The 113,824-nt window shown below is 73.3% G+C and carries 114 protein-coding genes, 2 pseudogenes and 1 riboswitch (1 of these 117 cut by a window edge); of the genes and pseudogenes, 50 read left to right on the top strand and 66 right to left on the bottom strand.

What is annotated here, in order from left to right; genetic code table 11:
• The 11 genes from BUE41_RS12425 to secA all read left to right on the top strand — a co-directional run.
• Window positions 1-1,055: the 3' portion of a glutamate mutase L gene (locus tag BUE41_RS12425; protein ID WP_073457220.1), read on the top strand. Its footprint begins 235 nt before the window's first position; the window shows 1,055 of its 1,290 coding nt (coding positions 236-1,290); its start codon lies off the left edge, out of view; its stop codon occupies window positions 1,053-1,055.
• A gap of 238 nt (window positions 1,056-1,293) precedes the next feature.
• Window positions 1,294-1,372, top strand: a riboswitch (S-adenosyl-L-homocysteine riboswitch).
• A 68-nt stretch (window positions 1,373-1,440) separates the two neighbouring features.
• On the top strand, window positions 1,441-2,937 hold the full coding sequence (gene ahcY, locus BUE41_RS12420) for an adenosylhomocysteinase (protein ID WP_073457219.1): 1,497 nt from the start codon (window positions 1,441-1,443) through the stop codon (window positions 2,935-2,937).
• A 196-nt stretch (window positions 2,938-3,133) separates the two neighbouring features.
• Window positions 3,134-4,144 (top strand): hypothetical protein, encoded by a 1,011-nt coding sequence (locus BUE41_RS12415; RefSeq protein ID WP_143172111.1) that lies wholly within the window; start codon window positions 3,134-3,136, stop codon window positions 4,142-4,144.
• A complete protein-coding gene (locus BUE41_RS12410) occupies window positions 4,141-5,007 on the top strand; it encodes a hypothetical protein (protein WP_073457217.1) in 867 nt (288 codons plus the stop codon). Before BUE41_RS12415 ends, BUE41_RS12410 begins: the two co-directional genes overlap by 4 nt.
• 9 nt (window positions 5,008-5,016) lie before the next feature.
• Window positions 5,017-5,658, top strand: a complete 642-nt coding sequence (locus BUE41_RS12405; RefSeq protein WP_073457216.1) for a dTMP kinase — start codon at window positions 5,017-5,019, stop codon at window positions 5,656-5,658.
• Between the two features lie 34 nt (window positions 5,659-5,692).
• Window positions 5,693-6,370 carry an MtrAB system response regulator MtrA gene (gene mtrA, locus BUE41_RS12400; RefSeq protein ID WP_073457215.1) on the top strand — a complete coding sequence of 226 codons (678 nt, stop codon included), beginning with the start codon at window positions 5,693-5,695 and terminating at the stop codon, window positions 6,368-6,370.
• Window positions 6,371-6,392: 22 nt separating this feature from the next.
• Complete coding sequence (mtrB, locus tag BUE41_RS12395) at window positions 6,393-8,090, top strand: MtrAB system histidine kinase MtrB (RefSeq protein WP_073457214.1); 1,698 nt, start codon at window positions 6,393-6,395, stop codon at window positions 8,088-8,090.
• 26 nt (window positions 8,091-8,116) lie between these two features.
• Complete coding sequence (locus BUE41_RS12390) at window positions 8,117-9,904, top strand: LpqB family beta-propeller domain-containing protein (protein ID WP_073457213.1); 1,788 nt, start codon at window positions 8,117-8,119, stop codon at window positions 9,902-9,904.
• 120 nt (window positions 9,905-10,024) lie between these two features.
• Window positions 10,025-10,861 carry a ComF family protein gene (locus BUE41_RS12385; protein WP_073457212.1) on the top strand — a complete coding sequence of 279 codons (837 nt, stop codon included), beginning with the start codon at window positions 10,025-10,027 and terminating at the stop codon, window positions 10,859-10,861.
• Between the two features lie 56 nt (window positions 10,862-10,917).
• Window positions 10,918-11,595: a ribosome hibernation-promoting factor, HPF/YfiA family gene (gene hpf, locus BUE41_RS12380; protein ID WP_073457211.1), complete on the top strand. Its 678-nt coding sequence runs from the start codon at window positions 10,918-10,920 to the stop codon at window positions 11,593-11,595.
• A 148-nt stretch (window positions 11,596-11,743) separates the two neighbouring features.
• The gene (gene secA, locus BUE41_RS12375; protein ID WP_073457210.1) at window positions 11,744-14,620 is read left to right on the top strand and encodes a preprotein translocase subunit SecA; all 2,877 of its coding nucleotides are present in this window, start codon (window positions 11,744-11,746) and stop codon (window positions 14,618-14,620) included.
• A gap of 5 nt (window positions 14,621-14,625) precedes the next feature.
• Here the strand turns inward: secA and BUE41_RS12370 are convergent, their stop codons facing one another.
• The 4 genes from BUE41_RS12370 to BUE41_RS12355 form a co-directional block, all read right to left on the bottom strand.
• Window positions 14,626-15,090: an Rv3235 family protein gene (locus tag BUE41_RS12370; RefSeq protein ID WP_073457209.1), complete on the bottom strand. Its 465-nt coding sequence runs from the start codon at window positions 15,088-15,090 to the stop codon at window positions 14,626-14,628.
• Between the two features lie 142 nt (window positions 15,091-15,232).
• Window positions 15,233-15,472 (bottom strand): antitoxin, encoded by a 240-nt coding sequence (locus BUE41_RS12365; protein WP_073457208.1) that lies wholly within the window; start codon window positions 15,470-15,472, stop codon window positions 15,233-15,235.
• A gap of 44 nt (window positions 15,473-15,516) precedes the next feature.
• Window positions 15,517-16,737, bottom strand: a complete 1,221-nt coding sequence (locus BUE41_RS12360) for an alpha-hydroxy acid oxidase (RefSeq protein ID WP_073457207.1) — start codon at window positions 16,735-16,737, stop codon at window positions 15,517-15,519.
• A 28-nt stretch (window positions 16,738-16,765) separates the two neighbouring features.
• Window positions 16,766-17,521, bottom strand: a complete 756-nt coding sequence (locus tag BUE41_RS12355) for a TrmH family RNA methyltransferase (RefSeq protein WP_073457206.1) — start codon at window positions 17,519-17,521, stop codon at window positions 16,766-16,768.
• 11 nt (window positions 17,522-17,532) lie between these two features.
• On the opposite strand from BUE41_RS12355, the gene BUE41_RS12350 reads away from it, so the two are divergent.
• Together BUE41_RS12350 and BUE41_RS12345 are read left to right on the top strand one after the other, a co-directional pair.
• Complete coding sequence (locus BUE41_RS12350) at window positions 17,533-18,939, top strand: WS/DGAT/MGAT family O-acyltransferase (protein WP_073457205.1); 1,407 nt, start codon at window positions 17,533-17,535, stop codon at window positions 18,937-18,939.
• A gap of 7 nt (window positions 18,940-18,946) precedes the next feature.
• Complete coding sequence (locus BUE41_RS12345; protein WP_073457204.1) at window positions 18,947-19,453, top strand: DUF6912 family protein; 507 nt, start codon at window positions 18,947-18,949, stop codon at window positions 19,451-19,453.
• A gap of 112 nt (window positions 19,454-19,565) precedes the next feature.
• Here the strand turns inward: BUE41_RS12345 and BUE41_RS12340 are convergent, their stop codons facing one another.
• The 5 genes from BUE41_RS12340 to BUE41_RS31860 form a co-directional block, all read right to left on the bottom strand.
• Entirely contained in the window at window positions 19,566-19,979 is a 414-nt protein-coding gene (locus BUE41_RS12340; protein WP_073457203.1) for a DUF1707 SHOCT-like domain-containing protein, read from the bottom strand.
• Between the two features lie 27 nt (window positions 19,980-20,006).
• Window positions 20,007-20,816: an SCO4651 family lipoprotein gene (locus BUE41_RS12335; protein WP_143172108.1), complete on the bottom strand. Its 810-nt coding sequence runs from the start codon at window positions 20,814-20,816 to the stop codon at window positions 20,007-20,009.
• A gap of 68 nt (window positions 20,817-20,884) precedes the next feature.
• Window positions 20,885-21,889, bottom strand: coding sequence for a ribosome small subunit-dependent GTPase A (gene rsgA, locus BUE41_RS12330; protein WP_073457316.1), 1,005 nt, complete (start codon window positions 21,887-21,889; stop codon window positions 20,885-20,887).
• On the bottom strand, window positions 21,886-23,151 hold the full coding sequence (aroA, locus tag BUE41_RS12325; protein ID WP_073457201.1) for a 3-phosphoshikimate 1-carboxyvinyltransferase: 1,266 nt from the start codon (window positions 23,149-23,151) through the stop codon (window positions 21,886-21,888). Before aroA ends, rsgA begins: the two co-directional genes overlap by 4 nt.
• The gene (locus BUE41_RS31860) at window positions 23,148-24,065 is read right to left on the bottom strand and encodes a LysR family transcriptional regulator (protein WP_073457200.1); all 918 of its coding nucleotides are present in this window, start codon (window positions 24,063-24,065) and stop codon (window positions 23,148-23,150) included. The genes aroA and BUE41_RS31860 overlap by 4 nt, the downstream gene beginning before the upstream one ends.
• A gap of 126 nt (window positions 24,066-24,191) precedes the next feature.
• Between BUE41_RS31860 and BUE41_RS12315 the strand changes: the two genes are divergently transcribed.
• Together BUE41_RS12315 and BUE41_RS12310 are read left to right on the top strand one after the other, a co-directional pair.
• Window positions 24,192-24,986: an SOS response-associated peptidase gene (locus BUE41_RS12315; protein WP_073457199.1), complete on the top strand. Its 795-nt coding sequence runs from the start codon at window positions 24,192-24,194 to the stop codon at window positions 24,984-24,986.
• Between the two features lie 7 nt (window positions 24,987-24,993).
• Complete coding sequence (locus BUE41_RS12310; protein WP_143172107.1) at window positions 24,994-25,596, top strand: alpha/beta hydrolase family protein; 603 nt, start codon at window positions 24,994-24,996, stop codon at window positions 25,594-25,596.
• On the opposite strand, the gene ybaK is transcribed toward BUE41_RS12310, so the two are convergent.
• Window positions 25,597-26,076, bottom strand: coding sequence for a Cys-tRNA(Pro) deacylase (ybaK, locus tag BUE41_RS12305; RefSeq protein ID WP_073457198.1), 480 nt, complete (start codon window positions 26,074-26,076; stop codon window positions 25,597-25,599).
• Window positions 26,077-26,328: 252 nt separating this feature from the next.
• Between ybaK and BUE41_RS12300 the strand changes: the two genes are divergently transcribed.
• Window positions 26,329-26,922, top strand: a complete 594-nt coding sequence (locus tag BUE41_RS12300; RefSeq protein WP_407691662.1) for a sigma-70 family RNA polymerase sigma factor — start codon at window positions 26,329-26,331, stop codon at window positions 26,920-26,922.
• On the top strand, window positions 26,919-27,260 hold the full coding sequence (rsrA, locus tag BUE41_RS12295) for a mycothiol system anti-sigma-R factor (protein ID WP_073457196.1): 342 nt from the start codon (window positions 26,919-26,921) through the stop codon (window positions 27,258-27,260). The genes BUE41_RS12300 and rsrA overlap by 4 nt, the downstream gene beginning before the upstream one ends.
• Before the next feature lie 199 nt (window positions 27,261-27,459).
• Here the strand turns inward: rsrA and BUE41_RS32895 are convergent, their stop codons facing one another.
• On the bottom strand, window positions 27,460-27,534 hold the full coding sequence (locus tag BUE41_RS32895; RefSeq protein WP_407691661.1) for a 50S ribosomal protein bL37: 75 nt from the start codon (window positions 27,532-27,534) through the stop codon (window positions 27,460-27,462).
• A gap of 59 nt (window positions 27,535-27,593) precedes the next feature.
• Between BUE41_RS32895 and BUE41_RS12290 the strand changes: the two genes are divergently transcribed.
• Entirely contained in the window at window positions 27,594-29,072 is a 1,479-nt protein-coding gene (locus tag BUE41_RS12290) for a sensor histidine kinase (RefSeq protein WP_073457195.1), read from the top strand.
• Between the two features lie 255 nt (window positions 29,073-29,327).
• On the opposite strand, the gene BUE41_RS12285 is transcribed toward BUE41_RS12290, so the two are convergent.
• The gene (locus BUE41_RS12285; RefSeq protein WP_073457194.1) at window positions 29,328-29,579 is read right to left on the bottom strand and encodes a WhiB family transcriptional regulator; all 252 of its coding nucleotides are present in this window, start codon (window positions 29,577-29,579) and stop codon (window positions 29,328-29,330) included.
• Between the two features lie 629 nt (window positions 29,580-30,208).
• Here BUE41_RS12285 and BUE41_RS12280 point away from each other — a divergent pair.
• Window positions 30,209-30,604 (top strand): hypothetical protein, encoded by a 396-nt coding sequence (locus tag BUE41_RS12280; RefSeq protein ID WP_073457193.1) that lies wholly within the window; start codon window positions 30,209-30,211, stop codon window positions 30,602-30,604.
• Here the strand turns inward: BUE41_RS12280 and BUE41_RS12275 are convergent.
• From BUE41_RS12275 to BUE41_RS30165, 3 genes are read right to left on the bottom strand one after another with little or no spacing between them, the layout of a single operon-like run.
• Window positions 30,555-31,070, bottom strand: a complete 516-nt coding sequence (locus tag BUE41_RS12275) for a GNAT family N-acetyltransferase (protein WP_073457192.1) — start codon at window positions 31,068-31,070, stop codon at window positions 30,555-30,557. The two genes, BUE41_RS12280 and BUE41_RS12275, sit on opposite strands and share 50 nt — an antisense overlap.
• Entirely contained in the window at window positions 31,067-31,648 is a 582-nt protein-coding gene (locus BUE41_RS12270) for an acid phosphatase (protein ID WP_073457191.1), read from the bottom strand. Before BUE41_RS12270 ends, BUE41_RS12275 begins: the two co-directional genes overlap by 4 nt.
• Window positions 31,564-32,151 (bottom strand): NUDIX domain-containing protein, encoded by a 588-nt coding sequence (locus BUE41_RS30165; RefSeq protein WP_407691660.1) that lies wholly within the window; start codon window positions 32,149-32,151, stop codon window positions 31,564-31,566. The genes BUE41_RS12270 and BUE41_RS30165 overlap by 85 nt, the downstream gene beginning before the upstream one ends.
• A 280-nt stretch (window positions 32,152-32,431) precedes the next feature.
• Here BUE41_RS30165 and rarD point away from each other — a divergent pair, with 280 nt between their 5' ends.
• The 4 genes from rarD (at window position 32,432) to BUE41_RS12245 (ending at window position 38,234) form a co-directional block, all read left to right on the top strand.
• Window positions 32,432-33,343, top strand: a complete 912-nt coding sequence (rarD, locus tag BUE41_RS12260) for an EamA family transporter RarD (protein WP_073457190.1) — start codon at window positions 32,432-32,434, stop codon at window positions 33,341-33,343.
• A 206-nt stretch (window positions 33,344-33,549) separates the two neighbouring features.
• Complete coding sequence (locus BUE41_RS12255; RefSeq protein WP_073457189.1) at window positions 33,550-34,722, top strand: NAD(P)-dependent malic enzyme; 1,173 nt, start codon at window positions 33,550-33,552, stop codon at window positions 34,720-34,722.
• 194 nt (window positions 34,723-34,916) lie between these two features.
• Window positions 34,917-37,565 carry a sensor domain-containing protein gene (locus tag BUE41_RS12250; RefSeq protein WP_234997203.1) on the top strand — a complete coding sequence of 883 codons (2,649 nt, stop codon included), beginning with the start codon at window positions 34,917-34,919 and terminating at the stop codon, window positions 37,563-37,565.
• Window positions 37,566-37,772: 207 nt separating this feature from the next.
• Complete coding sequence (locus BUE41_RS12245) at window positions 37,773-38,234, top strand: cupin domain-containing protein (RefSeq protein WP_073457188.1); 462 nt, start codon at window positions 37,773-37,775, stop codon at window positions 38,232-38,234.
• On the opposite strand, the gene BUE41_RS12240 is transcribed toward BUE41_RS12245, so the two are convergent.
• The 4 genes from BUE41_RS12240 to BUE41_RS12225 form a co-directional block, all read right to left on the bottom strand.
• On the bottom strand, window positions 38,201-39,238 hold the full coding sequence (locus BUE41_RS12240; protein WP_073457187.1) for a LacI family DNA-binding transcriptional regulator: 1,038 nt from the start codon (window positions 39,236-39,238) through the stop codon (window positions 38,201-38,203). The genes BUE41_RS12245 and BUE41_RS12240 overlap by 34 nt on opposite strands.
• A gap of 554 nt (window positions 39,239-39,792) precedes the next feature.
• Window positions 39,793-40,821, bottom strand: a complete 1,029-nt coding sequence (locus tag BUE41_RS12235) for a methyltransferase domain-containing protein (protein ID WP_234997202.1) — start codon at window positions 40,819-40,821, stop codon at window positions 39,793-39,795.
• A gap of 454 nt (window positions 40,822-41,275) precedes the next feature.
• Window positions 41,276-41,470, bottom strand: a complete 195-nt coding sequence (locus tag BUE41_RS30160; RefSeq protein WP_143172106.1) for a hypothetical protein — start codon at window positions 41,468-41,470, stop codon at window positions 41,276-41,278.
• A gap of 222 nt (window positions 41,471-41,692) precedes the next feature.
• Entirely contained in the window at window positions 41,693-43,153 is a 1,461-nt protein-coding gene (locus tag BUE41_RS12225) for an aromatic amino acid ammonia-lyase (protein ID WP_073457185.1), read from the bottom strand.
• 138 nt (window positions 43,154-43,291) lie between these two features.
• Here BUE41_RS12225 and BUE41_RS12220 point away from each other — a divergent pair, with 138 nt between their 5' ends.
• Genes BUE41_RS12220 through BUE41_RS12205 form a run of 4 tightly spaced genes read left to right on the top strand, consistent with a single transcriptional unit; the run spans window position 43,292 to window position 46,713 of the window.
• Window positions 43,292-44,359: an ABC transporter ATP-binding protein gene (locus tag BUE41_RS12220; RefSeq protein WP_073457184.1), complete on the top strand. Its 1,068-nt coding sequence runs from the start codon at window positions 43,292-43,294 to the stop codon at window positions 44,357-44,359.
• Entirely contained in the window at window positions 44,356-45,042 is a 687-nt protein-coding gene (locus BUE41_RS12215) for an ABC transporter permease (protein ID WP_073457183.1), read from the top strand. Before BUE41_RS12220 ends, BUE41_RS12215 begins: the two co-directional genes overlap by 4 nt.
• Complete coding sequence (locus BUE41_RS12210) at window positions 45,039-45,761, top strand: ABC transporter permease (RefSeq protein ID WP_073457312.1); 723 nt, start codon at window positions 45,039-45,041, stop codon at window positions 45,759-45,761. The genes BUE41_RS12215 and BUE41_RS12210 overlap by 4 nt, the downstream gene beginning before the upstream one ends.
• A 25-nt stretch (window positions 45,762-45,786) precedes the next feature.
• The gene (locus BUE41_RS12205; protein WP_073457182.1) at window positions 45,787-46,713 is read left to right on the top strand and encodes an ABC transporter substrate-binding protein; all 927 of its coding nucleotides are present in this window, start codon (window positions 45,787-45,789) and stop codon (window positions 46,711-46,713) included.
• A 215-nt stretch (window positions 46,714-46,928) separates the two neighbouring features.
• Here the strand turns inward: BUE41_RS12205 and BUE41_RS12200 are convergent, their stop codons facing one another.
• Entirely contained in the window at window positions 46,929-47,684 is a 756-nt protein-coding gene (locus BUE41_RS12200) for a permease prefix domain 1-containing protein (RefSeq protein WP_073457181.1), read from the bottom strand.
• A complete protein-coding gene (locus BUE41_RS12195) occupies window positions 47,684-48,025 on the bottom strand; it encodes a PadR family transcriptional regulator (RefSeq protein ID WP_073457180.1) in 342 nt (113 codons plus the stop codon). Before BUE41_RS12195 ends, BUE41_RS12200 begins: the two co-directional genes overlap by 1 nt.
• A 100-nt stretch (window positions 48,026-48,125) precedes the next feature.
• Here BUE41_RS12195 and BUE41_RS31850 point away from each other — a divergent pair, with 100 nt between their 5' ends.
• Together BUE41_RS31850 and BUE41_RS12185 are read left to right on the top strand one after the other, a co-directional pair.
• Window positions 48,126-48,533, top strand: coding sequence for a hypothetical protein (locus tag BUE41_RS31850; RefSeq protein WP_234997200.1), 408 nt, complete (start codon window positions 48,126-48,128; stop codon window positions 48,531-48,533).
• Window positions 48,530-50,074 carry a multicopper oxidase family protein gene (locus BUE41_RS12185; protein WP_073457310.1) on the top strand — a complete coding sequence of 515 codons (1,545 nt, stop codon included), beginning with the start codon at window positions 48,530-48,532 and terminating at the stop codon, window positions 50,072-50,074. The genes BUE41_RS31850 and BUE41_RS12185 overlap by 4 nt, the downstream gene beginning before the upstream one ends.
• A gap of 89 nt (window positions 50,075-50,163) precedes the next feature.
• On the opposite strand, the gene BUE41_RS12180 is transcribed toward BUE41_RS12185, so the two are convergent.
• Window positions 50,164-50,583 carry a YccF domain-containing protein gene (locus BUE41_RS12180; protein WP_073457179.1) on the bottom strand — a complete coding sequence of 140 codons (420 nt, stop codon included), beginning with the start codon at window positions 50,581-50,583 and terminating at the stop codon, window positions 50,164-50,166.
• Between the two features lie 28 nt (window positions 50,584-50,611).
• Entirely contained in the window at window positions 50,612-51,163 is a 552-nt protein-coding gene (locus BUE41_RS12175) for a hypothetical protein (RefSeq protein WP_073457178.1), read from the bottom strand.
• A 208-nt stretch (window positions 51,164-51,371) separates the two neighbouring features.
• On the opposite strand from BUE41_RS12175, the gene BUE41_RS12170 reads away from it, so the two are divergent.
• The 6 genes from BUE41_RS12170 to BUE41_RS29635 all read left to right on the top strand — a co-directional run bounded on the left by BUE41_RS12170 (window position 51,372) and on the right by BUE41_RS29635 (window position 57,395).
• Window positions 51,372-51,875, top strand: a complete 504-nt coding sequence (locus tag BUE41_RS12170) for a DUF5134 domain-containing protein (protein WP_073457177.1) — start codon at window positions 51,372-51,374, stop codon at window positions 51,873-51,875.
• Between the two features lie 102 nt (window positions 51,876-51,977).
• Entirely contained in the window at window positions 51,978-52,241 is a 264-nt protein-coding gene (locus BUE41_RS12165) for a hypothetical protein (RefSeq protein ID WP_073457176.1), read from the top strand.
• 25 nt (window positions 52,242-52,266) lie between these two features.
• Entirely contained in the window at window positions 52,267-54,996 is a 2,730-nt protein-coding gene (locus BUE41_RS12160) for an FtsK/SpoIIIE domain-containing protein (protein ID WP_234997198.1), read from the top strand.
• Window positions 54,993-55,349 (top strand): hypothetical protein, encoded by a 357-nt coding sequence (locus BUE41_RS12155; protein WP_073457174.1) that lies wholly within the window; start codon window positions 54,993-54,995, stop codon window positions 55,347-55,349. The genes BUE41_RS12160 and BUE41_RS12155 overlap by 4 nt, the downstream gene beginning before the upstream one ends.
• 25 nt (window positions 55,350-55,374) lie before the next feature.
• The gene (locus tag BUE41_RS12150; RefSeq protein ID WP_073457173.1) at window positions 55,375-56,307 is read left to right on the top strand and encodes an alpha/beta fold hydrolase; all 933 of its coding nucleotides are present in this window, start codon (window positions 55,375-55,377) and stop codon (window positions 56,305-56,307) included.
• On the top strand, window positions 56,304-57,395 hold the full coding sequence (locus BUE41_RS29635; protein WP_084754839.1) for a haloacid dehalogenase type II: 1,092 nt from the start codon (window positions 56,304-56,306) through the stop codon (window positions 57,393-57,395). The genes BUE41_RS12150 and BUE41_RS29635 overlap by 4 nt, the downstream gene beginning before the upstream one ends.
• Window positions 57,396-57,418: 23 nt before the next feature.
• Here the strand turns inward: BUE41_RS29635 and BUE41_RS12140 are convergent, their stop codons facing one another.
• The 9 genes and pseudogenes from BUE41_RS12140 to BUE41_RS30745 all read right to left on the bottom strand — a co-directional run bounded on the left by BUE41_RS12140 (window position 57,419) and on the right by BUE41_RS30745 (window position 64,582).
• Window positions 57,419-58,324: a sulfurtransferase gene (locus BUE41_RS12140; RefSeq protein ID WP_073457172.1), complete on the bottom strand. Its 906-nt coding sequence runs from the start codon at window positions 58,322-58,324 to the stop codon at window positions 57,419-57,421.
• Entirely contained in the window at window positions 58,317-59,288 is a 972-nt protein-coding gene (locus BUE41_RS12135) for an NtaA/DmoA family FMN-dependent monooxygenase (protein WP_234997196.1), read from the bottom strand. Before BUE41_RS12135 ends, BUE41_RS12140 begins: the two co-directional genes overlap by 8 nt.
• Window positions 59,289-59,317: 29 nt before the next feature.
• Window positions 59,318-59,665, bottom strand: a pseudogene (locus tag BUE41_RS32420) (LLM class flavin-dependent oxidoreductase); the annotation flags it as partial.
• 20 nt (window positions 59,666-59,685) lie between these two features.
• Window positions 59,686-60,420, bottom strand: coding sequence for an ABC transporter ATP-binding protein (locus BUE41_RS32890; RefSeq protein WP_407691659.1), 735 nt, complete (start codon window positions 60,418-60,420; stop codon window positions 59,686-59,688).
• A 309-nt stretch (window positions 60,421-60,729) separates the two neighbouring features.
• A pseudogene (locus tag BUE41_RS32885) lies at window positions 60,730-61,215 on the bottom strand (ATP-binding cassette domain-containing protein); the annotation flags it as partial.
• Window positions 61,216-61,276: 61 nt separating this feature from the next.
• Window positions 61,277-62,260: a branched-chain amino acid ABC transporter permease gene (locus BUE41_RS12125; protein WP_073457170.1), complete on the bottom strand. Its 984-nt coding sequence runs from the start codon at window positions 62,258-62,260 to the stop codon at window positions 61,277-61,279.
• Complete coding sequence (locus BUE41_RS12120; RefSeq protein WP_073457169.1) at window positions 62,257-63,138, bottom strand: branched-chain amino acid ABC transporter permease; 882 nt, start codon at window positions 63,136-63,138, stop codon at window positions 62,257-62,259. The genes BUE41_RS12125 and BUE41_RS12120 overlap by 4 nt, the downstream gene beginning before the upstream one ends.
• 1 nt (window position 63,139) lies before the next feature.
• The gene (locus BUE41_RS12115) at window positions 63,140-64,312 is read right to left on the bottom strand and encodes an ABC transporter substrate-binding protein (RefSeq protein WP_073457168.1); all 1,173 of its coding nucleotides are present in this window, start codon (window positions 64,310-64,312) and stop codon (window positions 63,140-63,142) included.
• A 126-nt stretch (window positions 64,313-64,438) separates the two neighbouring features.
• Entirely contained in the window at window positions 64,439-64,582 is a 144-nt protein-coding gene (locus BUE41_RS30745) for a hypothetical protein (RefSeq protein ID WP_159444899.1), read from the bottom strand.
• 130 nt (window positions 64,583-64,712) lie between these two features.
• Here BUE41_RS30745 and BUE41_RS30740 point away from each other — a divergent pair, with 130 nt between their 5' ends.
• A complete protein-coding gene (locus tag BUE41_RS30740) occupies window positions 64,713-65,381 on the top strand; it encodes a GntR family transcriptional regulator (RefSeq protein WP_159444898.1) in 669 nt (222 codons plus the stop codon).
• A gap of 20 nt (window positions 65,382-65,401) precedes the next feature.
• On the opposite strand, the gene BUE41_RS12105 is transcribed toward BUE41_RS30740, so the two are convergent.
• The 16 genes from BUE41_RS12105 to BUE41_RS12030 form a co-directional block, all read right to left on the bottom strand.
• Window positions 65,402-66,706: an FAD-dependent oxidoreductase gene (locus BUE41_RS12105; protein ID WP_073457167.1), complete on the bottom strand. Its 1,305-nt coding sequence runs from the start codon at window positions 66,704-66,706 to the stop codon at window positions 65,402-65,404.
• A gap of 53 nt (window positions 66,707-66,759) precedes the next feature.
• On the bottom strand, window positions 66,760-67,227 hold the full coding sequence (locus BUE41_RS12100; RefSeq protein ID WP_073457166.1) for a DoxX family protein: 468 nt from the start codon (window positions 67,225-67,227) through the stop codon (window positions 66,760-66,762).
• Between the two features lie 52 nt (window positions 67,228-67,279).
• Window positions 67,280-68,257, bottom strand: coding sequence for an LLM class F420-dependent oxidoreductase (locus BUE41_RS12095; protein WP_073457165.1), 978 nt, complete (start codon window positions 68,255-68,257; stop codon window positions 67,280-67,282).
• A complete protein-coding gene (locus tag BUE41_RS12090) occupies window positions 68,254-69,864 on the bottom strand; it encodes an ABC transporter substrate-binding protein (protein WP_073457164.1) in 1,611 nt (536 codons plus the stop codon). Before BUE41_RS12090 ends, BUE41_RS12095 begins: the two co-directional genes overlap by 4 nt.
• A gap of 32 nt (window positions 69,865-69,896) precedes the next feature.
• The gene (locus BUE41_RS12085; protein WP_073457163.1) at window positions 69,897-70,829 is read right to left on the bottom strand and encodes an oligopeptide/dipeptide ABC transporter ATP-binding protein; all 933 of its coding nucleotides are present in this window, start codon (window positions 70,827-70,829) and stop codon (window positions 69,897-69,899) included.
• Entirely contained in the window at window positions 70,826-71,818 is a 993-nt protein-coding gene (locus BUE41_RS12080; protein ID WP_073457162.1) for an ABC transporter ATP-binding protein, read from the bottom strand. Before BUE41_RS12080 ends, BUE41_RS12085 begins: the two co-directional genes overlap by 4 nt.
• Complete coding sequence (locus BUE41_RS12075) at window positions 71,815-72,657, bottom strand: ABC transporter permease (protein WP_073457161.1); 843 nt, start codon at window positions 72,655-72,657, stop codon at window positions 71,815-71,817. Before BUE41_RS12075 ends, BUE41_RS12080 begins: the two co-directional genes overlap by 4 nt.
• Window positions 72,658-72,659: 2 nt before the next feature.
• The gene (locus tag BUE41_RS12070; RefSeq protein ID WP_073457307.1) at window positions 72,660-73,604 is read right to left on the bottom strand and encodes an ABC transporter permease; all 945 of its coding nucleotides are present in this window, start codon (window positions 73,602-73,604) and stop codon (window positions 72,660-72,662) included.
• Window positions 73,601-74,359, bottom strand: a complete 759-nt coding sequence (locus tag BUE41_RS12065; protein WP_200803874.1) for an SDR family NAD(P)-dependent oxidoreductase — start codon at window positions 74,357-74,359, stop codon at window positions 73,601-73,603. The genes BUE41_RS12070 and BUE41_RS12065 overlap by 4 nt, the downstream gene beginning before the upstream one ends.
• A complete protein-coding gene (locus BUE41_RS12060; protein ID WP_073457159.1) occupies window positions 74,356-75,033 on the bottom strand; it encodes a hypothetical protein in 678 nt (225 codons plus the stop codon). The genes BUE41_RS12065 and BUE41_RS12060 overlap by 4 nt, the downstream gene beginning before the upstream one ends.
• The gene (locus tag BUE41_RS12055) at window positions 75,030-76,196 is read right to left on the bottom strand and encodes an amidase family protein (protein ID WP_073457158.1); all 1,167 of its coding nucleotides are present in this window, start codon (window positions 76,194-76,196) and stop codon (window positions 75,030-75,032) included. The genes BUE41_RS12060 and BUE41_RS12055 overlap by 4 nt, the downstream gene beginning before the upstream one ends.
• Window positions 76,193-77,851 carry an FAD-dependent oxidoreductase gene (locus BUE41_RS12050; RefSeq protein ID WP_234997193.1) on the bottom strand — a complete coding sequence of 553 codons (1,659 nt, stop codon included), beginning with the start codon at window positions 77,849-77,851 and terminating at the stop codon, window positions 76,193-76,195. The genes BUE41_RS12055 and BUE41_RS12050 overlap by 4 nt, the downstream gene beginning before the upstream one ends.
• A gap of 107 nt (window positions 77,852-77,958) precedes the next feature.
• On the bottom strand, window positions 77,959-78,765 hold the full coding sequence (locus BUE41_RS12045) for an IclR family transcriptional regulator domain-containing protein (protein ID WP_084754833.1): 807 nt from the start codon (window positions 78,763-78,765) through the stop codon (window positions 77,959-77,961).
• 7 nt (window positions 78,766-78,772) lie between these two features.
• Entirely contained in the window at window positions 78,773-79,525 is a 753-nt protein-coding gene (locus BUE41_RS12040) for an alpha/beta fold hydrolase (protein ID WP_073457156.1), read from the bottom strand.
• A 45-nt stretch (window positions 79,526-79,570) separates the two neighbouring features.
• A complete protein-coding gene (locus BUE41_RS12035; protein ID WP_073457155.1) occupies window positions 79,571-79,927 on the bottom strand; it encodes a DoxX family protein in 357 nt (118 codons plus the stop codon).
• The gene (locus BUE41_RS12030) at window positions 79,924-80,247 is read right to left on the bottom strand and encodes a hypothetical protein (protein WP_073457154.1); all 324 of its coding nucleotides are present in this window, start codon (window positions 80,245-80,247) and stop codon (window positions 79,924-79,926) included. Before BUE41_RS12030 ends, BUE41_RS12035 begins: the two co-directional genes overlap by 4 nt.
• Window positions 80,248-80,337: 90 nt before the next feature.
• On the opposite strand from BUE41_RS12030, the gene BUE41_RS12025 reads away from it, so the two are divergent.
• The 5 genes from BUE41_RS12025 to BUE41_RS29625 all read left to right on the top strand — a co-directional run bounded on the left by BUE41_RS12025 (window position 80,338) and on the right by BUE41_RS29625 (window position 84,823).
• Window positions 80,338-81,201 carry a sigma-70 family RNA polymerase sigma factor gene (locus BUE41_RS12025; RefSeq protein WP_073457153.1) on the top strand — a complete coding sequence of 288 codons (864 nt, stop codon included), beginning with the start codon at window positions 80,338-80,340 and terminating at the stop codon, window positions 81,199-81,201.
• 328 nt (window positions 81,202-81,529) lie between these two features.
• The gene (locus tag BUE41_RS12020) at window positions 81,530-81,982 is read left to right on the top strand and encodes an RrF2 family transcriptional regulator (protein ID WP_073457152.1); all 453 of its coding nucleotides are present in this window, start codon (window positions 81,530-81,532) and stop codon (window positions 81,980-81,982) included.
• Window positions 81,983-82,079: 97 nt separating this feature from the next.
• A complete protein-coding gene (locus tag BUE41_RS12015; RefSeq protein WP_073457151.1) occupies window positions 82,080-83,384 on the top strand; it encodes an acyl-CoA dehydrogenase family protein in 1,305 nt (434 codons plus the stop codon).
• Window positions 83,385-83,795: 411 nt separating this feature from the next.
• On the top strand, window positions 83,796-84,230 hold the full coding sequence (locus BUE41_RS12010; protein WP_073457305.1) for an Hsp20/alpha crystallin family protein: 435 nt from the start codon (window positions 83,796-83,798) through the stop codon (window positions 84,228-84,230).
• 158 nt (window positions 84,231-84,388) lie between these two features.
• Window positions 84,389-84,823 (top strand): helix-turn-helix domain-containing protein, encoded by a 435-nt coding sequence (locus tag BUE41_RS29625; protein WP_407691658.1) that lies wholly within the window; start codon window positions 84,389-84,391, stop codon window positions 84,821-84,823.
• A gap of 128 nt (window positions 84,824-84,951) precedes the next feature.
• On the opposite strand, the gene BUE41_RS12000 is transcribed toward BUE41_RS29625, so the two are convergent.
• From BUE41_RS12000 to BUE41_RS11985, 4 genes are all read right to left on the bottom strand, one after another.
• Window positions 84,952-85,419 carry a hypothetical protein gene (locus BUE41_RS12000; protein ID WP_143172102.1) on the bottom strand — a complete coding sequence of 156 codons (468 nt, stop codon included), beginning with the start codon at window positions 85,417-85,419 and terminating at the stop codon, window positions 84,952-84,954.
• A gap of 46 nt (window positions 85,420-85,465) precedes the next feature.
• Window positions 85,466-85,684, bottom strand: coding sequence for a hypothetical protein (locus tag BUE41_RS11995; RefSeq protein WP_073457149.1), 219 nt, complete (start codon window positions 85,682-85,684; stop codon window positions 85,466-85,468).
• Window positions 85,685-85,814: 130 nt separating this feature from the next.
• The gene (locus BUE41_RS11990; RefSeq protein WP_073457148.1) at window positions 85,815-86,201 is read right to left on the bottom strand and encodes an STAS domain-containing protein; all 387 of its coding nucleotides are present in this window, start codon (window positions 86,199-86,201) and stop codon (window positions 85,815-85,817) included.
• 135 nt (window positions 86,202-86,336) lie between these two features.
• Entirely contained in the window at window positions 86,337-86,978 is a 642-nt protein-coding gene (locus tag BUE41_RS11985; protein WP_073457147.1) for a hypothetical protein, read from the bottom strand.
• Window positions 86,979-87,110: 132 nt separating this feature from the next.
• Here BUE41_RS11985 and BUE41_RS11980 point away from each other — a divergent pair, with 132 nt between their 5' ends.
• On the top strand, window positions 87,111-88,670 hold the full coding sequence (locus BUE41_RS11980) for a serine hydrolase (protein ID WP_073457146.1): 1,560 nt from the start codon (window positions 87,111-87,113) through the stop codon (window positions 88,668-88,670).
• A gap of 7 nt (window positions 88,671-88,677) precedes the next feature.
• On the opposite strand, the gene cofC is transcribed toward BUE41_RS11980, so the two are convergent.
• The gene (cofC, locus tag BUE41_RS11975; RefSeq protein WP_073457145.1) at window positions 88,678-89,343 is read right to left on the bottom strand and encodes a 2-phospho-L-lactate guanylyltransferase; all 666 of its coding nucleotides are present in this window, start codon (window positions 89,341-89,343) and stop codon (window positions 88,678-88,680) included.
• A 67-nt stretch (window positions 89,344-89,410) separates the two neighbouring features.
• Between cofC and BUE41_RS11970 the strand changes: the two genes are divergently transcribed.
• The 4 genes from BUE41_RS11970 (at window position 89,411) to BUE41_RS11955 (ending at window position 92,932) form a co-directional block, all read left to right on the top strand.
• Entirely contained in the window at window positions 89,411-90,115 is a 705-nt protein-coding gene (locus BUE41_RS11970) for a lysophospholipid acyltransferase family protein (RefSeq protein ID WP_200803873.1), read from the top strand.
• Window positions 90,112-91,122 (top strand): NAD(P)H-dependent glycerol-3-phosphate dehydrogenase, encoded by a 1,011-nt coding sequence (locus BUE41_RS11965; protein ID WP_084754826.1) that lies wholly within the window; start codon window positions 90,112-90,114, stop codon window positions 91,120-91,122. The genes BUE41_RS11970 and BUE41_RS11965 overlap by 4 nt, the downstream gene beginning before the upstream one ends.
• On the top strand, window positions 91,103-92,224 hold the full coding sequence (locus BUE41_RS11960; protein WP_073457144.1) for a cystathionine gamma-lyase: 1,122 nt from the start codon (window positions 91,103-91,105) through the stop codon (window positions 92,222-92,224). Before BUE41_RS11965 ends, BUE41_RS11960 begins: the two co-directional genes overlap by 20 nt.
• A gap of 117 nt (window positions 92,225-92,341) precedes the next feature.
• Complete coding sequence (locus BUE41_RS11955) at window positions 92,342-92,932, top strand: HNH endonuclease (protein WP_084754872.1); 591 nt, start codon at window positions 92,342-92,344, stop codon at window positions 92,930-92,932.
• A 3-nt stretch (window positions 92,933-92,935) separates the two neighbouring features.
• Here the strand turns inward: BUE41_RS11955 and BUE41_RS11950 are convergent, their stop codons facing one another.
• The 3 genes from BUE41_RS11950 to BUE41_RS11940 all read right to left on the bottom strand — a co-directional run bounded on the left by BUE41_RS11950 (window position 92,936) and on the right by BUE41_RS11940 (window position 96,898).
• Complete coding sequence (locus BUE41_RS11950; RefSeq protein WP_084754824.1) at window positions 92,936-94,573, bottom strand: right-handed parallel beta-helix repeat-containing protein; 1,638 nt, start codon at window positions 94,571-94,573, stop codon at window positions 92,936-92,938.
• Between the two features lie 229 nt (window positions 94,574-94,802).
• The gene (locus tag BUE41_RS11945; RefSeq protein WP_073457142.1) at window positions 94,803-95,510 is read right to left on the bottom strand and encodes a response regulator transcription factor; all 708 of its coding nucleotides are present in this window, start codon (window positions 95,508-95,510) and stop codon (window positions 94,803-94,805) included.
• A gap of 23 nt (window positions 95,511-95,533) precedes the next feature.
• Entirely contained in the window at window positions 95,534-96,898 is a 1,365-nt protein-coding gene (locus tag BUE41_RS11940; protein WP_073457141.1) for a sensor histidine kinase, read from the bottom strand.
• 134 nt (window positions 96,899-97,032) lie between these two features.
• Between BUE41_RS11940 and BUE41_RS11935 the strand changes: the two genes are divergently transcribed.
• Entirely contained in the window at window positions 97,033-98,055 is a 1,023-nt protein-coding gene (locus BUE41_RS11935) for a GNAT family N-acetyltransferase (protein ID WP_143172101.1), read from the top strand.
• 656 nt (window positions 98,056-98,711) lie between these two features.
• Here BUE41_RS11935 and BUE41_RS11930 read toward each other — a convergent pair.
• The 3 genes from BUE41_RS11930 to BUE41_RS11920 are packed head-to-tail and all read right to left on the bottom strand — an operon-like array spanning window position 98,712 to window position 101,702.
• On the bottom strand, window positions 98,712-99,704 hold the full coding sequence (locus BUE41_RS11930; RefSeq protein WP_073457139.1) for a polysaccharide deacetylase family protein: 993 nt from the start codon (window positions 99,702-99,704) through the stop codon (window positions 98,712-98,714).
• Window positions 99,705-99,719: 15 nt separating this feature from the next.
• A complete protein-coding gene (locus BUE41_RS11925; protein WP_073457138.1) occupies window positions 99,720-100,463 on the bottom strand; it encodes a polysaccharide deacetylase family protein in 744 nt (247 codons plus the stop codon).
• 54 nt (window positions 100,464-100,517) lie between these two features.
• Window positions 100,518-101,702, bottom strand: coding sequence for a glycosyltransferase family 4 protein (locus tag BUE41_RS11920; RefSeq protein WP_073457137.1), 1,185 nt, complete (start codon window positions 101,700-101,702; stop codon window positions 100,518-100,520).
• 101 nt (window positions 101,703-101,803) lie between these two features.
• Here BUE41_RS11920 and BUE41_RS11915 point away from each other — a divergent pair, with 101 nt between their 5' ends.
• Together BUE41_RS11915 and BUE41_RS11910 are read left to right on the top strand one after the other, a co-directional pair.
• Window positions 101,804-102,619, top strand: coding sequence for an RraA family protein (locus BUE41_RS11915; RefSeq protein WP_084754818.1), 816 nt, complete (start codon window positions 101,804-101,806; stop codon window positions 102,617-102,619).
• The gene (locus tag BUE41_RS11910) at window positions 102,616-103,680 is read left to right on the top strand and encodes an Ldh family oxidoreductase (protein ID WP_073457136.1); all 1,065 of its coding nucleotides are present in this window, start codon (window positions 102,616-102,618) and stop codon (window positions 103,678-103,680) included. The genes BUE41_RS11915 and BUE41_RS11910 overlap by 4 nt, the downstream gene beginning before the upstream one ends.
• Before the next feature lie 26 nt (window positions 103,681-103,706).
• Here the strand turns inward: BUE41_RS11910 and BUE41_RS11905 are convergent, their stop codons facing one another.
• Window positions 103,707-104,906, bottom strand: a complete 1,200-nt coding sequence (locus BUE41_RS11905) for a carboxylate--amine ligase (protein WP_143172099.1) — start codon at window positions 104,904-104,906, stop codon at window positions 103,707-103,709.
• A 138-nt stretch (window positions 104,907-105,044) separates the two neighbouring features.
• Window positions 105,045-106,502, bottom strand: coding sequence for a hypothetical protein (locus tag BUE41_RS11900; protein ID WP_073457134.1), 1,458 nt, complete (start codon window positions 106,500-106,502; stop codon window positions 105,045-105,047).
• 280 nt (window positions 106,503-106,782) lie between these two features.
• On the opposite strand from BUE41_RS11900, the gene BUE41_RS11895 reads away from it, so the two are divergent.
• Entirely contained in the window at window positions 106,783-107,871 is a 1,089-nt protein-coding gene (locus tag BUE41_RS11895) for a hypothetical protein (RefSeq protein WP_073457133.1), read from the top strand.
• Window positions 107,872-107,885: 14 nt separating this feature from the next.
• Here the strand turns inward: BUE41_RS11895 and BUE41_RS11890 are convergent, their stop codons facing one another.
• The 5 genes from BUE41_RS11890 to BUE41_RS32880 form a co-directional block, all read right to left on the bottom strand.
• Window positions 107,886-109,973: an O-antigen ligase family protein gene (locus tag BUE41_RS11890; RefSeq protein ID WP_073457132.1), complete on the bottom strand. Its 2,088-nt coding sequence runs from the start codon at window positions 109,971-109,973 to the stop codon at window positions 107,886-107,888.
• Entirely contained in the window at window positions 109,970-110,731 is a 762-nt protein-coding gene (locus BUE41_RS11885; protein ID WP_073457131.1) for a YveK family protein, read from the bottom strand. Before BUE41_RS11885 ends, BUE41_RS11890 begins: the two co-directional genes overlap by 4 nt.
• A gap of 1 nt (window position 110,732) precedes the next feature.
• Complete coding sequence (locus BUE41_RS11880) at window positions 110,733-111,902, bottom strand: glycosyltransferase family 4 protein (protein ID WP_073457130.1); 1,170 nt, start codon at window positions 111,900-111,902, stop codon at window positions 110,733-110,735.
• 17 nt (window positions 111,903-111,919) lie between these two features.
• Window positions 111,920-113,413: a sugar transferase gene (locus BUE41_RS11875; RefSeq protein ID WP_073457129.1), complete on the bottom strand. Its 1,494-nt coding sequence runs from the start codon at window positions 113,411-113,413 to the stop codon at window positions 111,920-111,922.
• A 277-nt stretch (window positions 113,414-113,690) separates the two neighbouring features.
• Window positions 113,691-113,804: an integrase core domain-containing protein gene (locus BUE41_RS32880; protein WP_084754869.1), complete on the bottom strand. Its 114-nt coding sequence runs from the start codon at window positions 113,802-113,804 to the stop codon at window positions 113,691-113,693.
• Window positions 113,805-113,824: the final 20 nt, after the last annotated feature.

The raw sequence follows: 113,824 nt of genomic DNA, 5'->3' as shown, positions 1-113,824 counted from the left end.
TGGCCGCCATCGGCACCGAGAAACTGATCACCACCGAGGCCGCCCACCGCGTCGCACTCTCCGCAGGCGCCCACGTCGTGCACGTCCACGCGGGCCCGATGGATCCCGAGGACATCCGCGCCCTGCGCGGCAGCCGTCCGAGCGCGGTGCTGTTGATGGGCGGGGCCGACGGCGACGACCCCAGCGTCGTGGTGCACAACGCCGGCCGCCTGGCCGGCGCCCGCATCCGCTACCCCATCGTGTTCGCCGGCAACACCGCCGCCCGCGACGACGCCCTCGTGCTCCTCCGGGGAACCGGTCGTACCGTCGTGGCCTGCGACAACGTCACCCCGCGCCCCGGCGAGATCGTCGCAGAGCCCGCCCGCGCCGCACTCGCACAGCTCTACCGCAGCCACAGCCTCGGCGGTCGCGGCCCGGCCACCGCCCCGCGCTTCCGCCGCCTGGTCCGCACCGCCACCGCTGACGCGGTCACCCACGCCGCCGCCGAGCTGGCCCGCATCCGCGGCACCCGCGTCCTCCTCGTCGACGTCGGTTGCGCCACCACCGACGTCCACTCCGCCGTTCCGGGCGACGGCCCCGTCCACACCGTCGAGGGCGATCTGGGCATGCGCTCCGCCGCAGGCGGTGTCCTCGTCAGCGCCCAGGCCGAAGGCCTCGTCGACCCCGTCGAAGCCGACCTCCTCTCCGGCACCGTCGATCGCCTCACCAGCGAGACCGGTTACGTCCCGCGCGACGCCGGCAGCGCCGCCGAGGACCGCCGCATCGCCGCCCTCGCCGCCGTCGTCGCCGTGCGCCGCCACATGCGCGCCCACCCCGAAGCCGCCCGCGGCGTCGGCCTCGTCGTCCTGTCCGGCGGCGTCTTCCGCCAGCGCACCGCGGCCGGCCTGACCACCGTGGAACGCACCATCAGGGCGGACACCGAACTCGCCCCCGCCGTCGGCGACGCCCCGGTGGCCGTCGACGCCGACTTCGCCGTCGCGCCCGCCGGCCTGCTGGCCGCACACGGCCGCACGGAGGCAGCCGAGTCACTGCTCCGTGACCATCTGCTGGGCTGAGCCCGTCCCGGTTCCGCCCGCAAACCCGGCCGCGGACCTCCCCCGACTTCGTAACGCCCGGGCAGCCTTCAGCGGGCTACCGCGGTGGCGACGACCGGCGCCCGCCCGATGATCTCGATGCGCTCCTGGCTGCCCCGTCACGAGCGGACCGGGCGTACGAGACCCCAAGACGACCCCCGCGAACCCTGTGCCCTCCACCAGTGGTCGCCCCACAGCCCACGCGTTATCCTCGTCGGCACAGGCCGAGAGGCGCTGCGACGGATCCTCGATCCGCCACGCTCGGCCTGTTGGTAAAGACACAAGGGCGCCTCCGTCGTCGAGGAGGCACCCGACCTCCCGTCGACGTAGCAGCCGCCACACACCGTCGACCAGGGAGCTCCACCCCATGACCGCTGAGACAGCCGTCTCCAAGCTGCAGTCGCGCAACGGGATCGACTTCGCCGTCGCCGATCTCGGTCTGGCCGAGTTCGGCCGCAAGGAGATCCGCCTCGCCGAGCACGAGATGCCCGGCCTGATGGAGCTGCGCCGCGAGTACGCGGAGGCCAGGCCGCTGCACGGCGCGCGCATCGCGGGTTCGCTGCACATGACGGTGCAGACCGCGGTGCTGATCGAGACGCTCGTCAGCCTGGGCGCCCAGGTGCGCTGGGTGTCGTGCAACATCTTCTCCACCCAGGACCACGCCGCGGCGGCCACGGTCGTGGGCCCGCACGGCACCCCGGAGGAGCCGAAGGGTGTGCCGGTGTTCGCCTGGAAGGGCGAGACGCTGCAGGAGTACTGGTGGTGCACCGAGCAGCTGTTCACGTTCACCGACGAGAACGGCAACACCGTCGGCCCGAACATGATCCTCGACGACGGCGGTGACGCCACCCTGCTGGTGCACAAGGGCGTCGAGTTCGAGACCAACGGCGCCGTGCCGACCGTCGACGACGACGACCTGTCGGTCTCCGAGGAGTACCGGATCATCCTCGAGCTGCTGCGCCGCTCGCTGGCCGAGGACCCCAAGCGGTGGACCCGGATCGCCGCGGGCATCCGCGGGGTCACCGAGGAGACCACGACCGGCGTGCACCGGCTCTACCAGCTGGCCGAGCAGGGCAAGCTGCTGTTCCCGGCGATCAACGTCAACGACTCGGTCACCAAGAGCAAGTTCGACAACAAGTACGGAATCCGCCACTCACTGATCGACGGCCTCAACCGGGCCACCGACGTGCTGATCGGCGGCAAGGTCGCGGTCGTGTGCGGCTACGGCGACGTGGGCAAGGGGTCCGCCGAGGCACTGGCCGGGCAGGGCGCCCGCGTGATCGTGACCGAGGCCGACCCGATCTGCGCGCTGCAGGCGCTGCTCGAGGGCTACCAGGTCGCGCGCCTGGACGACGTCGTCGGGCAGGCCGACATCGTGATCACGGCGACGGGCAACAAGGACATCGTCACCGTCGACCACATGAAGCGGATGAAGCACCAGGCGATCCTGGGCAACGTCGGCCACTTCGACAACGAGATCGACATGGCCGGTCTGGCCCGGGTCCCGGGCATCCGAAAGATCAACATCAAGCCGCAGGTCGACGAGTGGATCTTCCCGGACGGGCACTCGATCCTGGTGCTCTCCGAGGGGCGGCTGATGAACCTGGGCAACGCGACCGGCCACCCCTCGTTCGTGATGTCCAACTCCTTCGCGAACCAGACGATCGCGCAGATCGAGCTGTTCACCAAGCACGAGGAGTACAACAACGACGTCTACCGCTTGCCGAAGATCCTCGATGAGAAGGTCGCGCGGATCCACGTGCAGGCGCTCGGTGGGGAGCTGACCAAGCTCACCAAGGAGCAGGCCGAGTACATCGGCGTCGACGTCGAGGGGCCGTTCAAGCCGGAGCACTACCGGTACTGACGCGACCACCGAACGGAGGCCGGCACCCGGACGGATGCCGGCCTCCGTTCGTGGTGGGTGAACGGCAAGACATCGCAGGAGAACGACCGCCTGTCGGCACTCGAAGTGGTGAACGTCTGGTGCGCCCGACCCAGGCCCCTACACTCAACGGGTGATTTCCGGGCGAACACGGGATGGACTCAAGTCGACCATCGTGGTGGCCGTCGCCGTCCCGTTGGTCGTCACCGCGTTCACGGCGGTGGTGTACTTCATCGCCAAGGCCAACGGGATCCCGTTCTGGGAGCTGAGCGAGGACCCGGCGTCGTCGCTGGGCGGTCCGTACTTCACCGGCTTCTACGCCAACACCATGATCCTGGTGTGGCAGATCGGGGCGCTCCCCGCCCTGTTCGCCGGCATCGTGGCGTGGTTCGTCGCGCGTTGGCGGTCCGAGGCGAAGATGCTGCTCGCCGGCGGTGCCATCGGCGCGGTGATGGGCCTCGACGACTTCTTCATGCTCCACGAGCAGGCGCAGGTGCTCGGGGCGCCCGGGTTCCTGCTGCCCGGCGTCTACTTCGCGGCCGTCGTCGTCTTCTGCTGGCTCTACCGACGGCGGCTGGGCTGGTGGCTGCTGCTCGCGCTCGGCGCGCTCGGTGGCTGGGGTGCGTCGGCGCTTGTCGACAACCTCGCGCTGGGCCTGCCGCTGTTCTTCGAGGACGGCACGAAGGCGATCGGGGCCGCGTTCTGGTCGACGCTGCTGGTCAAGCTCGCCTACCGGGCCATGACGCAGATGGTCGCTCGCCGCGACGCCGACGACGAGGCCCAGCACCACCACGGGGACGACGAGGACGGCGAGGACGGCGAGGACGGCGGCAGCTTCGACGACCTCCACGACGAGGACCTCGCGGCACCGCGGCGCCCCGCGCCGGCGCCGGAGCCGCGCCGCCCGGCGCCCGCGCACACCTCGTTCGACGACCTCGCCACCACCCCGATCCCGGTGGTGGACGCCGGCCGGCGCGGGCCCGTCCGCCGGCCCGCTCCGGGCGCGTTCGAGGACTCCGCCACGGTCGTCGCCTCTGAGGTGCGCCCGCGTGAGGCGTCCTCGGGCGAGCACCGGCTGCCGCGCAGCGATGAGCACCGCCTGCCGGAGCCGGGGCGGGTGAACGGACACCGGCTGAACCCGCCGCCCGGCGGCCGGCGCGCTCGTCACCGGTCGCCGGACCAGGAGTGAACCGTCGTCAGGACCGGGTCGGGACCGACGAGCCCCGTCGCGATCTGGGCCGCCTCGCACTGGGGATCGCCGTGGTGCTCGGGTTCACCGCGGTGGCGATCCTCGCGACGATCGTGCTCGCCGCCGCGTTCGACGTCGACTTCGACGATCTCAGTCGCGACCCGACCTCCGTCTTCAAGGGCCCCGAGTACGCGGGCTGGCTGTCCAACCTCGTCGCCGTGGTGTGGCTGGTGCCGGCCACGTGCGCGCTGTTCACCGCCGCGGTGCTGCGCTCGGCCCGGCGCTCCGGCGCGCCGATGTTCCTCACCGCCGGGCTGCTCGGCGCCGTCATGGCCGCCGACGACATCTTCCTCGGCCACGAGTTCCTCGACGGCGCGATCGGCCTGCCCACGCTCGTCCTACCGGTGATCTACGGGATCGGCGTCGTCGCGTTCGGGCTGGTGTTCCACCGCGCGCTGGGGCTGGACCTGCTGCTGCTCGCCCTCGCGGCGGTCTGCTGGACCGCCGCGGTCGTGATCGTGGAGATCACCGCCCGGCACGGTCAGCTGCTGCCGACCGCGCTCAAGCTCACCGGCGTCGGGTTCTGGGCGCTGCTCGTGGTGCGGCTGGCGTTCGCCGCCCTGCGGACCACGCCGGCCGAGCCGGAACCGGAGCCCGATCCGGAACCGGCGCCGACCCGCGTCGCTGAGCCGGTCCGGCCCGCACCGCCATCACCAGCACAGTCATCACCAGCGCCGGCACCACCAGCGCCGTCGCTGGCCGACGCCGAGACCCAGCGGCTGCCGATCACGGCACCCGCCGAGCCGCGTCCCGGCCGGCACGCCCGGCACAGCCGCGACGACGACGGTCAGCACGGCGGATAACCTCCCGCCATGGGCCGACTCATCGTCGTCGAGGGGATCGACGGAGCCGGGAAGCGCACGCTGACCGACCGGCTGACGGCGGAGCTGACCGCGCGCGGCCGCAGCGTCGCCCGGTTCGGGTTCCCCCGCTACGGCGTCGATGAGCACGCCGACCTCGTCCGCGCGGGCCTCTACGGGCGGCTCCCCGCGGTGGCGCGGTCGGTGGAGGCGATGGCCCTGCTCTACGCCCTCGACCGGCGCGCGGCCGCCCCGGAGCTGGAGAAGGCGCTCGCCGAGCACGACGTGGTGCTCGTGGACCGGTTCACCGCCTCCAACGCTGCCTACGGCGCCGCCCGCCTGCACGAGGCCGCCGACGGCCGGTTCGTCGCGTGGGTGGCCGAGCTGGAGACCGAGCTCGGCGTGCCGGTGCCCGACCACCAGCTGCTGCTCTCCGTGCCCGGCGACGTCGCGGGGGCGCGGGCGCAGGCGCGGGAGTCCGCGGAGCCGGACCGGGCCCGAGACACCTACGAGGCCGATCGCGGACTTCAGGAGCGCGCCGCGACGGTGTACCGGGCGCTCGCCGACACGGGGTGGCGCTCGGCGTGGACAATCCTGGACGGGGCCGCCGAGCTCGACGTGGCCGCGCTCGCGTCGCGCGTCGGGGAGCCCTGAACGGGCGGTCACGGTGTGATGGGATGCTGACCGAATGAAGTCGCGCGTACTGGTGGTCGACGACGACCCGGCTCTGGCCGAGATGCTCACCATCGTGCTGCGGGGGGAAGGCTTCGACACCGCGGTGGTGGGGGACGGCACACGGGCGCTGCCGGCCGTCCGCGAGCTCCGGCCCGACGTCGTCCTCCTCGACCTGATGCTGCCCGGCATGAACGGCATCGACGTGTGCCGCGCGATCCGTTCCGAGTCGGGCGTACCGATCGTCATGCTCACGGCGAAGAGCGACACGGTCGACGTCGTCCTCGGCCTCGAGTCGGGCGCCGACGACTACGTCGTCAAGCCGTTCAAGCCGAAGGAGCTGGTGGCCCGGATCCGTGCCCGGATCCGGCGCATGGAGGCCGAGCCGGCCGAGCAGCTGTCGATCGGCGACGTCACCATCGACGTCCCCGCCCACCAGGTGATGCGTGACGGCAAGCCGATCGCCCTCACCCCGCTGGAGTTCGACCTCCTGGTCGCGCTGGCCCGCAAGCCGCGCCAGGTGTTCACCCGCGAGGTGCTGCTGGAGCAGGTGTGGGGCTACCGGCACGCCGCCGACACCCGCCTGGTGAACGTGCACGTGCAGCGGCTGCGGTCCAAGGTGGAGCGCGACCCGGAGCACCCCGAGGTGGTGCTGACCGTGCGCGGTGTCGGGTACAAGGCGGGCCCGCCGTGATCGGCGGCGCGTTCCTCCGGCCGTGAGCCTGCGCAGCCGGTTCGTCCGCGGCGTCGGACAGCTCCGGCGGCTCGGCAGCGAGGTCTCCGAGGCGTTCAACGCGGTCTGGCGGCGGTCGCTGCAGGTCCGCGTCGTCATCTCCACACTGGCGCTGTCCACGGCCGTCGTCCTCGTCCTGGGCCTGGTGCTGCAGACCCAGATCGCCTCGCAGACGCTGCAGGCCAAAGAGGCCGACACGCTCAACCGCGCCGACTCGGCCCGTGCGCTGCTGGAGCGCGAGCTGGCCGGGGTCGACCCGGACCGCGAAGGAGCGGCGGGCGACCTGAACAAGGCGCTCGACCGGCTCACCACGGTCAGCACGTCGGACGAGCCCGCTTCCCCCGGCGCCGGTGAGTTCCGGGCCGCGTTGACCACCGGCCCGCGCGTCGTGGGGCCCGTCGTGTCAGCGGGCCCGATCGAGGACGTGCCGCAGGACCTGCGCGACACCGTCGCCCGCGGCACGCTCGCGCGCAAGTACGTCACGATCGACGAGAACGGCACCCCGGTGCCCACGCTGGTGATCGGGCAGCCGGTGCGCACCGCGAACGGCGAGCTGGAGTTCTACCTGCTGTTCCCGCTGGTCGATGAGCAGCGCACGCTCGGGCTGGTGCAGAGCACGCTCATCGTGAGCGGGCTGATCCTCCTGCTGCTGCTGGCCGGGATCGCGAGCATCGTCACCCGGCAGGTGGTGCGGCCCATCCGGCAGGCCGCGGAGATCGCCGAGCGGTTCGCCGAGGGGCACCTCGACGAGCGCATGCCCGTCGTCGGGGAGGACGAGGTGGCGCGGCTCGGGGAGTCGTACAACGAGATGGCCAGCAGCATCCAGAACCAGATCCGCCAGCTGGAGGAGTTCGGGGCGCTGCAGCGCCGGTTCACCTCCGACGTCAGCCACGAGCTGCGCACACCGCTGACCACCGTGCGGATGGCCGCCGACGTGCTCTACGCCTCCCGTGCGGAGCTGCTGCCCGCTCTGCGGCGCAGCTCGGAGCTGCTCGTCGCCGAGCTGGACCGGTTCGAGGCGCTGCTGGCCGACCTGCTGGAGATCAGCCGCCTGGACGCGGGCGTGGCCGAGCTGGGCGCCGAACGGGTCGACATGCGCGGCGTCGTGGAGCGGGCGGTCGAGCTGGTGCGCGGCATCGCCGCCGAGGCCGACACCCCGCTGGAGCTGGACCTGCCCGAGGGCATCTACGCCGACGTCGATCCGCGGCGGGTCGAGCGGATCGTGCGCAACCTCGTGGCCAACGCGATCGACCACGGCGAGGGCCGCCCCGTCGAGATCACTCTGCGGGCCGACGACCACGCCGTCGCGGTGCTGGTGCGCGACCACGGCGTGGGCCTGCGGCCCGGTGAGGCGCAACTGGTGTTCAACCGGTTCTGGCGGGCCGAGGAGTCCCGGGCGCGGCGCAGCGGCGGCAGTGGCCTCGGCCTGTCCATCGCGCTCGAGGACGCGCGGCTGCACGGCGGCTGGCTGCAGGCCTGGGGCAAGCCGGGGGAGGGGGCCGCGTTCCGGCTCACCCTGCCCCGGGAGCCGGGCGGGGTGCTGGTGTCCAGCCCGCTACCGCTCGCCCCGGACGACGAACCCGAGCCGGCTGCGGAGCAGACCGCGTCGGTGCCGACGCCGCCGCTGGGCTGGCCGGTGGTCACCCCTGACCCGGTCGCGTCGGAGGCGGAGACGTCGTGACCAGGGAAGTCGTAGCCAGCGAAGTCGTGACCAGCGGAGCCGTGACCAGCGGAGCTGCGGTCAGCACCCGGTCCCGGTCCCGGCTGCGCCGCCTCGCCGGGGCTACCGCGGCGGTGCTCCTGCTCACCGGCGTCGCCGCGTGCGCCGGGGTCCCGGCCACCTCGCCCGTGCAGGTCGTCCGCCAGGTCGGCGCGGGGGATTCGGTGGCGCCCCCGCCGGCCCCGGTCGCCGGGGCGAACTCGCTCGACATCGTGCGCGGGTTCGTCACCGCGTCCGCGTCCAGCGCCGACCGGCACGGGGCCGCCCGGCGGTTCCTCACCCAGGAGGCGGGGCAGGACTGGAACGACGGTGCGGCGCTGACCGTGCTGGAGGGCCAGATCGACACGGTGCCGGTGATCACGGGCGCCCAGGCGCCGGGCACGGCCACCGTGCGCATCCGCGGCACCAAGGTGGGCCGGCTCGTCCCGCAGACCGGCGCGTTCGAGGCCGACGTCGGTCAGTACTCGTCCGATCTGCAGCTCGTGCAGCGAGACGGCCAGTGGCGGATCTCCCGGCTGCCTGCGGGTGTGGTCGTGGGGCTCGACGAGTTCCGCAGCAACTACAAGGCCGTGCCGGTGTGGTTCGTCGACCCGGCGCGGCGACGGGTCGTGTCCGACCTGCGCTACCTGCCCGTCGTGCCGTCGCGGACCCAGCCGGCGCGGGTGGTGGACATGCTGCTGGCCGGCCCGTCCGCCGCCCTCTCCGGTGCCGCGGCGTCTCTGCTGGCCGGGGCCGAGCTGCGCGCCAACGTCGCGACCGGCGCCGACGGTGCGGTCGTCGTCGACCTCACCCGCATCACCCCGCCCGACGACGCCGCGCGCCGGCTCATCGCGGCGCAGATCGTGCTCTCGCTCGCCGAGGTGAACGTGATGCGGGTGCGGATCCTCATCGACGGCGAACCGCTGCTCGCCGGGCGGTCCGAGTGGACCCGCGAGGACGTCGCCGGGCTCGTCGGCGAGGCGCGGCCGGCGCCGGGTTCGCCCGCGATCGTGGTCAGCGGCGGCCGGGTCGGCACGCTCTCCGGCCCGGTGCCGGCGGCCCCGATCCCGGGCCCCGCCGGGAACGGCGGCGTCGCGGCGGTCTCCGCGGCCGTGAGCGCGGACGGGCGCCGGCTCGCCGTGGTCGCCCGGGCCGGCAACGGGAACCAGCTGATGGTCGGCCGCATGACCGACGGGGTCCTCAACACGGTCGAGGTGACCGCGGGCATCCTCACCCGGCCCACCTGGACCCCGGACGCCGACGAGGTGTGGACCGTCGCCGACGGGCGGCGGATCGTGCGGGTGCCCACCGCGCCGGACGGCCCCGCCGAGCCCGCGACGGTCGACGCGGGTGCGCTCACCGCGATGGGCTCGGTCACCGATCTGCGCCTGTCCCGCGACGGGGTGCGGGTGCTCGCGGTCGTCGACGGCGGGCTGTACGTCGGCGCGGTCGCCCGCGGCCTGGACGGCCGGGTCGCGATCACCGAGGTGCGCAAGCTGCGCCCGCAGTCGCTCGAACCGGTGGTGTCGGCGGACTGGCGCTCCACGGAGCTCGTCGTCGCGATCACCCGCAATCCGGACCTGCTCGTCGCGCAGGTCGGGGTCGACGGGCTGGCCCTCTCCGAGGTGATCTCGACGAACCTCACCGCGCCCCTCACGGCCCTGGCTGCGGGGCCCGATCGGCCGTTCCTCGTCACCGACCAGACCGGGGTCTGGACGCGGGAGCTGGGCGCGCAGGACGCCTGGCGGCAGCAGCTCTCCGGCGCTGCGGGCGCGGTGCCGGGGTACCCCGGCTGACGCGCACCAGGCGCTCCCGCGCCGACAGGGCTCCACGTCCCCTGATCTCGAGGACTCGTGCCCGGCGACCCGGCCAGGCATCCGGCCGACACTGTCGGTGTGGAGCGAGACGCTGGGGTCGTGATCGGTGAACTGGTCGACCTCGTGCTCCCCGGTAGCTGCGCAGGGTGCCGGGACGGTCCGCCGCCGTGGTGCCCGCGCTGCGCCGCGGCGCTGGGCCCGGTCACCCTTCCGGTCGTGCCCGGCGGACCACCGGTGCTGGCCGTGGGTCGGTACCGCGGGCCGTTGCGGCAGGCGCTGCTGCGCTGCAAGGAGCGCAATCGGCGGGACCTGACCGGGGCGCTCGCGGGCCTGCTGGCCGCCGAGGTGGACCGGCTCCCGCCGGCGCCGGGCGGGCTGTGGCTGGTGCCGGCGCCGTCCCGGCGGGCCGCGGCCCGGGCCAGAGGCGGTGACCACGTGGCGCGGCTGTGCCGGTGGGTCGCGGCCGGCCGGTCCGGGATCCGGGTGGCCGAGGCGCTGCGGCTGGACCGGCGCGCAGCCGAGTCCGTCGGTCTGGACGCCGCACAGCGGGCGGCCAACCTGGCGGGCCGGGTCACCGTTCGGGAGCGGCGGTTGCCGCCGTCGGGAGCGCGCGTGCTGCTCGTCGACGACGTCGTGACGACGGGGGCCACCGTGCGCGCGTGCGCTGCTGCACTGGCGGCCTCGGGCAGGCCGATCCGCGCCGCGGTGGTCCTCTGCGACGCCACTCACGGCCCGCGGTCAACGGCTGAACGCGCCGGAGAATCTTACCCGCGATCGGGTGAACGGCCAATGTCGTTCGGCGCATCCACTCTCGCCGGGATTACTTCCCGCGATGCTCTGTTGCCGAACCGTGATCCGCGTTACCGTGGCGCGCATCACCGAGTTCCCTACGAGTCGAGACAGGAGGATCGCTCGTTCGAGCGCTCGGGGATCTAGCCCCCTGGGCGCGGTCTGCCAGCGAAGACCCGACGCCGAAAGCGAGGGAAGTCTGCGTGGAGATCGTCGTCACCGGCCGGAACGTCGAGGTGCCGGATCATTTCCGGATTCACGTCAACGAGAAGGTCGCACGTCTGGAACGGTACGACCCGCGGCTGGTCGGGCTGGAGGTTGAGCTCTTCCACGAACCGAATCGCCGCCAGCACAAGAACTGCCAGCGCGTCGAGATCACCAGCCGCGGACGCAAGGCCGTCGCCCGCGCCGAGGCGTGTGCGAAGGACTTCTACACCGCTCTGGACACCGCCATCGCGAAGCTCGAAGCACGCCTGCGCCGCTCGCACGACCGCCGCCGCATCACGGGCCGCCGGGCCCGGGTGTCCGCGACCCGCGGCGCCACGGCGGTGCTCGACGACCTGCCGACGCAGATCCAGGCCGACACCGAGGAGGCGGCCGCCGAAGTCGCCGAAGTCAAGGTGCCCGCGCCGCGGGACCACGACGAGTACCTGCCCGAGGACGACCACCTGCCCGGCCGGATCGTCCGGGAGAAGGTGCATCCCTGCGAGCCGATGACGGTCGACGACGCGCTGTCGCGCATGGAGCTGGTCGGCCACGACTTCTACCTGTTCTCCGACAAGGAGACCGGGGCGCCGAGCGTCGTCTACCGCCGCAAGGGCTACGACTACGGCGTGATCCGGCTCGGGTCCCCCGCTGAGCAGCAGCTCACGTCGAAGTAGCAGCTCACGCGCACGTCGCCGGGAGGGCGGCGGCCGGTCCCGCAGGGGAACGGTCGCCGCCCTTCCGCCGTTGTGGGTAAGGACCGGGTCCTCCTTCGCTAGGCTGAACCCGGATGTCCCCCGCACCGCGCGTGAATGAGGTCGACCTGTGGCACTGCTGAACCGCCTGCTCCGTGCCGGTGAGGCCAAGCTGGTGAAGCGCCTTGCGCGCGTGGCCGCCCACATCGACTCGATCGAGGACGACTACGTCGACCTGACCGACGCCGAGCTGCGGGCGAAGACCGAGGAGTTCCGCGCGCGGCTCAAGGACGGCGAGACCCTCGACGACCTGCTGCCCGAGGCGTTCGCGGTGGTCCGCGAGGCCGCCAAGCGCACGCTGGGGCAGCGGCCGTTCACCGTGCAGTTGATGGGTGGCGCCGCGCTGCACCTGGGCAACGTGGCCGAGATGAAGACCGGTGAGGGCAAGACGCTCACCTCGGTCGCCCCGGTCTACCTCAACGCACTCACCGGCGACGGTGTCCACGTCGTCACCACGAACGACTACCTGGCCCGGCGCGACTCGGAGAACATGGGCCGGGTCCACCGCTTCCTCGGCCTGTCGGTCGGGGTGATCCTCGCGGAGATGCCGCCTGCGACGCGCCGCGAGCAGTACGCCTGCGACATCACCTACGGCACCAACAACGAGTTCGGCTTCGACTACCTGCGCGACAACATGGCGTGGAACCTCGCCGACATGGTGCAGCGGGGCCACAACTACGCCATCGTCGACGAGGCCGACTCGATCCTCATCGACGAGGCGCGCACGCCGCTGATCATCTCCGGCCCGGCCGAGCAGAGCGGCCGCTGGTACCAGGAGTTCGCGCGGATCGCGCCGATGCTCAAGCGCGGCATCCACTACGAGGTCGACGAGCGCAAGCGCGCCATCGGCGTCACCGAGGAGGGCGTCGCGTTCGTCGAGGACCAGCTCGGCATCGACAACCTGTACGAGGCGGCGAACACCCCGCTGGTCGGGTTCCTGAACAACGCCCTCAAGGCCAAGGAGCTGTTCAAGAAGGACAAGGACTACATCGTCCGCGACGGCCAGGTGCTCATCGTCGACGAGTTCACCGGCCGCGTGCTCCCCGGCCGCCGCTACAACGAGGGGATGCACCAGGCCATCGAGGCCAAGGAAGGCGTGGAGGTCCAGGCCGAGAACCAGACCCTGGCCACCATCACGCTGCAGAACTACTTCCGCCTCTACAAGAAGCTCGCCGGCATGACCGGTACGGCCCAGACCGAGGCCGCCGAGCTCTCGCAGATCTACAAGCTCGGCGTGGTGCCGATCCCGACGAACAAGCCGATGATCCGGGTGGATCACAAGGACCTGATCTACAAGACGGAGGAGGCGAAGTTCGCGGCGGTCGCGCAGGACATCGCCGAGCGCCACCGCAAGGGGCAGCCGGTCCTGGTCGGCACCACGAGCGTCGAGAAGTCGGAGTACCTGTCGAAGCTGCTCAAGCGGCTGGGAGTGCCGCACGAGGTGCTCAACGCCAAGCACCACGAGCGCGAGGCCGCGATCGTCGCGCAGGCGGGCCGCTGGGGCGCGGTCACCGTCGCGACGAACATGGCCGGCCGCGGTACCGACATCATGCTGGGCGGCAACCCGGAGTTCCTGGCCGACCAGGAGCTGCGCTCGCGCGGGCTCGACCCGGTCGAGCACCGCGAGGAGTACGAGGCCCTCTGGGACGAGACGGTCGCTCGGTACCGGGAGCAGGTCGCCGAGGAGGCGGAGAAGGTCCGCGCGGCCGGCGGGCTGTACGTGCTGGGCACCGAGCGGCACGAGTCGCGGCGCATCGACAACCAGCTGCGCGGCCGCTCCGGCCGGCAGGGCGACCCGGGTGAGTCCCGGTTCTACCTGTCGTTGGGCGACGACCTGATGCGCCGGTTCAACGGCCACGTCGTCGAGTCGATCATGAACCGGTTCAACCTGCCGGACGACGTCCCGATCGACTCCGGCATGGTCACCAAGGCCATCCGCAGCGCGCAGACGCAGGTCGAGCAGCAGAACTTCGAGATCCGTAAGAACGTCCTCAAGTACGACGAGGTGCTCAACCAGCAGCGCACCGTCGTCTACGCGGAGCGCCGCAAGGTCCTGTCCGGCGAGGACATCAAAGAGCAGATCCAGCACATGCTCGAGGACGTCATCACCGCGTACGTCGACGGGGCGACGGCCGAGGGCTACGCGGAGGACTGGGACCTCGACAAGCTGTGGACCGCGGTCGGCATGCTCTACCAGCCGACGATCCGCTGGCAGGACCTCGCCGAGAGCGACGAGCACGACGACCTCACCAAGGAGGTCCTGCTCGATGCCCTGCTGAAGGACGCGAAGGCGGCCTACGCCCGGCGCGAACAGGAGATCGACGCGATCATCGGCGCGCAGGGCGGCATGCGCGAGTTGGAGCGGCAGGTGCTGCTGCAGGTCATGGACCGCAAGTGGCGCGAGCACCTGTACGAGATGGACTACCTCAAGGAGGGCATCGGCCTGCGGGCCATGGCCCAGCGGGACCCGCTCATCGAGTACCGCAACGAGGGCTACGAGATGTTCAACCGGATGCTGGAGGGCATCAAGGAGGAGACCATCCAGCATCTGTTCAACGTGCGGGTGCAGCCCGCCGAGCCGCAGCCGGCACCGCAGCCCGCGCCCCAGGTGCAGCCGGCGCCCGCCCGCGCGGCCCAGCCGGCTCAGCCCGCCGAGCCGAAGACCGGGCCGATCCAGCCGGTGCCCGCTGCGCCGCCGCGGGGCCGGCACGCGGTGCCGGACGACCCGACGACGGTGCTGCCCGTCGCGTTCGGTGGCCGGCGGCCCGCGCCGGAGTCGCTGAGCTACACCGGTCCGGCCGAGGACGGGCACGCCGTGCGCACCGGACCGCGGCCGGGGCGCCGGCAGGGGAGCACGCAGCAGCCGTCCCGCAACGCGCCGTGCCCGTGCGGATCGGGGCGCAAGTACAAGCAGTGCCACGGCTCGCCCACCGCGGTCCGGCCCTGAGGCTGCTACAGCAGCCGGATCTCGGTGCACCGCCACACGCGGTCGGCGCCGTGCTCGAACCGGGCGGCCACCGCGCGGTGGCGTGAGCCGAACCTGACGACGGCCGCCACCTCGGCGACGTGGGCCTGCGGGCGACCGATCCGCACCCGGACGAGCCGGGGCGGGGCCGCTCCGCGCACCTGCACGCCGGTGGCGGCCCGCCAGTAGCGCAGGGCCCGCGGGCGGAACGCGGTGGCGAGCTGCGTGTGCGGGCGGCGCCCGTCGAGCACTTCCAGCGCCGTGCGCAGCACCTCGGCGAGCCGCACGGCGAGCACGGCCGTCGGCGTGTGCCCCGGCGGGGTGGGCCGCCCGATCGCCGGTGGCCGGGCCGTCGAGCCGGCGTGGACCGCGGGTGGGTGCGGATCGGTGCCGGGATCGGGTTCGTAGTGCGTGCGCTGCAACCGGGGTGTCCAGGCCGGGGTGGCGGTCATGCCGGTGAGGATCGCCCGGTCCGGCGCGGGTGCGGGCCCGTCCGGCAGACGTCGTCGCCGTACCGTTCGGCGTCGAAGGATCACGTCGCAGCATCACGGCGCCCCGGAACGGATGTTCCGGGGCGCCTGGTGGATGGTCAGGTCACGGCCGAGGCGGAGGCGCCTCGCCCTCGGGTGCCGGAGGCGGCGGGGCCGCGTCCGGCGGCGGGGCGGCGGTGGTGTCGCCCTCGCCCGTCATGCGCTTCAGGTGTTCGGCGCCCTGGTCGATCTGCTCCTCATGGCCGAACCGCCGGCCCGCGGCGTCGCCGAGCTTGTCGATCCCCTGGTCGACCTTGTCGTCGTGCTGTCCGAGCAGTGCCTTCGCCTTGTCCAGCAAACCCATCCGCCGACCATGCACCCATTCCGCGGCGCGCGCAGCGCGGAGCGTCACCCGATCGGTCGAAGGCGCACGTGCTCAGGGCGGAGTTCGTCGACCCCGTTCAGTCCCATGAGCTGCAGCGTACGGATCATCTCCAGGGTCAGGATCGCGATCGCCTTGTCGACGCCGGCTTCGCCGCCGGCCATCAGCCCGTACAGGTAGGCGCGGCCGACGAGGGCGGCGTCGGCGCCGAGCGCGACCGCGGCCAGCACGTCGGCGCCGTGCATGATTCCGGTGTCCACCAGGACCTCGGCGCGGTCGCCGACCGCGTCCCGCACCGGTCGCACCAGCTCGATCGGCACGGGCGCGCGGTCGAGCTGACGGCCGCCGTGGTTGGACAGCACCACCGCGTCGGCCCCGGCGTCGACCACGCGGACGGCGTCGTCCACGCTCTGGATGCCCTTGATCACGAGCTTGCCCGGCCAGGCCCCGCGCAGCCACTCGACGTCGGCCATGGTGAGCGCGGGATCGAAGACCCGGTTGACCAGGTCGGCGACGGTGCCGCCGGAGGATTGGAGGCTCGCGAACACCAGTGGCTCGGTGGTGAACAGATCGAACCACCAGCGCGGATGCCGGGCGCCGTCGAGGAACGTGCGCAGCGTCAGCGCGGGCGGGATCGACAGGCCGTTGCGGACGTCGCGCAGCCGGTTGCCGGCGACCGGGGTGTCCACGGTGAGCATGAGGGCGTCGTAGCCCGCCGCGGCGGCGCGTTCGACCAGGTCCTTGCCGAACGCTCGATCGCGCCACAGGTACAGCTGGAACCAGCGCCGGGCCTCGGGCGCGGCCGCAGCGACGTCCTCGATGGTCGTGGTGCCCATCGTGGACAGCGTGTAGGGGATGCCGGCTCGCGCAGCGGCGGCCACGACGGCCCGCTCACCTGCCGTGTGCATCATCCGCGTGAACCCGGTGGGGGCCAGCGCCAGCGGCAGTGTCGAGCGCCCCCCGAGGATCGTGCGGGACAGGTCGACGGCCGAGACGTCGCGCAGCACCGACGGCACGAACTCCATCCGCGCGAACGCGGCCCGCGCGCGGTGCAGCGAGAGCTCGCCGTCGGCGCCGCCGTCGGTGTAGTCGAACACCGCCTTCGGGGTGCGCCGCCGCGCGATCTCCCGCAGATCCGCGATGCTCGCTGCGCGGCGCAACCGGCGCTCGGTGGCGTCCCGGACGAACGGGGCCGGCCGCAGCAGCTCGCGCAGCTCTGCGGGGCGGGGGAGGCGGCGCTGCACCATGGGTCCAGGCTAGGCGCCGCACGCAGCGCTAGCCCAGCCCGTGCCGCCGCCGCGCCAGCTCGAACGCCGCCACCGCACCCGCGCTGGCCACGCCCAGCGACTCGACGCCGCCCGGCATCGGGATGGCCAGCAGGCCGTGCAGCAGCTCGCGCACCGTCGGCGACAGGCCGTTGGTCTCGTTGCCCAGCACGAGCGCCACGCGGTCGGGCAGCTCGGCGGTGAGCAGGTTGTCGCCACCCGCGTCGAGCCCGTAGACGACGAACCCGGCCTCGGCGAGCGTCGCGCACCCGTCCTCGACGGTGCCGCAGCGCACCACCGGCGCGCGGAACGCCACGCCCGCCGAGGCCTTGATCATCAACGGGTCGATCGACGGCAGGCCGCGCCGCGGCAGCAGCACCCCGTCGAGGCCGGCGGCGGTCGCGGTGCGCAGGATCATCCCGACGTTCGACGGGTTGGTGAGCCGGTCGAGCACCAGCAGCGCGGCCGGTCCGTCGCCGAGCCCGTCGAGGAACTCCTCGATGGGCGCCATGCGCGGGGCGACCACGTCGGCGACGACCCCCTGGTCGTGCTTCCCGTTGCCGGCGAGCACCTTGACCCGCTGCGGGGTGGCGCGGTGCACGGGCACGCCGCGGCGGCGGGCGGCGGCGAGGATCGCGCGCACCGGATCGCCCTGCGCGTTGTGCGCCAGGATGATCTTGTCGATCGTCAGGGACGGATCGTCCAGCGCCTCCAGGACGGGCTTGCGCCCGTACACGGTGATGAAGGTGTCCTTCGGAGAGCGCATAGGATCGCATCATGCCGCCTCGGCTGTCCGCCCTGGACGCGTCCTTCCTCTACCTGGAGTCCTCGACGACGCCGATGCACGTCGGGGCGGTCGCGGTCTTCGAGCGGCCGGAGGACGGTCTGGACTACGAGCGGCTCGTCGAGCTGGTCGAGCAGCGGATCGCGATGGTGCCGCGCTACCGGCAGAAGGTGCGGCACGTGCCGGGTAACCTGGCCCGCCCGGTGTGGATCGACGACGTCGACTTCGACGTGGCCTTCCACGTGCGCCGCTCCGCGCTGCCCAAGCCCGGTTCGGACGCCCAGCTGACCGAGCTGGTGGCCCGCCTGATGTCGCGCCCGCTCGACCACAGCCGCCCGCTGTGGGAGATGTACCTCGTCGAGGGGCTCTCCGACGGGCGGGTCGCGGTGCTGACGAAGACCCACCAGGCGATGGTCGACGGGATCAGCGCGATCGACATCGGCCAGGTGATCCTCGACGTGTCGCCGAACCCGCGGCCGGTCCCGGAGGAGCTGTGGATGCCGCGCAACGAGCCGACCGGCGCCCAGCTCGTGCTGGAGGCGCTGGCTGAGTCGGTGGCCCAGCCCGGGGTGCTCGTCGAGAACGTGCGCGCGGCCGCGACCGACGCGGTCGCCACCGTCGGCAAGATCGTCGGGGCGGCGGGGCAGCTGCTGTCGATGGCGTGGGCGGCCAGCCGCAAGGCGCCCGGCACCCCGCTCAACGTCGAGATCTCCACCCAGCGCCGGTTCGCCATCGCGCGCAACTCGCTGGACGACTACCGGCGGATCCGGGCCGCGCACGGCTGCACGGTCAACGACGTCGTCCTCTCGGTGATCGCAGGCGCGCTGCGGGCGTGGTTGATGACCCGCGGCGAACCGGTCACCGCGGGCGCCACCGTGCGGGCGATGGTGCCGCTGTCGGTGCGCGGCGAGCCCGACGTGCCGACCTCGTCCGGGTCGCTCGGCAACCGGGTGTCGTCGTTCCTGGTGGACCTGCCGGTGGGGGAGCCGAGCCCGGTCGTGCGGCTGCACCAGGTCACGCACGCCATGCGCGAGCACACCGCGGGCGGGCAGTCGGTGGGGGCCGACGCGCTCGTGCGCATCGGCGGGTTCGCCCCGCCCACCCTGCACGCCCTGGGAGCGCGAGCGGCCAACGGGATCTCGAAGCGGATCTTCAACTTGGTCGTGTCGAACGTGCCGGGGCCGCAGTTCCCGCTCTACGCGGCGAGTGCCCGGATGAAGGAGATGTTCCCCGTCGTGCCGCTGGCGAAGGGACAGGCCCTCGCCATCGGGCTCACGTCCTACGACGGCGGGATCTACTACGGGTTCAACGGTGACCGGGACGCCATGCCCGACGTCGACGTCCTCGCTGGCATGGTGGACGAGTCCTTGGAGGAGCTGTTGGGCACGGTGACAGGATGAGCGCCATATGAGGATCTACATCCCGGCGACGTGGCCGATGCTGCGCTCGCTCGTCAAGAACGGGGTGCTCGACCCCATCGGGGGCACCGCGTTCGCCTTGACCCCGCGGCTGCGCGAGGCCTACACCAGCGGCGATGACGAGGAGCTGGAGTACGCGGCGATGACCGAGGCAGCGCGGGCGTCGCTCCGGCTGCTCGCGGTGGAGTTCGGGCTGGGGGAGAACGCCACCCCGCCCCGGCGGGTGGTGGTGGCGGCCGACGTCGACGACGTCACGCTGCGCCCCGATCTCGACGACGGCGCGGTGCGCATCAACGGCGCGGTGCCGTTCGAGCGGGTCGCGGCGGTGCACGTCGACAACGAGGACGCCGAGTACGCGGTGCGGCAGGCTGCCGAGGCGGTGGACCGGGCTGATCTCGGCGACATGGACGCGGAGTTCCTCGTCGGCGAGGCGGAGGACCACGAGCTGGCCTGGTACGACCCCTCGGAGATCGCGTTCCTGGTGGACCTGCGCTGAGGTTGCCCGCGTCGGCCTCCCGCGTCGAGAACGAAGCGATGGCGGACTGAATCGATTCGAATCCGCCACGACTTCGTTCTCGACGGGGCTCCCGGCCCGGCAGTGCTGTTGCTCAGGCGCCGGCCCCGCGCCGGTCGTTCTTCCCGCCGTACACCAGCGCCGCCACGAGCGGGATCAGCAGGAAGAACCACCACTGCCGGGTGAGGAAGAACAGGCCGAGCGCGACGATCGGCGTGACGGCGACGATCCGCCCACCCCACGCCTCGAGGAACCCGCCGCTTCGCTCGGCGAGCGCGCCCTCCGGGCGCGGGGCGGGTGCCAGCGCGGTGGGGAGTTCGGGGTGCGGCGGGGGCAGGTCGGTGAACAGCGCCTTGAGCTCCGCTGCGGTGGTGGCCGCTGCGGCGGCCGCCGAGCGCTCCGAGTACTCGTCGACGCCGAGCCGACCCGCGGCCAGGTGCTCGTCGAGCGCCTTCATCGCGGAATCCCGCTCGGCGTTGCCGATCCGCAGCGGCACCTCATCGCTCATGCCGCAAGCATTCCACCGCCGCGTCGGTCAGCGCACCTGCGACCCCGGCGGTGCCTCGATCTCCACGTCCCGGCCCCAGTCGCGGTAGCTGCCCATGATCGACAGGGTGCCGATCCCCGGCAGCTCCTGGCGCACGACGAGCCGGACCGGCCGGGACAGCTGGTCGATCCACAGGTTGCTGGTGATCTGCGTGAGGCCGCTGCGCACCTGCTGGAGCAACTGGGCCCGCACCGCGGGATCGGGTTGCAGCGCCGCGGCTCGCGCCAGATCGACGACGAGCGTGTAGCGCACGGCCGGATCACCCGCGATGACGTCCTCCGCGGTCTCGGTGATGCTGGTGGCCCCGGCGTAGCGAGAGATCGTGCGAGCCGGGTCGGCGCTGTCGATGAGCGTCGCCGCCTGCGCGAGCAGCTGCTGGTCCTCGGGATCGGTGGACGAGCGGTCCACCCTCGTCCACGGCCGGGCGGCCGTGTGCCGGCCGGGCTGCAGCAGGTACAGCGCGTCGGGCAGGACGACGAACCCGGTCTCCTGCGGATCGGCATCGGGCCGGGTGACGACCTGGGTGAACTTCACCGCCACGTCGGAGCCGACCCCGCGCAGCACCCCTTCGCCGGTGAACTTCATGGTGATCGCGGCACCGGCGAGCTCTCCGCGCAGGCTGATCCGCGCGGTCCGGTCGATCCGCTGGCGCTCGGCGACCGCGGAGACCAGCTCGGTCAGCGAGCCGTGACGGGGCAGCTGCGGCCGGGCCGGGGCGGGCGAACCGGCGCATCCGACCAGCACCAGCGCCGCGAGCCCGAGCACGAGCGCGCGTGTTCCTCGACCCGTACCGCCCATGCCGGCACCCTCCGCCCACCGTCACCCGACGGTGTCCCGTGCTGCTCAACGAGCAGGCCGGGCCGGGGTTATCGGCGGGTCGCGCTCAGCGCCTCCAGGATGCGGCGCAGCGCGGCGAGGCGGGCGGGTGCCAGCTCGCCGTCGGCGACCAGCGTGTCCAGCACGCACTCCGGGTCCGCGGGCGGCCCCAGGTGGCCGCAGCCGCGCGGGCAGTCCTCGGTCGCCTCCGCGAGATCGCCGAACGCGTTGATGACGTCGTCGGGACGCACGTGCGCGAGCCCGAACGACCGCACCCCCGGGGTGTCGATGACCCAGCCGCCCTCGGGCCCCTCCAGCGGCAGGGCCAGCGCGGCGACCGTGGTGTGCCGGCCCTTGCCGACCCCGGACACGGCGGCCGTGCGCTGTTCCGCCGTCGGCACGAGGGCGTTGACCAGAGTGGACTTGCCCACCCCTGACTGCCCGACGAGCGCGGAGACCCGCCCGCCCAGCAGCGCCGCCAGCTCGTCCGGCGGCCGGTCGTAGCGGGTGAACAGCACCGGGATGCCGAGATCGCGGTAGTGCGCGGCGAACGGCTCGGGATCGGCCAGGTCCGTCTTCGTCAGGCACAGCACCGGCTCGAGCCCGCCCGCGTACGCCGCGACCAGGCACCGGTCGACGAAGCCGATCCGCGGCTCCGGCTCGGCCACCGCGGTGACGACGATCAGCTGCTCCGCGTTGGCGACGACCAGCCGCTGGGTGGCGTCGGTGTCGTCGACCGTGCGCATCAGCGAGGTCGCGCGCTCCTCGACGCGCACGATGCGGGCGAGCGTGTCGGGTCTGCCCGACAGGTCCCCCACCAGCCGCACCCGGTCCCCCACGACGATCTGCGTGCGGCCGAGCTCGCGAGCCCGCATCGCGGTGACCCGACGCTGCGGGTCACCGCCGATCGCGCAGCGCCAGCGTCCGCGGTCGACCAGCGTCACCATCGCCTCGGTGGCGTCGGCGTGCTGCGGCCGCCGCTTGGAGCGCGGCCTGGACCCCTTCCCGGGACGGACGCGGACGTCGGACTCGTCGACGTCGGTCCGCCGGATCATCCGACCAGCGCGGCCCACTGCGCGGGGAAGTCCGGGAACGTCTTGGCCGTGGCACCGATGTCGTCCACCGCGACACCGGGGACCGCCAGCCCGATCAGGGCGCCCGCGGTCGCCATGCGGTGGTCGGCGTAGGCGCGCCACGGCCGGGCGGGATCGGCGCGCAGCGGCGCCGGATGGATCTCCAGCCCGTCCTCGGTCTCGACGGCAACCCCGCCGAGCGCGGTGATCTCGGTGGCCAGCGCGGCTAGCCGGTCGGTCTCGTGCCCGCGGATGTGCGCGACCCCGCGGATGCGCGACGTGCCGTCGGCCAGCGCTGCGAGGGCCGCGACGGTCGGGGTCAGCTCGCTGGCGTCGTGCAGGTCCACGTCGACGGGGGAGAGGACGTCGGGGCCGATCACCGTCATGCCGTCGGGGCCGGGCTCGATCGTCGCACCCGCCTGCTCCAGCACCGCGAGGATCTCCGTGCCGGGTTGCGTGGACTCCGCGGGCCAGCCGGCGACGGTGACCCGGCCGCCGGTGATCGCGGCCGCAGCGAGGAACACCGCCGCGTTGGACAGATCCGGTTCCACCACCCAGTCGCGGGCGGTGATCGGACCGGGCGCGACCCGCCACGTGTCCGGACCGTCCACCTCGACCGCGACCCCGGCCGTGCGCAGCATGTCGACGGTCATCTCGATGTGCGGCAGCGACGGCACCGGCGGGCCCTCGTGCCGCACCACCAAGCCCTTGTCGAACCGCGCGCCCGACAGCAGCAGGCCCGACACGAACTGCGACGACGCCGACGCGTCGACCACGACCTCGCCGCCGGGCAGCCCGCCGGTGCCGTGGACGGTGAACGGCAGCGCCGATCCGTCGATCTCGGCGCCGAGCCCGCGCAGCGCGTCGAGCACGACCGACATCGGCCGCTCGCGGGCCCGCGGATCGCCGTCGAAGACGACGTCGCCCGTGGCGAGGGTGGCCGCGGGCGGCACGAAGCGCATCACGGTGCCGGCCAGCCCGCAGTGCACGGCACCGCCGTGGAGACCGTCGTGCGCACCGATGGCGACCCGCGTGCCGTCGATCTCGACGGGCACGCCGAGCGCGGAAAGCGCGCCGGTCATGAGCGCGGTGTCGCGGGAGGCGGGAGCGCCCGTGACCGTGGCGGGGCCGCCGGACAGCGCCGCCAGCAGCAGGGCACGGTTCGTGACCGACTTGGATCCGGGTACCTCGACGCGGCCCTCGACGGGGCCGTCCGCGGGTGGGGCCTGCCAGACGTCGCTCACCTGTTCATGCTCGCATGCGCGGGCCAGTGGATGTGGCGGGCACAGGCGTCGGCGACCACGCGCACGGCCGGGCGGCGGTCGGCTGAGCGCCACAGCACCGCCAGCTCGGCGGGCGGCAGGCCGCGCACGCGTCGGCACACGACGCCCGGCCACCGGTAGCGGGCGGCGTTCGTGGCCGACAGCAGCACCAGCCCGGTGCCGGCGGCGACGGCGCCGAACATCTCCTCGGCCGTGTGCGCCTCGGCCGCGATCCGCACCGGGGCGCTGCGCTGCTCGACGGCGAGCCAGAACTCGCGCATCGGCCCGGCCGCGATCGGGAGCGCGACGAACGGCTCGTCCTCCAGCTCCGCGAACTCCACCTCGGTGTGCGACGCGAGCCGGTGGCCGGCCGGCATCGCCACCCACCGCTCCTCGCGCGCGACGATCCGGGCCGAGAGCCCCTGCCCGTCGTGCACCGGCAGCCACGCCACGGCGAGATCGACCAGCTCCCCGACCAGACCGGTCGCCGGGTCGTCCCAGCTGACCTGGCGGAACTCCACCCGGTACCCGGGCAGCTGCTCGTCGACCACCCGGGCCACGGCGGCGGGCAGGTCGGGCGGGGTGCGGGCGTGCAGGCCGACGGTCAGCGTGCGGCGCGCGGCCTCCGCGGCGGAGGTGACCGCGGCGAGCGCCGCCTCCCAGCCCGCGAGCAGCTCCTTCGCCCGCGGCAGCAGCGCCTCACCCGCCGGGGTCAGCGTGACGGAGCGGGCGGAGCGGGTGAACAGCTCGGCGCGCAGCCGGCTCTCCAGCTGGCGGATCTGCTTCGACAGCGCGGGCTGCGACACGAACAACCGCTCCGTGGCCGCCTTCGTGAAGCTGCCCTCCTCGGCCACCGCGACGAAGTACCGCAGGTCGCGCAGGTGGACGTCGCCCATCCGGTCAACCTAGATCGGAGCCTGGCCGCGGACCTGTGCGACGCGAGTCCCCCATCGGGGGACGCGCCCCGGTCCGCGTCATCAGGTGCAGCTGGAACCGTCGGTGGTCGATGGGAGTATGGGGGCATGTGCGGCCGCTACGCGTCCATCAAGTCGCCCACCGACCTGGCCGAGGAGTTCCACGCCGTCGACGCCACGGACGGGCAGGTGCAGCCGGACTACAACGTCGCGCCGACGAAGAACATCGTCGCGGTCGTGGAGCGCCACCCGCGGGACGAAGACGGTAACCCGGATCCCGACACCGTCGAGCGCAGTCTGCGCGTGGTGCGCTGGGGGTTCGTGCCGTTCTTCGCGAAGGACCCGAAGGGCGGTGCCCGCATGATCAACGCGCGGGCGGAGTCGGCCGCGGAGAAGCCCGCGTTCCGCCGGGCGATGGCCTCGCGGCGCTGCCTGATCCCGGCCGACGGCTGGTTCGAGTGGCAGCGCGGCCCCGAGCACAAGCAGCCGTACTACACGCACTACCGCGACGGTTCGTCACTGGCGATGGCCGGGCTCTGGGAGTTCTGGAAGCCGAAGGACGACCCGGCGGGCGAGTACCCGAACGGTCTGGTGACCGCCACCGTCTTGACCACGGAGGCGGTCGGCCCGCTCGCGCAGGTGCACGACCGGATGCCGCTGATCCTGCCGCCGTCGGCGTGGGACACCTGGCTCGACCCGGATCGCCCCGCGAAGGACGCCGCGGTCGCCGCGCTGCTCAAGCCGCCGTCCGAGGAGCTGGTGGCCGCGTTGGCGCTGCGGCCGGTGTCACCGCTGGTCAACAGCGTCCGCAACAACGGCCCCGAGCTGATCCGCGAGCTGGCGCCCGAGGACGCCCCCGAACCGCTGCAGCTGGACCTGCTGGGCGGGCCGAACCCGAAGTGACCCCGCAGTGACCGGCACCGTCGCCCCGGTGGAGATCGCCACTCCGCACGGCCCCGCCCGCATCACCCGCCACGACGCCGCCGAGCCGCGCGCCCTGCTGCTGCTCGGCCACGGTGCGGGCGGCGGTGTCACCGCGCCCGACCTGGTCACGGTCACCCGGGTCGCGCTCGACGCCGGCGTCTCCGTCGGCCTGGTCGAGCAGCCGTACCGAGTCGCCGGACGCCGTGCCCCCGCACCCGCCCCGCAGCTCGACGCCGCGTGGCTCGCCGTCGCCGAGTCGCAGCGCGGCGAGCTGCCGCTGCTGTTCGGCGGGCGCAGCTCAGGCGCCCGGGTCGCCTGCCGCACAGCGAACGAGGGCGGCGCGATCGGCGTGCTCTGCCTCGCCTTCCCCGAGCACCCGCCGGGCAAGCCCGAGAAGTCACGGCTGGCCGAGCTGGAGGCACCGGCCGTGCCGATCCTCGTCGTGCAGGGCGCGAACGACCCGTTCGGTGTGCCCGAGCCCGCGGAGGGCCGCACGGTCGTGGTGCTGCGCGGCGACCACTCGCTGAAGTCCGACATGCCCGGGCTGCGCGCCGCGGTCGCGGGGTGGCTGCCGACGGTCGTCGGCTGATCAGGCCGGGGTGGCGATCGGCGCGAACGTCGCCCCCGTGAGCTTCGCCAGATCGGCGGGGGCCAGCTGCACCTCCAGCCCGCGCCGGCCCGCGCTGCAGTACATCGTCGGCAGCTGCAGCGCGGACGAGTCGATGACCATGCGCAGCCGCCTCTTCTGCCCCAGCGGGGAGATCCCGCCCGCGACGTAGCCGGTGGCCCGCTCGGCCGCCGCGACGTCGGCCATCTTCGCCTTCTTCCCGCCGACGGCGGCGGCGAGCGCCTTCAGGTCGAGCATCGCCGACACCGGCACGACCCCGACGGTGAGCGTGCTGTCGACCTCGGCGACGAGGGTCTTGAAGACGATCGTGGGATCCAGCCCGAGCTGCTCGGCCGCCTCCGGGCCGTAGGCGGCGTCGCCGTCGTGCTCGTAGGAGTGCAGCGTGTGCGGGATCTTCGCCTTGGCCAGGAGCGCGGTCGCCGGAGTGCCCTTACCTGCCACGCGCGCAGCCTATGTCGACCGTCCCGCCGTGCTCGACCAGGGAATCACCCGGTCCGGTCCGGTGTTGTCGATGAGGTGACGCATGCAGTGATGGAGGCGCCTCCGGCAGGCCCCGTCAGGGTGGACCGCGTACGCTCCCAACAGGATGGGTCCGCGGCATCGGCCGTGGTCCGACCCGAGAGGAGCACGTTGCCCGGCACCGAACAGGCGGCCGAGGTCGAACCCCAGGAGCAGTCACCAGGGTCGGCTGAGCTGGCCGAGGAGACCCCCGAGGAGCGCGCGGCGCGCTTCGAGCGCGACGCGATGCCGCTGCTCGACCAGCTCTACGGCGCTGCCCTGCGGATGACCCGCAACCCGTCCGACGCCGAGGACCTGGTCCAGGAGACCTACCTGAAGGCGTACTCGGCGTTCCGCACTTTCCGGCAGGGCACGAACCTCAAGGCGTGGCTCTACCGGATCCTCACCAACACCTACATCAACGGCTACCGCAAGCGGCAGCGGCAGCCGCAGCAGTCGCCCACCGAGGAGATCACCGACTGGCAGATCGCGCAGGCCGGTGAGCACACCTCGCAGGGGCTGCCGTCGGCCGAGATGGAGGCGCTCGATCGGCTCCCCGACGACGACGTCAAGGCGGCCCTGCAGGCGCTGCCCGACGACTTCCGGATGGCGGTGTACCTCGCCGACGTCGAGGGCTTCGCGTACAAGGAGATCGCCGAGATCATGGGCACGCCGATCGGCACCGTGATGTCGCGACTGCATCGCGGGCGGCGTCAACTGCGTGACATGCTTACCGACACGGCACGGGAGCGCGGATTCCTCCGGGGCGAACAGGAGGTCGGGTCATGAGCTGTGGCAAGCCCCACGACACCGACTGCTCCGAGGTGCTGGCCGAAGTGTGGCTGTTCCTCGACAACGAGTGCGACGAGGAACGCCGCAAGGTGCTCGCCCAGCACCTCGACGAGTGCGCGCCGTGCCTGTCGGAGTACGGGATCGACGAGAAGCTGAAGAAGCTGCTCGGCAAGAAGTGCAGCGGCGAGGTAGCGCCCGCCGGGCTGCGTGACCGGCTTCGTCAGCAGATCCGCACGGCGGTGCTGGAGCAGGCCCAGGTGACCGTGGAGCAGACCCCGACCGGCACGACCGTCGAGGTGCGTGCCGCGCGTGTCGAACGGCGCACACTGGGCTGATCAGCGGGTCGACCGCGGCTCCGGCCGCGCATCCCTGCACGCCTCGCCCGAGCCGCGGCCGAACACCACCGAACGCTGACCACGGCGCTCGCACGCGTCCGCGACCTCGGGCGCGCAGCGGCCCTCGGAGGAACGAGGGCGGGGCCGTGAGCACCGAGGAGAGGTCGTCGACTCAGAAGGCGCGAGCGATCAACACCGCTCAGGTGTTGGGCCGCTTGCCGTGGTTCGCGGCGTTCTTCTTGCGGGCGCGGCGCTTGCGAGCACGCTTCGACATGCTGGTTCCTCCCTCCTGACCGATCAGCGACCATCCTCCCACGTGGTTTGATTGCGGCGATGACCACCTTGAGCGAGCTGCTCGCCGAGCACACCGAGCTCCCCGGCGCTGTAGTGGACCACCTGCAGCGGGTGGTCGCCGAATGGCAGCTGCTGGCCGACATGTCCTTCGCGGACTTCCTCCTGTGGATCCCGCTGCCCGCCGAGCCCGGCACGTACCTCTGCGTGGCGCAGGCGCGGCCCACGACGGCGTCCACAGCGCATCCGGAGGACATGGTCGGCGCCAAGGTCGGCACGGACGACAACCCGCTGCTGCACCGGGCGGTGGTCGAGGGCCGCATCTGCCGCGACGAGAACCCGCGCTGGCACCTGGAGGTCCCGGTGCGCTCCGAGGCGATCCCGGTGCGGCTCAACGGCGAGGTGGTCGCCGTCCTGTCCCGCGACACGAACCTGGCGATGCCGCGGGTGCCCAGCCCGCTGGAGATCGCCTACCTGGGCAGTGCGTCCGACCTGTGCCAGATGGTCGCGGACGGCACGTTCCCGCCGAAGATCTCCGAGGCCGGCACCAACACCAGCCCGCGCGCTGGGGACGGGCTGATCCGGCTCGACGCGCTCGGCCTGGTCGCCTACGCGAGCCCGAACGCGCTGTCGGCCTACCACCGCATGGGGCACGCCAGCGATCTCGTCGGCATGTCCCTGGCCCACGCGACCCGCGCGCTGGTGCAGGACCCGTTCGACGCCGCCGAGGTGGCCTCCCGCATCGGTGCCGCGCTGGACGGCCGGCACACGATGCGGATGGAGGTCCGCGCCCGCAACGCCGTCGTGCTGATGCGCGCGCTCCCGCTGCGGCCCCGCGGTGACGCGGCCGGCGCGCTGGTGCTCGTCCGCGACGTCACCGACCTGCGCCGGCGCGACATGGCGCTGCTGTCGAAGGACGCGACGATCCGCGAGATCCACCACCGGGTCAAGAACAACCTGCAGACGGTGGCTGCCCTGCTGCGCCTGCAGGCCCGCCGCACCGGCATCCCCGAGGCGCGCCGTGCCCTGGAGGAGAGCGTCCGCCGGGTGAACTCGATCGCGCTCGTGCACGAGTCGCTGTCGGCGTCGGTGGCCGAGCGGGTCGACTTCGACGAGCTGATCGACCGCGTGCTGCCCGCCATCGGCGATGGTGCGACCGCTGACGTGCGAGCGAAGGTTCGCCGCGACGGAAGCTTCGGCACGCTCCCGGCGGCCATGGCCACCCCGCTGGTCCTGGTGCTCACCGAGTTGGTCCACAACGCGCTCGTCCACGCCTTCGACCCCGGTGTGGCGGGGGAGGTCGTGGTGAAGGCGGTGCGCTCGGCGGCTTCGCTGGAGGTGACGGTCGCCGACGACGGTCACGGACTGCCGGAGGGCTTCGAGCTGGAGTCGTCCAAGGGACTGGGCCTGCAGATCGTCCGGACCCTGCTGGACTCGGAACTGGGCTCTGCGCTGCAGGTCCGGGCCCGTCCCGGCGGTGGAACGGAGGCCGTCATCAAGCTGTCGATGCGGGGGCGTTAACCTTCTCCTCGTGGTCGTAGGCCCGCGGTCGCAGCTTCATGGTGGGTCTACGGTCTCCGCGGGAGCCCCCTCGTGCCCCCGAGGAACGACTGCGGGCCCGGAACCGGGTGGTGTCCGGTTTCGGGCCCGCATCGGGAAGTCCGACTCATCGTTCTGCGTGAGTTCAGTCCGTTCGTCGTGCTGCCGGGAGGTCGGGCACAGGCTCGTGCTCTCGCAGAGGCGATGCCTGGTGAGAGCACGCCTCGTGGGAAGGCTTCAGGCCGTGCGGGCGCGGGGACGCGAGTTGCGGCGCTTGAGCGCGCGACGCTCCTCCTCGCTCATCCCACCCCAGACGCCGGCGTCCTGGCCGCTCTCGAGCGCCCAGGCAAGGCAGTCACTGACCACGGGGCAGCGTCGGCAGACCGCTTTGGCCTCGGCGATCTGCAGCAGGGCCGGGCCGCTCGTCCCCACCGGGAAGAACAGCTCCGGGTCCTCGTCGCGGCAGATTGCGCGGTGACGCCAATCCATGTTGCTAGCTCCTCGTACTTGCGCGATCGGGGTCGCGCCGATCGTCTTCTCCATCACGGTGTTTCCGCGCTTGTGAATGGTTTCACGAGCGCCCTCGATCTTCAAGGGCCAGAGTCGCGGTGGTGGGCGAGACCACTCACCATGCTCCTCGCAACGACACGCGACACGATCGGTTACTCCATCGCGTCGCCCTCATCACGATGAGCGATCAACCTCCGTCCCGCCAACCGGATTCCGTGTGACGGGTTCCCGGTCGACCGTGCGGGAAACCCGCCCCCGCACCCGAACTCTTGCGCCTGCACCACCTTGAAGCACTGTTTGCCCAGGTGCGAGGGTCATGGGCCCGACGGTCCACGGGCATCGGTGAATGGCGCGCGACATCACCCGCCGGAGTGACGGCGCCCTTCCGTTCTGCGACGAGCGGCTGTCCTGCACGACGACTCGTCGCCTTGTGTATCTGTTCCGGTCACTCACCGAATCGGCCCCGAACCGACGTGTTGGGCCGGCCGGCGCAGTCCGCCCCACCGTTCGGCCAGGTCACCCGGCCTGTCCGGGCCAGGGGACCGGGCGGAGGAGGGAACTGCTGGCGGCCGAGCGGTGACCGTTCAGCGACGGCCTATCCTCGTGCGGTGGACAATCGCGCGACCCCGAGGCAGGTGGTGATCGCCGGGGCGGCCGTCATCGCGGAGGCGGTCGCCGGACTGGTCGCCACGGTGCTGCTGCTGGTCGGCGTGGACTCGGCGTTCCTGCCGGCCGGGTCGGTCGTCGGCGAGGCGGGCATGTTCCTGCTCTCGGCCGCCGCGCTCGGGTTCGTCGGCTGGGGGCTGGTCACCGGCCGCCGCTGGGCACGCACCCCCGCCATCGTGATCCAGCTGCTCCTGCTGCCGGTCGTGTACTCGCTGATCGGGCCGTCCCACCAGCTGGTGCTCGGCATCCTCACCGGCGTCGTCGTCGCGGGCACGTTCCTGCTGCTGATCAGCGAGCCGGCGCGGCTGTGGTCGATGGACGTCCACCAGGACCGGTAGCTCCCAGCGCCTGCAGTGCGTCGCCGGTGAGGCGGAACGTCGTCCACTCGTCCATGGGCACGGCACCGAGCGACCGGTAGAAGCCGATCGCCGGCTCGTTCCAGTCGAGCACCGACCACTCCAGCCGTCCGTAGCCGCGCTCGACGCAGATCTCGGCCAGCGCGGCGAGCAGCGCCTTGCCCAGCCCGGATCCCCGGTGCTCCGGTCGGACGAACAGGTCCTCGAGGTAGATGCCGTGCACGCCGGTCCACGTCGAGAAGTTCAGGAACCACAGCGCGCAGCCGACGACCTGACCGCCGGCCTCGGCGACGTGGCCGAACAGCGCCGGCGCCGGGTTGAACAGCGCGGCGGAGAGCTGCTCCTCGGTGAGGTGGCAGGACTGCGGCTCGCGCTCGTACCGCGCGAGTTCGTGGACCAGCTCGACCACGGCGGGCACGTCGCGCGGCTCCACCGGGCGCACGCTCATCCCGCCACCCCCACGTTGACCCGCTTCAGGGTGGGAACACCCCGCTCGTAGCCGAGGACCGCCCAGGACGCCGGGTCCATCGTCACCCGCACGCCCTCGGTCGCCGGCAGCCCGATCCAGCGCGCCATCAGCACCCGGCTGAAGTGGCCGTGCCCGACCAGCACGACGTCGCCGTCGATCGCGCGGACCTCGGTGATCACCTCGTCGGCGCGCGCGGCCACCTCCTCGGCCGACTCACCGTTCGGGCAGGGATGGGTCCACACCGTCCAGCCCGGCACGGTCTCGCGGATCTCCGCGGTGGTCAGGCCCTCGTAGTCGCCGTAGTCCCACTCGCGCAGCCGCTCGTCGACGCGGTCCACGCGCAGCCCGGCCAGCTCGGCGGTCTCGCGGGCGCGCACGCGCGGGCTCGACAGCACCAGCGCCGGTTCGGTGTCGCCGCGCAGGCTGCGCCAGAGGTTCCCCGAGGCGACCGCGAGGCGGCGGCCGTCGTCGGTCAGCGGCACGTCGGTGCGCCCGGTGTGCCGGCCCGACCGCGACCACTCGGTCTCGCCGTGGCGGAGGAGGAAGACGAGGGGCACGAGCCGACCCTATGGCAGGGACCGCGCGGTGGCGGGGGCGGGCTCAGCGCTCGTCCAGCAGCAGCGGTTCGCCCGTGCGGGTCAGGGCGGTGGGCAGCAGCTCCGCCAGCCGCAGCGGCCACACGACCTCGGACGTGGTGGCCAGCTCGGCCATGCTCCACCAGCGGTGCTCGAGGACCGTGCGGACCTCCAGGTCGGTGAACCCGCTGGTGTCGACCGAGCCCTGCGCGTCGTCGACGGTGGCGGTGAAGTACCACTCCTCGGCGTCGAGGACGTGCCCGTCGAACGGGAACCGGACCAGCCGCCGCCAGACCGGCCCGTGCAGGTCGTCCTCGGCGACGACCAGGCCCGGTCTCCTCGCGGACCTCGCGGACCGCGGCGCTGCGCAGGGCCTCCCCGGGTTCGACGGCCCCGCCGACCGTGTACCACCAGGTGTTGGCCGGGTCGGCGGGGTCGAAGGCGCGGAAGAGGAGCAGGCGACCGGACGAGTCGAGCAGGAGCACCCGGGCCGAGACGCGCACGGGACGCGACAGTACGGTCCGAGGTTGCTCGCGGCCCCGGATTTTTCTACGAACGACACTTTCGTGAGCACCACTGCTTTCGAAAGTGCCGTTCGCGGAGATTCGGGTGGGGTGGGGCTCACCGAAGGGTCAGGTGCCTGATCGCAAGGTCTCGTGGCAGGAAATCAATTCTCCCGCCGTGAGATGGCGGTGCTGAGTGCGTGGTGGTCACCCGGTTGTCGGCCCCGCGCCCGCCGAGTGTTCTGATGGGTCGGTGCCGCCCGTGAGCTCGACCCCGCCCGACCGGCGCGGTGTCCTCGCCGCGGTCCTCGCCTACGCGCTGTGGGGCCTGTTCCCCGCCTTCTGGGCGCTGATGGCCCCCGCCTCCTCCGTGGAGGTGCTCGCCCACCGCATCGCCTGGACGGCCGTCTTGATGGTCGTCGTGCTGTCGCTGGTCCGCGGCTGGGGAGACCTGCGCCGGCTGTCCGTGCGCGGCTGGGCGCTGGCGCTGACCGCCGGGTGCCTGATCGCCGTCAACTGGGGACTGTTCGTCTACTCGGTCCTGATCGGGCACGTCGTGGAGGTGGCGCTCGGCTACTTCATGAGCCCGCTGGTGAACGTCCTGCTCGGGGTCGTCGTGCTGCGCGAGCGGATGCGGGCGGTGCAGTGGGTGGCGGTGGTGCTGGCCCTCGCCGCGGTCGTGGTGATCGCGACCGGCAGCACCGGCCCGCCGTGGACAGCGCTCGGGCTCGCGCTGTCGTTCGGCGTCTACGGGCTGGTGAAGCGGGTGATCCCGCTGGCGGCCGTGCCGGGGTTGACCGCGGAGTCGTTGGCTGTGGGGCCGCTGGCCGTCGCCGTCGCGATCGGGTTCGAGCTCACCGGTCTCGGCACGTTCACCACCGCGGGCCCGCTGCACGCGGCGCTGCTCATCGCCGGCGGTCCGGTGACGGCCGTGCCGCTGCTGCTGTTCGCGTTCGCCGCGCGGCGCGTACCGCTCACGGTCCTCGGCGTGCTCATGTACGTGAACCCGGTGCTGCAGTTCCTGTGGGGCGTGCTGGTGGTGGGCGAGACGATGCCGCTCACCCGGTGGCTCGGGTTCGCGCTGGTGTGGATCGCGCTGGTGATCTTCACGGTGGACCTGGTGCGGCACTCCCGCGAGGAGCAGGCGATCACGGTCGGCGATCCGGGGCCGTGACGAGCGCCTCCGTCCGGACGGCCCGTGTTGTGGTTACGATGCGGATGTACCCGACTGCCGCAACCTCGGCGGGCGTCCGCGCCGACCTGCGCCGCCACGCCGAGTGGCCGTCCGGCACCGAGTAGCAGCCGCCTCACCCCGCGGGCCCCGGTGCCCGGAGAGTGCGCGCAGAGCGCACCCACCACCAGCACCGAGGACTTTCTGCGATGACGATGCTGCCCGACCGTGCCCTGGCCGTCCCGACCCGCGACGAGATCTTCACCGCTCATGAGGGCGGCAAGCTCGGCACGGCCCTGACCTCCCCGCTGCGCGACGCGCACGACCTGTCGGTCGCCTACACCCCCGGCGTCGCCGAGGTGAGTCGCGCGATCGCCGCCGACCCCGGGCTCTCCGCCCGCTACACGTGGGCCAACCGGCTCGTCGCCGTCGTCAGCGACGGCACCGCGGTGCTCGGGCTCGGCGACATCGGGCCGCGGGCTGCGCTGCCGGTCATGGAGGGCAAGGCGGCGCTGTTCAAGACCTTCGGCGGGCTCGACTCGATCCCGATCGTGCTCGACACGACCGACGTCGACGAGATCGTCGAGACGCTGGTGCGACTGCGCCCGAGCTTCGGCGCGGTCAACCTGGAGGACGTCTCCGCGCCGCGCTGCTTCGAGCTGGAGCGGCGGCTGATCGAGGCGCTCGACTGCCCGGTCATGCACGACGACCAGCACGGCACCGCGATCGTGCTGCTGGCCGCTCTGCGCGGCGCGGCCGAGGTGCAGGGCCGGGACCTGGCGCCGCTGCGCGTGGTGATCTCCGGGGCCGGTGCGGCCGGCGTCGCGTGCGCCCGGATCCTGCGCGCCGCCGGGATCACCGACATCACGGTGCTCGACTCGCGCGGCATCATCGTGCCCGGCCGGGCCGGCGTGACGGGGGAGAAGGCGCTGCTGGCGGCCGAGACGAACCCGCGCGGCCTGACCGGCGGCCCCGCGGAGGCCCTCGAGGGCGCCGATGTGTTCGTCGGGCTGTCGTGCGCGAAGCTGCCGGAGGAGCTGCTCGCGAGCATGGCGCCCGACGCGATGGTGTTCGCGCTGTCCAACCCGGATCCCGAGGTGCACCCGGACGTGGCCGCGCGCTACGCCTCGATCGTCGCCACCGGCCGCAGCGACTTCCCCAACCAGATCAACAACGTGCTGGCGTTCCCCGGTGTGTTCCGCGGAGCGCTGGACGCCGGGGCGCGCCGCATCACCGAGGCGATGAAGCTCGCCGCGGCCGAGGCCATCTTCGAGGTCGCCCGGGAGGACCTGGCGCCCGACCGGATCGTGCCCAGCCCCTTCGATCCGCGTGTCGCGCCCGCCGTGTCGCGCGCGGTCGCAGAGGCTTCCGTCACCGAATGATCACGCAGCGTGGCTACGGCCGCGGGGTTTCCTGGAACGTTGCCCACGTGCGGGTGGTTACCGTCACGTAGCGTGCTGGCCAGGGGATTCGATCACTCGCGGCGGCGTAGGCCGTTCGAGAAGTGACCGGATCGTGACACGTTCGGGGTCGTTGAACGGTGTGACGCACGACGCCCCACCCCCTGGAGATTCGCGTGTACGAGCTCGGTCGACGCAGCGGAGAAGGCCCGGGCGACGAGCCGGCCACGGACCCGTGCGGGGCCGAGCCCGTCCTGCCGGAGACGGCGCGGCTCGCCGAGATCCGCCGGACCCGCAACGCGGTGTTCGGCCCGCACAACAACGGCCACCAGATGGAGTTCGCCGCCCGGCTCGCCCGGGCGGTCGCCGAGGCCGGGCGAGCGCGGGCGATCCGGGCGGCGGAGGGGCCTCGTTCCGCGTCGCTGCCGGTGCTGCGGGAGGCGGTCTTCGGGGACGGTCCGATCGCCGAGTCGCTCGTCCTGCCCGACGCGCCGACCGCGGTGATCGACGCGTTCGGGCGCATCGTGCGGGCGAACCCGGCGCTCCACGCGCTCGTGGGCGACCGGGTCGACCTGTTCGGCATGCGGCTGGACAAGGTCGCGATCGGTCCCGACGACGACGCGCTGGTGGTGCGGGCCGACGAAGGCACCGCGCGGGTGCGGGTGATCCGCATCCCGCTGCCCGACACCGATCTGACGATCTGCGTGCTGGTCGAGCGCGCGGTCCGCGACGCCCGCCCCGACTCCCGAATGGACGGCTGGATCGCCGAGCTGGAGCGGCTGGCCCGTGTGGGGATGTGGAGCATGGAGCTCTCCGCGGGCGAGCTGACCCGCAGCGCCTCGCTGGAGGAGCTCTACCGCTCGTGCGGCATCGATCCGGTGCACGGGGTGCCGACGCTCGAGGACGATCTCGTCACCACCCTCTACCAGGAGCTGCGCGAGGGCCGGCGCGGCGGCGACAGGTACGCGGAGCTGCGGCTGCCCGGCGACCGGGTGCTGTCGTGCCGGGCCGAGGTGGAGTACGCGCCGGACGGGAAGCCGGTGCGGCTGGTCGGCGTCGTCCGCGACGTCACCGGGCACCGGCTCTCCGACACCCGCGTGCGGCAGGCGGCCCGCCGGTTCGCCGACCTGATGGCGCTGGTGCCGGGCGGGGTCGCGGTCATCGATGCGGGCGGCGTGGTGGTGGACGCGAGCGTCGAGCTGGCCGCCCTGCTGGGCGTGCCGCTCGACCGGCTGCGCGGGTGCTCGGCGGCGGAGCTGGCGGCCGAACCGATCGAGGAGCCGATGGCCGGCAGCCTCCCCGGCTGGCTGCGGCCGGTGCCGCCCGGGGCGCGCTACGGCTACCGCCTCGAGGAGGTTCCGCTGCGGCGCGGCGACGGCGGCACCGTGTGGTGCGAGCTGGCCGTCTCGACCACCGCGAGCGACGACGGCGGTTGGTTCTGGCTGGTGGTGTGCACCGACACGAGCGAGCGGCGCAAGGCTGCGCAGGCGGCCGAGCAGCTGCGCCGGGCGGGCTCGGTGGACGAGCTGACCCGGTTGCCGAACCGGGCCGCGATCCTGCAGCTGCTCGACCGGCACCTGGCCGGACCCGGCCGTGACCGCGTCGCCGTGGTGTGCGGCAACCTCGACGACTTCCAGCGGGTCAACTCCTCGCTCGGCCACGACGCCGGCGACGGGCTGCTCGTGCAGCTGGCTGGGCGGCTGCAGCTGGAGCTGCCCGCCGGGTGCACGGCGGCGCGGCTGGGCGGGGACGAGTTCGTCGTGATCTGCGCCGACCACCTGGCCGTCGGCGGGGTCGACCAGTTCGCGAAGCTGGTCTCCGACCTGCTGCGCACCACGATCACCGTGCACGGGATGCCGGTCGTCGTGACCGCGTCGGTGGGTGTCGCGACCCCGGTCCCGTCGGGGGACGTGCGGGCGGCGGACCTGCTGCGGTTCGCCGAGGCCGCCATGCACGACGCGAAGAAGCGGCAGACCCGGTGCGCGATCGGCACGGCCACCGACGGCGTCGTCGACTCGGCCACACGGGCGCTGGAGATCGAAGCCGAGCTGCGGGCCGCGATCGCTGAGGACGGGCTCGCGCTCCAGTACCAGCCCGTGGTGGCGCCCGACGGCACGATCCGCTCGGCGGAGGCGCTGGTGCGCTGGCCGCACCCGGAGCGCGGAACGGTCTCGCCCGCCGACTTCCTGCCCGTCGCGCAGCGCAGCGGCCTGCTGCGGGAGCTGGACCTGTGGGTGCTGCGCACCGCGGCGCAGGAGGCGGCGAGCTGGCCCGCGGTGGCCGACGGGCGCCCGCCCGCGGTGGCGGTCAACCTCGCCGGCCTGCTGCCCGGCGATCCGGACTTCCTCGCCACCGTCACCGACATCGTCGACGAGGCCGGGCTGGCCTGGGACCGGCTGATCCTGGAGCTGGTGGAGACCAGCCTCGTGGCGCTCGCTCCGCACGCGCTCGCGGCGATGGGGGAGCTCTCCGCGCGCGGAGTGCGGTTCGCGGTGGACGACTTCGGCACCGGCTACTCGTCGCTGGCCCGGCTCAAGACGCTGCCCACGCAGGTGGTGAAGGTCGACCGGGCGTTCGTCACGGGGATCGCCGACGATCCGGCCGACTTCGCCGTCGCCCGCGCGGTCGTGGACATGGCGAAGGCGATGAACCGCACCACCGTCGCCGAGGGCGTCGAGACGGCCGAGCAGTTCCACGTGCTGCGCGGTATCGGCGTCGACGCCTACCAGGGCTGGCTGTTCTCCCGCGCGCTCGCCCCCGAGGACCTGCGTGACGTGATCTCCGCAGGTCGCCTCCCCACCCCCGCCTCGGCGCTGCTGTTCTGACCGCTCCGCAGGGTCCGGAGGTGTCTCCGGCCCGTCGAGGACGACGCTGCCGTGATCAACAGGGCTCCGTGATCACGGCGACGTCGTCCTCGACGCAGGGCCCCGGGTCCCGTGGGGCGCATCGCACCCTCGGCCCGTTGACCCGGGCTCTGTTTAAGCGGTTAACTTAACCGCATCAGTGAAGCGATTAAACGTGAAGGAGGGACGATGACGGTCGACGAGCTGCGAGCCGTCGTGGAGGAGCTCGCGGCCCACCCCGAGCAGTGGCAGCACCTCGTCGAGTTCACCCCCGGCCGCCGCCACTACGCCAGCCTGCGCCGCGACGACGACGTGGACGTCTGGCTGCTGTGCTGGAACTCCGTCGACGACACCGGCTGGCACGACCACGGCGACTCGTCCGGCGCGGTCCGGGTCGTCGCCGGCGTCGTCCGCGAGCAGACGCCGCGGCTCGGCGGCGAGCCCGTGACCCGCGAGGCGCGCGCGGGTCAGACCTTCACGTTCGGCCCTGACCACATCCACCGCATGTCCGGCGTCGTCGACGGCGCCGTCTCCATCCATGCCTATTCGCCGCCGCTCGACGTCATGGGCCAGTACACGGTCGACGACGACGGCGTGCTGCGGCGGATCGAGGTGAGCTACACCGAGGAGCTGCGGCCGCTCGCGGTCTGAACCCGCGCCGGGGCCGTCGACGACCGGGCCACCAGCTCCGGCCGGAAGATCCGGGTGCGGTGCTCGCCCGCGCCGTCGATGGCCTCCACCAGCTGCTCGATCGCCGCCCGGGCGATGCCCTCGGTGTCCCACGAGAACGTGGTGAGCGGCGGCACGACCAGTTCCGCTGTCTCGTGGTCGTCGTAGCCGAGCACGGAGACGTCACCGGGCACGTCGAGCCCGAGCTGCTGAGCGGCCAGGTAGCAGCCGAAGGCCATCGAGTCGGACAGGCAGAACACCGCCGTCGGCGGATCGGCCGCTCGCAGCACCGCCCCGGCCGCCGCCGCGGCCCCGGCGACGGACGCCGCCGACGACACCGCGACCACCTCCAGCCCCAGCTGCGCGCCGTACTGGCGGGCGAACACGTCCGCCGGCCGGTCGGGCGTGGTCGGCATCGCGGCGTGCCGCAGCAGCGCGACCCGGCGGTGCCCCAGCTCGGCCAGGTGCCCCAGCGCCGTCGCCACCCCGGACCGGTTGTCGAACAGCACGCACCCGGCCCGCGGCGCGGCCGGCATCGCGTCGCCGATCGTCACGACGGCGACCTCGGCCGACAGCTCGCCCCAGAACTCCGCCGCCGGCGCCAGCGGCGAGACGAGCATCCCGTCGACCTGCTGGTCGCGCAGCCGCATCGCGAGCGTCCGCTCCCGCTCGGGATCGCCGGCGGAGTCGGCGATGATCGCGTACCGGTCCTGCTCCATCAGCCCCCGGGACAGGGCGGCGACCAGCCGCTGCTGCCACAGGTCGTCCAGCGACCCGCAGAGCACCCCGACCGTGCCGGTGCGCCCGCTGGCCAGCGCCCGCGCGATCGGGTTCGCCTCGTAGCCCAGCTCGCGGGCGGCGGCGCGCACTCGCTCCTGGGTCTCGACGGGCACGTGCAACCCGCGCAGCGCGTAGGACACCGCCGCGGTGGACAGGCCGGTCGCGGCCGCGACGTCCTTCAACGTCGCCCGACGCCGTCGCTCCACGCGGGTCAGCCTAACGGTCAGCCCGACGTTTCCGTGTCGCTCGACCGGTGCCCCACCGAGAGCGGTCGAACCGACCGACGCCGGCGCTCACCGCTCAGGCGAGTTCGACTGGGAGTACGTCGAATCGGGGTCGAGGGTGTGGCGCGTGCGCATCGAGCGGCTCTGACCGGTGCATCCAGCGCTCTCACTCCGGATCCGCCGGTCTGCGACTCCAGCACTCGGGTGCCGGCCTGACGCGTCAGCTCGAGCCAGCTGGTGAGTTGCGGCGCGGGGTCGACCGCACGTGCGTCGACGAGGGCAGCAGACGCCACCTCCGGGCGCGACCTCGACGCGCGCGTCGCGGTGGACCAGCAACACCTCGCGCAGCAGGCGCTCGAAAGTCCGTGCGCAGCTGCGCGCGGCCCTGGCGGGTGTCGGATGGTGGAACAGTTCTTCAGCGCGTCCCAGGGATGTCGGTCAGCCGCGTCAGGGTCGGCATCCGGTAGGTCAGCCACCCGGGTGCGGGTGTCCGCGAGTCGCGCTGTGGGGTGTGCGAGGCGTGGGCTGGGCACAGGTCAGCGCGGGGTCAGCAGCACGACCACCGGGTGGGCGCCGAACAGGCTCACCGGGAGCACGCGCTGGACCTCCAGCCCTGCGGGCGGGCGCGGGTCGGGCAGCAGGGCGACGATCCGCCCGCCGGGCGCCAGCACGCGGCGGGCCTCCCGCCACAGCGCGTCGGGCGCAGCCGCGAGCCGCCCGCGCGGCGCGACCTGGCGCGCCCACGGCGGGTTCACCGCGATCCGGTCCACGCTCCCGTCCCGGAGCGGCAGCGCACCGGCGTCGGCCACCGCCCAGGCCACGCCCGTCCCGCGCCCGTTCGAGACCGCGGCGGCCACCGCGGCCGGGGCGGCGTCGCACCCGATCGCGTCGGCGCCGCGGCCCGCCGCCTCGATCGGCAGGGTGCCCGCGCCGCAGCACGGGTCGAGCAGCAGCTGTCCGGCGCCGACGCCCGCGAGCCGCAGCATCGCCGCGGCGAGCGGCGGGTGCAGGGTGCCCGGCACAGACGCTTGCTTGTACGGCCTGCGGTGCAGGGGCCGGGCCGGGACGCGCAGCGCGAGCGTCGCGCGGTCGTCGACCACGGTGACCCGCCAGCTCAGGCCCCCCACCGGCGGTCGGCCGCCCGCCCGCCGCGAGCGGTAGGGCAGCCCGAGCCGCCGGGCGAGCACCTCGCCCGCGGCGTCCTCCAAGTCGTAGCGGTTGAAGGCGCGCCTGCCGAGCACCGACGCCGACACGTCGAGCGTCCGTGCGCCGGGCGGGCCGCCGCAGCGGTCCCGCACCCGCAGCACGCGGTCGAGGTCGGCGGCGGCCACTGCACACCTCAGCCGCTGCAGGTCGGCTCGCGCGCGGCCGATCCCGCCCACCTCGGACGCGATCACGAACACGTCGTCGGCCGTGGTGAGACCCAGCACGGCCGGCCCGGGACGGGCGGTGAAGCGCACCTCGCGGTGCCCCACCGTCCTCACGGTGCCGAGCCGGCTGACCTCGTCGGCCAGGAGTTCCTCGATGCCCCGCACGCACCGCGCCACCAGGCGCGCCGCCGTCACCGGACGACGGCACGACCGGGACGCGCAGCGGCGGGGCCGACGCGCGAAGCTGCGCGTGGCACGAGTCCACCATCCCCACGTCGCGACCCGGGACGGCGCTGCGCCGTCCCGCATCGCCGGCGGCGGGGTAGCCCTGGGGCCGCCGGCGGGTCAGCGGCGTCGGAAGTTCATGAACACAGCGGCGACGCTAGATCACCTGCAGGGCCGGTGCACCCGATTTTCCGATCACCCCCCAGAGGCCGACGGCCGACCGCGCCGCCGCGGTGCGCGAGGCGCGCACGTGGTTCCAGGTCGTCCAGCGCCGCAGGTAGTGAGCCCGGATCGCGGCGCCGTCGTCGGTGGGGGGCGCTGCTGCCGGTGCGGTCGGCGGGTGCGGCGGCGTCGGTGGCGATGCTCGCACCACCGGCCGGTACACGCTGTACCTCGTACACCTCGCCGCGACGGCGAGATCGTGTCAGGCGGTGAGGGCGGCGGCGCGCTCGGCCTCGGCGACGGCGAAGGACTGCTCGGTGACGGACGCAGCGCCCTGGCGCACCGACTCGACCAGAGCGAACTCGCGCAGCTGGGCAGCCGCGGCCTCGGCCATCGACCCGCCACGCGCTCGAGCACAGGCCGGCAACCACCGGGCGGTGCCCGGGGCGACCGTCACCTCGACGCGCTCCGTGCGCCACGACTACGGCCCGCCACCTGCGTGGGCGCCGGCCCGGGACCGCTCGCACCGCACGTCAGCGGCCCGTGCGCAGAGACCGACCACCCCGTAACGGATCCCATCTCGGTGGTCGAAGCCCCGGTGGCGAGCTGACCACCCCGGGTGGTCTCCCCGGCATGACGGTCGCCCGCCGGGTCGTGGCACCGGCCTGGGTGCGGACCGTCAGCGTCGCGTGCCCAGCCCGTCCAGCAGCACGCCGGCCGCGGCGAGGTCCGCCGTGAGCGGCCGGTCGCGCGTGTCGCCGTCCAGCGCCGCCCGTGCCTGCTCGTACGCCGTGGTCAGCGCGTGGTCGGGCGGGAGCCCGCCGGCCATCGCGATCGCCCGCACAGCGGCCACCAGCTCGGCCGCCAGCACCGTCCGCAGCGCGGGCACGCACGCCGTGGCCAGCCGGGCGGCGTGCGTCGAGTAGCTGGCGTGGTCCTCCAGCCCGCGGGAGATGACGGCGCTGCCGAGCGTGGCGGGCAGCGTGGTGTGCCGCAGGGTCGCCACCCCGTCCTGCGCCACGTACTCCAGGGCCATCACCCCGGAGCTGCCCGGCGGCCCGTCGGCGAGGAACGCCGAGAGCCCGGTGAAGTCCGGGTCGACGAGGTCGCCCAGCCGGGCCGCGGACAGCTCGGCCACCGGGTAGACGGCCGCCCGCGCGGAGTCCAGCGCGTGCGCCAGGTAGCCGGTGTGGAAGTTCGCGTTGTGCCAGGCGTCGCCGGTGGCCACGTCGATCAGCGGGTTCTCGGCGCGCGCGTTCAGCTCGACGTCGAGCACGGTCCCGAGCCGCTCCACGGCGTCCACGGCGGCCCCGTGGACCTGCGGCACCGCGCGCAGGCTGAACGGATCCTGCAGCCGCCGCCCCGCCCGCGACGTGGGGCTGAACCCGAGCAGCCGGCGCATCCGGGTGGCGACGAGCAGCTGCCCGGGGTGCGCCCGCGCGTTCTGCACCGGCGAGCCGTAGGCCTCCGCAGCCCCGCCCAGCGCGACGAACGACAGCGCGGCCACCACCTCGGACGCCCGCAGCAGCGCGTCCAGATCGGCCTGCGCGAGCACCGCCTCCCCGATCGTGGCGGCGTTGGACGAGATGAACGCCAGCGCGTCGGCGCTGGTCATCCGCGCGACCGGGGCCTCGCCGATGGGCCATGGCCGGTCGCCGCAGAGCGCGAGCGCGAGCGCGGCGAGCGCGGTGAGGTCCCCGGTGCCGATCGCGCCGAGCTGCGGCACGGCGGGCACAGCGCCGGAGTCCAGGGCGGCGGTCAGCGCGTCGAGCACCTCGGGGTCGACCCCCGATCCGCCCGCGGCCAGCTGGTTGAGCCGCACCAGCATCATCGCCCGCACCCGCTCCACGGGCTCCCGCTCGCCCGTGCCGCTGGCGTGGCTGCGCAGGATCCGCAGGCCGTGCTCGGGATCGTCGGCGGGCACGATCTCGTGCCGGTTCGCGCCGACCCCGGTCGAGCGGCCGTAGATGGGCCGGGTCCGGGCGAGCCGGGCGCCGAGCTCGGCCGCTTCCGCTGCTCGGGCCCGGCCGGCGGGGTGCAGGTGGACCGGCGGCCGGTTGCGCGCGACGGCCACGACCTCGGTACGCCGCAGGTGCCGTCCGTCGACGACGACGGGTTCGAGGAGGTCGTCCGTAGCCATCGGGCGATTGTCGCCGAACCGGCGAGTTGCGTCGCGGAACAGTCACGGACGCCCCATCTCGTCGGTGCTGCGGGCTAGCCTCGCCGACACACGACACCCGGCAGAGGGTCGTCGACGGATGTCGGGGGGCAGCACGGAGTGATCGAGTTCGTGGGCGTGACGAAGCGGTACCCGGACGGGACCGTCGCGGTCGACGCGCTGGATCTGGTCGTTGAGGCCGGCAAGGTCACCGTGTTCGTGGGCCCGTCGGGCTGCGGCAAGACCACCTCGCTGCGCATGATCAACCGGATGATCGACGCCACGGCGGGGCGCATCCTCATCGACGGCCGGGACATCACCGAGATCGACCCGGCCCAGCTGCGGCGCGGCATCGGCTACGTCATCCAGAACGCCGGGTTGTTCCCGCACCGCACGATCCTCGACAACATCGCCACGGTCCCGCGGCTGGTCGGCTGGTCGAAGACGAAGGCCAGAGCGCGGGCGGCGGCGCTGATGGAGATCGTGGGGCTCGACCCGGCGCTGGCGAAGCGCTACCCGGCGCAGCTGTCCGGCGGGCAGCAGCAGCGCGTCGGCGTGGCCAGGGCACTGGCGGCCGATCCGCCGATCCTGTTGATGGACGAGCCGTTCTCGGCGGTCGACCCGGTGGTGCGGGAGAGCCTGCAGGACGAGCTGCTGCGACTGCAGTCGGAGCTGGGCAAGACGATCGTCTTCGTCACCCACGACATCGACGAGGCGATCAAGCTGGGCGACAAGGTCGCGGTGTTCCGCGTCGGCGGCAAGCTGGCGCAGTACGACGAGCCGGGCACCCTGCTCGCCCGGCCCGCCGACGGGTTCGTCGACGGGTTCGTCGGCCGCGACCGCGGCTACCGCGGCCTCGGCTTCACCTTCGCCGACGTGCCGCTGGGGGAGCTGCCCACGGTGCAGCTGGGCGCACCCGCCGCACCGGGCTGGCGGCTGGTCGTCGACGCCGAACAGCGGCCCACCGGCTGGTTGCCGGGCGGACTCCCGGCCGAGCCCGGCAACGTCGTGCCCGGCGGCTCGCTGCACGACGTCACCTCGGGCACGCTGCGCAGCGCACTCGACGCCGCGCTCTCCTCGCCGTCGGGCCTGGGGGTCGCGGTCGACGCCGAGGGCCGCGTCGTCGGTGCGATCGCCGCCGACGAGGTGCTGGCCGCGCTGGACCGCAGGCGGGCGGCTGTGTCATGACCTGGGTGCTGGCCAACCTCGACCGGTTGCTGAGCCTCACGCTCGAGCACCTGTACTTCTCCGTGATCCCGGTGGTTCTCGGCCTCGTCCTGGCGATCCCGATCGGTTGGGCCGCCGGCCTGCGGCCCGCGGTGCGCGCGGTGCTGGTCAACGTCTCCGGCCTGCTCTACACGGTGCCGTCGATCGCGCTCTTCGTGCTCATGCCGGTGGTGCTGGGCACCCAGATCCGCAGCCAGGTCAACGTGTTCGCAGCGCTGACGATCTACACGCTCGCGCTGCTGGTCCGCACGGTCGTCGACGGCCTGTCCGCCGTGCCGTCCGGGGTGGTCGACGCGGCCACCGCGATGGGCTACGGACGGGTGCGCCGGTTCCTGGAGGTCGAGCTGCCGCTGGCCGTACCGGTGATCGTGGCCGGGCTGCGGGTGGCGGCGGCGTCCACGGTGAGCCTGGTGACGGTCGCGGCGCTCGTCGGGTTCGCCAACCTCGGGTCGCTGTTCACCGACGGGTTCCAGCGCGACATCCCGCAGTCGGTGGTGGCCGGCATCGTGCTCGTGCTGCTGGTCGCGCTGGTGCTCGACCGGATCATCGTCTACGTCGGCCGGCTGCTGACGCCGTGGACGCGCGTCACCTCCCGCCCGGCTCGCGCGGTGGCGCGGCCCGCGTCCCCGGAGGTCGCGCCGTGAACTACCTGAGCTGGCTGTTCGACCCGGCCCACTGGGTCGGCCCGGACGCCGTCATCCCCGCGCGGATCCTGGAGCACCTCTGGTACTCCGGGCTGGCGGTCCTGATCTCCGTCCTGATCGCGGTTCCGCTGGGGGCCTGGATCGGGCACACCGGCCGCGGTGGCACGCTCGTGGTCGGCTTGGGCAACGGGCTGCGCGCGCTGCCCACCCTCGGCCTGCTGGTGCTGCTCACCCTGCCGTTCGGCACCACGCTGACCGGTCCGCTGATCGCGCTGATCGTGCTGGCCGTGCCCGCGGTGCTGGCCGGCACCTACTCCGGCATCCACAACGTCGACCACGCCGTGGTGGACGCCGCTCGCGGCATGGGCATGCGCGAGTCCGCCGTGCTGCTGCGAGTGGAGCTGCCCAACGCGCTGCCGCTGATCCTCGGCGGCATCCGCAGCGCCGTGCTGCAGGTCGTCGCGACCGCCACGATCGCCGCGTACGTGGGCCTGAACGGGCTGGGCCGGCTCATCTTCGACGGGCTGGCCCAGCGCGACTTCCCGCAGATGATCGCGGGCGCGGTCCTGGTGGCGGTGCTGGCCGTCGTCGCCGACCTGGCGCTCGCGGGCCTGCAGCGGCTGGTGGTCTCACCGGGCCTGCAGGTGAACCCGTCCGGCGTGCGCAGCCGTGCGCGCCTCCACCGCCGGCCCGATGCCGCAGCCGTCGAACCGGCCTGACCCGTCCCCACCACGAGGAGTCCCGATGAGACGCTCTCTGCTCGCCGCCGCGACGGCTGCCGCCACCGCGCTCGTGCTCACCGCCTGTGGCGGTGGGGGCGGCGGTGACCCGCTCGGCAGCTCGCCCTCCGGTGGCGCCGCGGCCGGCGACAAGATCATCGTAGGGTCCGCCAACTTCACCGAGAGCCAGATCCTGGCCTCGATCTACGCCCAGGCGCTGCAGGCCAAGGGCGTCGAGGTCGAGGTGATACCGCCGATCGGCAGCCGCGAGACGTACTTCCCGGGGCTGCAGGACGGTTCGGTCGACCTGATCCCCGAGTACACCGGGGTGCTGCTGCAGTACCTCGACAAGGACGCCACCGAGACCGAGCCGGACGCGGTCTACCAGGCGCTGCAACGGGCGCTGCCCGACACGTTGATCGTGCTCGACAAGTCGGAGGCCGAGGACAAGGACGCCGTCGTCGTCACCCGCGAGACGGCCACGCAGCTGGGCGTGCGCTCGATCGCCGACCTGGCCCCGCACTGCGCCGACCTGGTCTTCGGCGGGCCGCCGGAGTTCCAGACCCGGCCCGACGGCCTGCCGGGGCTGAAGGAGAGGTACAACTGCTCGTTCAAGGAGTACAAGTCGCTCGACGCCGGTGGCCCGCTCACCGTCGGCGCGCTGAAGCGCGGTGAGGTCCAGGCGGCCGACATCTTCACCACCGACGCGGCGATCCCGGCCAACGACTTCGTCGTGCTGGAGGATCCGCAGAGCAACTTCGCGGCGCAGAACGTCGTTCCGCTGATCAACAAGGCGAAGGCGACGGATCAGGTCAAGCAGGTGCTCAACGCGGTGTCGGCGAAGCTGACCACCGAGGGCCTCACCGCGCTCAACGCCGAGGCCAGTTCGGACGCGAAGCCGAGCCTCGACACGGTGGCCAAGGACTGGCTCACGGCCAACGGGTTGCTCTGAGCACCACGGGGAGGTGGGCGAGTCGACCTCACCCGCCCCCCGTGCCCTGGTCCCTCCGCCGGCGCGCGAGGCGGCGACCTCCCGCAGCCGCTGCTTCTGGACCGCCCGGACCTCGATCTCCGTCTCGCGCTGCTCTGCGCTGCGCAGGCGGTGGATCGGCGGGCAGCGCGCACCGCGCTGGTCCGCCGGATCGCGGTGCGCGCCGGGCTCGCGCGTCAGCGGTAGCCGGTGGCGTCGGCGGGCGCTGAGCGAGGCCGACCCCGCCGGCTGCGGGCAGGGTCCCCGGAGATCGCCGTGCGGAGCGCGCCGGCGGCGACGCCGAGGGTGGCCAGCAGCAGTGCACCGCTCACCGAGTAGGCGAGCATCGCCGGACCCGGCGTCGAGTCCGCCGTGGCCGTGGCCGGGTCGCCCACCACGGTCATCGACACCACGTCCATCCACGCCACGTTCATCCACACCGACAGGCCGCCGGTGCCGAGCGCGCCGACGGCCGCGGTCACGCCGGCGAGCGCGGTGAGCACCCGGGGCGGGGCGCTGCGCAGGAAGGTGAGGCCGAAGAGGGCCAGCGCCGCGCCGGTCGCGGCCACCGTGACGATGTCGACCAGCGTCGCCAGGCTGCGGACCCGTTCCACCTGCTCGGGACCGGGCGGCGGGCCCCAGGTCATGCCTGCCCGCCACAGCAGGTCCCAGCCCAGCATCATCGCGGGGAACACGATCGCCACGTAGAGCGCGGTGACGCGGCCGCGGCGGGCGGTCAGCTCGGCCTGGTAGAGCTCGGCGAGCTCGGCGACCGAGCCGAAGTCGGCGACCGCGCGGGCCTGCGCCGTGTCGGGATCCAGGCCGCTCTCCTCGTAGGCCTCCACGGCGTCGACGAGGCCGTCGTGCACCTCGCGCAGCATGCTGCGGCGAACCCGGGCGGGGCCGTGAACAGCACGGCCCAGTTCGGACACGTAGGCGTCGATGGTGGTCATCACGACGCTGCCTCCGGGATGGTGCGCGGACGCAGGACGGCGTCGACGACGGAGGAGAACTCGGCCCACTCGGCGCGCTGGCGGGCCAGCGCGTGCCGTCCGGCGCGGGTGAGGGTGTAGGTGCGGCGCTGCCGGCCGCCGACGGTGCTCCAGGCGCCGGAGACCAGCGCGGCGCGTTCCAGCCGGCGCAGGGCGGGGTAGACGGTACCGGTGGGCAGGTCGAGCGCACCGCCGCTGCGGGCCTGCAGCGCCTCGATGATCGCGTAGCCGTGCAGCGGCCCGCTCTCCAGCACGGCGAGGATGAGGCCGTCGAGGTGGCCGCGGACGGCGTCGGGCTTCACGTGTAGCGATCCTACCTACGGGACGCGCCCGCACATCCGGGTCACGATCAGGGTTTTCCCCTGATGATATGTAGGCACGCTACCTATAGCGTCGGCGTCCGTGGAGACGATGACACCGCCCGTGGTGCGCCGGCCGTGCCTCAGCTTGTGGCTGCTGCGTGCGGTGCTGACCGTGCACCTGGTCGCTGCGGCGGGTCAGCCCGTGTTCGCCGGGCTGTTCCTCACCGGCGATCTCGACGCGATCACCGCGCACGGCGTGGTCGGCAGCACCCTGGCCGCCTGGGACCTGCTGCTCATCGGCACGGCGATCGGGTACGGGCTCGCCGCCCGGCGGTGGTGGGTGCCGTTCGCCGCCGTCGGGGTGTTCCTGCTGGTCGGGTTCCAGATCGGGTTCGGCTACGCGCGCGAGCTGCAGCTCCACGTGCCGCTCGGGGTCGCGATCACGACGCTGTCGGTGCTGGCCGTGATCTGGGTGTGGACGCCGGCCGCGGCGCGGAGGCGGTCGTGAGCGGGCTCTCGCGGCGCGGGTTCCTCGGCCTGCTCGGCGGCGCGGTCGCCGGCGCCGGGCTCGTGGCGTGCGGCGGGAAGCGGTGGAACACCGGCGTGCACCTCGCCGGTGGGGCGCCGCTGCCGCCCCCGTACCAGGTGCCGTTGCCGATCCCGCCGGTCGCCCGACCGATCGGGACGGTGGGCGGCGCGGACGTCTACCAGATCACCCAGCGGGCCGCCGAGCTGGAGATCCTGCCGGGTCTGCGCACCCCGGTGCTCGGTTACGACGGGATCTTCCCGGGTCCCACGTTCGAGGCGCGCAGCGGCCGGCCGATCGTCGTGCACCACCGCAACGAGCTGCCCGTCCCGTCGGTGGTGCACCTGCACGGCGGACACACGCCGGCCGACAGCGACGGCTGGCCGCTCGACCTGACCCTGCCCATCGGCGACCGCGGGACGGCGTGGCTCCACCACGGGATGGCCGGCGACGTCGTGGCGGGAGAGCGGGCGCACCGCTACCCGATGACGCAGCGCGCGGCCCAGCTCTGGTACCACGACCACCGCATGGACTTCACCGGCCCGGCCGTCTACCGGGGCCTCGCCGGCATGCACATCGTCCGCGACGACGTCGAGGACGCGCTGCCGCTGCCGCGCGGCGACCGCGAGCTGCCGCTGATGATCTGCGACCGCTCGTTCGCCGCGGACGGATCGTTCCTCTACCCGGCGCTCGACCAGGGCATGCGGCGAGTGCCCGGGGTGGACGAGCGGTGGATGGCCGGCGTGCTCGGCGACGTCGTGCTGGTCAACGGGGCGCCGTGGCCGTTCCACGAGGTCGACGCTGCTCGTTACCGGTTGCGGCTGCTCAACGCGTCCAACGCCCGCCGGTACCGGCTGGCGCTCACCGTGCCCGGTGGCCCGGACCTGCCGATCGTGCAGATCGGGTCGGACGGCGGTCTGCTCGCCGAACCCGTCGAGCACGCGTACGTCGACATCGCGGCGGGGGAGCGGTTCGACGTCGTCGTGGACTTCTCCCTGGTGCCCGTCGGGACGGTCGTGACGATGCGCAACCTCGCCGGAGCGGGCGGCGCGGCGGACGTGATGCAGTTCCGGGTGGTGCGCGCGGCCCGCGACGACAGCGCGGTGCCCGCGCGCCTGGCCGACGTCGAGCCGCTCGTGCCGCCGTCGGGGGCCACGGTGCGGACGTTCCGGTTCGCCCGCGGCGCCGTCGGCGACCACAAGGGCTGGACGATCAACGGAACCAGCTTCGATCCCGACACCTCGCTCGCCGACGTCCCGCTCGGGGAGACCGAGGTCTGGCGGTTCGTCACCGACGTGCACCACCCCGTGCACGTCCACCTCGACGCGTTCCAGGTGCTGCGCCGGGGCGGCGGGGGACCGGGGGAGTTCGACCGCGGGTGGAAGGACACCGTCGACCTGCGGCCCGCCGAGGTCGTGGAGGTGGCGGTGCGGTTCACGCAGCACCGGGGGCGGTTCGTCTTCCACTGCCACAACCTCGAGCACGAGGACATGGCGATGATGGCGACGATCCGGACGGTGTGAGGCACCTCGGTGTCGACGACGGCTCTGCGCCGGACCCGGACGCCGTGGATCACGCCGGCCGGCTCCGCCGGGACTCGCTCGTCGTCGGCCTAGCGGACGGGGGTGGGTTGCCGCGAGTACGACGGAACCCGCGCGTCGTGCGCGTCCACGACCCGGGTCCCGAGCGGGACCAGCGCCAGCACCGACATCTTGAGCGAGGCGATCCCGAACGGGATGCCGATGATCGTGATCAGCAGGAGCACGCCCGCGGCCAGGTGCGCCAGGAACAGCTCCCAGCCGAACAGCAGCACCCAGATGATGTTGCCGATGATCGACAACAGTCCGGCGCCGGGCGCCACCACGATCGTGCGGCCGAACGGCCACAGCGCGTACCCCGCGATGCGGAACGCGGCGATGCCGAACGGGATGGTGATGATCAGCACGCAGGCGATCAGGCCGGCCAGCGCGTAGAGCAGCGCCAGCCACCAGCCGGCGAGCACCAGCCACAACAGGTTCCCGATCGTGCGCACGGGTCCATGATGCCCGGTCTTCGGCGGCTCAGAGGGTGAACGGCGGCGGGCCGAGCACGAAGCGCAGGGCCGGGCTGCCCGCGAGCGCCGTCACCGGCTGGGCGGCGATGGTCGCGAGCGCGGCCCGCAGCGCTGCGGCCAGCGCAGACGCGAGCGCGGCGTCCGACGTGGCGGGCCCGGTGATCCGCACCCGCGCCACCCGGCCGTGCCGGACGGTGACCCGCACCCCGGCCACCTCGACGGTCACCGGCTCGGCCCGCAGCTCGGCCAGCCGCTGCCGGAACTCCGCCAGCTCCTGGTGCGCCTGCCGCAGGAGCCGCTCCTGCGGTGCCGACAACCGCAGGGTCGACAGCCGGGGTGCCGATAGCCGGGGTGCCGGGATCGCTCGGGCCCACGCCGTCGTGCGCGCGACCACGGCATCGTCCAGCGCGTCGACGACCGCCCGGCCGAGCCCGCCGGGACCGGGCGCGGTGCGCCAGCCGGGCAGGAGGGCGACCCGCACGTCGTGCCCCGACGCGTCCAGCCCGACCCGGACCCGCCCGGACGCGTCGATTCCCGCGTGGAAGGGGATGGTGCGCACGGGGACCTCCGCACTCGGGCTCGCCGCGACGCTAGCAACGCGGGCCGTGCGCCGCGGCGGGTTCCGTGGATCCCCCGTCGGGAACGACGCCGGCGCGATCGACGAGGCCGCTCGATCACGGCTACGTCGTTCTCGACGCGCGCATCACCCGGTCGGTAACCCCCCGTCCGTATGGTCGAACCACCATGACGCAACTTATGGTCACGTCGTGGCGTGGTTCGCGGGCGCGGCGGCGATCGGTTGCCTGGTCCTCGGCCTGGTGCACCTGTGGCGACTGTTCACCGGGCCGGCCGCCGAGCGCGCCGGGGAGACCTCCGCGGCCGCGGCCGCGATCGGCATGGCGGCGATGTTCTCGCCGATCGGCGATCCCGTCCCGTTGCCGGTCTGGATCGCCCTCTACACCGTCTGCGCCGGATGGACCGCCGTCCTCGTGGTGCGCAGGCGGGCGGACGACGCCCCGCACGGCGGCCCGGTCCACCACCTGCTCTGCAGCGCCGCGATGGTGTTCATGCTGGTCGGGCACGGCGGGCACGGCGCGGAGCTGGGCCTGCTCTCGGTGATGGCGCTGGTCGGCGCCGGCTACTTCGCCTGGCACGGGCTGCGCTGCGCGGACACCTACCGACTCGCCCCAGGCGGTCCGCCGAGGACGGTCGCGGGCGCGCACCTGGCCGGCGCGGTCACCATGTCGGGGATGCTCGTCGCCATGATCTGACCCGCATCCGGACGCGCCGGGTACGACCCGACGCGCTCCGCAACGGCGCGGGTAGATTCGCCCGGTACGGACCGCACGATTCCCCTTCGGGAGCCAGCACACATGAGTGACAGCATCGGCGACGCGGCCGCAGGCATCAGGGGCTCGAACGACACCGCGCAGGAGGCGAACGGGATCCTGCAGCAGGCGGTGGCACAGCTCGAGAAGGCGCGTGGCCAGCTGCAGGCCGCGGTCGCCGGGACCCCGCAGGCCGATGCCACGGAGGCGCTCGGCGTCTACGGCCAGGCGATGGAGGCGGTGCGCGACGCCCAGCGCGCCGTCCAAGCCGCGATCAACGCTGCAGAGAGCGTCGCGGCCCGGCTGTGAACCCCGTTACCCGGGCGACGTAGTGGTGCGTGGCCGCAACCGGCGGCAGCAGGAGATCTCCGCCGCCTTCGACAACTTCTGCGCCGCCGTCGGCCGTGCCCTCGGTGCGGCCGACGGTGTCCAGGACACGGCCGACCAGGCCCGCGCCGCAGCGCTGGTCGAGCTGTGGCTGCGCGAGGCCGGCCTGTCCGCCGCGCGCTCCGACCCGGCGCTCTCCCGCCTGCTCACGCCCGGGCACCGCCGCCTGGGCGACCTCGTCGCCCGGCTCGCCGCGGAGGAGGACGCGGTCCTCGGCCGCTGGCTCGCCACCGGTCCCCGCCGGCTCGACGAGATCGTCGCCGAGGCCGCCCCCGGCTCAGCCGGCCGGCCCGCAGCGGAGTGGCTCGGGCAGTTCGGCAAGGCCGAGGCCGTCGGCGCGGTGCCGGAGCTGTGGCGGATCGGCACCGGCCGGGTCGGCGGCAGCGGTGACCCGTTCGACGTCGCCGTCCCGCTCCTCGACGAGGGCCACCTGCAGATCGACGCCGATCCCGATCGGCGCGCCGAGGCGGAGGCGCTCGTCGAGAGCCTGTTGCTGCGGGTGCTGTCGTACTTCCGGCCGGGCCTGGTCGCGGTCCACGTCTGGGACACCAACCAGCTCGCCGGCGCCCTACCCGGCCTGTACCCGCTCACCCGCACCGATCTGGTGACGGTGCACCACCCAGGCCGGCTCGGCGCGCTGCTGGAGCAGCTGTCCGACCGAATCCGGCGCATCCACAGCCGGCTGCTCGTCGACGGCCACCCGTCCCTGAAGGCGCTCGGTGCCACCACCGGCGTGCGGCACGACCCGTGGATCATCGCCGTGCTCATGGGCGACCACCAGGCCCTGCCCGACGAGGAGTACGCCCAGCTGCAGCGCATCGCCCGCGGCGGCCCGGCGTGCGGGGTGCACCTGGTGCTGGTCGACGTGCCGACGCGGGCCACCGCGGGCACCGAGACGATCAGCCTGCGCGGCGGCACCACCCGCACGTCGATGACCGGCCCGCACGTGTCCGTCCAGCTGGACCCGCCGCTGGACCCGCGTGAGGTCACCGCGGCGTGCCAGGCGATCAGCGAGGAGCACGAGACGTGGCGGCTGCGGGTCAGCACGTTCCGCGACCTGCTGCCCGCCGAGTGGGGCAAGGAGCGCTCCCACGCCGGGCTGCGCGCCCCGATCGGGTTCGCCGATGTGCTGCCGGTCGATCTCGTTCTCGGCGACGCGTCTCCGCACGCGCTGATCGGCGGCCCGAGCGGCACCGGCAAGACGAACCTGCTGCTCACGATGATCGGTTCGCTCGCCGCCCGGTACGACCCCGACGAGCTGGAGTTCTACCTGCTCGACTTCAAGGAGGGCGTCTCCTTCGCCCAGTTCGCCCCCGGCCGCAAGGACCGCACCTGGCTGCCGCACGCCCGGCTGATCGGCGTCAACATCAACACCGACCGGGAGTTCGGGCTCGCGCTGCTGCAGTTCCTCGCCGACGAGATGCGCCGCCGCGCCGAGGCCGCCAAGGCGCACGAGGTCACGAAGCTGGAAGAGCTGCGCGACGCCGACCCGGAGGGGCGCTGGCCGCGGATCGTCGCGGTCATCGACGAGTTCCAGTACCTGTTCAACGAACGCGATGCCGTCACCCGCACCGCGCTGCAGCTGCTGGAGGACGTGGCCCGGCGCGGCCGCTCCCAGGGCATCCACCTGGTGCTGGCCAGCCAGGACGTGTCCGGCATCGAGGCGTTCTGGGGCCGCTCAGCGATCTTCGAGCAGTTCGTGCTGCGCATCGCGCTGCCGCGGGCGCGCAAGGTGCTCGCCGAGATGAACGACGTCGCGCTCGATCTGCCGCGCTGGCACGCCGTGATCAACCACGAGTCCGGGATCCGGCCCGCCAACGAGATCGCCCGCATCCCCGACGCCACCGGCAAGGGCTCGATCGACGAGGTCCAGCGCAAGCTGCACGCCGCGTACGCGTCCGGCCGGCCCGAGCCGCGGCTGTTCGACGGCAGCCGCGCCCCGCGGGTGGCCGATCTGCTCGCCGGCCTGCCCGAGGGCCCCGTGCCGCACGCGCTGGTCGGCCAGTTCATCGACGTCGCCGGCACCCCGGCGGCCGTACCCCTGCCCGACGCGCCGGGCCGCAACCTCGGCGTCATGGGCGTCGATCCCCGCGACGCGCTGCGCGTGCTGGGGGCGGCGGCGACAGCGGCGCTGCGCGGCCACGCCCCGGGCGCGCTCGATCTCGTGATCGCGCCGCTGGTGGACGCCGCCGGCGGGGCGGCGTCGCTGGTGGCCCGGTCCGCGGAGGCCGCCGGCCACGTCCCCGAGATCGTCGAGCTGGGCGGAGTGGCCGAGCGGATCACGAAGCTCGCCGAAGAGGTCACGGCCCGCCAGCAGGGCGGCGAGCGGCGCGCCACGCTGGTCGTCCTCTACGGCGCCGACTCCGCCGACGCCGTGCTCGGCCGCGGCGGCGTCGACGCACTGCAGCGGGTGGTGCGGTTCGGACCGGAGGTCGGTGTGCACGTCTTCGGCTGGTGGCGCAGCGTGGCCCGGCTGCGCAACCTGCTCACCATCAACGCAGGCCCCGACGACCTCGGCGCCTGGGTCGCCCTCGACGTCCAGGGCAGCGATCTCGGCAGCCTCGCGCCGACGTACGGTGTCGACTGGTCGTCGCGGCCGGGGCGCGGGCTGTTCTTCGACCGCAGCCAGCACTCCGAGCCGCACGTCGTGATCGTCCCCGGGGAGGTCGAGGCATGACCGCCGCTGAGGACTACCGCCGGGTGATCGCCCAGCTCGACGAGGTCGCCGACGAGCTGCGCGCCCGCGACGCCGAGCGCGTCACCGCGCTGCACGCCGAGCTAGCCGATCTCGACCGGGCCGTCGAGGACGCGCAGGCCCGCGCCGCGCTCACCCGGTTCGTCGTCGACATCCACTGGGAGACGGCGCTGGAGGCGCTGTGGCCGGAGTCGTGGATGAAGCTGCGGCCCAAGCCCGGCCCGGACCCGCGCGCCCGCACCGCCGATCTCGAGGCCCACGAGGCCGCCGTCGCCGAGCAGCTCGACGTGCTGCTCGCCGCCGTGCGCCGCCGCTTCCGGTTCCCGGGTTTCTGACCCGATCCCGACGAAGGGAGTCCGCATGCCCCGCACGCTCGACGACCTACCGGCGTTCGTGCGGACGCGGTACCCGTACGCCTCCCGGTTCGTGACGGTCAACGGGCGGCGGATGCACTACGTCGACGAGGGGTCGCGCGACGCACCGCCGGTGCTGCTGCTGCACGGCAACCCGACGTGGGGGTTCCTGTGGCGCGCCGCGATCCCGCCGCTGCTCGCCGCTGGGCTGCGCGTGGTGGTGCCCGACCAGATCGGGTTCGGGCTCTCCGAGAAGCCGCACTCACCCGCCGTGCACACCCTGGACAACCACACCGCGAACCTGGTCGCCCTGCTCGACCGGCTCGATCTGCGCGGCACGACCGTCGTCTGCCACGACTGGGGCGGACCGACCGGCCTCGGCGCCGCGCTGACCCGCCCGGAGCGGGTGCGCGCGATCGCGATCATGTCGACGTGGGCGTGGCGGGAGCCGTCCTCCGAGTTCCACCGCTCGGTGCTGCCGTGGCGCACCATGCACGCCCCGGTCGTCGGGCCGTACCTGCTCGGTACGCACGCCGCCATGCCGGGCCGCGGCATGTACCTGTCGGTCGTGGACCGCGCACGGTTCGCCGAGCGCTCCCTCGCCGCCAACGCAGAGGTGCTGGCCGATCCCGACGAGCGCGTCCTCACCTGGACGTGGCCGCGGTCGATCCCGATCGGCCTGCCGGGGGACACCACGACCGAGCGGTTCGCGTGGCTGGAGGAGGGGGTGCGGGAGCTGCGGCTGCCCGCCACGATCATCTGGGGGAGGGAGGACGACGTGTTCCCGATCGACGTGTTCGCCGCGCGGTGGCACGAGATCTGGCCGCACGCGGAGGGCACCCACGTCGTGACCGGCCGGCACTTCCTCCAGGAGGACTCCGGCGCCGAGATCGGTGAGCTGCTGGCCGAGTTCGTCGTGCGCACCGGCGGTGCGTCGTGACCGAGCGGCCCGAGGTCGTGGACCCGGCGCAGCGACCGGCAGGGCACCGCGCCGTTCCGCTGCTCACCGAACCCGCGCTCGGCCACTACCCGGAGTTCCGCACGTTCGTGGTGGAGGCGTTCGGGATCGAGACCGGCCGGATCGGCCCGTCCGGGCTGCTGCGCGTCGGCGACCGCTTCTACGAGGTGGTGCTGCTCGGCCGGTCCGGGCAGGAGTACCCGGTGGGGCTGGAGATCCACGCGCTGGTGCCCGGCCTGGAACCGCTCGACGAACAGGTGGCCGACACCGACCTGTGGGCGATCCTGCGGTGGCTCGTCGAGGGTGTGGGCGGTGAGTGGTCGATCGACGCGCTCGAGACGACCGGCCGGATCTACCGCATCCCCGCGGTGACCGAGCGGCCGGCTCCGGCACCGGCCGGGCCGGGCCCGGTGCTCGCCTTCGATCTCTACGGCACCCTCGTCGATCCGCTGGCGCTCGCCACCGATCTCGGCCGGTACCTGCCGGCGGACGTGGCGCAGCGGGTCGCCGTCACCTGGCGGCGCACCCAGCTGGAGTACTCGTTCCGCGTGACGGCGATGGGGCGCTTCACGCCCTTCGCCGAGCTCACCGCCCGCGCGCTGGACTTCGCGCTGCGCGCGGCCGGCGTGGTGCTCGACCCCGCCGGCCGGGCCGCCGTGCTCGCCCGCTACGACCGGCTGGAGCCGTACCCGGACGTGCTGCCCGCGCTGCAGGAGCTGCGCGCGGCGGGCGCGGCGACGCTCGTGCTCTCCAACGGCAGCCAGGCGATGCTCGACGCCTGCCTGGAGCACGCGCGCGTGACGCCGCTGCTCGACCACGTCCTCAGCGTCGACCGGGTCCGCGCGTTCAAGCCGGACCCGGCGGTGTACCGGTTCGCGGCCGAGGTCACCGGCCGGGAGCTCGGGGAGCTGTACCTGATCTCCAGCAACCCGTTCGACGTCGTCGGCGCGGCGACCGCCGGCATGCGCACGGTCTGGGTGAACCGGTCGGGCGCGCCGTTCGACACGCTCGGGCCGGAGCCGGACCACGTCGTGCGCACCCTCGCGGAGCTGCCCGCGCTGGTGGGGTAGGGACGCGGACGGGGCTGGCCCCGCTACCTCGCCGGGCCGGTCTCCAGTGCGCGCTCCGGGTCCGCCGTCCACTCCTCCAGCGAACCGTCGTAGATCCGCAGGTCCTCGTACCCCGCGGCGACGAGTCCCAGCGCCAGTCCCGCGGCGGAGACCCCCATGCCGCAGTACAGCGTGAGCGGGGTGGCACCCGGCGCCCCGACCACCTCCTCCGCCGCGGCCCGCAGCTCCGCGCGCGGCCGCAGCGTGCCGTCCTGCGCGCGCAACCCGCCGAAGGGCAGGTTGCGGCTCCCCGGGATGTGGCCCTGGCGCGGGTACCGGGTCGGCTCGGCCCCGGTGAACTGGCCCTCGCCGAGCGCGCACACCAGTGCCCCCGGCCGGCGCCCCTCCACGATCGCGACGACGTCGTCGAGGCTCGCCCAGCCGCGCCGGTCGGTGCGGATGCGCACCGGGGGGCCGTCCGGCGGCGGGGCGGCCGGAGAGTCCGTCACCGGCTGCCCGGCCGCGCGCCACGCCGACAGACCCCCGTCGAGCACCACAGCGGGCACGCCGAGATCGCGCAGCAGCCACCACAGCCGCGCCGCCCACGAGCCGTCGCCGGAGTCGTAGCAGACGACGAGCGTGCCGTCGTGCACGCCGAGGCGGGCCAGCGCGGCGCCCAGCCGGTCCTCGCCCGCCACGGAGAAGTGGTAGGGCGCGGCCGGGTCGGACAGCTCGTCGAGCAGGTCGGCGTGCCGCGATCCCGGCAGGTGCTCCTCCTCCCACAGCGGACGGCCCGACGCCACCGGGTAGCGCTCTTGCGGTGTCGGCGCGCCGAGCTGCGCGGTCGCGTCGAGGACGACGATCCGGCCCGCCTCGACGTCGGCGCTCCGCGCGGCGAGCCAGGCGACGTCGACGAGCGGTCCTTCGGGAAACCGGTACCGCTCAGCCACGGCGGAACCCGCTCGCCGGGTGCTCGGGCAGGGTGCGGGCGTTGCCGGGGCCGTAGAGGTGCTCCCGGAACGTGGCGCCCTCGTACTCGGTCCACACCCGGCCACGTCGCTGCAGCTCGGGAACGACCAGATCGACGAAGTCGGGGAACGTCACCCCGGACAGCGTGTCGGCGATGTTGAACCCGTCGACGTCGGCCTCCTCGACCCACTGCTCGAACTGGTCGGCGACCGTCGCGGGGGAGCCGACGAACAGCGCTCCCATGCTGGAGACGCAGAGGAAGTCGGCGATCTCCCGCGGCGTCCACTTCTTCGTCGGATCGGCCTTGGTGAACACCTGCAGCGACCCGCGGATGCCGTCGCTCTCCACGTACTCCAGCGGCTCGTCGGGATCGAGCTTCGACATGTCGATGTGGACGAGCGCGCTGAAGCGGGCCAGGCAGGCCTCCGGCGAGCTGTGCTCGCGCATCGACCGGTACTTCGCCCACGCCTCCTCGTCGGTCGGCGCGGTCACCACGGTCGCCAGCGGGAACACCTTCAGCTGCTCCGGCGGGCGGCCCGCGGCCTGCGCGGTGGCGCGCAGCCGCCCGACGACGTCACGGGCCATCTCCACGCGCGGGTAGGAGATGAACACGCCCTCGGCGTGCTTCGCGGCGAACGCCGTGCCGGCCTCGGACGTGCCCGCCTGGTAGAGGGTGGGCGTGCGCTGCGGGCCCGGCTCGCAGATGAAGATGCCGGGGACGTCGAAGTACGTGCCGTGGTGCTCGATCCGCCGCACCTTGTCCGGATCGACGAACACCCGCTTCTCGCGGTCGTGCACCACGGCGTCGTCAGCCCAGCTGCCCTCCCACAGCGCGTAGACGACGTCCATGAACTCGTCGGCGATCCGGTAGCGCTCGTCGTGCGGGACCGGCTCAACCCGAAGTTCTCCGCCTCGCTGCGCGACGACGAGGTGACGATGTTCCACGCGACCCGCCCGTCCGTGATCAGGTCGAGGGTGGCGAACTTGCGGGCGAGGTCGAACGGCTTCTCGTACGTGGTCGACGCGGTGACGGCGAAGCCGAGGTTCTGCGTCACCGAGGCCATCGCCGACACGAGCAGCATCGGGTCCATGATCGGGATGCCGATGGCCTCCCGGAGCGTGATGTCCGTCGAGCCCCGGTACACGTCGATCACGCCCTGCGCGTCGGCGATGAACAGACCGTCGAACAGGCCGCGCTCCAGGGTGCGGGCGGTGTCGATCCAGTAGTCGAGGCGCCGGTAGTTGCGCACGGCGTTGTCCGGATGGGTCCACAACCCCAGCGCGGTGTGACCGATGGTGGCGGACTTGAACCCGTTGAGCATGATGCGGCGGGTGCTGCGGGTCATGAGTGGACCTGCTCCTCCTGCGTCGTGTCTGGCTGCGCACCGAGGAAGACCTCGTGCGCGACGGCGGCGTCGAACCGCTCGGTGGGCCCGTGCCACACGGGCCGGCCGGCCTGCAGTCCCAGCACGTGCGTGCAGGCGGCGCGGACCAGGCCCAGGTTGTGCTCGACGACGACCACCGCGACCCCGGTGGCCCGCAGCCGCGCCAGCGCGTCGGCGAAGATCGGGACCAGACCGGGGGCGAGCCCGGCGGTCGGTTCGTCGAGCAGGACGGTCCGCGGCGACGCCATGAGCGCACGGCCGATCGCCAGCATCTGCCGCTGGCCCCCGGACAGGGCCCCGGCCTGCTCGGAACGGCGGTCGAGCACCTCGGGGAACAGCTCACCGACCCGGTCCAGCGCCTCCGCGAAGCGATCGGCGCGGGTTCCGGTGAGCCAGGACAGGCGGAGGTTCTCCTCGACCGTGAGGTCGACGACCGCGGTGAGCGTCTGGGGGACGAACGCCAGGCCCCGCCGGTAGCGGTCGGGCGTGGCGAGCGAACCGAGCGGCTGCTCGGCGAGCTCCACGTCACCGGAGGCGCGCAGCAGCCCGGCGACGCCGCGCAGGATCGTCGACTTGCCCGCCCCGTTGGGGCCGACCAGGCCGAGGCCCTCCCCGGCCGCGACGTCGAAGCTCACCCCGTCGACGGCGGCGACCGGGCCGTAGAAGACCCGCAGGTCGCGCACCTGGAGCATCGGCGGGCCCGAGCGCTGCTCGGCGACCGGTTGCGGTGCGGGCGCGGCAGGCTCCTCCAGCGCGCCGCCGATCTCCAGCTCGACGTCGCCGATGTAGCGCTTCACGACCTCGGGATCGGCCAGGGTCTCCTCGACCGGTCCGGCAGCCAGCACCCGCCCGTGGTCCATGACCACCAGGCGGTCGGCCAGCTTGCGGATCTGGGAGAGATCGTGCTCGACGAGCAGGATGCCGACGCCCTCGTCGCGCAGCTGCGCGACCAGGCCGGCCACCACCTCCCGCGCCGAGCGGGACAGCCCCGCGAACGGCTCGTCGAGCAGCAGGATGCGGGCGTCGGCGACGAGGATGCGGGCGAGCTCGACCAGGCGCTGCTGGCCGAGGCTGAGCTCGGCCGAGCGGAAGCCCGCGCGTTCGACCAGCCCCACCCGGGCCAGGGCCTCCTCCGCGGCCCGCGCCCGGCGGGCGGCCCGCCGCTTGCTCGTCGGCAGCCCGAGCGCCTCCAGCCACGCGGCCGGTCCGGCGGTGCGCACGCCCAGCTCGACGTTCTCCCGGGCGCTCCAGTCGGGCACCAGCCGCGCGGTCTGGAACAGCCGCGCGATCCCGTGCCGCGCCCGCACCCGCGCCGCGGCCCGGTCCAGCCGCACCTCGGTGCTGCCGCGCAGCAGCCGCACCGAGCCGCGGTCCGCTGGCACCGCCCCGCTGAGCAGGTTGAGCAGGGTGCTCTTGCCCGCCCCGTTCGGTCCGATGACCCCTACGCACTCGCCGGGCCCGATCTCGATGTCGACGCCGTCGACCGCGGTCAGCGGGCCGAACGAGACGGAGAGGCCACGCCCGACGAGGGTGCCGGCCGGTCGCCGCTCAGCCACGGGACCGCCCCAGCCGCTCGGCGACGGCGCGGACCACCTGGTGCACGCCGCCGGGCAGGAACAGCGCGACGAGCACGACCGCCGCGCCGTAGACGACCAGCCGGTACTCGGCCAGGAACCGCAGGTACTCCGGCAGCGCGATGACGATCGCCGCACCCACCAGCGGTGCCCACCGCCAACCGCGGCCGGCGATGATCGGGATGACGAGGAGGCTGATCGCCGACGTCGTGGCGAACTGGTCGGGGAAGGCGCCCCCGGCCAGCTGCGCGATCAGCGCCCCGCCCAGCGCCGCGGTCACCGCGCTCAGCACGAACGCGACGACACGGGTGTAGGCGACGCTCACCCCGATCCCCTCGGCGGCGGGCGGGTCGTACCGGCCGATGATCATGGCCTGGCCGACCGGCGACGTCCGCAGCGCTTCCTGCAGGAAGCTCACCAGCGCGAGCAGCACCACCGCGGCGACGAAGATGCTCGGCACGCCGGAGAGCCCGAACACCTTGATGTAGCCGACGTTCGTGATGCCGGCGTCCCCGTTCGTCACCGCGGTCCAGTTACGCACGACGACCGTGCCGAGCGTGCCCAGCGCCAGCGTCGCGACCGCGAAGTAGTAGGCGCGCAGCCGCAGCAGCAGCACCCCGGCGAGCGCGGCGATCACCGCGGCCAGCACGACGCCCGCGAGCAGCGCGACGAGCGGCCCGTACGACGTCGCCAGCAGCGCCCAGGCGTAGCCGCCCGCGGCGAGGAACACCGAGTTGCCGATCGAGACGATCCCGGCGAAGCCCACCAGCACGTTGAAGCCGGTCGCCGCGACCGCGTAGGCGACGACCAGGGTGATCACCCGCAGGTCGAAGGGGCCCGGGTCGATCAGCAGGACGAGTGCGCCCCCGGTGAGCAGCAGCCCGGGCTGCGTCCAGCGCCAGTGCCGGGCGGGGGAGACGTCGCGGCGCGCGGGCGCCGCGGGCGCGATCGTGGTCATACCGTCCGCGCTCCCCGGGCCCGGCCCAGCAACCCGCCCGGACGCAGGACGAGCACCACGAGCAGGACGAGCGGGGCGACCGATTGCCGCACCGTGTCGTTCAGGTAGCCGCCGGCGAGCGTTTCAGCGAGCCCGACGACGAGCCCGCCGAGCACCGCGCCCGCCGGGTTCGCCAGCCCGCCGATGATCGCTGCGGCGAACCCGTTCACGCCCAGCGGCAGCGCGCTCTCCGGCGCGATCGGCAGCACCGACGCGACGAGCACCCCGGCCACCCCGCCGACGAGCGCGGCGATCGTCCACGCGACGACGAGCATCCGGCCGATCCGCACACCGGCGTCGCGGGCCGCGGGCACGCTGCTGGCCACGGCCCGCAGCTGGAGCCCGATGTCGGTGCGCCGGTGGAACCAGCGCACCAGCCCGAACACCACGGCAGCCCCGACCAGCAGCAGCACGTAGTGGGCGGGCACGCGCATCTCCCCGACCGGGACGAACACCCCGGCGAGCGGGCTGTCGAGCCGCTGCGGCTGGCGGCCCCACCAGATCCCGGCCAGCGTCGTCATCGTCGTCGCCACCCCGAGCGTCCCGATGATCACGACGTCGACGTCCATGCGCCGGTGCCGCATCGGTAGCGTGAACAGCGCACCCAGCAGCACCCCCGCGACGGCGACGACCGCGACCGCGGCGAGCAGCCCCGCGACGTAGCCGTGCCCCGCGGACGTCACCGACACCGCGACCAGCGCGCCCAGGACCATCAGGTCGCCCTGGGCGAAGTTCGCCAGCCCGGACCCGGTGAACAACGTGACCACACCGAGCCCGGCCAGCGCGTACACCGCGCCGATGCCGAGCCCGATGATCACGAAGTAGATCAGCTGGTTCACGTCAGGAACCGTCGACGACCTTGATCGTGCCCTTGTCGTACTGCTTCCACACGAGGTTGCCGCCGACGAGGCCGACGTGGTTCTGGGGCGTGTACTGCCAGACTCCGTCGATGCGGCCGGTGAGCAGCGTGTCGTTGCGGTAGGTCTCGAGGAAGTCGCGCAGCTTGGCGCGGTCGGGGCCCACGGCGCGCAGGCCGTCGGTGATCACGGTGAGCATGTCGTGGGCGACCAGCGCGTCGCTGGGCACCGTGCCGCCGAAGTGCGCCGACCAGCGCTCGACGACCTCCTTGACCTGCGGCTTCTCCCGGTTGACCGAGTCCTGGAAGAACAGGTTGTCTGCGGCGTCGCCGGCGAGCCGGGCCACGGCGGGATCGGCCGCGGAGGCGGTGCCGATGATCGGCAGGCCGAGGCCGACCTGCTGGGCGCCCTTGGCCAGCGTCGCGTAGGGCTGGCCCACGGTCCACGCGATGACGTGGTCGGCGCCGGACTGCTTGGCCTTCAACAGCACGGCCGACAGGTCGGCGGCGTCGACGGCGAAGGTGTCGGAGAGCACCGGCGTGAGGCCGCCCTCGGTGAGGCCCTGCTCCAGCACCGGCTTCGCGCCCGAGCCGAACGCGGTCGTGTCGGTGAGGATCGCCGGCTTGGTCAGTCCGCGCGACTTCAGCCACTCGACGATGCCGTCGATCTGGCCGAGGTCGGTCGGGCCGGTCTGGAAGACCCACGGGTTGTTCTGCCGCGTGATCGCCGAGCTGATCGCGAACACCAGCTGCGGGATCTGGGCGCGCGCCACGGCCTCGGACTGGGCCAGCACCACCGGCGAGTTGTAGGTCCCGACGATCGCGACCGCATTGCTCTGGGCGAACCGGTCGACGAGCGCCACGCCGGTGGTCGGGTCGCCCGCGTCGTCCTGGATGTCGAGGACGATCGGGGTCCCGTTGACGCCGCCGGCGTCGTTGATCTCCTTCGCCCTCAGCTCGAAGCCCTTGCGCATGTTCTCGGCGGGTGCCGCGGACGCGCCGGTCAGCGGCAGGTCGATGCCGATCGTGATGCCGGCGTCGGCGGCGGCCGGTGCGGCCGACGGGGAGGCGCTGGAGTCGGTGCCGGTGGAGCACGCCGCCAGCGCGGTGGCGGCGAGGAACGCGATGGCGGCGTGGACGATGCGTCGGGTTCTCACGGGGTTCTCCGTTGGTGGGCGTCCGGGAAGGGGACGGGCCGATCGGGGGCGGCGCGCAGGCCGGTGCCCGGTGTCGGGACCGGGGCGCGGAGGTGAGGCGAGGACGGCGCGGCGGCGCTCGTCAGCTCACCGCGGGAACGCCGGACAGAACGTGCCGAGGGTGTGGCGCAGGTGCGCGAGGCGGCAGCGGCAGAACTGGAAGGCGTGTGCCGCGTCCGGGCAGGGCCGAACGGTGTGCGCACGGTGGTGGCGCTCGTCCTCGTTCGGCACGCCGGGAACTCTAGGGCAATGTGGATTCGCGTGTAAACGTGTGGCGCGTCTCGACACCATGCGGATACGCATGGATACGCCATGGCAGCGCGGGCTCGTCCGCGTACCCGCGTCTGACATACTGCGATCCGTGGGGCGGGCATCAGGGGTGGAGATCGACAACGGCGAGCGGCAGCTGGACGTGGACTCCCGCCACTACCTGCGGCTGCGCGAGGAGATCCTCAACCGCGACATCGCGCCCGGCGAGGTCCTGCTGGAGACGGCCATCAGCGCCCGCTACGGCGTGTCCCGCACGCCGATCCGGATCGCGCTGGCCCGGCTCGAGCACGACGGGCTCATCGAGCGCGCGAGCCGCGGGTTCCGGGTGAAGACGGGCAGCGCCGAGGACATCCTCGACATCTACGAGGCGCGGATCGCCCTGGAGTCCGCTGCGGCAGCGGGCGCGGCGCTGCGGCGCACCGAGCTGGAGCTGGCCCGGCTCCGGCACCTGCACGAGGCCTCGGTCGCGGCCGAGGACACGGAGGAGGCGCACACCCTGCACCGGCAGTGGCACGGGGTGCTGTGGAGCGCGGGCCACAACCGCGCCATCGAGTCCACCCTCGCACGGTTGTGCGACCAGCTGACGATCTTCGACGGGTCGGTGATGGTGCAGAAGGAGAGCATCGAGGTCGCCTGCGCCGAGCACGAGCGGATCATCGACGCCGTCGCGCGGCGGGACCCCGACGCAGCGCGGGACGCGGTCGCCGAGCACCTCACCCGCACCCGGGATCTCCGGCTGGCCGATCTCGCGCGCAGTTGACCGACGGGGTGTGGCCGCACCTACTTCCGCGTCCGGTCCGGCCCCGGGGCCCGGGCGGGGCGGCAGGCCCACGCGGGGGCCCGCTCCGGGCGCGGTCCGATGCCCACGACGATCGCCGGCACCGCGGTCACCGCCGGGACCCGGCGCACCAGCTGCACCAGCCCGCGCGGCGCCGCGGCGACCTTCCCTTCCAGCGCCGGCATGAGCAGCCGGGCGTGCAGGAGTCGCTGCACCGCCTGGACGACCACGGTCGGGACCGTGCGCCGGCGCTGCACCTGCGCGAGCACCTTCTCCGCCTCCGGCCCGCTGCGCCGGAAGACGCCCCGGCGCAGCGGGGCCGCGAGGCGACGGGCGGCGGCCACCGCGTCCTGCAAGGCGAGGTTGATGCCGACCCCGCCGGCCGGCGACATCGCGTGCGCCGCGTCCCCGATGCACAGCAGGCCCGGCGCGTGCCAGCGGGTCAGCCGGTCCATACGCACGTCGAGGTGCTTGACGTCGGCCATCTCGATCGTGGCGATCTCGTCGGCCAGCTCGGGCAGCAGCTCGGTGACGTCGGCGCGGAAGGCCTCGACGCCGCGCGCCCGCAGCTGCGCGTCGGTGCCCTTGCGGCCCAGGTAGCCGGCCTGCAGGTAGCCCTCGCGCGGGATGGCGATCACGAGCTTGCCATCGCCCAGCCGCGGCAGCAGCGACTCGCCGACGCGCGTCGAGGTGGGGATGCGGAACCACCAGACGTCGAAGGGGCAGGCGAACTCCCTGGTCGGCAGCCCGGCGCTGCGCCGCACCACCGACCACCGCCCGTCGCACGCGACGACGAGATCGGCGAGCAGCCGGCCGGGGCCCTCGGGGCAGGTGTAGTCGACCCCGACGACCCGGTTCCCCTCGCGCACGACGCCGGTGACTTCGTGCTTCGTCAGGAGCGTGTACGTGGGCTCCCGGCGGCCGGCGTCGGCGAGCAGGTTGAGCAGATCCCACTGCGGCACCATCGCGATGTACGGATGGCGCACCCACCGGCGGATGCGGGAGAAGTCGCCGGCCACGACCGCGCCGCCGTCGCCGGTGGGCAGTTCGACCCTGGAGACCCGCGAGTGCGGCAGCCGGTCGAACTCCTCGAACAGCCCGAGGTCTTCGAGGAGGTCGAGCGTCGTCGGGTGCACCGTGTCGCCGCGGAAGTCGCGCAGGAAGTCCGCGTGCTTCTCGAGCACGGTCACCTGCACGCCTGCGCGGGCCAGGAGCAGCCCGAGGACGAGCCCGGCCGGTCCGCCGCCGACCACCGCGCACGTCGTCGTCGACGTGGGGAGTGTCTGGTGCTCGCTGCTGGGGGCCATGGCCCCTCCTTCCCGCTCCGACACGGACAGCGTAGGCCTGGCGGGCAATAAATTCAACGAGCGATGAGATCTGCTGCGTCGGTCGATGCGCTGCGCCGCGTGCGCGCGTACGCGACGACCACCGTCGTCGTGGCGGCCAGGAAGATCAGCTGGATCACCGTCCGCGGCACGAGCTGCTGGGTGAACGGCAGATCCGGGTTGGTCAGCGCGAGATGCACGTTGGCGGGGAACATCGCCACGAGCAGGGTGCCGAGCCCGGCCGCTGCCCACGGTGCGGTGGCCGGCAGCACGACGCCGACGGCGCCGGCGAGCTCCAGTGCGCCGGTGATCGTGACGAGGAGCTCCGGCGCGGGCAACCAGGGCGGCACCATCGCGATGAGCTCCTCGCGCATCCCGATGAAGTGGGCGGCACCGGTGACGACGAACATCGCCGCGATCCCGAGCCGCAGTGCGAGCAGCGGCGGACGCCGGGCGATGAGCGCCAGGACGGTGACGGCTGTGGGAGCGATGAGTGGTGGCATGGGCGCATCTCCAATCTTGTCGATGTAAAGATGCGCCCCTGCCGGCATCTTGTCAATGTCTAGATTGAGAGTCCGTCGGTCGCAGCGCGGACAGGGTCGCGGCGAGCGGCAGCGGTTCCGGCGTCGGCGCGAGGTACACCAGCACGGTCGAGACACCCGCCTGCGCGAACGCCGCCAGCCGGGCCCGGCACTCGTCGGGCGAGCCGTGCACCCACAGCGCGTCGACGACGTCGTCGGGGATCGCCGCACCGGCGCGCTGGATGTCCCCTGCGTCGAACGCGGCCCGCGACGCCGCCAGCTGCGCGCCGCGGCCCAGCCAGTCGTGGAACGCCCGGTACGGCGGCTGGTTGGTGATCCAGCCGAGGAACCGGCGACCGGTCGCACGGGCGAACCGAGCGTCCTCGGTCGGGCAGACGAACACCTTGACCACGATCTCCTTGCCGCCCGGCACCGGCCCGGCCGCGGCGAGCACGGCGCCGAGGTCAGCCGCCGAGAGGATGTTCGTGATCACCCCGTCGCCCTCGTCCAGCCCGAGGCGGACCATGCGCGGGCGCAGCGCCCCGACGACGATCTTCGGCGGCCGCGCCGGCGCGGGCAGCCGGAACCCGCGCACGGCGAACGTCGCGTAGTCCTCGTCGACGAGCTGTCCGCGCACGGCCGCGCGCAGGAACCGGACGGTGTCGCGCACCCGCGCGTACGGCCGGTCGAAGCCGATCCCGTTGAGCGCCGTCACGTGCGCCGGCACCGACGACCCGACGCCGAGCAGCACCCCGGCGTCGGTCAGCCCGGCCAGCGCCGCGGCGGTCTGCGCGAGCACCGCCGGCCCGCGGGTCTGCACCGGCAGCACACCGGTACCGACCCGCAGGCGCGGCTGCCACGCCGCCGCCGCGGCGAGCGGGGTGAGCCCGTCGAGACCGCCGCCCTCGCCGGTCCAGACCCCGCTCCAGCCCAGGTCGGGCAGGGCCTCGACGAGCTCCCGGTGCCCGCGCAGCGGCAGGCCGGGGAGGGGGAGGGTGACCTCCCACCTCATCGCCGGTCCACGCTCACGGTCGTGAGGTCGATGAACCACGACTTCGGCGCGATCACGCCGTGCACGCTCGGCGCGACGACGCGCGGGTTGCGGTCGCTCACCACGAACAGGTACGGCGCCTGCTCGCTGACGATGCGCTCGGCCTGCTTGTACAGCTCCACCCGGGCCACCGGGTCGATGGTCTGCGTGGCCTTCAGCGACAGCGCGTCCACCTGGTCGTCCGACCAGTTGCCGGTGTAGACCGGCGTGCCCTTCGTCCAGTGCCCGCGCACCAGCGCCTCGGCCTGGTAGGTCACTGTCGACGCGCACTGCATGTCCGCGCCCGCCGCGGGCTTGCCGGCGTTGAGATCGGCCAGGTACGCCGACCACTCCACCGTCCGCAGCTCCACCTCGATGCCGATGGCGCGCAGCTGCGTCGCGATCGCCGTGGCGATCGGCACCGGCACGAGGTTGCCCGAGCCACCGGTCGGCACGGTGAGCGTGGTGCGGAACCCGTCGGCGAACCCGGCCTCGCGCATGAGCGCCCTGGCCTTGTCCAGGTCGTACCCGTAGAGGTCGTTCGCTGGGTCGTACACGGCGGTCGCCTTCGGAGCGTGCTGCAGCGCCGGCGCCGCGGTGCCCTTGAGCAGTTCCTCGGCGATGGCCCGGCGGTCGATCGCGTAGTTCGCCGCCTGTCGCACCCGCACGTCGGACCAACCCGTCGACGCCTGGTTGAACGTGCAGTACCACAGGTGGTCGTAGTCGTTCTGCAGCACCGTGTAGCCGGCCTGTCGCAGCCCCTCGATGTCGTCGGGGTTGGGGTACTCGATCCAGTTCACCTCACCGGAGCGCAGCGCGGCGATGCGGGCGCTCGCGTCCGGGATCGGGCGCAGCACCAGCCGCTCGATCTTCGGCGCCCCACCCCAGTACTCCTTGTTCGCCGTGAGCACCAGCTGCTTACCGGGCTCCAGCGAACTGAACACGAACGGCCCGGTGCCGACGGGGTGCTCGGAGAAGGCCTCGTTGCCCGCTGCCCGCACCGCGGTGGGACTGGGGATCGTGAGCAGCGTGAGGTCGGTCAGCAGGTGGCCGTTCGGCTCGGCGGTCGTGATCGTGATCGTGCGGTCGTCGACCTTCGCGTAGCTGCTGATCGCGCCCTTCCACAGCCGCGCCGCGCCGGCGGCCTTGGGGTAGTAGAACGGGCTCTCCTGGTTCATCAGCCGGTCGAACGCGAAGATCACCGCATCGGCGTCGAACGGGGTGCCGTCGTGGAAGCGCACTCCTTCCCGCAGGTGGAACGTCCATGTGCGGCCGTCGGGGCTGGTCTCCCACGACGTCGCGAGCCCCGGCACGATGCCCGGCATCTCCTCGTCCTGCCGCAGGTCGTAGCGGGTCAGCCCGTCGTAGAGCTGGAAGTTGACGAAGCGCTCGCCCTCGAAGCCCTGGGTGAAGGCCAGCACGGTGTCGACGCCGGGGATCTCGGCGGCGGTCATCCCGATCACCAGCGTGCCGCCGGTCGATTCGGAGCCGCCGCCCGAGCCTGCGCCGGAGGTGCCGCACGCGGCGAGCGCGACGGCGGTGAGCGCCGCGACGGCCGCGGTCCGCAGTCGGGTGAAGGTTGTGGACATGGGGGTCTCCCGGAAGGTGCAGCGGAGGGGGATCAGACGGGTACTGCCGATGTGCTGAGCGCGCAGGCGTCGCGGTGCGGCGCCGCGAGCGGGAGGAGGTCCGGACGCCGTCGGGCGCACTCCTCGACGGCGCGGGGACAGCGGGTGTGGAAGGCGCACCCGGCGGGTGCGTCGGCCGGGTCCGGCGGATCGCCGGCGAGCACGATGCGCGAGCGCGACTCGCCGGGGATCGCCGAGAGCAGGGCCTGCGTGTAGGGATGGCGCGGCCGCGCCCAGATCTCCTCCGCAGGGCCCTCCTCGACGACGCGACCGAGGTACATGACGGCGACGCGGTCGCACAGGTGCTCGACGACGCCGAGATCGTGGGAGATGAACAGGATCGCGATGCCGCGCTCGCGCTGCAGGCGGGCGAGCAGGTTCAGCACCTGCGCCTGCACGCTCTTGTCCAGCGCGGACACCGCCTCGTCGCAGACGAGCAGATCGGGTCCGGTGGCCAGCGCCCTAGCGATCGCGACCCGCTGCACCTGCCCGCCGGACAGCTCGTGCGGGTAGCGGTCACGCAGCCTGGGCGCGATCCCGACCTGGTCGAGCATCTCGTCGACGCGGTCCGGGATCTTCGCGCGCGACCAGCCGTGCACTCGTAGGTTGAACGCGATCGCGGCGCCGACGGTCATCCGCGGATCGAGCGCGGTCTGCGGCGACTGCGGCACCAGCTGGAACCGGGCCCGCAGCGAGCGCAGCCGCCGGCCGCGCACGTCAGCCAGGTCGTGCCCGGCGAACCGCACCGTCCCCCGGTCCGGCTCGAGCCGCTTGAGGATGATCTTGGCGGTGGTCGACTTGCCGCAGCCCGACTCGCCGACGATCCCGACGATCTCGCCGGGCGCCACCGACAGGCTGACGTCGTCGACGGCCAGGACGCCGTTGGCGTAGCGCTTCGAGATGTTCTCGACGGACAGCAGGCTCACGCGCCCACCTCCTGCAGCGGGGCGATGGGGAGCAGGCACGCCGCCGCGCGCCCGGGGCCGACGTCGCGCAGCTCGGGCGCCGTCGCGCTGCACGCTGGTTCGGCGCGGCCGCAGCGCGGGGCGAACGCGCACGCCGCATCGACGACCTCGGTGGCCGGCGGCGGCCCGCCGGGGATGGCCGCCAGTTCCCCGCGGCGCAGCCCGGGCCGTGGGCGGGCGCCGAGCAGCCCCGCCGTGTACGGGTGCGCGGGCGCGGTGAGCACCGCCGCAGCGGGGCCGCGCTCGACGATCCGCCCCGCGTACATCACCACCACGTCGGCGGCGAGCTCCGCGGCGACCCCGACGTCGTGGGTCACCAGCAGCAGCGCGGTGCCGAGCTCGCGCTGCAGCGTCGTGAACAGGTCCAGCACCTGCGCCTGGACGGTGACGTCGAGCGCCGTCGTCGGCTCGTCGGCGATGATCAGCCGCGGGGCGCAGGCCACCGCCATCGCGATGACCACCCGCTGCCGCATCCCGCCGGACAGCTCGTGCGGGTAGCTGCGCGCAGTGCGGGCGGGGTTGGGGATGCCGACCAGCGCCAGCAGCTCCGCCACCCGGGCCCGCCGAGCGCGGCGGTCGGCGACCGCGCCGTGGACCTGCAGCACCTCCTCCACCTGCGTCCCGATGCGGCGGAGCGGATCGAGCGAGGAGTTCGGGTCCTGCGGGACGAAGCCGATGTCGCGCCCGCGCACCTGACGCATGGCCTTCTCGTCGAGGGCGAACAGGTCGCAGCCGGCGAGCCGGATCCGGCCGCGGACGCTCGCGCGCCGGCCGGGCAGCCGCAGCACCGAGCGCGCCGTCACCGACTTCCCGCTCCCCGACTCACCCAGCACGACGACGGTGCCACCGGGGTCGAGGCGCAGACTGACGTCGCGCACGGCGTGGGCCGCGCCGAACGTCACCGACAGGTGCTCGATCTCGAGCAGCGGGGTGTCCTCGGGGGCGCTCACTGCGACCACCTCGACGTCACGTCGAACCAGGCCCGCAGGCCCTCACCGAGCACGTTGAACACCGCCGACGCGAGGAAGATCGCGATCGCGGGCGCCAGCGCGAGCGACGGATTGCTGAACAGGTTCTGGCGCAGGTCGTTGAGCATCGCGCCCCACTCGGCCTGCGGCGGTGCGACGCCGAGGCCGAGGAACGACAGGCCGGCGCCGACGACGATGGACAGCCCCACCAGCGCGGAGCAGTACACCGCCACCGCGGGCAGCACGTTGGGCAGCACGTGCCGCAGCGCGATCACGGCCGCGGGCGCACCGCTGGCCCGGGCGGTCTGCACGAAGTCGAGCGAGCGCAGCCCCGCTGTCTCGGCGTACACCACTCGCGCCACGGCCGGTACCAGGATCACCGAGAGCGCGACGACCAGGCTGGCGAGGCTCGCGCCCAGCGAGGCGGCGATCGCGATCGCCAGCAGCACCGACGGGAACGCGAACAGCACGTCGAGCGAGCGCATGATCAGGTTCTCCAGCGCGCGGGCGCCCATCCCGGCGGCGATGCCCAGCGCGGTGCCGAGGGCTCCCGACACCAGCACCGGCACGATCCCGGCGATGAGCGACGGCCGCGTCCCGACGACCAGCCGGGCGAGCAGGTCGCGACCCTGCCCGTCGGTGCCGAGCGGATGGCCGGGGGTGCCCAGGGGCAGCAGGCGGGCGGTGAGGTCGCCCGCGTTCGGATCGGGCAGGGGCAGCAGCGGTGCCACGACCGCCAGCACCACGAGGGCAGCGGCGAGGGTGCCGCCGGCGACGAGCGCGGCCGGTGCGCGCCGCGCGCGTACGGGGAGGACCGTCACTTCTACCTCCGCACCCGGGGATCGACGAGCGCGTGCGCGGCGTCGACGAGGATGTTGATCAGGACGAACGAGACCGCGACCACGAGCACACCGCCCTGGATCAGCGGCAGGTCACGGGTGGAGATCGCGTTGTAGAGGGTCAGGCCGATGCCCGGCCACGAGAAGATCGTCTCGACGAACACGACGCCGCCGATCAGGTAAGCCAGCTGCAGGCCGGTGATCGTGAACAGCGCGGGCAGCGCGTTGTGGGCGGCGTGCCGCGCGATCCGCACCGGGCCGATGCCGCGTGCCCGCATCGCCTCGACGAACGGGCTGCCCAGCACCTCGGTGAGCGCCGAACGGAACATGCGCGCGATCACCCCGAGCGGGATCAGCGCCACCGAGACCGCCGGCAGCACCATGTGCACCAGCAGGTCCGCGAGCCCGCCCCCGTCGATCGGGTCGGTCATCCCGCCGGCGGGCAGCACCCGCAGGTGCACCGCGAAGACGATCACCAGCAGCAGCGCCACCGAGTACTGCGGAGCCGACATCGCCACGACCGAGAGCCCGGAGGTGAGCCGGCCCGGCAGCCGCTTCGGGTACATCGCTCCCAGCACCCCGAGCACCACTCCGCCGACCAGTGCGATCAGGCCGCCGGCCAGCGCGAGCAGCGCGGTGTCCCCGAACGACGACGCGACGATCTCCGCGACCGCCCGCGGCTCGTGGATCGCCATGCCCAGATCGCCGCGCAGCGCGTTGCCCAGCCAGGTGACGAACTGGACCGGCCAGGGCCGATCGAGGCCGAGGTGCGCGACGAGCTCGGCGCGGGCCTGCGGGGTGGCGAGCGGGCCGAGCAGGCTCGCCACCGGGTCGCCGGGAACCAGCTTGGCGGTCAGGAACACGACGAACGAGACGCCGACGACGGTCGGCACGGCCAGCACCAGCCGGCGGACGAGGAAGCGGATCATGCCGGCACCGCCCGCCGGGGGAACGCCGGGAGCTGGGTGCCACCGCACACGTGCAGCACCTCGCCGGTGATCATCGCCGCGCCGTCCGAGACGAGGAACGCGACAGCCGCCGCGACGTCCTCGGGGGTGACGAGCCTGCCGAGCGGGCTGGTGCGCCGCACCTGCTCGGCGAACTCGGCGACGACGGCGGCGTCCCCGCGCTGACGGGCGAACCTGGTGGGCACGAAGCTCGGCGCCACGGCGTTGACCCGCACCCCGAGCCCGGCCAGCTCCAGCGCGAGTGAGCGGGTGAGCCCCACCAGGCCGGCCTTCGAGGCCGCGTAGGCCGGGTGGGCGCCGCCGAGCCAGGTGCGGGAGCCGATGTTGACCAGCGACCCGCCGCCCGCCCGCCGCCACCACGGCAGCGTCGCCTGCGCGAGCAGCGCCGGGCCGCGCAGGTTCACCTCGAGCGTGTGGTCCCACGCGGCGACGTCGAGATCGGCCAGGGTGTGCGGCGGTTCCACACCGGCGGCGCAGACGAGCGCGTCGACGCGGCCGTGATCGGCGCCGATCCCGTCGACGAACGCGGGGAACGAGCCGGTGTCGGCCACGTCCAGGAACCGGCCCTCGGCTCCGGCGATGTCCTCCGCGGCGGCGCGGGCGGCCTCGGCGTCCAGGTCGGCGAGCACCACGATCCACCCGGCGGCGGCCAGTGCGCGCCCGGTCGCGGCGCCGATGTCCCCGCCACCGCCGGTGATCAGCGCGACCCGGCTCATCGCAGCGCGGACCATCCGGTCGGGCGCAGCACCACACCGGTGTTGGCCAGCTCCAGACCGGCGGAGACCTTCGCCCACTCCTGCAGCTCCGGGTACTGCTCGGGCGCGGAGCGGGTGCGGACCAGCGCCGCCACGTCGGGGAACGCCCAGAGCACGAGCACCTCGCCCGCGTTGCGGAACGCCACGCTGTACGCGCCGAGGACGTCGACGTCGGGCCGGTCGGCGAGCCGCGTCTTGACTTCGCCGAGCGCGCCCACGTAGTCCGGTGCCGATCCGGGGCGCAGCCGCACGGTCTCCTGCAGCACGACCGGGGCGCGCAGGCCGCGCTCGGTGATCTCGTCGAGGGTGGGGGAGTAGTCGCTGCCGACGAGCACCCGGTCGAACCCGCCGCTGCGCTCCCCGTACCAGCGCTCCAGGGGCGGGTGGAACAGCTCGGGATGGGTGTCGAAGTGCTCGGCGAACCCGTCCCATCCGCCGGGCATCTCCCAGAAGCTGACGATCTGCGGCCACTGACCGGTGAGGAAGATCGGGACCCAGACGGCGATGCAGCGCCCGCCCGCGGAGCCTTCGGCGTTGCCCTGCGTGCGGACGACGTGGCCGAGCTCGTCGAGGTAGCGGGTGTGCGCGCCGGGCGCGCGCACCGGATCGAGGGTCTCGTGCAGGTAGAGGGTCATCGGGCGGTGCCTCCAGCGGGATCGAGGTGCGCGGCCGCGGCGAGCAGAGCGGCGTCCGCGCCGCGCCGGCCGACCAGGAGCAGCCCCACCGGCAGCTCGCCCGCGGTGCCGCACGGGACGGCGACGGCGGGCTGGCCGGCCAGGCAGAACGGGTAGGTGAAGCGGACGAGCGCGGCCTCGTCCGCGACCGGGAACGGGGGTGCGACGACGGGGGTGGCCGGGGCGGCGAGCACGTCGACGAGGTCGAGCGCGGTGGCGATCTCGGCCTGCCAGCGGGCCCGGAACAACCTGGCCGACGCCGCCGCGGCGGGATCGCCGGCGGCCCGGCGGGCCTCGACCGAGGGAGCGTAGGTGCGCGCCGGGTCGAGCTGCGCGGCGAAGCTGCGGTGCACCTCGTCGAGGTAGATCGCGCGGCCGTGGGCCGCGGCGGTGCGGGCCGACGGCAGTGTCACCGGGATCGTCGTGACCGGGATCGCCGGCGCGTCCTCCAGCGCCGCCCGCACTGCGTCGAGGACGGCCGGATCGGCGTCGGTGAAGGGATCGCCGAGCAGCCCCACGCGCAGTTCGGCGGGCGGCGGCGCGGGCGGGTGCCGGGTCAGGACCGCCGCGACGCGGAGCAGGTCGGTGGGGTCCGCGGCGAACACGCCGACGGTGTCGAGGGTCGGGCTCATCGGGGCGACGCCCGCGGTGTCGATCAGCCCGTGCGTGGGCCGGTAGCCCCAGCACCCGGTGAGGGCCGCCGGCATGACCACCGAGCCCGCGGTGTCGGTGCCCAGCGCCACCGGCACCATCCCGGCGGCCACCGCCGCGGCCGAGCCCCCGCTCGATCCGCCGGCCGTGCGCGTCAGGTCGGCGGGGTTGCGGGTGTCGCCGTAGTGGGTGTTCGTGGTCACCGCCGACGAGGCGAACTCCGGCAGGTTCGTCTTCCCGACGATCACTGCCCCGGCCGCTCGCAGGCGGGCCACCGCGGCGGCGTCGCGGCGGGCGGGCTCGTGCTCGTCGAGCGGGCGGCCCAGCCCGGTGACCACGCCCTCGACGTCGATGTTGTCCTTCACCGCGACGCGCAGGCCCGCCAGCGGTCCCGCACCGCCCGTCAGCGGCGGATCGAGGATCTGGGTGAACGCGTGGATCGCGGCGTCGGCCGCCGCGAGCGACCCGGTCACGCCCCCACCTCCGCTTCCACCTCGTCGTCCATGGGCGCGTAGCCGATGCGGTCGCGGGCGGTCAGCGCGCCGTAGCGGGGCCACTCCAGCTCGATCCCGAGGGTGCCGGTGAGCAGCGACTGGAACTCGTCGAGCAGCTCGGCATCGGCCCGCACCTGGTGCGGGACGACGCCGCGGGCGATGCTGAACGCGGCCAGTGCCCCGGCCGCCTCGCCGATCGACCACTCGGCGGGGTGCACCCGGTACGCCCCGCTGGTGATGTGGGTGCCGCCGATGCTCTTGCCGGCGGGCAGCACGTTGCGCACCCGCACCGGCAGGAACGACCCGAGCGGCAGCTGGAACGGCCAGGTGTCGATGTCGATCCCGGGCCGGCCCGCGGTGGACGGGTGCACGTCGATCCGGTAGGCGGCGATGCCCACGCTGTCGGCGAACCGCTCGGCGCCGTCGGCACCGGGCCGCGCCGCCACCCCGATGTGCTGCTCGAGCAGGGTGAACTCGGCGCGGATCCGCCGGCCCTCGCGGATGTAGGGCAGCTTCGCCAGCCCGGTGGGGGTGCCGGTGAGGTCGGAGCGCGGGTAGAGGCCCGGGTAGCCGACGCCGCCGTCGTGCCGCGGCGCCTCGGTCTGCATCCAGTACAGGAACGACAGCGACAGCTCCTGCGCCTCGCGCAGCGCCTGCTCGCGGGTCTCGTCCGGCACGCCGAGCAGCGGCAACCGGCTGTAGTCCATCATCGGCCAGGCCGCGACCGTCACGTCCGCCCAATCGCCGTCGAACTGGTCGGCGGCGAGGATCCGCCGCGCGTGCCACAGGTCGTAGGTGATGCCGGCGGTCGGGCGGTCGGTGAACAGCGGGCGCAGCCTGGGCCGGTGCGTGACGTGGTCGCTGACCTCCCAGCTCAGCAGCGGGCCGGGCCACTCCGGCGGGCGGAACTCGCGCCAGCGGGCGTAGCCGGCCGGGCGCGGGATCGTGTTGTCGGTGCCGGGGCGGTGGCTGAGCAGCATCGCCCACGTGATCGCCTGCTGGTCGAGCGGATCGGCGGGACCGGCCAGCGCGTGCAGCTCGCCGGTCTCGTCGCGGCTCTCGGCGCCGATGACGTGCTCCACCCCGGCCAGCCCGATGACGTCGCCGAGATCGGTGGCGTCGAGGAAGTAGCGGCCGGTCAGCTCCACGTCGCCGGCCGCGGTGCGCACCTGCAGCGCCCGCACCTCGTCGCCGTCGCCGGCGGCGCAGGTGATTTCGGCCTCGCGCAGCACGGTGATCAGCCCGCGGCTGATCCACGGCGCCAGCATCGACTCCAGCACCAGCGCCGCGACGTGCGGCTCGTGGGTGAGCGGGCCGATGTTGCCCAGCCCCGGGTTGAAGCGCTGCTGGCTGCGGGCCCGGGCGGTGACCGGGTAGTTGTCGCGGTAGAACGCCCGGACCCGCGCGCGGAACTCGCGGTAGCCGCGGGTCTGGCCGATCGTCTCGATCCACGGGTGCTCGTCGGGCGGGATGCACTGGCTCGACACCTGCCCGCCCAGCCAGTCGGTCTCGCAGACCAGCACGGACCGACGGCCCAGTCGGGCCGCCGCCAGCGCGGCCGCGGTCCCACCGAGCCCGCCGCCCACCACGACCAGGTCGTGGTCGCCCGCGCCGGTCATTCCCCTGGCAGCCACAGTGCTCCTCGTCGGTCAGTGTGCGGATACCGCACAATTGTGCGTATAGTAAACGATGCGAAGGTGTCTGGACAAGAACGTGGAGGTCCGCCGGGTGGAACGCCCGGTCAGCGGATGCGGCCGAGCCCTTCCTCGATCGCGGCCGCCGCCTCGAGCACGTCGGGCAGGTACTGGTGGACCGTCTCGACGTCGGCGGCGTGGCTCGACACGTTCAGCGCCGCGACGACCTTGCCCGACTTGTCCCGCAGCGGCACGGCGAGCGAGCGCACACCCTCGGCCAGCTCCTGGTCGAGCAGCGCCCATCCCTGCTCCCGCACCTGCATGAGCGTGCGGCGCAGCTCCTGGGGATCGGTGACGGTCTTGTCGGTGAGGTGCTCGGGCGACACCGTCTCCAGGTAGCGGTCCAGCCAGTCGTCGGGCTGGCCCGCGAGCAGGACCCGGCCCATCGACGACGTGTGCGCCGGGAACCGCGCCCCGACGTTGATCGAGACGCTCAGGAACCGGCGGGTGGGCACCCGCGCCACGAACACCACGTCGGTGTCGTCCAGCACGGACAGCGCGCAGGACTCACCCACCCGGCGCACCAGGTCCTCCATCACCGGCAGCGCGATCTCCGGCAGGCTCAGGCTCGACAGGTAGGCGTAGCCGAGCTCGAGGATCCGCGGCCGCAGCGAGAACATCCGGCCGTTCTGGGCCACGTAGCCGAGGTCGACGAGCGTGAGCAGGAACCGACGGGCGGCGCCCCGGTCCAGGCCGGTGATCCGGGCGATGTCGGCGAGCGTCATCTCCGGGTGGTCCTCGTCGAACGCCTTGATGACGGCGAACACGCGCTCCACCGACTTGATGAAGTACGGCTCCCGCTCCGGCTTCTCCGCGGCGTCCTCGCCGGTGCCCTGGTCGGGTGCTGCCGCCACGCTGCTCTCACTCCTCGCCGTGCCGTCCTGTCGGCTCGAACCTACCGGGGCCCGCCGTGCGCACCGCGTCGGCGAGGAGGGTCGCCAGTTCCGCGGGCGCGCCGAGCATGGGCGAGTGCGCGCGATCGAGGACGTGCCGCGCGGTCGCGCGCTCGGCCATGCGCTGCTGGGCGGCCGGCGGGATCGCTCGGTCCCGGGCGCACACGACGTAGGTGCTGGGGACCTCGCGCCACGCCGCAGCGCCCACCGGGCTGGTGACCGTGCCGACGTGCTCCGGTGTGAGCCGCGCGATCGCGGCGTCGGCCGCGGCGGGCGGGAGATCGTCGTAGAACATCAGGCGCGCCGAGGCGGCGTCGACCGTGAGGTGCTCGCCGTGCAGCGCGGGCCCGATGCCCTCCGGGTACTCCGGCGCCGGCACGTTGGCGTCGACGCACGACTCGCCCTCGTCGAGCAGGAACGCGGCGACGTAGACCAGGTGCGTGACCGACGGCCGTCCGGCGGCCGCCTCCGTCACCACGGCGCCGCCGTACGAATGCCCAGCCAGCACGACCGGCCGCCCAGCAGCGTCGATCTCGGTCCGCAGCGCGGCCACGTGGCCGGCCAGATCGGCCCGGCCCGGCGCGCGGCCGGGTCCCGGCAGCGTCACGGCGCGGGCGTCGACGCCGGCGGCCGCGAGGTGCGCGAGCACGGGATCCCAGGCCCACGCGCCGTGCCAGGCGCCGTGGACGAGCAACAGGAGTGGGGGTGGCAGCTCCGACACGCTGGTGAGCGTATCGCGCACACTTGTGCGGAATACGCACTTCTTTCAATGGCTGAGGAGGCCGAGCACCAGCGTCCCCGTCGCGAGGGCGAGGAAGCCGCCCGGGAACAGCAGCTGCGCGGAGCAGTCGCCCGCCCGCAGGTGGGTGAGCAGCGCGCCGACGAAGAACAGGACGAGCCCGATCGCCGCCGCCGTCCCCACCAGCGGCACCCCGAACAAGCCGAGCAGCAACCCGGCGGCGCCGGCCGCCTTCGCCGTCGCCAGCGGGTACACCCAGGACTCCGGTACCCCGACCGCCGCCGCGTTCTTCAGCACGAACGGGGCCTTGGCGAAGTCGGCCACCGCGATGCCCGCGGTGGCGACGATCGTCGCGACGGCCACGCAGGTGTAGGCGGCGGTCACCGTGCCGGCACCTCCTCGAGCAGGCCGTATGAACCCACGACGGTCACCGGCGCGGCGGTCGGGGGCTCGTCGCCGAGCGCGCACGCGATCATGCGCTGCTGGAACTCCCGGGCTGCCGGGATCTCCGGCAGCGGGTTCGGCGCCCCCTCGTCGAGCTGCAGGATGTTGAGGAAGCTGACGCCGTCGGCGAGCTTGCAGGCGGCGAACCGGGTCCCCGCCGGCTGCTCGACGGCGAGCGCCTCGCACATCGCCGTCAGCGCTGCCTGTACCTGCGCGACGTCGGCTGGATCGACCCTGAACTGCACCACCAGGACGCTCATGGCCGCATCTCCCTCTCCGCGGGTCGTGTCCCGCGCCGGGTGCGCGGGACGTCAACCGGGGTGACGGAGCCGAAGCGCGGAGAGGGACACATGAACGACGACGAGCTCGCCGCCCTGTTCGAGCCGCACCGGCCGCGGCTGCGGGCGCTGGCGCACCGGCTGCTGGGATCGGTGCCGGACGCCGAGGACGCGGTGCAGGACGCCTGGTTGCGGCTGCAGGGTGGCTCCGTGGAGGAGATCGGCAACCTCGGTGGGTGGCTGACGACGGTCACGTCACGGATCTGCGTGGACCGGCTCCGGGCCCGGCGCGCCCGCCCCGAGCTCCTCACCGGCGACTGCATCGACCAGCCCGGTCCCGTCGACCCCGCGGCCGAGGCGGAGGTCGCGGACTCCGTCGGCCGCGCGCTCCTCGTCGTCCTGGACAGCCTGTCGCCCGCCGAGCGGGTCGCGTTCGTGCTGCACGACGTCTTCGCGGTCCCGTTCGCGGAGATCGCGGTGGTGCTCGGACGGTCGGTGGAGGCGACGAAGAAGCTCGGCGCGCGGGCGCGCAGGCGGGTGCAGGCGGGGGCGACGGCGCCGCAGGACCTGGCCGGGCGGCGGCGGGTCGTCGAACGGTTCCTGGATGCGCTGCGGCGCGGTGACATCGCGGCGCTGCTCGACGTGCTCTCCCCGGAGGCGGTGCGGCGGGTGGATCCGGTGCTCCTCGCGCCCGGTCGGTCGGAGGTCGTGTGCGGGGCGCGGGAGATCGCGGCCGAGGCGCTCGTCTTCGCCGGGCCGGCGCGGGAGGCGGAACCGGCTTTGCTGGACGGCGCACCCGGTGCGGTCGTGGTCCGGGACGGGGAGCTGACGGTGGCGATCATCTTCGTCTTCGACGGAGCGCGGATCGACAGCTACGAGGTGGTGGGTGATCCGGAGCGGCTCGCGGCGCTGGACGTCGAGCGCTGGCCGGTGTGATCACGGTAGAGCTGCTACCGCATCAGCGACGTTCGCCGCTGGCACGGGGCTCTGACCAGGTCCTTCTCCTGGTGGGCTGCGGCGTCGAGGCACTGCTTGTGATGCGGGTCATCCCTAAAGTAGTATTTGGCGTACCGAGTTTTTGTGAGAGCGATGCATCGGGTCGGCCACGGCGACCCGGCGCTCGCGGGTGCCGGAGTCGTGGATGTCGCCACGGGCCACCGCCCGGTGTGGACGTGACCGACTCCGGGCGGGCGACGCGCTTCGGGCGTCCGACGTCGTCGAGGAGAGGTAGAGTCCGCCGGACCCTCGATCGAGACGAGCTGGCTTGAAGCACACCAACCACGCCGACTACGCGCTGCGCGTCGTGCTCTTCCTGCGTGTGGCTCCCGGACGGCGTGGCTCGATCGCCGACATCGCGGCAGCGCACCACGTGTCCCGGCACCACCTCGACAAGGTGGTTCAGCGCATGGTCGCCGCCGATCTCGTTCGCACGACCCCTGGCCGCGGCGGCGGCGTGAGCCTCCACCGCGACCCGGCGACCATCACCGTCGGCGAGGTCATGCGGGCCATGGAACCGGACCACGCCGTCGTCGAGTGCCTCGGTCCGGTCAGGTTCTGCCGGGTGGCGGGTGTGTGCGGGGCGCGCAACGTCTTCGCCGAGGCCGTCGCCGCGTACTTCGCTGTCCTCGACGCCGCCGGCCTCGACGACATCGCCGTGAACGATCAAGGCCTTCGCGGTGCGCTCGGGCTCACCGGGAGCACCGACATCCGCCGGTAGCCGCTGGCCGTCCTGCGCTCGCGCCGAAGCCCTCCGCGGGTTCACCGGTGCGCGCCGTCGCACGGCCCGCACTCATCCTCGACGAGGAGGAACGCTCGTGTCGATCGACTTCGAACTGACCGCGGAGCAGAAGAAGCTCAAGTACGGCATGCGTGAGTTCGCGCAGGAGGTGGTCCGACCCGCCGCCGAACGCGCCGACGCGCTGACCGATCCGCAGGAGGCCTTCCTCGCGATGAAGCCGGCCTTCGAGCAGGCCTCCGCGATGGGGCTGCCGACCAGCTTCCTCCCGAAGAAGTACGGCGGCGGCGGCCTGTCGAACGTCGACTTCATGATCGCCGCCGAGGAGCTGTGCGCCGTCGACCCGGGTTTCCCCACGATCGTGCTCGTGAACGGGCTCGCGCTGATGCCGCTGACGTGGTTCGGGAGCGAACAGCAGTGCGAGAAGTGGATCGGCCAGGCCACGTCGAGCGGACGCACCGACTACCTCGCGGGCTGGGTCGTCAGCGAACGCGGTGGCACCGCCAACTTCGATCACCCGAGCCCCACCGCGGGGATCCAGCTCGTCGCCGACCACGACAAGGCCAACGGCGAGTACGTCCTCAACGGCGAGAAGCACTGGCCCTGCAACGCCGGCGGGTGGGACCTGCAGGGCGCGGACGTGAACCTGTGCATCGTGCGGACCGACCGCACCAAGGGGGGCAAGGAAGGCCTCAGCGCGATCCTCGTCGAACGCGGCACCCCCGGCATCGAGTACGAGGTGATCGACAAGATCGGGCACCGCACCTGCCAGAACGTCACCATGACGTTCCGCGACGTCCGGGTGCCCGAGGAGAACCTCTTCGCCCACGGTGACGGCGACCTCGTCATCAACCGCAACTTCACCTGGTCCGGCTCCGTGGCCAGCATCGCCGCCGTCGGTGTTGCCCGCGGCGCGTACCAGTTCGCGCTCAACTGGGCCAGGACCTTCACCGGTGGCGGCGCTCGCCCGATCATCAACCACCAGGCCGTCGGCAACCTCCTCACCGAGATCGCCGCGAAGATCGAAGCTGCCCGGTACATGTGCTGGAAGGCCGCTCACTACATGGACATGTACGACAGTGAGGGCCAGGCCCTCGGGGCGATGAACAAGACCTTCTGCGGAGACCTGATGCAGAGCGTCGTGTTCGACTGCATGCGCATCGTCGGCGTCAACGCGGTCGACAAGAAGTTCCCGATGGAGAAGTACTACCGGGAGTCGCTCATCTTCCCGCTGTACGACGCGGGCAACCTCGCGATGCAGCGGAGGAAGGCGTGGGGCGTCATGGCGGACGCGGAGTTCTCCCCGGACACGTTCGTCGACTGCGACCCGCTGCAGTTCAAGAAGTCGATGGAGGGGTACGGCGTGATGGCGGAGGTGGGGTAGCTCCGGCGCTCCCCGGGTCGCTCTCGGGCACCGCCACGGATCGCCGCGACGGCTCCGCCCCGGACTCGGTGGCCGCGGAGGCCATCGGTCGGTCGCCGTCCTGTCCGCGCCGGCGGCGGGTGCGCGAACGGAAGGGTTCGCCGCCCGCCGCCGGCGCGGCTTCGTGACGTGTGCTCTCGGGTCGTCGTGGACCGGGTGGCGCGGATGCGGCGACCGAGGTGGGAACCGGGCGAGCAGCCGCAGCCCGGGTCGGGCTCCTGAGCTGGACATACCCGGACAACCGTCAGTTTGCAGTAGAGATTTTCTACATCTACCCTTGGAGGTATCGGGGGTCGGTGGATCCGGTTCCCGTGGTAACCACATCACTTCTGCTGTCAGGAGGACAGATTTCAGTAGGAGGGATGGATGGCGATGTTGATGCGGACCGACGCGTTCCACGAGCTTGATCGGCTTGCGGAGCAGGCGCTGGGGGTCGTGAGCGCGTTCGCGCGGCCGTCCGCGATGCCGATGGACGCGTGGCGGGACGGTGACACGTACGTGCTCGCGATCGATCTGCCGGGGGTGGATCCGTCCGCGATCGATGTGAGCGTGGAGCAGAACACGCTGACGGTGAAGGCGGAGCGGCCCGATCCGACGACCCGGGGCGACGTGGAGATGCAGGTCGCGGAGCGGCATCACGGGTCGATGACGCGGCAGCTGTTCCTCGACGACGGGCTCGACACCGAACGCATCGACGCGCGGTACGACGCCGGTGTGCTGACGCTGCGCATCCCGGTCGCGGAGAAGGCCAAGCCGCGGCGCATCGCGATCAACGCGGGCCCGGAGCGCGCCCAGATCGACGCCTGACGGGCGCGCTGCGGAGCGGTCCGGTCCCGGCCCGGAATGTGGTCTGGATCGAATCCGTCCCGGGTGACGTGACCCGCAGAGAATCTGCAGTAGCATCAACAAATATGGCCCGCGGGAAGAGGAGGCGTGACGCGGCAGCGTCGGGAGGAGGTGAACGGGTGCCGGAAGGTGTCGGCAAGCTCGACGACGCGGACTACCCCGCGCTGACCATGGGCCAGGCCGCCGAGCTGCTCGGTGTGCAGCCGGCGTTCCTCCGCAGCCTCGACGCGGCGGGCGTGCTCGCGCCGCACCGGTCACCCGGCGGACATCGCCGCTACTCCCGCCGCCAGCTCGCGCTGGCGCAGCGCATGCGTGAGCTGTTCGACGACGGGATGACGCTCGACGCTGCCGCGCGCATCGTCGAGCTGCAGGACCAGCTCGCCCGGGAGCGGCAGGACGCGCAGATGATCATCGACGATCTGCGCAGCCGGCTCGCAAGGGTGACGGCGGCGCTGCAGGATCCACCGCCCCAGTACCCGCCGCAGCAGGGGCCCGGCGGACCGGACACGCAGCAGCCGCCTTCGGCGCCGCCGTCCGCGCCGTCGGTGTCTTGAGCCGCGTCGACCAGCAGCGTCGAACCGGTTTCGAACCTGGCAACGACAACGCCCCGGCCACGGGCCGGGGCGTTGCGCGTCGAGTTCGCTACGGTGGTTCGGTCTGATACGGCGCGGTTCGATACGGCTCAGTGGTCGAAGGCGGCGCGGGCGGCCGCCAGTGTCGGGAAGACCTTGAAGCGGTGCAGCAGGCGACGCGCCCGAAGCGGCACGTCGTGGGTCAGTGCACCCCGTCCCACCAGGTGAACGCCCACCCCGCGTTCCGCGGCGGCGGGGAGCGAGCCGAGCAGCACCTCCAGTCCTTCGGCCGTCAGGCCCGCGCACTCGGACACGTCGATCGCGATGTGCCGCAGGCGCGTCCGGCCGGTGTCGAGCAGGTGCAGCCGAGCGCAGATCAGGCGGACCACGCGGTGCGCGGCCGCCTCGTCGAAGAGGCCGGTCACCGGCACCACGTACCAGTCGTCGGCGCCGGGGCGCCGCCCGGCCCGCAGGCCGGACGGCACCGCCCCGGGGCGGGCCGGGGTCCCTGTCGCAGCTCGCGATCGCAGTGACCGCGTCACCTGCCGGGGCGCCGCGGTCGTCGGATGCGTCGCCACCGTCGGCATCGTCGCCCCCGTCGGCATCGCCGTCACGGCCACGGCCTCAGGACGACGACCCCGAATGCGGCGACGTCCCGGCGGTCGGTCGCGCGCCGGGTCGCACGGCGGTGTCCCGCACGGTCCTGCGCCGACCCCGCACGCCGTGGATGGCCTGCACAGCGCGGGCCGCGTCGTCGATGCGGAAGGCCGCGCTGATGGGATCCGTGACGTCCGAGTCGTGCTGCTTCACCGTTGCCTCCTCCTCGACGGGCTCGATGTCCACGTCCCCTGACCATCCTGTGCCGAAACCTACAGTTGTCGCAAGAGATCTTCTGCAGTCAAACCGTGAAATCACAGGTGGCCCAGTGTCCGGTTCGGCCGTTCGGACGGCAGGGTCGATGCCGATGCGGCCGTCAGAGTGACGAGGCCAGGCGGCGGCGCGCACTGCAGATGTCGGGGTGGAGGGGGAGCTGCCCGGGGCCGGTGCCGTGCGCGGCAACGACGTCGAGCAGCCGCCGCACGATGGGCTGGTCGCCGACCAGCTCGACGGCGATGCCGCGCTCAGCGGCCTTCGCGCGGGCGTCGAGGACGGCGCGCAGGCCGCTCACCCCGACGAACGTGACCCGGTCGACGTCCACGACGACCAGGGCCGTCCCCGGCGTGGCGATCGCGGCCGCCAGGAAGGCGCGCACCCGCCCCTCGGTGCTGATGTCGAGCGCGCCGGACACGGTCACGACGCAGATCCCCGGCTCGGTGCGGACGAGGTCGACCGAGAAGTCGGTGCGAGCCGGATCAGCCATGCGCCGCTCCCTGAGCGCGTCGGGTCCATCGCTCCCGGCCGAGCCACCGGCGCGACGCGGCCCTCCTCAGTGGACCAGCACCCGCGGGCCCGCACAACCGCAGCTCGGGCGATCACCCGAACGCGGCGCGGCCCGTCACGGCGTGTCGAACAGCGCGCGGTCCTCGGCGGTCCACTCCGCGCTGCGGCCCTGGGTGGCGCAGAACATCGACCAGGTCAGCAGCGGGCCGGACGGTCGCGGCGGGCGGGCCCAGTAGCCGATCGACTGCTCGTAGCGCCACGCACCGGTGCCCGGGCCCTTCACCGACACCAGCTGACCCGCGCTCTCCAGCTTGCGCAGCGCGCGGGTGAACCGCGACGACGACGCGGCGAGGTTGCGGCGGGTGCCGAGCATGACGTGGCCCCGCTCGCGCACGTGCTGCAGGAACAGGTCGGGGCGGGCCTGCCGGAAGCGGTACTCGACCACCCCGTACTCGACGAACGGCTCGCCGGGGTTGACGCAGGCGAGCAGCGGATCGAGCAGCTCGTCGATGGAGGCGTCGTCGGGGTTCGGGCGCGGCGCGCGCGGAGCCCGGGGCGCCCGGGTGGCCGACGACGAGGACGAAGCCGCCGTCCGGCGCGGGGAGGGCAGGTCGACGGCGTCGGGGGTGGAGCTCCACCGGAACGGGCCTTCGCCGCCGTGGTCACCGGTGCAGGTGTAGTCGATCCGCCCGTCCGGCGAGCGCCGCGGCGGCAGCACATCGTCGAAGGAGAAGCACTTCGGGCAGGTGACGATCACCGACGGTCCCTTGCTCGACCCACGTACGCGACTCTAGCGAATCCGCAGCCGGCCGACGCCCGGGCGTTAACGGACTGACGGTCCCCGGCGAGTGAACGAGGCCGATGTGGACAGCCGAGGCAGGTGACCCCGATGGACCGACGGATCGTCGTCGTACTCCTGCTCGTCGTGCTGCTCGGGGGCGCACTGGCCTGTTCGCCCGGCTCCCCGGACCCGGCCGGTCCGGCCACTGCGCCACCCGCCACCGACGTGCCGCAGGCGCAGGTCGACGACGCGCTCGGCCGCATCGACGACGTCGTCGCCGCGACGATGAGGGCAACGGGGGTGCCCGGTGTCGCGGTCGGTGTCGTGCACGGCGACCGCACCGTGTTCACCAAGGGGTACGGGGTGCGTGAGCTGGGCAAGCCGGACCCGATCGGCCCGGGCACCGTGTTCCAGATCGCTTCGCTGTCCAAGCCGGTCAGCTCGACGGCCCTCGCCGCGCTCGTCGGCAAGGGCCGGTTCGGCTGGGACGACCCGGTGCACCCGCACCTGCCCGAGCTGGTCTTCAGCGATCCCTACGTCACCGAGCACGTGACGTTCGCCGATCTCTACGCGCACCGCAGCGGCCTGCCCGGCCTGACCGGCAACCGGCTGGAGGAGATCGGCTACGACCGCGCCGCGATCTTCGAGCGGATCCGGTACGTGCCGCTCGACCCGTTCCGCGCGACGTACTCCTACAGCAACTTCGGGATGACCGCCGCCGGGGAGGCCGCAGCGAGGGTCGCCGGCACCACGTTCGAGGACCTGATGCAGCAGGAGCTGTTCGGCCCCGCCGGCATGACCTCGTCGAGCGCGCGCAGCGCCGACTACCGCGCCCGTCCCGACCGGGCCACCGGGCACATCCGGGTGGGCGGCTCGTGGCAGATCGGGCCGGGTCGCGACCCGGACGCCCAGGCGCCCGCCGGCGGGATCTCCTCCACCGTCGAGGACCTGAGCCGGTGGATCCGGCTGCAGCTCGCGGGCGGCGAGCTCGACGGCACCCGGATCGTGGCGGAGGAGGCGCTGGCCGAGACGCACACCCCGCACATCCTGCGCACGCCGCCGACCGGCCCCGAGACCATCGGTGCGTTCTACGGCCTGGGGTGGAACGTGGACGTCGACCACCTCGGGTACGTGCGATGGTCGCACTCCGGGGCGTTCACGACCGGCGCGGCGACCACGGCCGTGCTGCTGCCCGAGCTCGGGCTCGGCGTCGTGGTGCTGACCAACGGCAGCCCGATCGGCGCCGCGGAGGCGATCGCCGACACGATCGTGGACGACGTGGTGCGCGGCGGCCCCACCCGGGACTGGACCACGGCCTGGGCCGAGCGCGTCGCCCCGCTGTTCCAGCCCGATCCGGAGCTCGCCGCGCCGCCGCCGAACGCCGCCCCGGCCCGGGACCTGAGCGCGTACGTCGGGACGTGCAGCAACCCGTACTACGGGGCGTTCACCGTCACCGCCGAGGACGGGCAGCTGGTGCTGCACGAGGGCCCGGGCGGGCGGCCGTTCCCGCTGACGCACTGGAGCGGCGACAGCTTCACGATCATCGAGTCCCCCGAGCTGCCCGACCAGCGTTCGAAGGTCACGTTCACGATCGGCCCGGACGGTCGGGCGACCAGCCTGGACGTGGGCGGGCAGCCCGGCGTGAACGTCCTCACCTGCACGCCGTGACCGGGGATCAGCAGTCCGGGCTCGTGGGGGCCAGCACGCAGCGGGTGTGCGGGCCGAGCCCCAGCTCGGCGGCGGCGCGCAGGTCGTCGGGGGTGTCGACGTCGCGGCGCAGCCCCGGCCAGTCGCCGACCAGTTCCTGCGCCCCGGCCGTGCGGTGGGCGGCCGCGGAGCCGTCGCCGAACCGCGGATCGAGCGGCTGCCCGGGTGCGGCGGCGAGCAGGGTGGTGCCGGTGCCTTCGGCGTCGGCGCAGAACGCGGCCGGTGCGCCGTGGCCGAACGCCACCCACGCGGCCGCGAGCGCCGCGGTCAGCTCCTGCGGACGCAGCGCCGGCAGGTCCGCCTGCAGCGCGGCCACCGGACCGTCGGTCCCCAGCAGCCCGGCGCCGTGGCGGTAGGCGGCGTTGAGCCCGGCGACCGGCCCGTCCGGCACGACCTCGACGCCGACCGCGCCCAGCTCGGCGGCCACCACCGGATCAGAGCTGACCACCAGGAGCCTGCCGACGCCGGAGGCCCCGCGGACCGCGGCGATGGTGTCGTGGGCCAGCGCGAGGGCGAGCCGGGCGTGGGCGGACGGTTCGCCGACGCCGTCGTCAGCGGCACCGCGCAGGCGGGTCTTCGCCGCGGCGAGCACCTTGACCGGCACGACGAGGCCGAACGGCGGGGGAGGCGTCACCCGTCCATGGTGCACCCCAGGGGCCCGGTTGTGGACCAAGGGCGGCCCGCCGGGAAGACTCAGGCTCGTGAAGCGTGAGAAGGGCGGTTTCTGGATCGGGTTCTGCGCTGTCTTCTTCTACCCGATGGGCTGGCTGGCCGGTCGGGTGCACTACGAGGGCAAGCAGTACCTGCCACCGACCGGCGGCGCCATCGTCGTCGCGAACCACATCTCGCACCTCGACCCGGTCGTCACCGGCCTGATGGTCCACCGCGCGCGCCGGGTACCGCGGTTCCTCGCCAAGGACAGCCTGTGGCGCAAGCCGGTGCTGGGCACGATCATGCGCGGCACCGGGCAGATCCCCGTCCACCGCGACACCGCCGACGCGCAGCAGAGCCTGCGCACCGGCATCGCCGAGCTGCAGCGGGGCAAGGTCGTCGTGATCTACCCCGAGGGCACGATCACGCGCGACCCGGCCGGGTGGCCGATGGAGGCGCGCACCGGCGTGGCCCGGATGGCGCTGGCCACCGACGTGCCGGTCATCCCGTGTGCGCACTGGGGCACCCGCGACGTCTACGACGGCTACAACAAGAAGTTCCGCCCGCTGCCGCGCAAGGACATCACCGTGCGGTTCGGCCCGCCGATCGACCTGTCCGAGTACCGCGGCAAGCCGGTGGACGGCGAACTGCTGCGGGAGGTCACCGACATGATCATGACCCGGGTCCGGGACCTGGTCGCCGAGGTGCGCGGGGAGCCCGCGCCCGCCGAGTTCTTCCGCCGGAGCGCCTCGTGACGCGCCGCGTGCAGCGGTTGGCCGTCCTCGGCGCCGGATCGTGGGGGACGGCGTTCGCGAAGGTGCTCGGCGATGCGGGCCGCGAAGTGATCCTGTGGGCCCGCCGGCCCGAGGTGGCCGCCTCGATCAACGAACGGCACATCAACCGCGACTACATGGCCGGGATCGTGCTCCCGCCGACGATCACCGCCACCACCGACCCAGCGGAGGCGCTCGACGGCGTCGACGCGGTGGTGTTCGGCGTGCCGTCGCAGACCCTGCGCGAGAACCTGGCCGGATGGCGCGACCTGCTGCCGCGGGACGCGACGCTGGTGAGTCTCGCCAAGGGCGTCGAGCTGGGCACGCTCAAGCGCATGAGCGAGGTCATCGTGGAGGTGGCCGACGTGCCGCCGGAGCAGGTGGCCGTCGTGTCCGGCCCCAACCTGGCCCGGGAGATCGCCGCCGAGGAGCCGAGCGCCACCGTGATCGCCTGCATCGATCACGACCGCGCGGTCGCGCTGCAGCACGCCATCACCGCGGGCTACTTCAAGGCCTACACCAACACCGACGTCATCGGCTGCGAGCTGGCCGGGGCCGGGAAGAACGTCATCGCGCTCGCCTGCGGCATGGCCGCCGGACTGGGATACGGCGACAACACCCGCGCCACGCTGATCACCCGCGGGCTCGCCGAGATGTCCCGGCTCGGAGTGGCGCTGGGGGCCGACCCGCTCACGTTCGCCGGGCTGGCCGGGCTCGGCGATCTCGTCGCGACGTGCTCGTCGCCGCTGTCGCGCAACCGCACGTTCGGCGAGCGGCTCGGCCGCGGTGAGACCCTCGCCCAGGCTGAGGAGGCCAACCACGGACAGGTCGCGGAGGGCGTGAAGTCGTGCCTGTCGATCTGCGAGCTCGGCCGGCGCCACGGGGTGGAGCTGCCGATCTCGGACGCCGTGCGGCGGGTCTGCCACGAGGGCCTGTCCGCGGCGGACATGGGCAAGGAACTGATCACGCGTGCCCCTCGGCCCGAGTAGCGGCGACGGCACGCGCTGCGTGCACGGCGGCCGGCCCGATCCCGGGCCCGGCCTGCCCACGCACCCGGGTCCCGTCCTGTCCTCGACGTTCGATCTGGGCGTCGGCCCCGACCTGCCCACCGACTTCTACGGCCGTGCTGGCAACCCGACGTGGCGGGCGCTGGAGAGCGCGATCGGCGAGCTGGACGGCGGCGAGTGCGTGGTGTTCGCCTCCGGCATGGCCGCGATCGCCGCGGTGCTGCGACTGGGCGCGCTGAAGGGCGATCTCGTGCTGCCCTCCGACGGCTACTACCTGGCCCGGTCGCTGGCGCAGGCCGAGCTGGGGCCGCTCGGCGTGGGGATCCGTACGGCCCCGACCGGCCCGGTGCCCGACGTGCGCGGGGCCGGGCTGGTGCTCGTCGAGACCCCGTCCAACCCGGGGCTCGACGTCACCGACATCGCCGCCGTCGCGGCTGCGGCGCACGCGGCCGGGGCGCTGCTCGCCGTCGACAACACCACCTGCACGCCGCTCGGGCAGCGCCCGCTCGAGCTGGGTGCCGATCTCGTCGTCGCGAGCGACACGAAGGCCCTCTCCGGGCACGGCGACGTCGTTCTGGGGCACGTCAGCACCCGCGACCCGGCGCTGGCCGCGGCGCTGCGCGAGGCCCGCACCCGGTCCGGCGCGATCCCCGGTCCCATGGAGGCGTGGCTGGTGCACCGCGGCCTGGGCACCCTCGATCTCCGGCTGGCCCGCCAGGCGGAGAACGCTCGCGCGGTCGCCGAGCTGCTGCTGGACCGCCCCGGCGTCACCGACGTGCGCTGGCCCGGCCTGCCGTCTGATCCCGCGCACGCCGTGGCCGCCCGGCAGATGCGGCGCTGGAACGGGCTGCTGCGGTTCACCCTGCCGTCCGTCGACGCGGTCGCCCGGTTCCTCGAGGCGTCGCAGCTCGTCGCCTCGGAGACCAGCTTCGGCGGGCTGCGCAGCAGCGCTGATCGCCGCGCCCGATGGGGGGACGACGTCGCGCCCGGGACCCTGCGGTTCTCCGCGGGCTGCGAGGACACCGCCGACCTCGTCGCCGACGTCGCACGAGCGCTCGACACCGCTGTCCGAGCCGAGAACTGATCATCGCAGGTCGCCTGGGTGATCCACGTGACTCGCCCGGGAGTAGAAGTCGCCTCTATATCACACGTGCGTAACCCGCCCTCGTTATGGTCTGATCTCACGAGGGAGGTGGTCGAGGTGAAGTACCGACAACCTGACCCCGACGGCGTCGACTCCAGCCAGGAGCCGCCGCCGGGGAGCTCGCCGAACCCGGGCGCGCTCCCGACGGGGTCCCGGGTCCTACTACTGAATGCCACCTTCGAGCCGCTGGCCGTGGTCACGGCCAAGCGCGCGGTGGTGCTGCTCCTCTCCGGCAAGGCCGAGTGCGTCGAGGAATCGCCCGTCGTCGCCTTCCACTCGGAGAACCTGACGGTCAACGCCCCGACCGTCATGCGTCTTTCCCGCTACGTGCGCGTCCCCTACCGCAGGTCCGTCCCCATGACCCGCGCGGGGGTGCTGCGCCGCGACGGCCGCCGCTGCGCCTACTGCTCACGCCGCGCCGACACGATCGACCACGTCATCCCCCGGAGTCGCGGAGGCACCCACACCTGGGAGAACTGCGTCGCCGCCTGCCGGGCCTGCAACTCGCGCAAAGCCGACCGGCTCCTGGAGGAGCTGGGCTGGAAGCTCGCGAAGCCGCCCAAGGCGCCGAGCCGGGCGGGAGCGGCCCTCGTGCTGGCGACGGAGCCGCTCCCGGCCTGGGAGCCCTGGCTGCAGGCAGCGGCCTGACGCTCAGTCCGCCGTCGGGGTCACCGGCTCCGGCACGGTCTCCTGTGCCCCGGACGCGTCCGTGGGGGTGCGCGAGGCCGAGCCGAGCACCGCGCTGACCAGGCCCTGGGTCAGCTGGCTCGTCGCCGCCTGGATCTCGTTGACCAGGCCGGTGAGCGCCGTCGTGGGGTTGGCGACGGTGTTCTCCACGGTCACCTGGTAAGCGCCGAGATCGATGCGGCTGCCGCGTTTGATGCCGGTGATGTCGAACGCCGGGGCGCCCTCGGGGTTGCCCGCGCCCGCGGCCTTCGAGCCCTTGATCAGCTTGAGCGCGCCGTCGAGGATGCCGTCGATCGCGCCGAAGATGTTGTTGTCGGCGGCGAAGCTGCCGGCGCTGCCGGACCCGAAGATGTTGTTCCGCAGGATGTTCGTGCCGGTGAAGCTGCCGCCGTCGAACTTCAGGTCGCTCTTGGCGTTCTTGACGACGGTGTTGTTGATGATCTGGATCCCGGAGAAGGTGCCGCTGGATTCGGTCCAGAAACCGATGCCGCCGCCGGCGTTGCCGCGGACCACGTTGTTGTAGACCTTGATGTTGGCCGCGCGGCGGGTCTCCGAGTAGTCCTCGACCGCGATCGCGATGCCGGCCTTCGACTCGTGCGTGGTGTTCGTGACGGTGTTGTTGAACACCTCGATGTCCCGCGCGGAGTCGATGTAGATGTTCGGCCCGCGGTTGCCGTCGACGGTGTTGTTGAAGATCCTGCCGTTGCGCGACTCGTACTTGGCGTCGATGCCCTCTTCGCCGTTGTCGTGCACCGTCGAGAAGCTGATCTCGAAGTTCTCCGTGTGGTCGAAGCTCATCGCCTCGTTGGAGGCGCTGGTGCCGCGGGCGTTGTTCCCGTGGATGTCGCAACGCTGCACCTTGATGTTCTTCGACTCCAGGAACACGACGCCGCCGTCCTGGGAGTCGGCGACCTCGCAGTCGCGCAGCACGATGTTGCTCGCCCGGTGGGCGTAGATGCCGTGCCGGCCGGAGCCCTTCACCGAGATCCCGATCATGGTGATCCAGGAGCGGTTGTCGAGGCTGACCAGCCCGTTCCCGCCGCCACCTCCGGTGATCGTGACCTTCTCACCGGGCACGGCCTGGATGGTGATCGGCTTGCCGGGCGCGCCGTCGACCTCGACGTCGAGCCCGCCGGGGTAGGTGCCGCCGGGGACCAGCACGGTGTCACCGGGCTTCGCCTCGGCCAGCGCGTCGGCGATCGAGCCGCCCTTGGCGACCCGGATCACCGGGCCGGTCGGCATCGACGGCAGCGGCGGCGGGACGGGTCCGATCCGCTCCGGCTCGGCGGTCGCCGCCGGCTGCTGCTGCTCCGGCTGCTCCTGGGCGGGTTCCGGGGGCGGTTCCGCGGCGGGTGCGGTGGCCTGCGGGGCCGGCTCGGCCGCGGCCTCCTGCTGGACGGCCTGCTGGTCGGCCAGCGGGCGGGTGCGGCTGTCGAGCAGGGCGGCGAGCGGTCCGGGGGTGGCGTCCTGCAGACCGAGGGCGACCATGACGAGCCCCGCGACCAGGGCACCGGCCAGGCCGGACCGCAGGCCGCGACCGGGCCGGCGGGCGACACGGCGGTGCGCCGCGCGTCCGGGCTTCGTCACTCGCTGTGCGCGCATGAGGTCTTGCTGATCCTTCCGGGAACGGCACGGTCGGGACTCGTGCCGCGACGGTAATCACCGCACGCGGAGAACGGGTCCACGGCGATCCCATCGGGTGATCCGCGGGACCGGGCCGGGCGACACCCGGGTGGGGTGGCTGGGGAGCGGCCACGTCCATCCTGACCCGAGGTTGCTCGGGAGGTCGCGGGAAAACGACGGCAGGCTCTGCTGGAGCGGCCAGCGGTCGTCAGCCTGTGGCCGGCGTCTCTTCGAGCCGGTAACCGAACCCGCGCAATGTGACGATGCGTGGCAACGGTGCGGTGACCGGTCCGGCGGCCTGCTCGAGCTTGCGGCGCAGCGCAGCCACGTGCACGTCCAGCGTCTTCGTCGAGCCCATCCAGTGGTCGTCCCACACGTCGGCCATCAGCGTGGCGCGGGAGAGCGCGACGCCGGGCTCCGCGGCCAGCCGGGCGAGCAGGTCGAACTCCTTGGCGCGCAGCGGCACCTCGCGCCCCCCGACGAGGACCCGCCTGCTGCCGGTGTCGACGGTGAGCGCGCCGAACGTCATCACCCCGGACGGGACGGTGTTCGCGCCGCCGCGGCGCAGGTGCGCCCGCACCCGGGCGAGCAGCTCGCCCAGCCGGATCGGCTTGGTGAGGTAGTCGTCGGCGCCCGCTTCCAGCCCGACGACGACGTCCATCTCCTCCTGGCGGGCGGTGAGCATCACGATCACGCAGCCCGGCTGCTCTGCGCGCAGCCGCCGGCACACGTCGACGCCGTCCATGTCGGGCAGGCCGAGATCGAGGAGCACGAGATCGATCGGCCCCGCTGCGGCCTGGTCGAGCGCCTCCCGGCCGTAGGTGACCCAGGTGGTCTGGTTGCCCGACGACGCGAGGCTGGTCTCCAGGACCTTGCCGATCGTGGGATCGTCCTCGACGAGCAGGATGCGGGCCACACGATCAGCCTAGAGGCGCTCGCTCAGGGACGGGTCCAGCCGGTGGGCAGCTGCAGCACCCCCTGGACGCCCCGCTCCGGGGTGGGTGGCGGCTCGGCCATCTGCGGCGGCTTGACCGGCAGGAACATCGTCAGCCTCGTCGGGTCCGACGAGGTCAGCTGCAGCCGCCCGCCCTCGGCCTCCACCAGGCGCCGGGCCAGCGCGAGCCCGATGCCGTGCCCCTCCGCGTCGGGTTCGCGGCGTTCGAACAGGTCCTGGCCCGCGCCCACCTCGACGCTGCCCTCGTCGGCGACGTCGATCGCGACCGCGTCCTCGATGTCGCGGACCCCGACCGTGACAGTGCCCCGGCCGTGCTCCAGCGCGTTGCCCATGAGCACGGTGAGGACCTGGCGGATCGCCGCCGTCGACGCCTCCACCGGCGGGAGATCGTCCTCCACGGCGAACCGCAGCGCTCGCTGCTCGGCGGTCAGCCGCGGCCCCCACACCTGCTCGACCTCGTTCAGCAGCCCGGTCAGGTCGAGGACACCCTTCTGCCGGGTGCCGCGGGCCAGCGCGAGCAAGTCGGTGATGGTGCGTTCCAGCCGGTCGACCTCGGCGAGGCTCGCCATGATCGCCGCGGTGTGGTCCTCGCGGCCGGAGCGCAGCGCGGCCTCCAGGCGCAGCTGCAGGCCGGTGAGCGGGGTCCGCAGCTGGTGCGACGCCTCCGCCGAGAACGCGCGCTCCCGGGCGAGCAGGGCGTCCAAGCGGGTCGCGGTGGCGTTGAGCGCCGAGCGGACCTCGTCGATCTCGGGGATGCCGGTGACGGTGTCGTCGGTGGTGAAGTCGCCGTCGCCCAGGCGCAGCGCGCGCCGAGACAGGTCCTCGACGCTGCCGGCGAGCCGGGCCGCCATCAGCCGCGCCAGCAACCACGTGACCAGCACGGCGAGCACAGCGAGCGCCGCGATCTGCGCGTACCGGTAGGCGAGGTTCTCGATCACCTGCTCGCCGCTGCGGGTGGCGCGCACGACCGCCTCGACGTCGCCGTCGTGGAAGATCGGGACGGCCACGACGAGCTCGTCCAGGTCGTCGTCGGAGTGCTCGACCTCGCCCTCGTTGATGGCCTTGCGCACCGCCTGGTCCGCCAGCGGCGGGCCGTCCCCGGCCACCTTCACGCCCCGGTGGTCGTAGATCGCGGCGTTGATCTCGTCCTCGATCCACGCCGGCGGCGGGACCCGGCCGCGCTGGATGTCGCCGCTGACGTCCGAGACGACCGAGTTGGCCTCCCGCTCCAGCTCGGCGACCTCCACGCTCATGTAGAAGCGCTCCGCGATCAGCGCGAGCGGGATCACGAACAGGATGATGGCGACCGCGGCGGCGACGACCGTGAGCAGCACGATGCGCTTGCGCACGCCCGGCCTCCCTCCGCCGCTCGGGTGGGTTCATGATGCCCGGTGCCGCGCCGGCCGGGCGATGCGCGGGCCCGGAACGGCGCGTGTGAGACTTCCGGCGCATCCGGCCGTCGACCCCGAGGAGTGTGCTCCCCGTGCGCTGCACCAGCGTCCGCCCCGCCGAACTGGGCAGCACCGAGCTGGCGCTGTGGCGGGAGTACGCGCAGCGCGGGCCGCGCAACCCGTTCCTGTCCCCTGAGTACGCGCAGGCCGTCGGTGAGGTGCGGGACGCCGCGCGCGTGCTCGTCGCCGAGGACGCCGGGCAGATCTGCGGCTTCCTCGCGATCGAGCAGCACGGGCGGATCGCCCGCCCGATCGGGTCGGGCCTGTCCGACTGCGAGGGCTGGGCGCTGGCGCCCGCTGCCTCGGTCCCGGGCGGTGCGGCGCTGCGGTCCGCCGGGCTGATCGGCTGGGACTTCGACACCCTCCTCGACGAACAGGTGCCCGCCGGCGCCTACCGGGTGCGCCGCGAACGCTCGCCGATCATCGCGATGCCCGACGGCTACGAGGCCTACCTCGAGACCGTGCGGGCGCGGTCGAAGAAGTGGCTGTCGTCGATGTTCCGCAAGCAGCGGAAGCTGGAGCGGGAGGTGGGCGAGGTCCGCTTCGAGTTCGCCTCCACCGACGACGCCGCACTGCGGGCACTGATGCGGTGGAAGTCGGGGCAGTACGCGCAGCTGGGGGAGTGGGACCGGTTCGCCGACCCGGGGATCGTGGCGCTGGTGTCGGGGCTGATGAAGCTGCGGTCCTCCTCGTGCTCCGGGGCGCTGTCGGTGCTGTGGGCGGGCGACGTCCCCGTCGCTGCCCATGCGGGGCTGCACTCGTCCTCGGTGCTGTCGTGGTGGTTCCCGGCGTACGACCCGGCCTACGGGAAGTACTCGCCGGGGATCCTCGTGCTGCTCCACCTCCTGGAGGGGGCCGCCGCTCACGGGATCGGGGTCGTCGACCTGGGGCGGGGGAAGCACGAGTACAAGGACGCGACCAAGACCGGGGAGCTGGTCGTGGTCACGGGGTCGGTCGATGCGCCCGGGGTGGGGGCGTTGCCGCGGCGGGTGAAGAGGGTTGCTCGGGCCGGGGTGCGGGTGGCTCGGAAGGTGACGGCGCGGGTTCGGGCGTAGGCCGCTGTCGCGGTCCCGCGAGTCTCGCGAACGGTGCGGTGAGCCTTGCGTTCGGTCGGGGTGAGTGGCGCGGCAGGACGAGAGGATGCTCGCCGCCGCTCACGCCCTGGTCGACGATCGGGTTGCTCGCGGGATCACCGATCCCGACGACGTCGACCGGTGGTGATCGATCGAGCGGCGCGGGCGCTGCAGGTGACACCCAGCATCGCCCGCAGACGCCTGCCCATCGCCCGGGATCTGGCTGCCGGGCTCGACCACGCCCGCAGCCTGTTCGCAGTGGGCGGCTGGATCACTCGAGGGCTGCAGCGGTGGCGGAGGCCACTCACCACCTGGACCCCGACGAGCGGCCCAGGTCGATGACCGCTTGGCCGGGCAGCGGATCGACACACTGTCGTTGGAACGGCTGCGGAACCTGGCCGAGCGGCTGGTCGCCGAGATCACCCCGGGGCAGGTCGAGGAGCGGGCTCGCGCGGGCGGCGGCTGACGGTGCGGCCGTCGCGGGCGGACGGCATGGCGTACCTGTCCGCGCACCTCCCGGCCGATGACCCAACGACAACGGCTACAGCGCCCTCCACCACCACGCAGAAGATGTCGGCGTCACCGAACGACCGAGAAGGAAACGACGACCGAAAACCCCGATCACCGTGAATTCCTTGTTACGCGTGCCGGGCCGGGGTGCAGAGGAGGCCGGGCAGCGCGCCCATGGCGGCGACGACCTCCGGGGTGTGCACGGAGAAGACGCCGGCGCGGTGGATGTCGAACTGGTCGACGTCGCCTTTGCGGGGGTTGACGCCGCCGTAGAAGCTGAAGGCTCGGCGGATGCCGTTCGCCGCCATGACGGCACGGGTGCGTTCGTCGAAGCTGACCTTGGCCCCGACGGGGTAGGCGAAGAGGTCGATGGGCTCGTCGAGCTCCGCGCGGAGGCGCTGGATGGAGCCGGTGACCTCCTGCTCCTGGCGGTCGGTGGAGAGGGTGGCCAGGACCGGGTGGGTGACGCTGTGGGCGCCGACCTCCATGCCCATGCTGCGGAGCTTGCGGACGTCGTCCCAGGTCATCCAGCTGTCAGCGGCCTTCTCGCGGGCGAGGCGGGGGCGGCCGGTCCAGGCGGAGAGGGCCTCGAGGAACTCCTCACCCTCGGTGCCGGCGCGGCTCTTGTAGGCGGCGTTGACGGCCTTGCGGAAGTGGGTCGGGGAGCTGGGGTGCAGGCCCTCGGGCAGCCACTTGGAGGGCGGGAGATCGACCGGGGTGCGGGTGAGCCAGGCGATCTCGTCCCACCAGGCGTGGTGCGGTTCGTCGATGAAGCCGGTGGTGACGAAGAACGTGCCCCGGACGCCGTGGGCGGCGAGGATGTCCGCAGCGACCATCTGGTCGGCGTAGCCGTCGTCGACGGTGATCGCGATGCGGCGGGCGGGGCCGCCGTGGCGCCACTCGGTGCTGCCGGCCGGCACGATCTCGAAGCGGTCCGCGAGGAGCCTGACCTGCTCGGCGAAGTCCTCCGGCGTGGCGCTGTAGAGATCGGGGTCGTCGGCCTCGGACGGGCGGCCGAAGCGGTGGTAGTTCAGGACCAGGAGGCCGCGCCAGGAGAGCCGCGCCAGTCGGTCGAGGCGGGTGCGCTTCAAGAGCGCGGCGAGCTGCGCGGTGCGTGACATGATCCCCCTGATCCCCTAGGTGCGACGCCCTGCCACCTTCTGGTAGAGCGACGAGGTGCGCACGTGTGCGTACCACCTACTGTTCTTGACGCGGAACTTCCACTCCGGGTTGCCCCGGTAGATGCCGGTGCGCGGCACCGAGTACGGGCCAGCCTCCTCCGGGCCCTCCGGCAGCGCGAGCGCGATGCGGTACCCGGCCAGCTCGGCGGCGCGGCGGACGTGCGGCGCGTGGTGGCCGAACGGGTACGCCAGCGACGTCACCGGGGCCTCGAGCAGGTCCTCCAGGAGCTCCTTCGACTCCTTGAAGTCGGCCAGGCACTCCGCCTCGGACAAGGTGGGCATGTCGGCGTGGCGCATCGTGTGGCTGCCGATCTCCCAGCCGCGGTCGTGCAGCTCGCGGATCTGCTCGGGAGTCATGAGCGGCGGCGCGTCGGCCGGATCGAGGCCGCGGATCCAGTCGACGGCGATGCCGCCCGGCTCGAGCGAGCCCGCGACGACGTACATGGTCGCGGTCAGGCCGTAGCGCTCCATGATCGGGACGGCGTGCTCGACGTAGTCGGCGAAGCCGTCGTCGAAGGTGAGCACCGTGGTGCCCGCCGGGACGGAGTAGCCAGCGGCGAGCCGGTCGATCACCCCGCGCAGCGGGACGACCGTGGTGCTGCGCGCCAGGACCGCGCACTGGCGCTCGAAGTCAGCGGTCTCGACGGAGACCGGGTCGTCCCAACCGTTCGTCACGGAGTGGTAGCACAGGATGCTCACGGGCATCAGGGTTGCAGACACCCGAGAGGGGGTGCACGGACCCCCGGCGGGGGTTCAGCGGCGACCCGCGAGCCCGGTCTCCAGGGTGTCGTGCACCTCCTGCGCGACGACCGGCCACGACGCCTCCGCGGCCAGCCACTCCGCGCCTGCCCTGCCGAGCCGCTGCGCCAGATCAGGATCGGTGAGCACGGCGGCGAGGGCGTCCGCGAGCGCGGCCGGGTCGTCCGGCGGCACGAGCAGGCCGGTGACGCCGTCCTTGACGGCCGACGGGATGTCGCCCACCGCGGTGGACACGACCGGGCGCTCGAACGTGTAGGCGAGGTGCACCACACCGCTCTGCGTCGCCCGCCGGTACGGGGTGACGACCGCGCGCGCCGCGGAGAACAGCGCAGGGACGTCCTCCGTCGCGACGTAGCCGGGGCGAGCGTCCACACCGAGCTCCTCCGCCCGGGCGAGCAGGCCGGGGCCGTCCACGCCCTGCACCGACCCGGCGACGACGAACCTCGCCTCGGGCACCTTCTCCTTGACCGCGGGGATCGCGTCGAACAGCAGGTCGATACCCTTGTAGGCGGTCCAGGCGCCGAAGAACAGGATCACCGGCTCGGTCTCGCCCGCGGGCGGCACCGGAGCCGAGCCGCGCAGCGCGGACTCGTCGCCGTGCGGCACCACGACGACCGGGCAGGTGATGCCCCAGCGGCGGATCGCCGTCTCCTTCGCCGCCTCGCCGAGCACGAACACCGCGTCGAGGCTCGACCACGCCTTCTGCAGCGCCGGGTCGAGGACGCGGCCGTGCCGCTCCTGGGTGGTGTCGGCGCGTTTGCGCGGCACCGGCTCGTGCGCGACGAGGGCGAGGGCGGCCTTCGGCAGCAGCCGCCGCACGATCAGCACCCCGGCGGCGTCCATGCTGAACCGCCACGACGACCACAGCACCGCGTCCGGGCGCAGCCGCGCCAGCAGCGCGATCACCTTGATCCACGCGAGCGCCAGCTGCCCGGCGCGCACACCGCGGCGCAGCTTCTTGACCAGCTTCCCGACCGGTTCGGTGTCCGCGGGGTGCCAGGTCGGCAGGGTCGCGTGCACCCGCACGTCGGGGTGCTGCGGGCCGAGCTCGGGATCGGGCCCGGTGTAGAAGTGCACCTCGTCGCCGACCGCGGCCATGCCACCGGCCAGCTGCGCGGAGAACTGGAACAGCCCCCCGGACGGGGTGAACTCGACGAAGGCCACCTTGCGTCGCGTCACGGGGGAGGAGGGTATTGGCCGTCCGCCGGTGGTGGTGCGCCGACCCGCTCTCAGGGAGTGCGTGCCACGATGGGGCCGACCGAACTTCCGAGGGAGGCACGATGGCGGTGGGGACGGACGTGTCGGATGCGACGACGAGGGCGGGCAACGGCAAGAAGGCGCCCACCTCGGCGGCGGTGCATCCGGGACCGGGCTTCCGCATCCGCGAAGACTTCCCGAGACTTCCCGACGAGACGGTCCGGGCGTTCCGCGAGTTCACCACGACCGACATCTCCGACCTGCTCAACCGCCTCTACGCGGTCGACTCGGAGATCCGCTACCTGTCCGGGCCCGACGAGACGATCAGCGGCCTGGCCTGCACGGTCCGCGCCTACCCCGGCGACAACCTGATGGTCCACAAGTCACTGGACATCGCCAAGCCGGGCGACATCGTCGTGGTCACGGCGAACGGGGCGAAGTCCTACGCCGTGCTGGGCGACATGATCTCCCGCAAGGCCAAGCACCGCGGGATCGGCGGCTACGTCGTCGACGGGCTGGTGCGCGACCTGCCCGACATCCAGGAGCTCGGGATGCCGGTCTACGCGCGCGGCACCACCCCGGTCGGCCCGCTGCACCGCGGCCCCGGCGAGATCAACTACCCGATCGCCTGCGGCGGCGTGGTGGTCAACCCCGGCGACATCGTCGTGGCCGACCGGGCCGGCGTGGTGATCGTCCCGCAGGGCTTCGCCGACGAGCTGCTGCTGCGCCTGCGCCGCTACGTCGACGGCAACGCCGAGTACCTGGAGGCGGTGCGGCGCGGCGAGTTCTCGAACGAGTGGGTCGACAAGCAGCTGCGGGAGAGCAACTGCCCGATCGAGCCCGGTGTGGACCCCGGCGTCGCCGCGATCGCGGCGCCCGACGCGGCCGTCCCCGAGTGAGGCTCGTCACCGCCGACGCGCTGCACGAGTTCGCCGCATCGTGCCTGCGCGGGGTCGGGATCGGAGCGGCGGACGCAGACGTCGTGGCCGACGTGCTGGTCCACGCGGACCTGCGCGGCCTCGACGCCCACGGCGTGTACCGGCTGCCCGCCTACCTCAAGCGGGTCGTGCAGGGCATGGCGGGCGGCGGGGACGCGGTCCGGGTCGTGGCCGGGTCGGGCGCGGTGCGCCGCGTCGACGGCGGCTCGGCGCTCGGCCCGATCGCCGCGGTGCGCGCCACCGACTTGGCCTGCGACCTCGCCCGCGAGCACGGCATCGGGCTGGTGGCTGTCGGGCACTCCACGCACCTGGGTGCCGCCGGCTACTACGCGCTGCGGGCCGCTCAGGCCGACCTCGTCGGGATCGTCACCTCGAACGGCCCGAAGGCGGTGGCCCCGATCGGGGCGGCCGAGCCGTTCCTCGGCACCAACCCGCTCGCCATCGGCATCCCGCTCGGCCGCCACGGCGCGTTCCTGCACGACATGGCCACCGGGGCGTCGCGCGAGCAGATCCGCCGCGCCGCCGCAGCGGGCGAGCCGATCGAGCCCGGCATCGCCGTCGACGCCGACGGCAACCCCACCATCGACGCGGCCGCCGCGCTGATGGGCAGCGTGCTGCCGGCCGGCGGGGCGAAGGGCTCCGGCATCTCGCTGGCGATCTCGCTGCTCATCAGCATGCTCGGCGGGGCGGACGCCGACGCCGACATCCCGCTGATGATCACCGATCCGCCGCAGCGGCAGAACGTCGGGCACATGATCGTCGTGATCGATCCGTGGCGGCTGCAGGACCGCGACACCGCGCTCGCCCGCGTCGAGGACGTCATCGACCGCGTGCACGCGCTGCGCCCGGCAGCGGGCGTCGATCAGGTGCGGGTGCCGGGGGAGCGGGCCGCGGCGCTGGCCCGGCAGCGAGCCGCCGAGGGCATCCCGGTGCCCGTCAAGGAGCTGCTGCGGTGGGCGGAGAGCCTCACGGCGCTCGGGCTCGCCGAGCAGGCCGAGTGGGCCCGCACGACGGCCGGCTGAGGCTGAGCCGATTCAGCTGAGCCGATTCAGCGGCCCAGCCGGCCGGTGACGAACTTGCGCAGCCCGCTGCGGGCGCGCTGGAAGCCGCGGGCGAACGCGGGCATCGGGTCCCGCGGCGACCAGACGGGGAACGTCTGCGGGTGCATCAGGCTGCGCACCCACTGGCCGAACGTCAGCTTCCCGGCGCGGCGCAGCGCGAGGAACGAGCGGAAGTCGTCGATGGGGTAGAGCAGCCGCTTGCCGTACGGGTAGGTGTGCGGCAGCTCGTGCCGCTCACCGAGGATCCGCAGGTAGACGTGCAGCGGCAGGTCCAGCCCCGACGCGACGGTGAGCGGGAGGGCCGCGGAGAACCGGGCGTTGCACTCGATGAGCTTCAGCCGGCCGTCGCGCAGGTCGCGGACGAACTCGATGACGGCCAGCCCGCGCAGCCCCGTGTGCTTGATCAGCTGCAGCGACAGCTCCTTGACCTCGGGCACGTCATCGGTGACGTGGTAGCAGCCCAGGCCCTCGTTGGGCGGGTTCCGGCGCACCATCCGCTTCGTGTAGTCGAAGGTCGGGGTGCCGGTCTCGTCGATGTAGGTGGTGTAGCTGCACAGCAGCTCGTCGCCGCCGGGGATCTTCTCCACCAGCATGACGGCGAGGCCGGCGTCGGCGAGCTCGCGGTAGCCGTGCTGCAGCTCCTCCCAGTCGTGGACCAGGCGGAACTTCGTGACGCCGGGGAACTTCTCCTTGTACTCGTGGGAGAGCAGCGGCTTGACGATCAGCGGGTAGACCAGCTCGTCCCGCCACTTCTGGAGGTCCTCGGCCGAGTCGACCCGCCAGAACAGCGGGGTCGGCACCCCGCCCGCGCGGGCCGCCTCGTAGGTGGCGAGCTTGTCCAGCATCGCCAGCTGGGCGTCCACGTCGGACACGTCGAGCCGGTACCGCCCCAGCAGTGCGGGCCGGTGGTGGGCGATCGCGGTGATGCCGACATCGCTCGTGGCCATCACGACGGAGCCCGCGAGGTGCTCGGCTTCGGGCCCGAGCAGCCACTCGGCCCAGATGTCCTCCGGGCGCCGCCCGTTACGGCCCTGGCGCGGCACGGGCAGCGGGGTGACCCACTTCGAGCGCTCGACGAACGGGGCGACGCCGATCGTGTACACCCGCACGCCCGCTGCCCCGAGGCTGCGCGCGATGGAGAGCGCGTTCGTGTCGCCACCGAGCAGGATCGCGGGTGGGCGGGTCATCGGCACCGGCATCGCTCCTTGCGTGGGGGTCGCGCGCACGGCGCCCCAATCGGACTAACGGTTCGGGCGCAATGGGCTTACGCCACCTTAGGGAGCGTCGTTGCTCCACCCCGTCGCGGGGTCGGGTCGGGCCGGCGCTCAGGCGCCGTTGCAGCGGTTCCCGACCGTCCTGGACGCGTTCTCCCGCTGCGGCCCCAGCTTCATGACCTGGAACTTGTTGGTGGGGATCTTGCTCAGATCCACCCACGTGACGTCCGGCAGCAGGCCGCCGTACGACCCGCCCGGCACGCTCTGCGGGTGCTGGGCGTAGATCGTGAACCCGCCGCTGGTGTCACCGAGGATCATCCCGTACTTCTGCAGCGCACGGGCGATCATCATCTCGTACCGGTTGAGGCCGAGGCTGTTGAGGTTCAGCGTCGGGTCCAGGCGGACCCGGGCGCCGATCGGGATCGCGTCCGAGCCGCCGGTCCGGCCGTCGCTCTTGGTGGCGGGCGCCACCGGGCCACCGGACCGCGTCTTCGGGTAGGCGAAGACCAGCGCGTGGTCGATCGAGCCCTTCTTGAGGTCCTCGTAGGTGACCAAGCCGGCGGCGCCGGAGAACCCGGATGCGCGCGCCCCCAGGCCGCCCGGATCGACGCCGGATGAGTCGATCGGCATCGCGTTGCCGAGCTTCGCCGTCAGGCTGCTGCCGCTGCCCGAGGCGCCCCAGAAGTCGTAGACGCAGCCGCGGGCCCGATCGACGATCGTCAGGTGCGCGTCGTCGGACGGGTCCGGCTTCGCGTTCGGCGGCACCGGCACGTTCGGCAGCGAGCTGAACTCCGTCCACCCCGAGGTGATCGGCACGTTGCGGCGCGGCGTGTTCGCGTCGGCGAAGTACAGCGGCACCGTCCACATGCCGGTGGACATCTGGAACTTCTCGCCGGAGAACCCGGCCACCATCGCGGCGGAGTTCGGGTCGACCGGGCCGGTCGCGGGCTGCACCCACGGGCTGTTCGCGCCGCCGAACAGCGACGACACCCCGCGCGCGACAGGGCCGGACCCGCGGTCGTCGCCCCTGCCGGTCACGTTCGGCGCGGCGGCCCGGCCTGGCTTCGGGCCGTCGAGCGACGGCGGATCGACGAGCGACCGCGGTAGATCGCCCGGCTCGGGCGCGTCGGCGATCACGTCGAAGCCGGTCGGGTCGACCCCGCGCCCGCCGTCGACCACGTTCACGAAGAGCCCGACCAGCCCGGCGACGCACAACACGGACAGGGCCGACAGGGCGAGCTGGCGCCGCCCGCGCACCCGCGCGACACCGGGATCGTGGTCCGCGGTGTCCTGCACGACGATCGCCCGGTCGGCGGTGGCCTCGCGCTCGAGCAGCGCGGTGGCGGCCCGGGGAGCGTCGCCGTCCTCGGCTGCCGCGTGCCGGGCCGCAGCGGTCTGCGCACCCGGGGTCAGGGCATCCGTGGTCAGGGTCCCAGCGGTCAGTGCCTCGGCGACGATGGTCTGCGCGATGCTGCCGGTCTGCGTGACGGAGGAGTCGCTGGCACGACGAGACGATCGGCGACGGCTCCGTCGGCGCGCGGGCGCGTCCGGCGCCCGGTGTCGAGTCACGCGTCCTGTCCCTTTCGTGTGGCCGGCGATCCCCGCGTGCCGGCGGTTCTCTCCCCCGAGAGGACCCCAGTGTGCCGAAGGGTTGCTCGGCAATCGGGTGATCTCCTAGCGAAGTCGACGACACGCTGTGCAGAGATCGACGACCGGCACGCCCGTTCAGCCTAGTAACGATGGGACGAGCGGCCGGGTTGCCACGCGGACGGGTCGTTCTGCCAGGCCGGGGACCGCCCGGCCGGGTGAGTACGGTGAGCCCGACGGGACCGGCGAGGCGAGGAGCGGGATGACGGCTGCGGGCGCGCGTTCGGTGCGGCGGCTGGCCGCGCTGGCCGCCGGCCTGGCCGTGCTGCTGGCCGGGTGCGCGGGCGGTCCGCCCCAGCGCGGCACGGCGATCGAGGGGCCGGACGGTTCGGACGTGTTCCGCGCGGCCGACAGCGTCTGGCACCGGCCGATCCCGGCGAACGCCCCGATCGATCCGCGCTCCGCCGAGTACGTCCGCCAGCTGATGGTCAAGCCGGATCGATCGAAGGAAGCGCCGGTCGTCTCGGTGAACGGCTACACGATCCCCGTCTACGAGGCTGCCGCCGACACCCCGCGCTACCGCGTCGTGGCCGGGAAGGACTTCGTCGCGGGCGGCTGGGCGCTGCCCGCCGTGCCGATCCCGGACAACGCTGCGCCGGACAGCCGCGAGGACGGCCACCTGGTGGTGCTGGACCGCTCGTCGGGCTGTGTCTACGAGTTCTGGCAGGCCCGGTTCGACGACGGTGCGTGGACGGCGTCCTGGGTGAACGCCACCCCGATCGACGGCGCCGGCGTCTACCCGGACGGCCTCGCCGCCCGCGGCACCGGGATCTCCGCAGAGGCCGGGCTCATCTGGCCGCAGGAGCTGGCCGCGGGGCGCATCGACCACGCACTGGCGTTCGCCACACCGTGGGTGCGCCGCGACGCCGCGGTGTCCCCGGCCACCACCAGCGACGGCCGGGCCGCGCCCGACGTCCCCGCGTTGCCGGCGGGCGCGCGGCTGCGGCTGGATCCCGCGCTGAACCTCGACGCGCTCGGGCTGAGCCCCGAGCAGCGCGCGATCGCGGAGGCGCTGCAGAAGTACGGGATGATCCTCGTCGACACCTCCGGCGGGCTCACCCTCTACGCCGCGGCGCCGCAGGCCTACACCCGCTTCCCGTACCCCGTCGAGTGGGCGAGCTCGATCTGGGCCGACATCGACGAGATCCCGTTCGACCGCATGCAGGTGCTCGAGCTGCCCGAGCCGGCCGGCCGCCCGGCGGTCGCGCCCGTGCTCAACCGCTGCACGCAGGACGCCGTGCACGGCCGCGGCCCCGGACCGAGCACCCGCGGCGCCGATCCCGACGACTGATCCCGACGAAGGGCCTAGACGAACCCGCCCTGGCGGCGCTCTTCCCGGCGCAGCCGCGCCGAGAGCGAGATGACGACGAGGATCTCCACGATCGTCGCGATCAGCACGATCCGCACGATCGTCGTGGTGATCTCCAGCGTCGACTCCGGCGCCTTCTCGTCGACGATCACGGTGCGGAACGCGGCGCCGAGGCCCTGGCGCTCCACGATGGTCTGCGCCGAGCGCACGACGGCGTCGCGCCGCGCGACGGCTTCCTCGGGGGTGTCGGCGACGGCGCGCACGCTCATCACCCCGCGCGGCGGGTCGGCCGACACGGTGGTCTCCGGCTGCGGCGCCCCGTGCTGGATGACCGCGGCGTACGTCGGGAGGACGTCTTGGCGGCCCCGGATGCCCAGCGCGTATCCGGGGTAGTTGTCCGGGTCCGACGTCGGCAGCAGCGTCATGTCGGTGACCGCCACGTACGTGGTGCGCGACAGCGCGGTGAGCAGGGTGCCCGCCACCAGCGCGGCGGCGATCGTCGTGGCGATGGTCGCGACCAGGCCGAACCGGAACCCGCGCTGGGCGCGCCGGGTAGCGGCGAGGGCGAACGGACGGTCCAGTCGCCGGTCGGCGAACGCGATCGAGTACAGCGTGCCGGCGAACGCGCAGGCCAGCAGCAGGATGCGCGGGTAGGCGATGTGCAGGAAGGTGCTGGCCACCGACCAGCCGACGAGCCCGGCGAGCGACCCGGCGGCGAGCGCGCGGGTCGGCCGGCCGTCGCGGCCGCCGTCCGGGCGGGCGCCCGCGAGCCGGATCACCGCGCGCATCGCGAGCAGGATCGACCCGCCGACGAAGACGATCCAGCCCGCCATGCCGACGATGCCGGTGTCGGCGAGGATCTCCAGGTAGAGGTTGTGCGTGGCGGTGATGTCACCGGTGGAGCCGGTGTTGGCCAGCGGCGCGTACTCGGCGATCTCGGTCTTGAACGTGGCCGGCCCGGTGCCGAAGATCGGGTTCTTCTCGAAGACCGTGAACGCCACGTCGGCGACGTTGCTGCGCTCGACCAACGATTGGTCGGCGGCGTAGGACGGCCCGCTGAACGCCTCGGTGAGGGTGAGCAGCCGGTCACCGATGCCGGGCAGCGCCAGCGCGAGCACCGACAGCGGCAGCAGGAACAGCGCCATCCGGCGCATCTGCGGGCCCACCGCGATGATCCAGACGACGACGGCCGCACCGGCCGCGACCAGGGTGCCGCGGGACTGGGTGAGGTAGATGCCCAGGAACAGCAGGAACGAGTGGCCGATCCACCACAGCAGCGGCCAGCGCCGCTTGGCCTTCCACGCCCGGTGCGCCAGCGCCATCGCCAGCGGCAGCCCGATCAGCAGGAACCGGCCCCAGTAGTTCGCGTCGGCGGTGGGGCCGGAGTGCCGGGCGGCGGCGATGTCGGCACCTGCCTCGGAGGCGATCGTGGAGAACCCGCCGAACGTGAATCCGTTGCCGACGACCCACTCGTTGAGGGCCATCATCACGCAGATCGTCGACATCGGCAGGATCGCGGCGATCGCGAACGCCCACGGCCGGTCCGACATCTGCAGGAGCAGCAGGACGACCGTGAGCATGACCAGGTTCTTGACCCAGTCGTCGAGCGCAGTGGCGGTCAGCGCCGGATCCGCCGAGCCGATCGCCGACGGCACGATCGAGATCAGGTAGACGATGACCAGCACGAGCGGCTGCCACCAGTTGCGCCGGATCCGCGAGCGGTACTTCTCCCGGGCCACGGCGGCCACCGTGGCCAGCAGCGAGAGCCCGAGCGTGGCCATGTAGACGCCCGGCACCCGGTTCTCGAAGACGCCGGACAGGTTGCAGAACTCACCGGCGACGAGCAGGCACAGCGCGACCGTCGGGTTCCACACCGCCCACGCGGCCACGGTCAGGCCGACCACCACGCCGACGGCCAGCAGGCCGGCGATCGGGTTGATCGCGAGCGAGATGAAGACGGCGAGCACCCCGATGCCGACGGCGATCGTGCCGACGTGCAGCGGGGTGAGCCCGAGCGGCAGCCGGGGACGCGGCGGCGGCGGTGGCGGTGGGGCTGCCGGGGCGGGCGGCGCGACCGCGGTCACCGCGGCGGCTGCTGCTGGACCCGCGGATCGGCGACCGGCCGGCGCGGCGGGCCGTAGGGACCGCCCCCGTTGACCGGACGGCCACCCGGGGCGGGCGGGCCGGCCGGTCGACCGTAGCCCTGGACCGCCCGGAACTCGCCGCTGTCGAAGAACTCGGGCTCGTCGTCACCGCGCGACCGGGCCCGCGCGATGATCAACGCGGCGCCGGACCCGACCAGCAGGCCACCGATGAACACCACGATGAGCAGCTGGGTCGCCGGCACGCCGGACGCGACCGCGGAACCCGCGGGGTCCTGCACGGTGATGATCTGGATCAGGGTGCCGCCCGCGACGTCCGTGGCGACCGGGGTGGCGTCCTTGATGATCTGGGCGGCCGCCTGCTCCGCGGCCTGCGGCGAGGGCGCCTCGACCGTGAGCTGGATCAGCGTGGCCGCCTCAGGGGGTGGGCCCGCGCTGACGCGGAGATCGGTCTCGGGGAGGCCCAGCGCCGCCGCGGCGGCCGCGGCGAACCGGGGCTGCTGGTAGACCTCGCTGGCCACCCGGCCGGTCTGACCGCCGGACAGCGCCTCCCAGGTCGACAGGGTGTCACCGGGCGCGATCTGGGTGCTCGGCTTCACCGCCAGCAGCGCCGAGGCCGTGTAGGTGGGCTTGGCGTTGCCGACGACGAACATCGTCGCGACCAGCGCGACGACCCCGGTCACCAGACCGGCCGCCATGATGGCGATGATCGTCCGGCGGGAAAGCCGCTCCTCGTTCACGTCACTCCTCTGGCTTCGCGATCGCCCCCGGACGGATCGCGGTCCTTCGGCGGTCGTTCTCGCCGAGAGCCTCGGCGTACACGTCAGCGAGCCGTCCGGCCCACCGCCTGAGGTCGAACCTGTCCTCCGCGAGTTTACGGCCCGCTGCCCCGTACTGCGCCCGTCGTGCGCTGTCAATCAGCAGATCGGTCACAGCCGTGGCGATCGCGTCGGAGTCCCGCGGCTCCACGAGGATGCCGGTCCGGCCGTGCTCGACGGTCTCCGGGGTGCCGCCGACCGTCGTGGCGACGACGGCCAGCCCGGTAGCCGCGGCCTCGATGAGCGACGTCGGCAGCGCCTCGGTCAGCGACGGGAGCAGGGCGAGGGTGGATCCGCGCAGGATGGCCGGCACGTCCTCGCGCGCCCCGGTGAACACGATCCCCGGCACGCCCTCGGCCTTGGCGCGCAGCGCGGGCAGGTGCGGTCCGTCGCCGACGATCAGCAGGACCGCGTCGGGCACCTGCGCGCGCACCTTCGGCCACGCCGCGACGGCGTACTCGTGGCCCTTCGGCTCGCGGACCGCTGCGACGATCGACACCACCGGTGCGCCGGGCGGCACGTCGATGTCCGCGGGCAGCGGCGCGGGCGGGCCGTCGACGGGGTTGAACGAGGTGAGGTCCACCCCGTTGTGCAGGGTGCGCCACGACGGGTGCGGTCGGTAGATCTGCCCGGCGGCGCGCCGCGCGGCGTCGGAGACGAAGATCAGGGCGTGGCCGCGCTCGGCCGACTGGATGCACAGCCAGCTCTTGACCTTGTCGGAGAGCGCGTCGCGCCGCCGTGGCAGGTGGTGCAGCGTGCTCACGCACGGCACGCCGGCGATCCGCGCCGCGATCGGCACCAGCGTGGCCGAGTAGCCGAGGTGGGCGTGCACGACCTCGCAGCCGGACGCCTTGATGACCCGCACCAGCTTCGGGATGCCCTGCGGGTCGAGGAGCTTGTCGACGTCGGCGTAGGCCGGCTCGAGCCCGGCGGCCTCCAGCACCGGCAGGCTCGCGTTGCGGCGCTGGGAGGCCGGCGCGAGGCTGGTCACGGTCATGTCCAGCCCCGCGTCGGGGGCTACGGAGTTGAGCGTCGCGAGCAGCCGCTCCGCTCCGCCGTAGCTGAACGAGTCGATGATCTGGAGGATCCGCACGAAGGGGATTCTGCCGCTCAGCGGCTGCGGTGCGGCTCGCGCGGGGTGTCCTGCGCGTCGACGTCGGTCACGATCGGGATCGGCAGCGTCGGCGGGTTCGGCACCGGCAGCACGGCCTCCGGCGCCCGCTTCGGGATGAGCTGCTGCACCGTCCAGATCGCGATCTTGAGGTCGAGCCAGAGCGACCACGACTCGATGTAGAGGTTGTCGTAGTGCGCCCGCTGGTGGATCGACGTGTCCCCGCGCAGCCCGTTGACCGCGGCGTAGCCGGTGAGCCCGACCGGGACGCGGTGGCGGTAGCGGTAGCCGGGGATCGTCTCGTTGAACCGCTCGACGAAGTACGGCCGCTCCGGCCGCGGGCCGACCAGGCTCATGTCGCCCTTGAGGACGTTGAACAGCTGCGGCAGCTCGTCGAGGCTGGTGGCCCGGATGAACCGGCCGACCGGGCCGAGCCGCGAGTCGGTGTCGATGTTCCAGCGGACGTCGCCCTCGCCGTCGGCGAGCCGCAGCGACCGGAACTTGTACAGCGTGAACGGCTTGCCGTGCAGGCCGATCCGCTCCTGCTTGAAGATGATCCCGGGGCCGGTCTCGCGGCGCACCGCGATCGCGATGACGGCGAGCACCGGGCTGACGAGCACCAGCGCGATCGCCGAGACCACGACGTCGATGACCCGCTTGAGCCGCCACGAGGGGCTGCGGAAGGCCGGGCGGCGCAGCTTGACCAGCGGCACGCCGTCGATCAGCTCGGTGGCGCCGCCGTGCTGGTGCAGCTCGTACATCCGCGGCACGACGTAGACGTCGCACGGCGACGCGTCCAGCTCGCGGACGGCGTCGATGACGTGGTGGTCGGCGTGCGCGCCGAAGGCGACGAGCACCAGCTCGGCGTCGTGCTCCTCGACCAGCTGCGGCAGCGACTCGACCGAGCCCAGGTTGGGGCCCAGGTCGACCAGCAGGGGCCGGTCGTCGTCGACGTAGCCGACGACCTCCACGCCGAAGTCGGGGTTGCACTCGAGGCTGTGACCGAGCCGGGTGCCGGCGTCGGCGGCGCCCACGATGATCGCGCGCAGCCGGTCGCGGCCGGCGCGGCGCCGGTTGCGGATCAGCGCGAACGCGCCGAGGCGGGAGAAGACCAGCAGCACGAAGACGAACGCCCCGGTGAGCAGGGCGCCGGCGCGGCCGGGCAACCCCAGCACGGGCAGGGCGATCTCGACGAGCAGCGTCGGGACGGCCACCGCCAGCGCGAGCGCGGGCACGTCCGACAGGACGAGCGGGTGGAAGCGCCAGGCGCGGCGCCCGGCCAGCAGCAGAGCGGCCAGGATCGCGATCCCGTCGGCGGCCGCCGGGACCGGCCCGGCGATCAGCGCACCGGCCGCGACACCGGCGACGAGCGCCACCAGTTCCGCGGAGAACACGATCGCGCTGAACGTGGAGCGCGACGAGTGCTCCCCGGCGTGCGCGCGACCCCCCGATCGCACGCCGGACGCTCTCGTGGACTCGAACAGCTCGGCCAACCTGTCCTCCTGCGTACAGCGCGGACGTCCCCCCCAGGACCGCGCATCCATCAGGCCTATCGCCACCCTGTCCAAAGACGTTTCACGTCTCGGGATACTCCGAGTGGGCGGCCAGGACTCGTTCGAGTGACGACGTTCGATCGCCCGATGAGCCCCGACTCCTCACCGTGATGGACGTTTACCCCCGATCGAGGTTGCCCCCCGGATCCTGAAACTTGGCTGAGAACGCCCGTCTCGGCCGTGCGCTAGTTGTACTGACCCGGGAGGTTGTTGACAGTTAGGCGGCGAGTCGGGTGGCTGGGGGTCGGCCACCGAGAGCGGAGTGGGCGCGTCGAGTGTTGTAGCGATCGACCCAGGTGTCGAGGGCGGTGTGTCGTTCGTGGTTGGACAGCCAGGGTTGGGCGTAAGCGA

Origin of the sequence: Pseudonocardia thermophila, from assembly GCF_900142365.1 — a bacterium.
GTDB classification, from domain to species: Bacteria; Actinomycetota; Actinomycetes; order Mycobacteriales; family Pseudonocardiaceae; genus Pseudonocardia; species Pseudonocardia thermophila.
The sequence above is the reverse complement of the archived record's forward strand: the minus strand, read 5'-3'. Positions and strand labels throughout refer to the sequence as shown.

Excerpts from the sequence above, each read along its gene's own strand:
- rsrA (WP_073457196.1), top strand. The coding sequence starts at position 26,919 with ATGAGCTGTGGCAAGCCCCACGACACCGACTGCTCCGAGGTGCTGGCC.
- BUE41_RS12205 (WP_073457182.1), top strand. The coding sequence starts at position 45,787 with ATGAGACGCTCTCTGCTCGCCGCCGCGACGGCTGCCGCCACCGCGCTC.
- BUE41_RS12215 (WP_073457183.1), top strand. The coding sequence starts at position 44,356 with ATGACCTGGGTGCTGGCCAACCTCGACCGGTTGCTGAGCCTCACGCTC.
- BUE41_RS31860 (WP_073457200.1), bottom strand. The coding sequence starts at position 24,065 with ATGGGCGACGTCCACCTGCGCGACCTGCGGTACTTCGTCGCGGTGGCC.
- BUE41_RS12340 (WP_073457203.1), bottom strand. The coding sequence starts at position 19,979 with ATGAGCGATGAGGTGCCGCTGCGGATCGGCAACGCCGAGCGGGATTCC.
- BUE41_RS11990 (WP_073457148.1), bottom strand. The coding sequence starts at position 86,201 with ATGGCTGATCCGGCTCGCACCGACTTCTCGGTCGACCTCGTCCGCACC.
- BUE41_RS32890 (WP_407691659.1), bottom strand. The coding sequence starts at position 60,420 with ATGCTCCAGGTGCGCGACCTGCGGGTCTTCTACGGCCCGGTCGCCGCC.
- BUE41_RS12150 (WP_073457173.1), top strand. The coding sequence starts at position 55,375 with ATGCCCCGCACGCTCGACGACCTACCGGCGTTCGTGCGGACGCGGTAC.
- BUE41_RS12095 (WP_073457165.1), bottom strand. The coding sequence starts at position 68,257 with ATGAGGTGGGAGGTCACCCTCCCCCTCCCCGGCCTGCCGCTGCGCGGG.
- BUE41_RS12090 (WP_073457164.1), bottom strand. The coding sequence starts at position 69,864 with ATGTCCACAACCTTCACCCGACTGCGGACCGCGGCCGTCGCGGCGCTC.
- BUE41_RS12275 (WP_073457192.1), bottom strand. The coding sequence starts at position 31,070 with ATGAGCGTGCGCCCGGTGGAGCCGCGCGACGTGCCCGCCGTGGTCGAG.
- BUE41_RS12030 (WP_073457154.1), bottom strand. The coding sequence starts at position 80,247 with ATGAGCGTCCTGGTGGTGCAGTTCAGGGTCGATCCAGCCGACGTCGCG.
- BUE41_RS12065 (WP_200803874.1), bottom strand. The coding sequence starts at position 74,359 with ATGAGCCGGGTCGCGCTGATCACCGGCGGTGGCGGGGACATCGGCGCC.
- BUE41_RS12070 (WP_073457307.1), bottom strand. The coding sequence starts at position 73,604 with ATGATCCGCTTCCTCGTCCGCCGGCTGGTGCTGGCCGTGCCGACCGTC.
- BUE41_RS12125 (WP_073457170.1), bottom strand. The coding sequence starts at position 62,260 with ATGACCACGATCGCGCCCGCGGCGCCCGCGCGCCGCGACGTCTCCCCC.
- BUE41_RS12165 (WP_073457176.1), top strand. The coding sequence starts at position 51,978 with ATGAGTGACAGCATCGGCGACGCGGCCGCAGGCATCAGGGGCTCGAAC.
- BUE41_RS12060 (WP_073457159.1), bottom strand. The coding sequence starts at position 75,033 with ATGACCCTCTACCTGCACGAGACCCTCGATCCGGTGCGCGCGCCCGGC.
- BUE41_RS12315 (WP_073457199.1), top strand. The coding sequence starts at position 24,192 with ATGTGCGGCCGCTACGCGTCCATCAAGTCGCCCACCGACCTGGCCGAG.
- BUE41_RS12370 (WP_073457209.1), bottom strand. The coding sequence starts at position 15,090 with ATGACCGCCACCCCGGCCTGGACACCCCGGTTGCAGCGCACGCACTAC.
- BUE41_RS11905 (WP_143172099.1), bottom strand. The coding sequence starts at position 104,906 with ATGACCCGCCCACCCGCGATCCTGCTCGGTGGCGACACGAACGCGCTC.
- BUE41_RS12285 (WP_073457194.1), bottom strand. The coding sequence starts at position 29,579 with ATGGATTGGCGTCACCGCGCAATCTGCCGCGACGAGGACCCGGAGCTG.
- BUE41_RS12360 (WP_073457207.1), bottom strand. The coding sequence starts at position 16,737 with ATGGTGCAGCGCCGCCTCCCCCGCCCCGCAGAGCTGCGCGAGCTGCTG.
- rsgA (WP_073457316.1), bottom strand. The coding sequence starts at position 21,889 with ATGATCCGGCGGACCGACGTCGACGAGTCCGACGTCCGCGTCCGTCCC.
- BUE41_RS12355 (WP_073457206.1), bottom strand. The coding sequence starts at position 17,521 with ATGCGCTCTCCGAAGGACACCTTCATCACCGTGTACGGGCGCAAGCCC.
- BUE41_RS11915 (WP_084754818.1), top strand. The coding sequence starts at position 101,804 with ATGGCGGTGGGGACGGACGTGTCGGATGCGACGACGAGGGCGGGCAAC.
- BUE41_RS12100 (WP_073457166.1), bottom strand. The coding sequence starts at position 67,227 with ATGCCACCACTCATCGCTCCCACAGCCGTCACCGTCCTGGCGCTCATC.
- BUE41_RS12365 (WP_073457208.1), bottom strand. The coding sequence starts at position 15,472 with ATGGGTTTGCTGGACAAGGCGAAGGCACTGCTCGGACAGCACGACGAC.
- BUE41_RS12245 (WP_073457188.1), top strand. The coding sequence starts at position 37,773 with ATGACGGTCGACGAGCTGCGAGCCGTCGTGGAGGAGCTCGCGGCCCAC.
- BUE41_RS12105 (WP_073457167.1), bottom strand. The coding sequence starts at position 66,706 with ATGGCCCCCAGCAGCGAGCACCAGACACTCCCCACGTCGACGACGACG.
- BUE41_RS12225 (WP_073457185.1), bottom strand. The coding sequence starts at position 43,153 with ATGGCTACGGACGACCTCCTCGAACCCGTCGTCGTCGACGGACGGCAC.
- BUE41_RS12255 (WP_073457189.1), top strand. The coding sequence starts at position 33,550 with ATGACGATGCTGCCCGACCGTGCCCTGGCCGTCCCGACCCGCGACGAG.
- BUE41_RS12290 (WP_073457195.1), top strand. The coding sequence starts at position 27,594 with ATGACCACCTTGAGCGAGCTGCTCGCCGAGCACACCGAGCTCCCCGGC.
- ahcY (WP_073457219.1), top strand. The coding sequence starts at position 1,441 with ATGACCGCTGAGACAGCCGTCTCCAAGCTGCAGTCGCGCAACGGGATC.
- BUE41_RS12025 (WP_073457153.1), top strand. The coding sequence starts at position 80,338 with ATGAACGACGACGAGCTCGCCGCCCTGTTCGAGCCGCACCGGCCGCGG.
- BUE41_RS11950 (WP_084754824.1), bottom strand. The coding sequence starts at position 94,573 with ATGCGCGCACAGCGAGTGACGAAGCCCGGACGCGCGGCGCACCGCCGT.
- mtrA (WP_073457215.1), top strand. The coding sequence starts at position 5,693 with ATGAAGTCGCGCGTACTGGTGGTCGACGACGACCCGGCTCTGGCCGAG.
- BUE41_RS12345 (WP_073457204.1), top strand. The coding sequence starts at position 18,947 with ATGAGGATCTACATCCCGGCGACGTGGCCGATGCTGCGCTCGCTCGTC.
- BUE41_RS11895 (WP_073457133.1), top strand. The coding sequence starts at position 106,783 with ATGACGGCTGCGGGCGCGCGTTCGGTGCGGCGGCTGGCCGCGCTGGCC.
- BUE41_RS12350 (WP_073457205.1), top strand. The coding sequence starts at position 17,533 with ATGCCGCCTCGGCTGTCCGCCCTGGACGCGTCCTTCCTCTACCTGGAG.
- BUE41_RS12155 (WP_073457174.1), top strand. The coding sequence starts at position 54,993 with ATGACCGCCGCTGAGGACTACCGCCGGGTGATCGCCCAGCTCGACGAG.
- BUE41_RS12010 (WP_073457305.1), top strand. The coding sequence starts at position 83,796 with ATGTTGATGCGGACCGACGCGTTCCACGAGCTTGATCGGCTTGCGGAG.
- BUE41_RS12405 (WP_073457216.1), top strand. The coding sequence starts at position 5,017 with ATGGGCCGACTCATCGTCGTCGAGGGGATCGACGGAGCCGGGAAGCGC.
- BUE41_RS12200 (WP_073457181.1), bottom strand. The coding sequence starts at position 47,684 with ATGACCACCATCGACGCCTACGTGTCCGAACTGGGCCGTGCTGTTCAC.
- BUE41_RS11930 (WP_073457139.1), bottom strand. The coding sequence starts at position 99,704 with ATGTCACGCACCGCGCAGCTCGCCGCGCTCTTGAAGCGCACCCGCCTC.
- BUE41_RS12335 (WP_143172108.1), bottom strand. The coding sequence starts at position 20,816 with ATGGGCGGTACGGGTCGAGGAACACGCGCGCTCGTGCTCGGGCTCGCG.
- BUE41_RS11980 (WP_073457146.1), top strand. The coding sequence starts at position 87,111 with ATGGACCGACGGATCGTCGTCGTACTCCTGCTCGTCGTGCTGCTCGGG.